The organism is Curtobacterium sp. MCBA15_013 (genome assembly GCF_001865095.1).
GTDB lineage: Bacteria > Actinomycetota > Actinomycetes > Actinomycetales > Microbacteriaceae > Curtobacterium.
Genome location: NZ_MJGQ01000078.1, coordinates 1 through 115,343 on the forward strand (window position 1 = coordinate 1; position 115,343 = coordinate 115,343).

102 protein-coding genes and 1 tRNA gene (1 of these 103 running past the window's edge) are annotated in these 115,343 nt (G+C 71.5%); 13 read left to right on the top strand and 90 right to left on the bottom strand.

What is annotated here, in order from left to right:
• Positions 1-341: 341 nt before the first annotated feature.
• The 11 genes from BIV01_RS17545 to uvrB all read right to left on the bottom strand — a co-directional run bounded on the left by BIV01_RS17545 (position 342) and on the right by uvrB (position 14,905).
• Positions 342-701, bottom strand: a complete 360-nt coding sequence (locus BIV01_RS17545) for an RNA polymerase-binding protein RbpA (protein ID WP_070416207.1) — start codon at positions 699-701, stop codon at positions 342-344.
• Positions 702-704: 3 nt separating this feature from the next.
• The gene (gene secG, locus BIV01_RS17550; protein WP_056124375.1) at positions 705-956 is read right to left on the bottom strand and encodes a preprotein translocase subunit SecG; all 252 of its coding nucleotides are present in this window, start codon (positions 954-956) and stop codon (positions 705-707) included.
• A 119-nt stretch (positions 957-1,075) separates the two neighbouring features.
• Positions 1,076-1,855, bottom strand: coding sequence for a triose-phosphate isomerase (gene tpiA / locus BIV01_RS17555; protein ID WP_071296368.1), 780 nt, complete (start codon positions 1,853-1,855; stop codon positions 1,076-1,078).
• Positions 1,852-3,069, bottom strand: coding sequence for a phosphoglycerate kinase (locus BIV01_RS17560; protein ID WP_071296303.1), 1,218 nt, complete (start codon positions 3,067-3,069; stop codon positions 1,852-1,854). Before BIV01_RS17560 ends, tpiA begins: the two co-directional genes overlap by 4 nt.
• Before the next feature lie 3 nt (positions 3,070-3,072).
• A complete protein-coding gene (gap, locus tag BIV01_RS17565; RefSeq protein ID WP_071303707.1) occupies positions 3,073-4,077 on the bottom strand; it encodes a type I glyceraldehyde-3-phosphate dehydrogenase in 1,005 nt (334 codons plus the stop codon).
• A gap of 258 nt (positions 4,078-4,335) precedes the next feature.
• Complete coding sequence (whiA, locus tag BIV01_RS17570) at positions 4,336-5,316, bottom strand: DNA-binding protein WhiA (protein WP_070416210.1); 981 nt, start codon at positions 5,314-5,316, stop codon at positions 4,336-4,338.
• A 75-nt stretch (positions 5,317-5,391) separates the two neighbouring features.
• Positions 5,392-6,294, bottom strand: coding sequence for an RNase adapter RapZ (gene rapZ / locus BIV01_RS17575; protein ID WP_070416211.1), 903 nt, complete (start codon positions 6,292-6,294; stop codon positions 5,392-5,394).
• Positions 6,295-6,588: 294 nt separating this feature from the next.
• The gene (gene uvrC, locus BIV01_RS17585) at positions 6,589-8,823 is read right to left on the bottom strand and encodes an excinuclease ABC subunit UvrC (protein ID WP_441294381.1); all 2,235 of its coding nucleotides are present in this window, start codon (positions 8,821-8,823) and stop codon (positions 6,589-6,591) included.
• Positions 8,824-11,850 (bottom strand): excinuclease ABC subunit UvrA, encoded by a 3,027-nt coding sequence (uvrA, locus tag BIV01_RS17590; protein WP_139199561.1) that lies wholly within the window; start codon positions 11,848-11,850, stop codon positions 8,824-8,826.
• A gap of 48 nt (positions 11,851-11,898) precedes the next feature.
• Positions 11,899-12,843, bottom strand: a complete 945-nt coding sequence (locus BIV01_RS17595) for an SDR family NAD(P)-dependent oxidoreductase (RefSeq protein WP_071303709.1) — start codon at positions 12,841-12,843, stop codon at positions 11,899-11,901.
• On the bottom strand, positions 12,833-14,905 hold the full coding sequence (gene uvrB / locus BIV01_RS17600; RefSeq protein ID WP_070419051.1) for an excinuclease ABC subunit UvrB: 2,073 nt from the start codon (positions 14,903-14,905) through the stop codon (positions 12,833-12,835). The genes BIV01_RS17595 and uvrB overlap by 11 nt, the downstream gene beginning before the upstream one ends.
• Before the next feature lie 170 nt (positions 14,906-15,075).
• On the opposite strand from uvrB, the gene BIV01_RS17605 reads away from it, so the two are divergent.
• Complete coding sequence (locus BIV01_RS17605) at positions 15,076-16,404, top strand: MFS transporter (protein WP_070416214.1); 1,329 nt, start codon at positions 15,076-15,078, stop codon at positions 16,402-16,404.
• Positions 16,405-16,565: 161 nt separating this feature from the next.
• Here the strand turns inward: BIV01_RS17605 and BIV01_RS17610 are convergent, their stop codons facing one another.
• The 7 genes from BIV01_RS17610 to polA all read right to left on the bottom strand — a co-directional run bounded on the left by BIV01_RS17610 (position 16,566) and on the right by polA (position 27,272).
• Positions 16,566-17,918: an acyltransferase gene (locus BIV01_RS17610; protein WP_071303710.1), complete on the bottom strand. Its 1,353-nt coding sequence runs from the start codon at positions 17,916-17,918 to the stop codon at positions 16,566-16,568.
• Entirely contained in the window at positions 17,915-19,411 is a 1,497-nt protein-coding gene (locus BIV01_RS17615) for a class I adenylate-forming enzyme family protein (protein ID WP_071303711.1), read from the bottom strand. The genes BIV01_RS17610 and BIV01_RS17615 overlap by 4 nt, the downstream gene beginning before the upstream one ends.
• 22 nt (positions 19,412-19,433) lie before the next feature.
• Positions 19,434-20,465: a BPSS1187 family protein gene (locus BIV01_RS17620; RefSeq protein WP_071303712.1), complete on the bottom strand. Its 1,032-nt coding sequence runs from the start codon at positions 20,463-20,465 to the stop codon at positions 19,434-19,436.
• Entirely contained in the window at positions 20,462-21,064 is a 603-nt protein-coding gene (coaE, locus tag BIV01_RS17625; RefSeq protein ID WP_071296297.1) for a dephospho-CoA kinase, read from the bottom strand. The genes BIV01_RS17620 and coaE overlap by 4 nt, the downstream gene beginning before the upstream one ends.
• 95 nt (positions 21,065-21,159) lie before the next feature.
• Positions 21,160-22,629 carry a 30S ribosomal protein S1 gene (gene rpsA, locus BIV01_RS17630; RefSeq protein WP_070416219.1) on the bottom strand — a complete coding sequence of 490 codons (1,470 nt, stop codon included), beginning with the start codon at positions 22,627-22,629 and terminating at the stop codon, positions 21,160-21,162.
• Positions 22,630-22,818: 189 nt separating this feature from the next.
• The gene (locus tag BIV01_RS17635; protein WP_071296367.1) at positions 22,819-24,498 is read right to left on the bottom strand and encodes a DUF885 domain-containing protein; all 1,680 of its coding nucleotides are present in this window, start codon (positions 24,496-24,498) and stop codon (positions 22,819-22,821) included.
• A 101-nt stretch (positions 24,499-24,599) separates the two neighbouring features.
• Positions 24,600-27,272, bottom strand: a complete 2,673-nt coding sequence (polA, locus tag BIV01_RS17640; RefSeq protein WP_071296296.1) for a DNA polymerase I — start codon at positions 27,270-27,272, stop codon at positions 24,600-24,602.
• A gap of 100 nt (positions 27,273-27,372) precedes the next feature.
• Here polA and BIV01_RS17645 point away from each other — a divergent pair, with 100 nt between their 5' ends.
• Complete coding sequence (locus BIV01_RS17645) at positions 27,373-27,741, top strand: PaaI family thioesterase (RefSeq protein ID WP_071296366.1); 369 nt, start codon at positions 27,373-27,375, stop codon at positions 27,739-27,741.
• 29 nt (positions 27,742-27,770) lie between these two features.
• On the top strand, positions 27,771-28,154 hold the full coding sequence (locus BIV01_RS17650) for a VOC family protein (RefSeq protein ID WP_071296295.1): 384 nt from the start codon (positions 27,771-27,773) through the stop codon (positions 28,152-28,154).
• Between the two features lie 4 nt (positions 28,155-28,158).
• Here the strand turns inward: BIV01_RS17650 and BIV01_RS17655 are convergent, their stop codons facing one another.
• From BIV01_RS17655 to BIV01_RS17675, 5 genes are all read right to left on the bottom strand, one after another.
• Complete coding sequence (locus tag BIV01_RS17655; RefSeq protein WP_071296294.1) at positions 28,159-28,629, bottom strand: GNAT family N-acetyltransferase; 471 nt, start codon at positions 28,627-28,629, stop codon at positions 28,159-28,161.
• Between the two features lie 44 nt (positions 28,630-28,673).
• Positions 28,674-29,279 (bottom strand): ANTAR domain-containing response regulator, encoded by a 606-nt coding sequence (locus BIV01_RS17660; RefSeq protein ID WP_022905562.1) that lies wholly within the window; start codon positions 29,277-29,279, stop codon positions 28,674-28,676.
• 99 nt (positions 29,280-29,378) lie between these two features.
• Positions 29,379-29,459 (bottom strand) — tRNA-Leu (locus BIV01_RS17665).
• A gap of 8 nt (positions 29,460-29,467) precedes the next feature.
• Entirely contained in the window at positions 29,468-30,958 is a 1,491-nt protein-coding gene (locus BIV01_RS17670) for a HAMP domain-containing sensor histidine kinase (protein ID WP_071296293.1), read from the bottom strand.
• The gene (locus tag BIV01_RS17675) at positions 30,958-31,641 is read right to left on the bottom strand and encodes a response regulator transcription factor (protein ID WP_071296365.1); all 684 of its coding nucleotides are present in this window, start codon (positions 31,639-31,641) and stop codon (positions 30,958-30,960) included. The genes BIV01_RS17670 and BIV01_RS17675 overlap by 1 nt, the downstream gene beginning before the upstream one ends.
• A gap of 159 nt (positions 31,642-31,800) precedes the next feature.
• Here BIV01_RS17675 and BIV01_RS17680 point away from each other — a divergent pair, with 159 nt between their 5' ends.
• Complete coding sequence (locus BIV01_RS17680; protein WP_071296292.1) at positions 31,801-32,307, top strand: hypothetical protein; 507 nt, start codon at positions 31,801-31,803, stop codon at positions 32,305-32,307.
• A gap of 86 nt (positions 32,308-32,393) precedes the next feature.
• Here the strand turns inward: BIV01_RS17680 and BIV01_RS17685 are convergent, their stop codons facing one another.
• Genes BIV01_RS17685 through exaC form a run of 3 tightly spaced genes read right to left on the bottom strand, consistent with a single transcriptional unit; the run spans position 32,394 to position 35,593 of the window.
• Positions 32,394-33,569: a GAF domain-containing protein gene (locus tag BIV01_RS17685; RefSeq protein WP_071303713.1), complete on the bottom strand. Its 1,176-nt coding sequence runs from the start codon at positions 33,567-33,569 to the stop codon at positions 32,394-32,396.
• Positions 33,570-33,614: 45 nt separating this feature from the next.
• Positions 33,615-34,052, bottom strand: a complete 438-nt coding sequence (locus BIV01_RS17690) for a DUF779 domain-containing protein (RefSeq protein WP_070416227.1) — start codon at positions 34,050-34,052, stop codon at positions 33,615-33,617.
• Positions 34,052-35,593, bottom strand: a complete 1,542-nt coding sequence (gene exaC / locus BIV01_RS17695) for an acetaldehyde dehydrogenase ExaC (protein ID WP_071296289.1) — start codon at positions 35,591-35,593, stop codon at positions 34,052-34,054. The genes BIV01_RS17690 and exaC overlap by 1 nt, the downstream gene beginning before the upstream one ends.
• A 178-nt stretch (positions 35,594-35,771) precedes the next feature.
• Here exaC and BIV01_RS17700 point away from each other — a divergent pair, with 178 nt between their 5' ends.
• Positions 35,772-36,311, top strand: coding sequence for an HdeD family acid-resistance protein (locus BIV01_RS17700; protein WP_070416229.1), 540 nt, complete (start codon positions 35,772-35,774; stop codon positions 36,309-36,311).
• A 22-nt stretch (positions 36,312-36,333) separates the two neighbouring features.
• On the opposite strand, the gene BIV01_RS17705 is transcribed toward BIV01_RS17700, so the two are convergent.
• From BIV01_RS17705 to BIV01_RS17785, 17 genes are all read right to left on the bottom strand, one after another.
• Positions 36,334-37,413 carry a VIT1/CCC1 transporter family protein gene (locus tag BIV01_RS17705; protein WP_071296287.1) on the bottom strand — a complete coding sequence of 360 codons (1,080 nt, stop codon included), beginning with the start codon at positions 37,411-37,413 and terminating at the stop codon, positions 36,334-36,336.
• Between the two features lie 127 nt (positions 37,414-37,540).
• Complete coding sequence (pyk, locus tag BIV01_RS17710) at positions 37,541-38,986, bottom strand: pyruvate kinase (protein ID WP_070416231.1); 1,446 nt, start codon at positions 38,984-38,986, stop codon at positions 37,541-37,543.
• A gap of 140 nt (positions 38,987-39,126) precedes the next feature.
• Positions 39,127-40,584 (bottom strand): glutamate synthase subunit beta, encoded by a 1,458-nt coding sequence (locus BIV01_RS17715; RefSeq protein WP_071303715.1) that lies wholly within the window; start codon positions 40,582-40,584, stop codon positions 39,127-39,129.
• A complete protein-coding gene (gltB, locus tag BIV01_RS17720; protein ID WP_071296364.1) occupies positions 40,577-45,094 on the bottom strand; it encodes a glutamate synthase large subunit in 4,518 nt (1,505 codons plus the stop codon). The genes BIV01_RS17715 and gltB overlap by 8 nt, the downstream gene beginning before the upstream one ends.
• 287 nt (positions 45,095-45,381) lie before the next feature.
• On the bottom strand, positions 45,382-46,380 hold the full coding sequence (lgt, locus tag BIV01_RS17725) for a prolipoprotein diacylglyceryl transferase (RefSeq protein ID WP_083294946.1): 999 nt from the start codon (positions 46,378-46,380) through the stop codon (positions 45,382-45,384).
• A gap of 216 nt (positions 46,381-46,596) precedes the next feature.
• The gene (trpA, locus tag BIV01_RS17730) at positions 46,597-47,391 is read right to left on the bottom strand and encodes a tryptophan synthase subunit alpha (RefSeq protein ID WP_070416233.1); all 795 of its coding nucleotides are present in this window, start codon (positions 47,389-47,391) and stop codon (positions 46,597-46,599) included.
• Positions 47,388-48,602: a tryptophan synthase subunit beta gene (gene trpB, locus BIV01_RS17735; protein ID WP_070416234.1), complete on the bottom strand. Its 1,215-nt coding sequence runs from the start codon at positions 48,600-48,602 to the stop codon at positions 47,388-47,390. The genes trpA and trpB overlap by 4 nt, the downstream gene beginning before the upstream one ends.
• A 56-nt stretch (positions 48,603-48,658) precedes the next feature.
• Positions 48,659-49,444 carry an indole-3-glycerol phosphate synthase TrpC gene (gene trpC / locus BIV01_RS17740; protein ID WP_071303756.1) on the bottom strand — a complete coding sequence of 262 codons (786 nt, stop codon included), beginning with the start codon at positions 49,442-49,444 and terminating at the stop codon, positions 48,659-48,661.
• A 16-nt stretch (positions 49,445-49,460) separates the two neighbouring features.
• Positions 49,461-49,700: an HGxxPAAW family protein gene (locus tag BIV01_RS17745; protein ID WP_070416235.1), complete on the bottom strand. Its 240-nt coding sequence runs from the start codon at positions 49,698-49,700 to the stop codon at positions 49,461-49,463.
• Complete coding sequence (locus BIV01_RS17750; RefSeq protein WP_070416236.1) at positions 49,697-50,446, bottom strand: Trp biosynthesis-associated membrane protein; 750 nt, start codon at positions 50,444-50,446, stop codon at positions 49,697-49,699. The genes BIV01_RS17745 and BIV01_RS17750 overlap by 4 nt, the downstream gene beginning before the upstream one ends.
• Positions 50,443-51,987 carry an anthranilate synthase component I gene (locus tag BIV01_RS17755; protein WP_070416237.1) on the bottom strand — a complete coding sequence of 515 codons (1,545 nt, stop codon included), beginning with the start codon at positions 51,985-51,987 and terminating at the stop codon, positions 50,443-50,445. Before BIV01_RS17755 ends, BIV01_RS17750 begins: the two co-directional genes overlap by 4 nt.
• A complete protein-coding gene (gene hisI, locus BIV01_RS17760; RefSeq protein WP_083414133.1) occupies positions 51,984-52,424 on the bottom strand; it encodes a phosphoribosyl-AMP cyclohydrolase in 441 nt (146 codons plus the stop codon). Before hisI ends, BIV01_RS17755 begins: the two co-directional genes overlap by 4 nt.
• 25 nt (positions 52,425-52,449) lie before the next feature.
• The gene (gene hisF / locus BIV01_RS17765; protein WP_254791882.1) at positions 52,450-53,247 is read right to left on the bottom strand and encodes an imidazole glycerol phosphate synthase subunit HisF; all 798 of its coding nucleotides are present in this window, start codon (positions 53,245-53,247) and stop codon (positions 52,450-52,452) included.
• Between the two features lie 5 nt (positions 53,248-53,252).
• Positions 53,253-54,092: an ATP phosphoribosyltransferase gene (gene hisG / locus BIV01_RS17770; RefSeq protein WP_071303716.1), complete on the bottom strand. Its 840-nt coding sequence runs from the start codon at positions 54,090-54,092 to the stop codon at positions 53,253-53,255.
• 45 nt (positions 54,093-54,137) lie between these two features.
• Positions 54,138-54,401 (bottom strand): phosphoribosyl-ATP diphosphatase, encoded by a 264-nt coding sequence (locus BIV01_RS17775; protein ID WP_031259753.1) that lies wholly within the window; start codon positions 54,399-54,401, stop codon positions 54,138-54,140.
• A gap of 101 nt (positions 54,402-54,502) precedes the next feature.
• Positions 54,503-55,162 carry a ribulose-phosphate 3-epimerase gene (rpe, locus tag BIV01_RS17780; protein ID WP_071303717.1) on the bottom strand — a complete coding sequence of 220 codons (660 nt, stop codon included), beginning with the start codon at positions 55,160-55,162 and terminating at the stop codon, positions 54,503-54,505.
• A gap of 47 nt (positions 55,163-55,209) precedes the next feature.
• Entirely contained in the window at positions 55,210-55,812 is a 603-nt protein-coding gene (locus BIV01_RS17785) for a TetR/AcrR family transcriptional regulator (RefSeq protein WP_071303718.1), read from the bottom strand.
• A gap of 62 nt (positions 55,813-55,874) precedes the next feature.
• Between BIV01_RS17785 and BIV01_RS17790 the strand changes: the two genes are divergently transcribed.
• Positions 55,875-56,528: an NAD(P)-dependent oxidoreductase gene (locus tag BIV01_RS17790; protein WP_071296281.1), complete on the top strand. Its 654-nt coding sequence runs from the start codon at positions 55,875-55,877 to the stop codon at positions 56,526-56,528.
• A 28-nt stretch (positions 56,529-56,556) separates the two neighbouring features.
• Here BIV01_RS17790 and BIV01_RS17795 read toward each other — a convergent pair whose 3' ends face one another.
• The 3 genes from BIV01_RS17795 to BIV01_RS17805 are packed head-to-tail and all read right to left on the bottom strand — an operon-like array spanning position 56,557 to position 62,025.
• Complete coding sequence (locus BIV01_RS17795; protein ID WP_071303719.1) at positions 56,557-58,050, bottom strand: RsmB/NOP family class I SAM-dependent RNA methyltransferase; 1,494 nt, start codon at positions 58,048-58,050, stop codon at positions 56,557-56,559.
• A complete protein-coding gene (gene fmt / locus BIV01_RS17800) occupies positions 58,047-58,982 on the bottom strand; it encodes a methionyl-tRNA formyltransferase (protein ID WP_071303720.1) in 936 nt (311 codons plus the stop codon). The genes BIV01_RS17795 and fmt overlap by 4 nt, the downstream gene beginning before the upstream one ends.
• 58 nt (positions 58,983-59,040) lie before the next feature.
• A complete protein-coding gene (locus tag BIV01_RS17805) occupies positions 59,041-62,025 on the bottom strand; it encodes a DEAD/DEAH box helicase family protein (RefSeq protein WP_071303721.1) in 2,985 nt (994 codons plus the stop codon).
• 54 nt (positions 62,026-62,079) lie between these two features.
• Here BIV01_RS17805 and BIV01_RS17810 point away from each other — a divergent pair, with 54 nt between their 5' ends.
• Positions 62,080-62,538 carry a DUF4383 domain-containing protein gene (locus BIV01_RS17810; protein WP_175473778.1) on the top strand — a complete coding sequence of 153 codons (459 nt, stop codon included), beginning with the start codon at positions 62,080-62,082 and terminating at the stop codon, positions 62,536-62,538.
• Here the strand turns inward: BIV01_RS17810 and BIV01_RS17815 are convergent.
• The 16 genes from BIV01_RS17815 to BIV01_RS17890 form a co-directional block, all read right to left on the bottom strand.
• Positions 62,525-63,760 (bottom strand): glycine C-acetyltransferase, encoded by a 1,236-nt coding sequence (locus tag BIV01_RS17815; protein WP_071303722.1) that lies wholly within the window; start codon positions 63,758-63,760, stop codon positions 62,525-62,527. The two genes, BIV01_RS17810 and BIV01_RS17815, sit on opposite strands and share 14 nt — an antisense overlap.
• On the bottom strand, positions 63,760-64,809 hold the full coding sequence (tdh, locus tag BIV01_RS17820) for an L-threonine 3-dehydrogenase (RefSeq protein WP_071303759.1): 1,050 nt from the start codon (positions 64,807-64,809) through the stop codon (positions 63,760-63,762). Before tdh ends, BIV01_RS17815 begins: the two co-directional genes overlap by 1 nt.
• 366 nt (positions 64,810-65,175) lie before the next feature.
• Positions 65,176-67,158, bottom strand: coding sequence for a hypothetical protein (locus tag BIV01_RS17825; RefSeq protein WP_071303723.1), 1,983 nt, complete (start codon positions 67,156-67,158; stop codon positions 65,176-65,178).
• Positions 67,159-67,167: 9 nt separating this feature from the next.
• On the bottom strand, positions 67,168-68,382 hold the full coding sequence (metK, locus tag BIV01_RS17830) for a methionine adenosyltransferase (RefSeq protein WP_070416247.1): 1,215 nt from the start codon (positions 68,380-68,382) through the stop codon (positions 67,168-67,170).
• Between the two features lie 5 nt (positions 68,383-68,387).
• Positions 68,388-68,651: a DNA-directed RNA polymerase subunit omega gene (rpoZ, locus tag BIV01_RS17835; RefSeq protein ID WP_022906709.1), complete on the bottom strand. Its 264-nt coding sequence runs from the start codon at positions 68,649-68,651 to the stop codon at positions 68,388-68,390.
• 35 nt (positions 68,652-68,686) lie between these two features.
• Positions 68,687-69,601, bottom strand: coding sequence for a guanylate kinase (gene gmk / locus BIV01_RS17840; RefSeq protein WP_070416248.1), 915 nt, complete (start codon positions 69,599-69,601; stop codon positions 68,687-68,689).
• Positions 69,598-70,482: an orotidine-5'-phosphate decarboxylase gene (pyrF, locus tag BIV01_RS17845; RefSeq protein WP_083414134.1), complete on the bottom strand. Its 885-nt coding sequence runs from the start codon at positions 70,480-70,482 to the stop codon at positions 69,598-69,600. Before pyrF ends, gmk begins: the two co-directional genes overlap by 4 nt.
• Positions 70,479-73,757 carry a carbamoyl-phosphate synthase large subunit gene (gene carB / locus BIV01_RS17850; protein WP_071303724.1) on the bottom strand — a complete coding sequence of 1,093 codons (3,279 nt, stop codon included), beginning with the start codon at positions 73,755-73,757 and terminating at the stop codon, positions 70,479-70,481. The genes pyrF and carB overlap by 4 nt, the downstream gene beginning before the upstream one ends.
• Positions 73,757-74,956, bottom strand: coding sequence for a glutamine-hydrolyzing carbamoyl-phosphate synthase small subunit (carA, locus tag BIV01_RS17855; RefSeq protein WP_071303725.1), 1,200 nt, complete (start codon positions 74,954-74,956; stop codon positions 73,757-73,759). Before carA ends, carB begins: the two co-directional genes overlap by 1 nt.
• Positions 74,956-75,498, bottom strand: coding sequence for a PH-like domain-containing protein (locus BIV01_RS17860; protein WP_071303726.1), 543 nt, complete (start codon positions 75,496-75,498; stop codon positions 74,956-74,958). The genes carA and BIV01_RS17860 overlap by 1 nt, the downstream gene beginning before the upstream one ends.
• Positions 75,495-76,853, bottom strand: a complete 1,359-nt coding sequence (locus BIV01_RS17865; protein WP_071303727.1) for a dihydroorotase — start codon at positions 76,851-76,853, stop codon at positions 75,495-75,497. Before BIV01_RS17865 ends, BIV01_RS17860 begins: the two co-directional genes overlap by 4 nt.
• Positions 76,850-77,821 carry an aspartate carbamoyltransferase catalytic subunit gene (locus BIV01_RS17870; RefSeq protein ID WP_070416253.1) on the bottom strand — a complete coding sequence of 324 codons (972 nt, stop codon included), beginning with the start codon at positions 77,819-77,821 and terminating at the stop codon, positions 76,850-76,852. The genes BIV01_RS17865 and BIV01_RS17870 overlap by 4 nt, the downstream gene beginning before the upstream one ends.
• Positions 77,818-78,462, bottom strand: coding sequence for a bifunctional pyr operon transcriptional regulator/uracil phosphoribosyltransferase PyrR (gene pyrR, locus BIV01_RS17875; RefSeq protein WP_071303728.1), 645 nt, complete (start codon positions 78,460-78,462; stop codon positions 77,818-77,820). The genes BIV01_RS17870 and pyrR overlap by 4 nt, the downstream gene beginning before the upstream one ends.
• Before the next feature lie 24 nt (positions 78,463-78,486).
• The gene (gene nusB / locus BIV01_RS17880) at positions 78,487-78,963 is read right to left on the bottom strand and encodes a transcription antitermination factor NusB (protein WP_071303729.1); all 477 of its coding nucleotides are present in this window, start codon (positions 78,961-78,963) and stop codon (positions 78,487-78,489) included.
• A gap of 11 nt (positions 78,964-78,974) precedes the next feature.
• Entirely contained in the window at positions 78,975-79,538 is a 564-nt protein-coding gene (gene efp, locus BIV01_RS17885) for an elongation factor P (RefSeq protein WP_022906721.1), read from the bottom strand.
• Between the two features lie 108 nt (positions 79,539-79,646).
• On the bottom strand, positions 79,647-81,338 hold the full coding sequence (locus BIV01_RS17890; RefSeq protein ID WP_071303730.1) for an ABC1 kinase family protein: 1,692 nt from the start codon (positions 81,336-81,338) through the stop codon (positions 79,647-79,649).
• Positions 81,339-81,459: 121 nt separating this feature from the next.
• Between BIV01_RS17890 and BIV01_RS17895 the strand changes: the two genes are divergently transcribed.
• Together BIV01_RS17895 and BIV01_RS17900 are read left to right on the top strand one after the other, a co-directional pair.
• Complete coding sequence (locus tag BIV01_RS17895; RefSeq protein ID WP_071303731.1) at positions 81,460-81,669, top strand: hypothetical protein; 210 nt, start codon at positions 81,460-81,462, stop codon at positions 81,667-81,669.
• Positions 81,669-81,863, top strand: coding sequence for a hypothetical protein (locus tag BIV01_RS17900; RefSeq protein ID WP_071303732.1), 195 nt, complete (start codon positions 81,669-81,671; stop codon positions 81,861-81,863). Before BIV01_RS17895 ends, BIV01_RS17900 begins: the two co-directional genes overlap by 1 nt.
• Before the next feature lies 1 nt (position 81,864).
• Here the strand turns inward: BIV01_RS17900 and aroB are convergent, their stop codons facing one another.
• The 9 genes from aroB to BIV01_RS17945 all read right to left on the bottom strand — a co-directional run bounded on the left by aroB (position 81,865) and on the right by BIV01_RS17945 (position 92,273).
• Entirely contained in the window at positions 81,865-82,971 is a 1,107-nt protein-coding gene (gene aroB, locus BIV01_RS17905) for a 3-dehydroquinate synthase (RefSeq protein WP_071303733.1), read from the bottom strand.
• Positions 82,968-83,555: a shikimate kinase gene (locus BIV01_RS17910; protein WP_302847438.1), complete on the bottom strand. Its 588-nt coding sequence runs from the start codon at positions 83,553-83,555 to the stop codon at positions 82,968-82,970. Before BIV01_RS17910 ends, aroB begins: the two co-directional genes overlap by 4 nt.
• Entirely contained in the window at positions 83,552-84,772 is a 1,221-nt protein-coding gene (aroC, locus tag BIV01_RS17915) for a chorismate synthase (protein ID WP_071296356.1), read from the bottom strand. The genes BIV01_RS17910 and aroC overlap by 4 nt, the downstream gene beginning before the upstream one ends.
• A 45-nt stretch (positions 84,773-84,817) precedes the next feature.
• Positions 84,818-86,458 carry an endolytic transglycosylase MltG gene (mltG, locus tag BIV01_RS17920; protein WP_254791884.1) on the bottom strand — a complete coding sequence of 547 codons (1,641 nt, stop codon included), beginning with the start codon at positions 86,456-86,458 and terminating at the stop codon, positions 84,818-84,820.
• A gap of 100 nt (positions 86,459-86,558) precedes the next feature.
• Positions 86,559-87,011, bottom strand: coding sequence for a Holliday junction resolvase RuvX (gene ruvX / locus BIV01_RS17925; protein ID WP_092386988.1), 453 nt, complete (start codon positions 87,009-87,011; stop codon positions 86,559-86,561).
• The gene (gene alaS / locus BIV01_RS17930; RefSeq protein ID WP_071303734.1) at positions 87,011-89,668 is read right to left on the bottom strand and encodes an alanine--tRNA ligase; all 2,658 of its coding nucleotides are present in this window, start codon (positions 89,666-89,668) and stop codon (positions 87,011-87,013) included. The genes ruvX and alaS overlap by 1 nt, the downstream gene beginning before the upstream one ends.
• Before the next feature lie 44 nt (positions 89,669-89,712).
• Positions 89,713-89,895, bottom strand: coding sequence for a hypothetical protein (locus BIV01_RS17935; RefSeq protein WP_070416260.1), 183 nt, complete (start codon positions 89,893-89,895; stop codon positions 89,713-89,715).
• Between the two features lie 130 nt (positions 89,896-90,025).
• The gene (gene rpsD, locus BIV01_RS17940; RefSeq protein ID WP_058726527.1) at positions 90,026-90,655 is read right to left on the bottom strand and encodes a 30S ribosomal protein S4; all 630 of its coding nucleotides are present in this window, start codon (positions 90,653-90,655) and stop codon (positions 90,026-90,028) included.
• A 241-nt stretch (positions 90,656-90,896) separates the two neighbouring features.
• Positions 90,897-92,273 carry a replication-associated recombination protein A gene (locus tag BIV01_RS17945; protein WP_083414138.1) on the bottom strand — a complete coding sequence of 459 codons (1,377 nt, stop codon included), beginning with the start codon at positions 92,271-92,273 and terminating at the stop codon, positions 90,897-90,899.
• Positions 92,274-92,401: 128 nt separating this feature from the next.
• Here BIV01_RS17945 and BIV01_RS17950 point away from each other — a divergent pair, with 128 nt between their 5' ends.
• Together BIV01_RS17950 and BIV01_RS17955 are read left to right on the top strand one after the other, a co-directional pair.
• Positions 92,402-93,217 (top strand): peptidylprolyl isomerase, encoded by an 816-nt coding sequence (locus BIV01_RS17950; protein ID WP_071303735.1) that lies wholly within the window; start codon positions 92,402-92,404, stop codon positions 93,215-93,217.
• A gap of 113 nt (positions 93,218-93,330) precedes the next feature.
• Entirely contained in the window at positions 93,331-94,563 is a 1,233-nt protein-coding gene (locus BIV01_RS17955; RefSeq protein ID WP_175473779.1) for a DUF349 domain-containing protein, read from the top strand.
• 159 nt (positions 94,564-94,722) lie between these two features.
• Here the strand turns inward: BIV01_RS17955 and BIV01_RS17960 are convergent, their stop codons facing one another.
• The 5 genes from BIV01_RS17960 to BIV01_RS17980 form a co-directional block, all read right to left on the bottom strand.
• The gene (locus BIV01_RS17960; protein WP_070416262.1) at positions 94,723-95,685 is read right to left on the bottom strand and encodes a bifunctional riboflavin kinase/FAD synthetase; all 963 of its coding nucleotides are present in this window, start codon (positions 95,683-95,685) and stop codon (positions 94,723-94,725) included.
• Positions 95,686-95,693: 8 nt separating this feature from the next.
• Positions 95,694-96,137, bottom strand: a complete 444-nt coding sequence (locus BIV01_RS17965; RefSeq protein WP_070416263.1) for a hypothetical protein — start codon at positions 96,135-96,137, stop codon at positions 95,694-95,696.
• A gap of 79 nt (positions 96,138-96,216) precedes the next feature.
• Complete coding sequence (locus tag BIV01_RS17970) at positions 96,217-96,582, bottom strand: hypothetical protein (RefSeq protein WP_070416264.1); 366 nt, start codon at positions 96,580-96,582, stop codon at positions 96,217-96,219.
• A complete protein-coding gene (gene truB / locus BIV01_RS17975) occupies positions 96,579-97,520 on the bottom strand; it encodes a tRNA pseudouridine(55) synthase TruB (protein WP_071303736.1) in 942 nt (313 codons plus the stop codon). Before truB ends, BIV01_RS17970 begins: the two co-directional genes overlap by 4 nt.
• 28 nt (positions 97,521-97,548) lie before the next feature.
• Positions 97,549-97,995 (bottom strand): hypothetical protein, encoded by a 447-nt coding sequence (locus BIV01_RS17980; protein ID WP_092386977.1) that lies wholly within the window; start codon positions 97,993-97,995, stop codon positions 97,549-97,551.
• A gap of 52 nt (positions 97,996-98,047) precedes the next feature.
• On the opposite strand from BIV01_RS17980, the gene BIV01_RS17985 reads away from it, so the two are divergent.
• Positions 98,048-98,959, top strand: a complete 912-nt coding sequence (locus tag BIV01_RS17985) for an A/G-specific adenine glycosylase (protein WP_071296260.1) — start codon at positions 98,048-98,050, stop codon at positions 98,957-98,959.
• Between the two features lie 9 nt (positions 98,960-98,968).
• On the opposite strand, the gene rbfA is transcribed toward BIV01_RS17985, so the two are convergent.
• The 12 genes from rbfA to BIV01_RS18040 all read right to left on the bottom strand — a co-directional run bounded on the left by rbfA (position 98,969) and on the right by BIV01_RS18040 (position 113,252).
• Positions 98,969-99,424 carry a 30S ribosome-binding factor RbfA gene (gene rbfA / locus BIV01_RS17990; RefSeq protein ID WP_071303737.1) on the bottom strand — a complete coding sequence of 152 codons (456 nt, stop codon included), beginning with the start codon at positions 99,422-99,424 and terminating at the stop codon, positions 98,969-98,971.
• An 89-nt stretch (positions 99,425-99,513) separates the two neighbouring features.
• Positions 99,514-102,372: a translation initiation factor IF-2 gene (infB, locus tag BIV01_RS17995; protein ID WP_071303738.1), complete on the bottom strand. Its 2,859-nt coding sequence runs from the start codon at positions 102,370-102,372 to the stop codon at positions 99,514-99,516.
• Positions 102,373-102,446: 74 nt separating this feature from the next.
• Positions 102,447-102,764: a YlxR family protein gene (locus tag BIV01_RS19135; RefSeq protein WP_083414135.1), complete on the bottom strand. Its 318-nt coding sequence runs from the start codon at positions 102,762-102,764 to the stop codon at positions 102,447-102,449.
• 66 nt (positions 102,765-102,830) lie between these two features.
• Positions 102,831-103,826: a transcription termination factor NusA gene (gene nusA / locus BIV01_RS18000; RefSeq protein ID WP_070416270.1), complete on the bottom strand. Its 996-nt coding sequence runs from the start codon at positions 103,824-103,826 to the stop codon at positions 102,831-102,833.
• A gap of 233 nt (positions 103,827-104,059) precedes the next feature.
• Positions 104,060-105,811, bottom strand: a complete 1,752-nt coding sequence (locus BIV01_RS18005) for a proline--tRNA ligase (RefSeq protein ID WP_071303739.1) — start codon at positions 105,809-105,811, stop codon at positions 104,060-104,062.
• A 193-nt stretch (positions 105,812-106,004) separates the two neighbouring features.
• Entirely contained in the window at positions 106,005-107,135 is a 1,131-nt protein-coding gene (gene ispG, locus BIV01_RS18010; protein WP_070419067.1) for a flavodoxin-dependent (E)-4-hydroxy-3-methylbut-2-enyl-diphosphate synthase, read from the bottom strand.
• 74 nt (positions 107,136-107,209) lie between these two features.
• Positions 107,210-107,770 (bottom strand): cysteine hydrolase family protein, encoded by a 561-nt coding sequence (locus BIV01_RS18015; protein ID WP_071303740.1) that lies wholly within the window; start codon positions 107,768-107,770, stop codon positions 107,210-107,212.
• On the bottom strand, positions 107,767-109,212 hold the full coding sequence (locus tag BIV01_RS18020) for a purine-cytosine permease family protein (protein ID WP_071303741.1): 1,446 nt from the start codon (positions 109,210-109,212) through the stop codon (positions 107,767-107,769). The genes BIV01_RS18015 and BIV01_RS18020 overlap by 4 nt, the downstream gene beginning before the upstream one ends.
• 35 nt (positions 109,213-109,247) lie before the next feature.
• Positions 109,248-110,582 carry a M50 family metallopeptidase gene (locus BIV01_RS18025; protein ID WP_175473780.1) on the bottom strand — a complete coding sequence of 445 codons (1,335 nt, stop codon included), beginning with the start codon at positions 110,580-110,582 and terminating at the stop codon, positions 109,248-109,250.
• Between the two features lie 127 nt (positions 110,583-110,709).
• Complete coding sequence (dxr, locus tag BIV01_RS18030; protein ID WP_071303743.1) at positions 110,710-111,795, bottom strand: 1-deoxy-D-xylulose-5-phosphate reductoisomerase; 1,086 nt, start codon at positions 111,793-111,795, stop codon at positions 110,710-110,712.
• Between the two features lie 2 nt (positions 111,796-111,797).
• Positions 111,798-112,769 carry an FKBP-type peptidyl-prolyl cis-trans isomerase gene (locus BIV01_RS18035; protein WP_071303744.1) on the bottom strand — a complete coding sequence of 324 codons (972 nt, stop codon included), beginning with the start codon at positions 112,767-112,769 and terminating at the stop codon, positions 111,798-111,800.
• A 6-nt stretch (positions 112,770-112,775) separates the two neighbouring features.
• Entirely contained in the window at positions 112,776-113,252 is a 477-nt protein-coding gene (locus BIV01_RS18040; protein WP_071303762.1) for an OsmC family protein, read from the bottom strand.
• A 33-nt stretch (positions 113,253-113,285) separates the two neighbouring features.
• Between BIV01_RS18040 and BIV01_RS18045 the strand changes: the two genes are divergently transcribed.
• Positions 113,286-114,278 (top strand): asparaginase, encoded by a 993-nt coding sequence (locus BIV01_RS18045; protein ID WP_071303745.1) that lies wholly within the window; start codon positions 113,286-113,288, stop codon positions 114,276-114,278.
• Between the two features lie 32 nt (positions 114,279-114,310).
• Here the strand turns inward: BIV01_RS18045 and BIV01_RS18050 are convergent, their stop codons facing one another.
• Both BIV01_RS18050 and BIV01_RS20395 read right to left on the bottom strand, forming a co-directional pair.
• Positions 114,311-115,081 (bottom strand): hypothetical protein, encoded by a 771-nt coding sequence (locus BIV01_RS18050; RefSeq protein WP_071303746.1) that lies wholly within the window; start codon positions 115,079-115,081, stop codon positions 114,311-114,313.
• Positions 115,082-115,179: 98 nt separating this feature from the next.
• Positions 115,180-115,343, bottom strand: the end of a protein-coding gene (locus BIV01_RS20395) for an FHA domain-containing protein (protein ID WP_071303747.1). Its footprint extends 1,621 nt past the window's final position; the window shows 164 of its 1,785 coding nt (coding positions 1,622-1,785); the start codon falls outside the window, past its right edge; its stop codon occupies positions 115,180-115,182.

Here is a 115,343-nt window from a genome sequence, read left to right on the forward strand (position 1 = left end):
CCGCCCGCCCGCCCGCCCGCCTGCCCGCCTGGCGCCCGCCCGCCTGCTCGGCTGCCCGGCCGGCGCCTGCCGCCCGCCCGCCCACCCGGCCACCCGGCCACCCGCCCGCCTCGGTCGCACAAAGTGTCGCCCGCAGCGTGCGGAAGCAGCGCTTCATGCGACCTCGACGGCGCCCGCACGGCATGTCGTGCGACCTCGACGGCGCCCGCACGGCATGTCGTGCGACCTCGGCGGCGCCCGCGCGGCGCGTCGTGCGACCTCGCCGGTCCACCGCGCACCCACCACACGCACGAAGGCCCCCGTACCGGATCGGTACGGGGGCCTTCGGACGTCTCGTGCGACTACTTCGCGGTGCCGCGACGCTGACGGAGCTGCTGCAACGCGTCTTCGAGGAGCTGCGCCGCCTCTTCTTCGGTGCGGCGCTCCTTCACGTACGCGAGGTGCGTCTTGTACGGCTCGGTCTTGGAGACCACGGGAGGGTTCTCCTTGTCGCGACCAGCCGGGAGCCCGGTCGACGGCGAGTCCACCGTCTCGGGGATCTCGTCATCGGGGAGACCGGCGGCGAAGTACCGCACGACCTCGTTGCCGAGGGCGTCCCAGTACGAGATCGCCACACGCTCGGCCTGGACCCCGCGGTCCTGCTCCCCCATCGGGCCCGCGCCGACGCGCGAACCCCGGATTGCACTGCCTCCGGATGCCATGGATCAGCTCCCCGCCGTGAACTTGTTGATGAGACCGAGCACGATGATCGACACGATCCAGAGGAGACCGAGGATCACCGTGATGCGGTTGAGGTTGCGCTCGGCGACGCCGGACGCCCCGAGGTTGCTCGTCACGCCGCCGCCGAACATGTCGGAGAGGCCGCCACCGCGGCCCTTGTGCAGCAGGATGAGGAGCGTGAGCAGGAGGCTCGTTATCGCGAGCAGGACCTGCAGCACGACGGAGAGAATCGCCACGACGTACCTTTCGTGTCAGTCAGCCATCCGAGTATACCGGCCAGGTGGTCGGCCGAGGTCCCCGGGCTGGGCGTGGCACAGGCCGGCCGCACGATGGCGACCGGCCTGTGTCCGGTGGATCAGAGTCCGACGTGCTGCCGGAAGCGCGCGATGGCCGCGAACTCCTGCACGTCGAGGGAGGCACCACCGACGAGCGCGCCGTCGATGTCGGGCTCGCGCAGGAAGCCGGCGATGTTGCCAGACTTCACCGAGCCGCCGTAGAGCACCCGCGTCGCCGCGGCTGCCTCGTCGCCCCAGGCTGCAGCGATCCCGCGACGGATCGCAGCGCATTCGTCCTGCGCCTGCTCGGCGGTCGCGGCCTGGCCGGAGCCGATCGCCCAGACCGGCTCGTACGCCACGACGATCTCGGAGGGCTGCACTGCGTCGAGGACGACCTGCAGCTGCTCGACCGGCACGACACCGGCGCCGCGCTCCTCGCGCTGCTCGCCGGTCTCGCCGACGCAGACCACCGGCACGAGACCGTGCTTGACGGCCGCGGCGGTCTTCGCGGCGACGACCTCGTCGGTCTCCGCGTGCAGCGTGCGCCGCTCGGAGTGTCCGACGATGACGTACTGCGCGTCGAGTGCGGCGAGGAAGGCCCCGGACACGTCGCCCGTGTAGGCGCCCGAGTCGTACTGGGACAGGTCCTGCGCGCCGAAGCGGATCGGGAGCTTGTCGGCCGAGATGAGCGTCTGCACGCTCCGGAGGTCGGTGAAGGGCGGGAAGACCGCGACCTCGACGTCGTCGAAGTCGTGGCGTGCGTCCTTCAGCGTCCACGCGAGCTTCTGCACGGTGGCGATGGCCTGGAGGTGGTCCAGGTTCATCTTCCAATTGCCCGCGATCAACGGCGTCCGGGTCATCGCGACCACCCCAGTGCTTCGAGACCGGGGAGCGACTTGCCCTCGAGGAACTCGAGGCTCGCACCGCCACCGGTCGAGATGTGCCCGAACTGGTCGTCCGAGAAGCCGAGCGACCGGACGGCCGCGGCGGAGTCGCCACCACCGACCACACCGAGGCCGTCGACCTCGGTCAGGGCCTGCGCGACGGTCTTCGTGCCGGCGGCGAAGGCCGGGAACTCGAACACGCCCATCGGGCCGTTCCAGAACACGGTCTTCGACGAGGAGACCGCGGACGCGAACCGCGCCGCCGTCTCCGGGCCGATGTCGAGGCCGATGCCGTCCGCCCCGAAGGACGACGACTCGATCGCGTCCGCGGCGACGGTCTCGTGCGAGGCGTCGGCCGCGAACCCGGACGCCACGACGACGTCCGTCGGCAGGTCGATCGTCACGCCGAGCTCCTTCGCCCGCGAGAGGTACTCGCGGACGACGTCGAGCTGGTCGGCCTCGAGCAGCGACTTCGCGACCCCGTGGCCCTGGGCCGCGAGGAACGTGAAGAGCATGCCGCCGCCGATGCAGAGCGTGTCCACCTGCGGCAGGAGGTGGTCGATGACGCCGAGCTTGTCGCTGACCTTCGACCCGCCGAGCACGACCGTGTACGGCCGCTCCGGCGTCGTCGTGAGGCGTTCGAGCACGCCGAGCTCGGTCTCGATGAGCGACCCCGCCGCACTGGGCAGCGCGGACGCGAGCTCGTACACCGAGGCCTGCTTGCGGTGCACGACACCGAAGCCGTCGGACACGAAGGCGTCCCCGAGGGCGGCGATGCGGTCCGCGAAGCCACTGCGCACGGCAGCGTCCTTCGAGGTCTCCTCCGGGTTGAACCGGAGGTTCTCGAGCAGCAGGACGTCGCCGTCCCCGAGTTCCCCGGCGGCCGCGGTCGCTTCGTCGCCGACGGTCTCGCCGACGAACGTGACCTCTTTGCCGAGCAGCTCGGAGAGCCGCTGGGCCACCGGCGCGAGCGAGAACTCCGGCTTGGGCTCGCCGTCGGGGCGGCCCAAGTGTGAGATCACGATGACGCGGGCGCCGGCGTTGATGAGGGTGTTCAGGGTGGTCAGCGACGCGCGCACGCGGCCGTCGTCCGTGATCACGCCGTCCTTGAGCGGGACGTTGAGGTCACAACGGACGACGACACGCTTGCCGGCGAGGTCGCCGAGGTCCTCGAGGGTGCGGAGTGCCATGGGTTAGAGGCGCTCGCCCACGTACTCGGTGAGGTCGACGAGGCGGTTCGAGTAGCCCCACTCGTTGTCGTACCACGAGGTGATCTTCACGAGGCCGCCGATGACCTTGGTCAGGCCGGAGTCGTAGATCGACGAGTGCGGGTCCGTGGTGATGTCGGTCGACACCAGCGGGTCCTCGCTGTAGAGCAGGATGCCCTTGAGCGGACCCTCGGCTGCCTCCTTGTAGGCGGCGTTGATCTCGTCGACGGTGACCTCGGACTTGGTCTCGAGGGTGAGGTCGGTGATCGAGCCGGTCGGCACCGGGACGCGGAGGGCGAAGCCGTCGAGCTTGCCGGCGAGCTCCGGCAGGACGAGGCCGATGGCCTTCGCCGCACCCGTGGAGGTCGGGACGATGTTCAGGGCGGCGGCACGCGCACGACGCGGGTCCTTGTGCGGGCCGTCCTGGAGGTTCTGGTCGGCGGTGTAGGCGTGGACCGTGGTCATGAGACCGCGCTCGATGCCGAACTTGTCGTGGAACACCTTGGCGAGCGGCGCGAGGCTGTTCGTGGTGCAGGACGCGTTCGAGATGATGTTGTGGTTCGCGGGGTCGTACTGGTCCTCGTTCACGCCGAGCACGATGGTGACGTCGTCACCCGTGGCCGGGGCGGAGATGATGACCTTCTTGGCACCGGCGTCGATGTGCTTCTGCGCATCGGCGGCCTTGGTGAAGAAACCGGTCGACTCGATGACGATGTCGACACCCAGCTCGCCCCAGGGGAGGTTGGCGGGGTCGCGCTCCGCGAGGACCTTGATCGCCGTGCCGTCGACCACGATGTTGTCGCCGTCGAGCTCGACCGTCGCCGGGAGCTTGCCGGTGATGGAGTCGAACTTCAGCAGGTTCGCGAGGGACGCGTTGTCGGTGAGGTCGTTCACCGCCACGATCTCGAGGTCGCTGCCCTTGGCCAGTGCGGCCCGGAAGAAGTTACGGCCGATGCGGCCGAAGCCGTTGATACCGATCTTGACGGTCAATGGATCTCCTGGTGGGTGTGGAGCGCCCGGGGGGCGCTGCTTTCGGAGTCGTGTGGCCCTTCGGGCCCACGTGTGGTGGACGATACGCCCCGTAACGTCGCCGTAACGACCCTAGCAGTCGGACTCTGCCAGACCGCGCGGGATGACGGTCCGTCCGGACGGTCGCGAGCGCCGCCCTGGACCACCCTGACGACGGACGGGAGGCGCGGTACCAGCTGGCACCGCGCCTCCCGTCCGGAACGTCGTCACGCCCGTCGATCAGGCCCCTTCGAGCTCCTCGGGAACGCTCGCTTCGGTCCCCGGGATCCCGAGGTCGGACGCGCGCTTGTCGGCCATCGCGAGGAGGCGGCGGATGCGCCCGGCGATGGCGTCCTTCGTCATCGGCGGGTCCGCGTGCTGGCCGAGCTCGTCGAGCGACGCGTCGCGGTGCTGCAGCCGCAGCGAGCCGGCGTACTGCAGGTGGTCGGGGACCTCGTCGCCGAGGATCTCGAGCGCACGCTCGACCCGCGCGCACGCGGCGACGGCGGCCTGCGCGGAGCGACGGAGGTTCGCGTCGTCGAAGTTGACGAGACGGTTGGCGGTGGCACGGACCTCGCGGCGCTGGCGCATCTCCTCCCAGTCGGCGGTGGTGCGGGCGGCGCCCATCACGGTCAGCATCTGGCCGATGGCCTCGCCGTCGCGGATGACCACGCGGTGCACGCCGCGGACCTCACGGCCCTTCGCCGCGATGCCGAGCCGCGAGGCGGCACCGACCAGGGCCATCGCGGCCTCGTTGCCGGGGCAGGTGACCTCGAGCGCGGCGGCACGACCGGGGTCGGTCAGGGTGCCGGCGGCGAGGAACGCTCCACGCCAGATCGCGGCGAGGTCCTCGCGGTTGCCGGTGGTGAGCCGGTTCGGCAGACCGCGCACCGGGCGGCGGCGGGCGTCCATGAGGCCCGTCTGCCGGGCGAGGGTCTCCCCCGCCTCGAGCACGCGCACGAGGTACCGGGTGCCACGACGGGCGGACGCGGACGACCCCACCGACGCCTCGCTCCGCACGCCGTACAGCTCAGCGAGGTCCTTGCGCACGCGGTGCACGATGATCCGGGTGTCGAGTTCGACCTCGACGGCGATCCGGCCCGAGATGACGTGCAGGCCACCCGCGAACCGCAGGATGGTCGCGAGCTCGGCAGCGCGGACCGTGTTGCGGTTCACGACGACCCGGGCCAGTTCGTCCTTGACCTCGGCAGTCAACGGCACAGCATCATTCCTAACGTTTCTTCTGGTGGGGTCCGCGTGCCCGGCGCACGTCGTGTGGAGCGGCCGGAGGGACGGTCACTCTCGGCCGAGGTCTCGGTTCTTCACACGCACGGCGACGTCGGGCATCCCGCGGAGGAGGTTCGCCAGCTCGGCGACGATGGCGACCGAACGGTGCTTGCCGCCGGTACAGCCGATGGCGATCGTAGCGTGTCTTTTGTTCTCGCGCTGGTACCCCTCGAACACCGGCTCGAGGACGTCGGCGTAGCGCTCGACGAACGTGCGGGCTCCGGGCTGGGCCAGGACGTAGTCCGAGACGGGTCGATCGAGGCCCGTGTGCGGGCGGAGTTCCGGGACCCAGTAGGGGTTCGGCAGGAACCGGACGTCGGCCACCATGTCGGCGTCGGCGGGCAGTCCGTACTTGAACCCGAAGCTCATCAGGGTCACCTGGACACCCGTGAAATGGTCGTCGGCGAACTGCTCGGTGACGGCGTTCGCGAGTTGGTGGATGTTCAGGTCGGAGGTGTCGATGACGAGGTCCGACGCCTCTCGCAGGGCAGCGAGGCGACTGCGTTCGCGGCCGATGCCGTCGAGGAGCGTGTCCTCACCCTGGAGCGGGTGTGGCCGCCGCACCTGCTCGAAGCGCCGCACGAGGACCGCGTCCGTCGCCTCGAGGAACAGCACCCGGACCCGGGCCGAGGCACTCTTGCGCACCTGCTCGACCGCCTGCTCGGGGTCGGTGAAGAACCGGCCGCCGCGGACGTCGACCACCGTGGCGATCTTGGGGATCTTCTCACCGGCGCGGTCCGCGAGCTCGGTGAGCGGCGCGAGCATCTGCGTCGGGAGGTTGTCGACGACGTACCAGCCGAGGTCCTCGAGCGCCTTCCCCACCGTCGAACGACCGGCTCCGGACATACCGGTGACGATGAGGATGTCGTGCTGCTGCGGCGATCGTGTCGGCGCTGGGACGCTGTCGGTCATCTGGGAGTGGGCTCCGTCGTGGCGGCCCGGGCGCGTCGCCCGGGGAGGTCTCGGCTGCGGGACAAGGGTATCGCCCGGACGCCGGGCTCGGGGTGCGTCATCCGGTCGGGTGCGGTCCGTCCGTCGGCCGTGGCCCGCCGGTCGGGTGTGGCCCGTCGGTCGGGTGCGGTCCGTCGGTCGGGCGCGGTCCGTCGGTCGGGTGACGTCCGTCGGTCGGGTGCGGTCCGTCGGTCGGGTGACGTCCGTCGGTCGGGTCCTGTCCGTCCGTCGGCCGCACGGGAGGCGCGGTGTGCGTCATGCGGGCAGGTGTGGGCCGTCGTCGGTCACCTCGGGGAGCCGGGCCGGTCCTCCGGAGCGGGTGGCGGCCGCCTGCGGGGCGGCGGCCAGGTCGGACGCGCTGGCTGGGTCGGGCGCGCTGGCTGGGCCGGGCGCGCTGGCGCTGCCCGGTTCGCCGGCGGCGTCGGCCGCGCCGGCGGTGCCGGGTTCGATCGCCGTGTCCGGCGCACCGGCCCCGTCGGGAGCGCTCGTCGGCGTCGGGGCGCCCGCGGCCTCCGGCGCGCTCGTCGGCGTCGGGGCGCCGGGGGCCTCCGGCGCGCTCGTCGGGGTCGGGGCGCCGGCGGCCTCCGGCGCGCTCGTCGGCGTCTGCGCGAGCTTCGTGACCACGGCGGCAGCCGTCGCCGGCCCGACGCCGTTCACCTCGGCGATCTCCTCCGCCGTCGCCTCGCGCAGCCGCGCCACCGACCCGAAGTGCTTCAGCAGCGCGTTCACCCGGGTGGGCCCGAGACCCGGGATCTCGGACAGCCGCGACCGGACGTCCCGCTTGCGCCGGGTCCGCTGGTGCGTGATCGCGAACCGGTGCGCCTCGTCGCGGATGCGCTGGATGAGGAACAGTGCCTCGGAGTTGCGCGGCAGGATCACCGGGAAGTCGTCGTCCGGCAACCAGAGTTCCTCGAGCCGCTTCGCGATCCCCACGAGCGCGATGTCGTGCACCCCGGCCTCGTCCATCGCGCGCTTCGCCGCCTGCACCTGTGGCTGCCCGCCGTCGACGATGAGCAGCTGCGGCCGGTACGCGAACCGCTTGGTGGGCTTCGAGCCCTCGACGACCTCGTCGCTGGTGACGTCGGGGATGTCCGGCAGCTCGGCGTCCTCGTCGAGGCGCGCGAGCCGGCGGGACAGCACCTGGTACATGCTGTCGGTGTCGTCGGTGGTCTCGGCGATCGAGTACCGCCGGTACTGGTCCTTGCGGGGCAACCCGTCCTCGAACACGACCATCGACGCGACGACGTTCGTCCCCTGCAGGTGCGAGATGTCGTAGCACTCCATGCGGAGCGGTGCCTCGGTCATGCCGAGGGCGTCCTGGATGTCCGCCAGCGCCGCGGACCGCGTCGTGTAGTCGGCGGAGCGCTTCGTCTTGTAGAGCATGAGCGCCTGCGCCGCGTTCTGCGCCGCGGTCCGGGCGAGCCCCGCCCGGTCACCCCGCTGCGCGGTGCTGAGCTTGGTGCCCCGACCGCCACGGCGTTCGCTGAGCCACTGCTGCAGTGCGTCGGCGTCCTCCGGCAGTTCCGGCACGACGACCTCGCGCGGGGGCTCCTCGCCCGTCGCGTACTGTCCCTGCACGATCTGCTCGATGAGGTCGCCCGTCGAGATGTCGAGTTCCTTGTCGACGACCCACCCGCGCACACCGCGGATGCGACCGCCGCGCACCGAGAACAGCTGCACGGCCGCGGCGAGCTCGTCCTCGGAGATGCCGAACAGGTCGAGGTCGACCGAGTCGCGGAGCACGACCGCAGACTTCTCGAGCACGGCCTCGAGCGCGCCGACCTGGTCGCGGAACTTCGCGGCCTGCTCGTACTGCATCGCGTCGGCCGAAGCGGCCATGCGCTGCCGCAGCTGGGTGATCACCCGGCGGTCGTAGCTCGCCATGAAGCGCACGAACTCCTCGACCAGCGCGCGGTGCTCGGCGATCGTGACCTTCTGGGAGCACGGGCCGCCGCACTTGCCGATCTGCCCCGGGAAGCACGGCTTGCCGGTCTGCATCGCCTTCTTGTACGACGAGTCCGAGCAGGTGCGGATCGGGAACACCTTGATCATCAGGTCGATCGTGTCGTGCACGGCCCAGATCTTCGGGTACGGCCCGAAGTACTTCGCGCCCTTGATCTTCCGGTTCCGGGTGACCATCACCCGGGGCGACTCCTCGCCCAGGGTGATCGCCATGTACGGGTAGGACTTGTCGTCCCGGAACTTGACGTTGAAGGGTGGATCGAACTCCTTGATCCACGTGTACTCGAGCTGCAGCGCCTCGATCTCGGAGCCGACCGTCGTCCACTCGACGCTCCGTGCCGTGAGCACCATGCGCCGGGTGCGCTCGTGCAGCGTCGGCAGCGGTGCGAAGTAGTTGCTCAGACGGGCACGGAGGTTCTTCGCCTTGCCGACGTAGAGCACCCGGCCGGCTTCGTCACGCCAGCGGTAGACGCCCGGATCAGTGGGGATCTCCCCCGCCTTCGGACGCCACGGGACGGTGTCCGCCACCTACCGAGCACCCGCCTTCTGCTTCGCCTTCGGCCGCTTCTGGCTGGCCGTGCGTGCGCCGACCGCCTGTTCCTTGCCGACCCGCGCGTCCTGCGCGTCGAAGATCTCCTTGAGGAAGACCCCGGTGTGGCTCTCGGGCACGTTCGCCACGTGCTCGGGCGTCCCCGTCGCGAGGACCGTCCCGCCGCCGGATCCACCCTCGGGTCCCATGTCGATCAGCCAGTCCGCCGACTTGATGACGTCGAGGTTGTGCTCGATCGTGATGACCGTGTTGCCCTTGTCGACCAGGCTCTGCAGCACGAGGAGCAGCTTGCGGACGTCTTCGAAGTGCAGACCGGTGGTCGGTTCGTCGAGGACGTAGACAGTCCGGCCGTTCGACCGGCGCTGGAGCTCGGTGGCGAGCTTGACGCGCTGCGCCTCGCCCCCGGAGAGGGTCGTCGCGCTCTGCCCGAGCCGGACGTAGCCCAGCCCGACGTCGACGAGGGTCGCCATGTACCGGTGGATCGCGGAGATCGGCTCGAAGAACTCGGCTGCCTCGCTGATCGGCATGTCGAGGACCTCGGAGATGTCCTTGCCCTTGTAGTGCACCTGGAGCGTTTCGCGGTTGTACCGCGCACCGCCGCAGACCTCGCACGCGACGTAGACGTCGGGGAGGAAGTTCATCTCGATCTTGATCGTGCCGTCACCGGAGCAGTTCTCGCAGCGACCGCCCTTGACGTTGAAGCTGAAGCGACCGGGCTGGTAGCCGCGCGCCTTCGCCTCGGGCGTCTCGGCGAAGAGCTGCCGGATCCGGTCGAACACGCCCGTGTAGGTCGCCGGGTTGGACCGCGGGGTCCGACCGATCGGCGCCTGGTCGACGTGCACGACCTTGTCGAGCTGGTCGAGCCCCTTCACGCGGGTGTGCTTGCCCGCGATGTGCCGTGCGCCGTTGAGCTGGTTGGCGAGCACCTTGTAGAGGATGTCGTTGACGAGCGTCGACTTGCCCGAGCCGCTCACCCCGGTGACCGCGGTGAACACCCCGAGCGGGAAGTCCGCGTCGATCGACTTGAGGTTGTTCGCCCGCGCACCCTGCACGCTGATCGTGCGCTTGAGGTTGACCTTGCGACGCTCGGCCGGGACCTCGATCGCACGTCGACCCGCGAGGTAGTCGCCCGTGATCGATTCGCGGTTCTCGATGATCCCCTCGTACGAGCCGGAGTGGACGACGTTGCCGCCGTTCACACCCGCGCCGGGGCCGATGTCGACGACCCAGTCCGCCGTGCGGATCGTGTCCTCGTCGTGCTCGACGACGATGAGCGTGTTGCCGAGGTCCTTGAGCTTCACCAGGGTGTCGATCAACCGCCGGTTGTCGCGCTGGTGCAGCCCGATGCTCGGCTCGTCGAGGACGTAGAGCACGCCGGTCAGACCGGACCCGATCTGGGTGGCCAGACGGATGCGCTGCGCCTCGCCGCCGGACAGCCCGCCCGCGCCACGGGAGAGCGTCAGGTAGTTCAGACCGACCTCGAGCAGGAACTCGAGCCGCGCCCGGATCTCGCGCAGGACGGCGGCCGCGATGTGCGCCTCGCGCTCGGTGAGGGTGAGGCTCTCCATGAAGCCGTACGCGTTGTCGAGCGACATGTCCGTCACGTCGGCGATGCTGCGGCCGTCCACCGTCACCGCGAGCACCTCGGGCTTGAGGCGCGTGCCGTCGCAGACCGGGCAGGGGACCTCGCGCAGGTAGCCCTGGAAGCGCTGCCGCTGCGAGTCCGACTCGGCTTCGGCGAACTTGCGCTCGATGTAGGGCATGACGCCCTCGAACCCGCTCGTGTACCGCATCTCGCGGCCGAACCGGTTGCGCCAGGACACCGACACCTGGAAGTCCTTACCGGTGAGGATCGCTGCCTGCACCGAGGCGTCGAGACGGTTCCACGGGGTGTCCAGATCGAACCCGAGGTCCTTGCCGAGGCCGGCGAGGAGCTTCTCGAAGTAGGAGTAGAGCCCGCTCGTGCCCGTCCACGGCAGCAGGACGCCGTCGCGCAGGGACGCCTCGGGGTCGCCGAGGACGAGGTCCGGGTCGACCGACATGCGGGTACCGAGGCCGGAGCACTCGGGGCACGCACCGAACGGCGCGTTGAACGAGAACGTGCGGGGCTCGATCTCGGTGAGCGCCAGCGGGTGGTTGTTCGGGCAGGAGAGGTTCTCGGAGTAGGTCCGGACCGCACCGGGTCCCTCGGCGTCGACGAGGTCGATCGCGACCGTGCCGTCGGTCAGGCGCAGTGCCGTCTCGAGCGAGTCGGTCAGACGCCCGAGGATGTCCTCGTTCGCGACGAGACGGTCGACGATGACGGAGATGTCGTGCTTGACCTGCTTCTTGAGCTTGGGCGGGTCGCTGAGCTGGATGCGCTCCCCGTCGACGATCGCGCGGGCGTAGCCGGACGCCGCCAGTTCTTGGAAGAGGTCGACGAACTCGCCCTTCTTCTTGGAGATGACGGGCGCGAGCACCTGGAAGCGCGTGCCCGACTCGAACTCCATGAGCTGGTCGGCGATCTGCTGCACGCTCTGCTTGCTGATCACCTCACCGCAGACGGGGCAGTGCGGGATGCCGATGCGCGCCCAGAGCAGACGCATGTAGTCGTAGACCTCGGTGATGGTGCCGACCGTCGAGCGCGGGTTGCGGTTCGTCGACTTCTGGTCGATCGAGACCGCGGGCGAGAGTCCTTCGATGAAGTCGACGTCCGGGCGGTCGACCTGCCCGAGGAACTGGCGCGCGTACGCGGACAGCGACTCGACGTAGCGGCGCTGTCCCTCGGCGAAGATCGTGTCGAACGCCAGCGAGGACTTGCCGGATCCGGACAGACCCGTGAACACGACGAGCGAGTCGCGTGGGATCTCGAGGTCGACGTCGCGCAGGTTGTGCACGCGGGCACCGCGCACGCTGAGCGTGGAGGTGCTGTGCGGTGCCGTGCCGCCGGGGATGTGGAGGTCTACGGGCTCGCCGAAGGCATTCCGGCCCGACGTCGAGGTTCCGCGGTCAGAGGTGATGGTCATCGTCGTCGATTCTACGAAGCGGCACCGACATTCGGCCGCGATGGACGGTCAGACGAGTGCGTCGAGAGCGAACGCGACCCCGGCGGCACGCTCGCTCGCCACCCAGAGCCGGGCGGCCTCGGCCCGGTCGTGGGCCCGCGGTTCGGCCCGGACGACCGCTGCCGGCCCCCGGAGCTGCATCCAGCCCGACGGCCCCCAGTACTCGCCGGACCGGATGCCGTCGGCGATCGCCGCGTGCACGAGCGGGTCGGCGCCGGCGTCCTTGCCCTGGGCGTACAGCCGCTGCGCCGGACGGGTCCACGCCGGCTCCGATCGGGACGATGCGACGTCGGGACGCTCGGGTGACAGCAGGTCGAGCGAGAACCCGGGATGCGCGACGATGCTGGAGACCGGTGACCCGGCATCGGCGAGGCGTTCGGCGAGCTCGAAGCCGAAGAGCATGACCGCGAGCTTGCTCCGCCCGTACTGGCGGTAGCTGGAGTAGTGGCTCGCGCCGAGCGGGTCCGCCGGGTCGAGCCGTGCCCACCGGTGTGCGATCGACCCGAGGTGCACCACGCGCCCCGCGCGGCGGTCGAGCAGTGGGAGCGTCAGCGCCGTCCAGGCGAAGTGCCCGAGGTGGTTCGTGCCCACCTGCAGCTCGGTGCCCTGGGCCGTCCGCTGCATCGTGCTCGCGCCCACCACGCCGGCGTTGTTCACGATCGCGTCGACACCCTCCGGCTGCAGCGCCGCGAGCTCGTCGGCGGCTGCCCGCACGCTGTCGAGGTCGGCGAGGTCGAGGTGGACGTGCGCGAGGTCGGCGGCGTCCACGTGGCGACGGATGCTCCGCTCGGCCGCCGCAGCGCGCTCGCGGCTGCGGGTCGCGAGGACGACGCGGTGACCGACGGCGGCGAGCTGCTCCGCGGCGAAGTACCCGAGTCCGGCACTCGCACCGGTGACGACGACGGTGCGACGAGACCCGTCGCGCGCGGCGCGCGCGCCGGCGTCAGCTGACATGGCCCGCCGACTCCATCTGGCGGAGCGCCTTCTTGAGGTCCTGCACCTCGTCGCGGAGCCGTGCGGCGAGTTCGAACTTCAGCTCGGCCGCCGCCTGCAGCATCTGCTCGTTGAGGTCGCCGATGGTCGCTTCGAGCTGCATCGCCCCCTCGCCCGCGATCCCGCCGCGCTTGAGGTTCGGCGTCGGCGAGCGTCGGCCGTCCGCTCCGGGACGACCTTCGAGCAGCGCCTTCGTGTCGTCGTTCTCACGCGCCAGGATCTCGGTGATGTCGGCGATCTTCTTGCGCAGCGGCTGCGGGTCGATGCCGCGCTCGGTGTTGTACGCCACCTGCTTCTCGCGGCGACGGTCGGTCTCCTCGATCGCGGTCTTCATCGAGTCGGTCATCTTGTCGGCGTACATCAGCACCTGGCCCGACACGTTGCGGGCGGCACGACCGATCGTCTGGATGAGCGACGTCGACGAGCGGAGGAAGCCTTCCTTGTCGGCGTCGAGGATCGCCACGAGCGAGACCTCGGGCAGGTCGAGCCCCTCGCGCAGGAGGTTGATGCCGACGAGCACGTCGTAGACGCCCTGGCGCAGTTCGGTCAGCAGCTCGACGCGCTTGAGGGTGTCGACGTCGGAGTGCAGGTACCGGACCCGGACGCCGGCGTTGCCGAGGAAGTCGGTGAGTTCCTCGGCCATGCGCTTGGTCAGCGTCGTGACGAGGACGCGCTCGTCCTTCTCGACGCGCTGGTTGATCTCCTCGAGCAGGTCGTCGATCTGGCCGTCACTCGGCTTCACGACGATCTCGGGGTCGACCAGGCCCGTCGGGCGGATGATCTGCTCGACGACGCTGTCGGTCACGCCGAGTTCGTACCGGCCCGGGGTCGCCGACAGGTAGACCTTCTGGCCGGAGCGCTCGAGGAACTCTTCCCAGGTGAGCGGTCGGTTGTCGAGGGCGCTCGGCAGCCGGAACCCGTGCTCGACCAGCGTGCGCTTGCGGGAGGCGTCCCCTTCGTACATCGCGCCGATCTGGGGCACGGTGACGTGCGACTCGTCGATCACGATGAGGAGGTCGTCCGGGAAGAAGTCGAGCAGGCAGTGCGGCGGTTCCCCCGCGGCACGGCCGTCCATGTGGCGCGAGTAGTTCTCGATGCCGGAACAGAAGCCGATCTGCTCCATCATCTCGATGTCGAACGTGGTGCGCATCCGGAGCCGCTGGGCCTCGAGCAGTTTGCCCTGCCCCTCGAGCTCGGCCAGGCGCTCGGCGAGTTCGTCCTTGATCGTGGCGATCGCCCGGTGCATGACCTCGGTGTCGGCGACGTAGTGCGACGCCGGGAAGATCGACACGGCGGGCATGTCCTCGATCACGTTGCCGGTGAGCGGGTGCAGGTACGACAGGGCCTCGACCTCGTCGCCGAACATCTCGATGCGGATCGCGTGCTCTTCGTACATCGGGATGATCTCGAGCGTGTCGCCGCGGACCCGGAAGGTCCCTCGTGCGAAGTCGACGTCGTTCCGCTGGTACTGCATCGCGACGAACTTGCGGACGAGCTGGTCGCGGGAGATGGTCTGGCCGACGTGCAGCGCGACCGAGGCGTTCATGTACTGCTCCGGCGTCCCCAGGCCGTAGATGCAGGACACCGTCGAGACCACCACGACGTCGCGCCGGCTGAGCAGCGAGTTCGTCGTCGAGTGCCGGAGCCGCTCGACCTCGGCGTTGACCGAGGAGTCCTTCTCGATGAAGGTGTCCGTCTGCGGGACGTAGGCCTCGGGCTGGTAGTAGTCGTAGTACGAGACGAAGTACTCGACGGCGTTGTTCGGCAGCAGGCTCCGGAACTCGTTCGCGAGCTGGGCCGCCAGGGTCTTGTTGTGCGCGAGCACGAGCGTCGGCCGCTGCACCTGCTCGATGAGCCACGCGGTCGTCGCCGACTTGCCCGTACCGGTCGCGCCGAGCAGCACGACATCGGTCTCACCGGCGTTGATGCGACCGGCCAGTTCGGCGATCGCCGCGGGCTGGTCGCCGCTCGGCGAGTACTCGCTGATGACCTCGAACGGGCGGACCGCGCGCGTGGGCTCGATTGACACTGCCATGCCCACCACGGTAGTCGGCACCCCTGACACCGGAGCCGTCTGCTCGCCCTCGGCGTATCGTCCACGCCAAGCACGCTCCGAGACCGCTGATAGGGACCCGGCATAGCCTCCGATCCGTTCAGCAACCCGACTCGCTCTCACTCCCCGAAGAGGCCCCCATGACGACGGCGACCCCCGCCGCACCGACGAAGGGCACCCCGTTCCGCGGACGCATCCGCGGACGAGTGCTCATCCTGCTGTGCTGCATGTACGCGATCTCGTACATCGACCGCACCAACATCTCCACGGCGCTCCCCCACATCACCGAGGACTTCGGCTTCAACGAGACGACCGCCGGGCTCATCGTCTCCGCCTTCGCACTCCCCTACGCCCTGCTGCAGGTCTTCGGCGGCACGATCGCCGAGAAGTTCGGTCCCCGGAAGGCCCTGTTCGTCATCACCGTGATCTGGGGGGTCGCCACCCTCTGGACCGGGTTCTCGGTCGGCTTCTGGACGCTCTTCGCCGCCCGCGCGCTCCTCGGCCTGAGCGAGGCCGCCGCGTTCCCCGCCGCCACCCAGGCCATGAGCCGCTGGATCCCCCGCGACCGCAACGGCTTCGCACAGGGCGTCGTGCACTCCGCGGCGCGCCTCGGCAACGCCCTCGCACCGCTCCTCGTCGCCTGGGTCATCGGTGCGACCGGCAGCTGGCGGTGGGCCTTCTTCGCGACGGCCGTCCTGTCCATCGCCTGGGCGATCGTCTGGTTCGTCTGGTTCCGCGACAAGCCCGAGGACACCGCCGGCATCCAGCAGGTCGAGCTCGACGAGCTCCCGCCCGTCGAGACCCGCGCCACCCGGCCGCCCGTCCCGTGGCGCACGCTGGCCCGGCAGATCTCCCCGGTGACCTTCGTCGACTTCGGGTACGGCTGGGTGCTCTGGGTGTTCCTCACCTGGATCCCGACGTTCCTCAGCGACACCTACGGCCTGCCGATCAGCCAGTTCGCCCTCTTCACCACGCTCGTGCTCCTCGCGGGCGTCGTCGGCGACACCGTCGGCGGGATGCTCAGCGACCGGATCATCCACCGCGGCGGCGACAGCCGGAACGCCCGGAGGATCGTCCTCGTCATCGGCCTCGGTGGCTCCCTCGTCTGCCTCGTCCCCCTCGTGATCGGGCAGGGCCTGGTCGTCGCGACGATCTCGCTCGCCCTCTCGTTCTTCTTCCTGGAGCTCTGCAACGCCAACCTCTGGGCCATCCCGATGGACGTCGCTCCGCAGTGGTCCGGCACCGCGTCGGGGTTCATGAACACCGGCTTCGGCATCGCCGGCGTGATCTCGCCGATCGTGTTCGGCGCGCTGATCGACGCCTCCGGCTGGCAGCTGCCCTTCGCGCTCTCCTGCGCGCTGCTCGCCGCCGCGGCCGTGGTCGCCTGGTTCATGAAGCCGAAGCGGCTCACGATGACGGACGGCGTCCTCGAGATCGGCGTCCCGAAGGCCGAGCAGCACGCCGGCTGATCCGCGTCGCGACGACCGCTGCACGCTGCGGACGGGAGGCGCGGTGCCAGGCCGACCCGCGCCTCCCGTCCGACACTGCGCACGACGGGAGGCGCGCTGCCAGCCCGACCCGTGCCTCCAGTCCCCACGCGGTGCGGGCGACGCCCCATCGACGGACGCGCTCAGCGCGTCGACCGCGGCCCGACGTCGTCCGTCTCCCCCACGAGCGCATCGTCCGGCTCGACCGGCTCGACCGGCTCGACCCGCGGTTCCGGGGCGACCACCGGCACGGCACCAGCACCCGCACCCCGAGCAGCCGCCTCCCGCTTCCGCGCCCGCGCCGCCCGCTGCCCACGCGACGACAACGACGGCCGCCCCGTGAGCGGCACGCTCAACGGCGTCCACCGGAACAGCTCCGTCACGGCCACCGACAGCACGAGCACGAGCACGTAGGTGACCAGCGTGAGCCAGGGCTGGGGCACGACCCGTTCGAGCCAGCTGTCGCCGTACAGCAGGATCCAGATCGCGAACGGGTGGCTGAGGAAGATGCCGAACGACCGGTCCGAGCCGTAGTCGACGACGCGGGCGAGCGCGCTCCCGGGCCGGCGCCGATCCGCCCAGCGCGCGCCGATCGCCAGGAACCCGACGAACACGGCGCTGCTCCAGAGCACCTGGACGGGCTGCAGGGGCGTGCCGGCGGCGTAGAGCGACTGCCCGAGACCGACCTGCAGCCACCACACGCCGAGGGTGAGCGCGCCGACGCCCGCGAAGCCCCAGAGGACGGCGCGGCGGTGCACCCGGATGAACCGGAGGAAGGCGTCCGCGTGGTCGGCGGCGATCGCGCCGGAGACGATGAAGAACACGTACGAGAAGAAGAACTGCTTCTGGTAGCCGTGCATCCACGCGTCGCTGGCGGGGAAGTACTTGTACCCGGCGAAGACCACGAGCTGGAACACGAGCGTCACGGCGAGGACCGCGACGTGGTGGCCGCGCGTCCGCCGCACCAGCCACGCGATGACCGGCAGGAGCAGGTACACCTGCATCGTCACGAGCAGGAAGTAGAGGTGGTACCAGGAGACGCCGGTGACGATGCCCTCGGCGTACGTGCGCACGAGGTCGGGCACGTCGCCCCGGCGGGTGGCGCTGAGGAGCCAGGACGACGCCACGTAGACGAAGGACCACGCCAGGTAGGGCACGCCGACGAGCAGGAAGCGCTTCGGCCAGAACTGCGCCATCGGCCGCGGTCGGAGCGTGTAGCTGTAGACGAGCACGAAGGCCGTCAGCGAGAAGAAGACCAGGCGGGTGAAGTGGAGCAGGCCGAGCAGGCCGTTCAGCGGGACGTCGTCGGCGGCGACCGTGTGACTGGTGGTGTGCACGCCGATGACGCAGGCGAAGGTCAGGATGCGGAGGACGTCGACCTCGTAGAGGTGCCGCGGCTTCCCCTCGGCGGTGCGGGTCGGCGTCTGCACCCGACGATCGGCAGCGTCGGCGGTGGGCGTGGCGGCGTCGGCGGTGGGCGTGGCAGCGTCGGTCACGGGTGTTCGGCCATCGTCCGCACCTTCGCCCGCTGGACCTTGCCGGTCGGCGCGCGCGGCAGGTCGGGCACGACGACGATCTCGACCGGACGGCGGAACCGTGTGAGGTGCGCCTCGGCCCGCGCGGTGAGGCCGGCGACCAGGGCTTCGGCGTCCACGGCCTCGTCCGGCTGCGGGATCACGTAGGCGATCGGCACCGCGCCGAGGACCTCGTGCGGCCGCCCGACGACCACGGCCTCGAGCACGCGGTCGTCGCCGAGCAGCACGTCCTCCACCTCGGAGGGGTACACCTTCTCGCCACCCCGGTTGATGACGTCGTCCGAGCGACCGGCGAGCGACACCCAGCCGTCCGCCGAGACCGATCCGACGTCGCCCGTGCTCAACCAGCCGTCCGCGTCGAACCGCTCCGCTGCGCGACCGAAGAGGTAGCGGTGGACGATGCCCTCGCCGCGGATCCAGAGGGCACCGACCTCGTCGGCGGGCAGCACCGTGCCGTCCTCGCCCCGGACCTGCACCTCGGATCCGACCGGCACGCCGACGGTCCCGACGCGTGCGGGTGCACCGAGTGGCGTGGCGGTGATCTGCGACGCCCCCTCGGTCATCCCCCAGCTGACGACGAGCGGGACGTCGCCGAGCGCCTGCCGCACCGGATCGGGCAGCGGAGCGGACGCGCTGCGGACGAACCGGAGGCCCTCGGGGAAGTCGAGCGGACCGGTCTTCGCGAGGACCGCGAGGATCGCCGGGACCGCGTTCAGCCAGGTGATCCGGCGCTCGGCGAGCAGCTCCCAGAAGCCGGTGCGACGGAACCGCCGGTCGAGCACGAGGGTCCCGCCGGCCACGAGGGTCGCCAGCAACCCGACGACCTCGGCGTTCACGTGGAAGAGCGGGAGGGAGTTGAACCCGCGGTCCTCCGGCGTGAGGCGGTTGTGCTGCGCCACGGCCCGGGCCACGAACAGCAGCTGCGACTCGGGCAGCTCGACGCCCTTCGGGGTGCCGGTGGAGCCGGAGGTGAAGAGCACGACGGACCCCTCGCCGGGTGCGTCCGGGTTCTCCGACGGCAGGTCCCCGTCGCGGACGGCTGCCGGGAGGAACGTGGCCGCGTCGATCCCGCTCGCCGGCGCCCCGGGGACGGTCGCGTCCACGGCGCGGTTCGACACCACGAGCGAGGCACCGCCGATCAGGTCGGCGAGACGGCCGGGTTCCGAGGTCGGCTGTCCGGTGTCGACGGGGATCGCCCGCCGACCGGTCGCGAGGGCGGCGAGGTGCACGACCGCGAACGAGAGCGGGTCGGCGAGGTCGACCAGGACCGCCCCGGACGGCGCGACCCCGATCGCGTCGAAGGTCGACGACCACGCCGACACCGCGTCCTCGAGCGCACGGTAGGTCAGGACGCGGTCACTGCGTGCGTCCTCGAGGTAGCTGCGCTCCCCGTCCTGCGCCGCGCGGGCACGGATGGTCGAGCGCAGGTCGGGTCGTTCGCCTGCTTGCTGCACGGACTCAGAGTATTGCGGGATCCTATGACGGGTCCGAGGGGAAGCGGTGGAGCAGCCACTGCCACAGCGCCTCCATCCGCGGGAGCCCGTCGCGGCCGATCGGGGTCGTGTCCTTGATCGTGCGCGAGTGCGACTCGGCCGGCGACCCCACCGCGATGTCGGTGAGGATCGCGTGCGGGTCCTCGTCGGGTCCGGGCGGCGCGGTGTCGGTCCGGAACGGCCCGTCGGGACCGTCGAGCCCGAGCACCTTCCAGGAGCCGCGGATCCGCGGACCGAAGACGTCGCGCACGTCGTCGATCGCGTACATCCGGGCGACCGGTGTCCGCCCCGGGCGGTCCATCCAGGCCGCGTGCTCGCTGCCCAACGACTCGACGGGCGAGGAGAACATCAGCGCGCCCTGCACCGGCCGGATGTGCGCGATGTACGCCGCCTCGCCGCCGCCCTGCGAGTGCCCGGCCACCACGATGTCCTGCCAGGCGATGTCCGAGTCGCCCTGGACGAACCGTCCCCACCCGCCGTCCGGGTCGTGGTCGTCGAGGTAGGCGATCGCGTCACGGAACCGCGAGACGATCGAGCCGGCCGGCTGCACCGAGCTGAACCGTGACGGCCGGGTGCCGTCGAACCGGTTCCGCTGCACCTGCCCGTAGCAGTGCGGATCCGCCTCACACGTCCCTGACAGCGTCTTGCCGAGGTTCCAGTAGTCGAGCCCGAGCACGTGGTACCCGTCGCGCAGCGCCGCGGACAGGAACAACTGGTAGTCGGCGGGCCGGGCGCGGGTCGCCGGCAGGAACAGCAGCAGCGGGCCGCCGGAGTCGGTGCGTGCCGCGAAGTCGTCACGGTTCGGCTCGAGGCGCTGCCCGTTGATCGTGCCGAGGCGGAAGCGGTGGAACTCCCCCACCGGACCGTGCTCGTCGCCGCGAGGTCGGTCGGCTGCGGACACCCGGCCGTGCTCCGCCACCCGATCGCCACCGAGGACGTTCGCCGCGACGAGCGACGCGGCGCCGATCGCCACGAGGAGGACGGCCGCGAGGACCAGGAGCGCCCGGTGCTTCATCGGCCGATGCGCTCCCAGACCTTATCGGCGGATCGGATCGTGTCGGCGAGGGTGCCGGTGGCGTCCACCACGTGGTCGGCCAGTGCCAGGCGGTCGGCATCGCTCGCCTGGGCGGCGACGCGGCGCTCGGCTTCGTCGCGGGGCATGCCGCGGTGCTCCACGAGCCGCTCGATCCGCTGGGCAGCGGGAGCATCGACCACCACGACCGCGTCGAACCGCAGCGGCCGGCTCCCCCGGGCTTCGGCGAGCAGTGGCACGTCGTAGACCACGACGGCGTCCGGGTCCGCTGCCTCGGCTGCGTCGAACGCCGCCTGGGCGAGACGCCAGACCTCGGGGTGGGTGATCCGCTCGAGGTCCTTCCGCGCCGCGGCGTCGGCGAACACGATCGCGCCGAGTGCCGGCCGGTCGAGCGAACCGTCGGGGGCGATGACGCCGGGGCCGAACCGCTCGGCGACCTGCGCGAGGCCCGGGCTGCCGGGAGCGACGGCGTCGCGCGCCAGCCGGTCGGCGTCCACCACGACCGCGCCGTGCTCGGCCCAGCGGCCGGAGACGGTGGACTTGCCCGCGGCGATGCCGCCCGTGAGACCGATGATGCGCACACCGACAGGCTACCGACCCGCCACCTCCGGAACGGCCGGAAGCCCGGCACCCCTTCTCAGGGATGCCGGGCTTCCGGTACGGCTGCGCCGCTCGATCAGTTGGTCGAGCTGAGCTTCTCGCGGAGCGCTGCGAGCGAGGCGTCGTCGGCCAGGGTGCCCTGACCGTTCGACTCGGTCGCGAACGTCGAGGACGACGACGACGAAGCGGTCGCCGGGAGGTCGAAGCCACCCTGCGCCTCGTCGGCGATGGTCTTCGCGACCTGCGCCTTGTGGGCTTCCCAACGCGACTGGGCGGCAGCGTACTGACGCTCCCACTCCTCGCGCTGGGTGTCGAAGCCCTCGAGCCACTCGTTCGTCTCCGGGTCGAAGCCGTCCGGGTACTTGTAGTCGCCCTTGTCGTCGTACTCGGTCGGCATGCCGTAGAGCGCCGGGTCGAACTCGGAGCCTTCCGGGTCCACGCCCTCGTTCGCCTGCTTGAGGCTGAGCGAGATGCGACGACGGTCGAGGTCGATGTCGATGATCTTGACGAAGACCTCGTCGTTGACCGAGACGACCTGCTCGGCGAGCTCGACGTGCTTGTTCGAGAGCTCCGAGATGTGCACGAGGCCCTCGATGCCGTCGGCAACGCGGACGAAGGCACCGAACGGCACGAGCTTCGTGACCTTGCCCGGTGCGATCTGGCCGATCGCGTGGGTGCGGGCGAAGACCTGCCACGGGTCTTCCTGCGTGGCCTTGAGCGAGAGCGACACGCGCTCGCGGTCCAGGTCCACCTCGAGGATCTCGACGGTGACTTCCTGACCGACCTCGACGACCTCGCTGGCGTGCTCGATGTGCTTCCAGCTGAGCTCGGAGACGTGGACGAGACCGTCGACGCCGCCGAGGTCGACGAACGCACCGAAGTTGACGATCGACGACACGATGCCCTTGCGGACCTGGCCCTTGTGGAGGTTGTTGAGGAACGTGGTCCGGGACTCGGACTGCGTCTGCTCGAGCAGCGCGCGGCGCGAGAGGACGACGTTGTTCCGGTTCTTGTCGAGCTCGAGGATCTTCGCCTCGAGCTCCTGACCGAGGTACGGCGTGAGGTCGCGGACGCGACGCAGCTCGATGAGCGACGCCGGGAGGAAGCCGCGGAGGCCGATGTCGACGATCAGACCGCCCTTGACGACCTCGATGACCGTACCGGTCACGACGCCGTCGGACTCCTTGATCTTCTCGACGTCGCCCCAGGCGCGCTCGTACTGCGCACGCTTCTTCGACAGGATGAGGCGACCTTCCTTGTCCTCCTTCTGGAGAACCAGGGCCTCGACCTCGTCACCGACCTCGACGACCTCGTTGGGGTCGACGTCGTGCTTGATGGAGAGTTCGCGCGAGGGGATGACACCCTCGGTCTTGTAACCGACGTCGAGGAGGACCTCGTCGCGGTCGATCTTCACGACGGTGCCGGAGATGAGGTCTCCGTCGTTGAAGAACTTCAGGGTCTTCTCGACCTCGGCCAGGAAGTCATCAGCCGAGCCGATGTCGTTGATGGCGACCTGCTTGGGAGCCTTGGTCGTGGTGGTTGTCATGTAGAGATTGCTCCGAACGGACATGAGTCGGGCCGAGACGGCGAGGGAGCGACCCCCTGGTCCGAACCGGATGCCGGTTCGAGCCGTCCTGGCGATGTGTTTGGTGAGCGCGGATTGCGCCGCACAAGTCTAACCGCAGCGAGCGAGCGCCCACAACCGGGCGTGTCGGATCGTGTCGGCCCCGATCGATCAGTCGAGCAGGGCGCTGCGGAGCGTGTCCAGACCGATGCTGCCGAGCGCGAGGGCCCGGTGGTGGAACGCCTTGAGGTCGAACGACGCACCCTCGCGGGCGGCCACCTCGTCGCGGATGGACTCCCAGACGCGCTGACCGACCTTGTACGACGGCGCCTGCCCGGGCCAGCCGAAGTACCGGGCCACCTCGAACTGCACGAACTCGTCGGACATGTTCACGTTCTGGCGCATGAAGTCGAGGGCGTACTCCCACGTCCAGGCGCCACCGTCGGGGTTCGTCTTCTGCAGGTGGACGCCGATGTCGAGCACCACCCGGGCTGCACGCATGCGCTGCCCGTCGAGCATGCCGAGCCGGTCCCCGTCGTCGTCGAGGAAGCCGAGCTGCTCCATGAGGCGCTCGGCGTAGAGCGCCCAGCCCTCGACGTGCCCCGAGGACCCGGACAGCTGCCGACGCCAGGTGTTCAGCTCGCCGCGGTTGTAGACGCCCTGGCTGATCTGGAGGTGGTGGCCGGGGACACCCTCGTGGTAGACCGTCGTCTTCTCGCGCCAGGTGCCGAACTCGGTGACGCCCTGCGGCACGGACCACCACATGCGGCCGGCGCGCGAGAAGTCGTCGGACGGGCCGGTGTAGTAGATCCCGCCCTCTTGTGTGGGGGCGATCCGGCACTCGAGGCGCTTGATCGGGTCGGCGATGTCGAAGTACTTGCCGTCCATCGCCCGGATCGACTCGTCGCTCGTCTCCTGCATCCACCGCTGCAGGGCGTCGGTGCCGTGCAGCACCCGCGCCGGGTCGGCGTCGAGGACCTCGATCGCCCGGGCGACGCTCGCACCGGACTCGATGCGGTCGGCGATGCGCTCCTGCTCGTCACGCATCCGCGCGAGTTCCTCGATCCCCCACTGGTACGTCTCGTCGAGGTCGACGACCGCACCGAGGAACCGCCGGGAGTGCAGCTCGTACGCCTCGCGCCCGACGGCGTCGACCGGCGTCGCGAGCGGCATCAGCTCGTGCTCGAGGAACTGCCCGAACGACCGGTACGCAGCAGCGGCGACCTCGGCCCCGCGGGCGAGCTCGGCCCGGAGCGGCTCAGGCACCGGACCACCGTCGTCGAACGCGGCGCCGTCGACCAGCTGCCGGAAGACGCCGTCCGCCGCGCCGGTGCGGGTGGCCTGCTCGGCGATGAGCGCGACCTGGCGACGAGCGGGCGTGACGTCCTCGCGCGTTCCCTCGAGCAGGGTCTCGCGGATGCCCTCGATCGCGTCGGGGAGCGCGTGCAGCCGACTCGCGATGTCCCGCCAGTCGGACTCGGTCGCGGTCGGCATGAGGTCGAGGACGTCGCGCACGGACTGCGCCGGGCTGGCGATGACGTTGAGGTCGCGGAGGTGGAGCTTGCGGTCGAAGGACTCCTGGACGAGGTCGAGCTCGGCACCGAGGTCGGTCTTCGTCACCTCGTCGACGGCGTCCACCGCGTCGGCTGCGTCCAGCGCACGCTTCGTGGCGCGCGCCGCGTCCGCCATGGCCGCCGCACCGGCGGGCGACGTGTCGCCGTACTCCCCCGTGCGCCCCGGGACGCCGATGTACGTGGCGACGGTCGGGTCGAGGTCGACGAGGGTGGACACCCAGTCCTCGGCGACGCGGTCGACGGCGGAGGGCTGGCGGACAGGACGGTCATCGGTCATGCTCACGACCCTATCCACGACCGCTCACGACGTGGGACCCGCGGGACTGGAGGCACGGTGCGGGCCGGCACCGTGCCTCCTGTCCAGCAGGCGGTCGCGCCTCAGTGCGCAGCGGCTTCCCAGTTCGGGCCGACGCCCACGGACACGTCCAGCGGGACGGTCAGCTCGGCCGCGCCGCCCATGCGGGTGCGGAGGATCTCCTCGACCCGCTCCTGCTCGCCGGGCGCGACCTCGAGGATGAGCTCGTCGTGCACCTGCAGCAGCAGGTGCGACGCGAGCTCGCCGTCGCGGAGGTCGGCGGCGACGCCGAGCATCGCGATCTTCATGATGTCGGCCGCCGAGCCCTGGATCGGCGCGTTCAGCGCCGCGCGCTCGGCGTTCTCGCGGAGGACGCGGTTCGGGCTCTTCAGGTCGGGGAACGGGCGACGGCGACCGAAGATGGTCTCGGTGTAGCCGTCCTCGCGCGCCTGCTCGACGACACCGCGCAGGTAGTCGCGCACCGCGCCGAACCGGGCGAAGTACTCGTTCATGAGGGTGCGTGCCTCGGACTGCTCGATGCGGAGCTGCTTCGACAGGCCGAACGGGCTGAGGCCGTAGGCGAGGCCGTACGACATCGCCTTGACCTTCGTGCGCATCTCGGGCGTGACGTCGGCCGGCTCGACCGAGAACACCCGGGCGCCGACGAACCGGTGCAGGTCCTCGCCCTCGTTGAAGGCCTGGATGAGACCCGGGTCACCGGACAGGTGCGCCATGATGCGCATCTCGATCTGCGAGTAGTCGGCCGTGATGAGCGTCGTGTAGGGCTCGGCGACGGCGAACGCCGACCGGACCCGGCGCCCGACCGCGGTCTTCACCGGGATGTTCTGCAGGTTCGGGTCGGTCGAGGAGATGCGGCCGGTGCTGCTGCCGGTCTGCTCGTACCGGGTGTGGATGCGTCCGTCGACGATCGCGGCGTCGAGCGTGTCCACGATCTGCCGGAGCTTCGTGGCGTCGCGGTGCTGGAGCAGCAGCCCGAGGAACGGGTGCGGGTGCTGTTCCTGCAGGTCGGCGAGGCTCGCGGCGTCGGTCGAGAACCCGGTCTTCGTCTTGCGGGTCTTCGGCATCGCGAGCTCGGTGAAGAGGACCTCCTGCAGCTGCTTCGGCGACCCGAGGTTCACCTCGTGCCCGATCTCGGCGAAGGCCTGCTGCGCGAGTTCGGCCGCGCGCTCCCCCAGGTCGTGCGACAGCCCGGTGAGCACCGGACGGTCGATCGCGACACCCGTGGTCTCCATGCCGGCGAGGACCGGGACGAGCGGGAGCTCGATGTCGTCGAGGACGGTGAGCGAGGACTCGTCGAGACGCGCACGCAGCGCGGTGGTGACCCGGAGCACGAACCACGCGTGCACGCCGACGTTCACCGGGTCGGTCTCGGGGACGAGCTGGTTCGGGTCGGCCGTGGGGAGCTCTTCGCCGAGTTCCTGGTAGACGAGGTCGGCGAGGGGCTGCCCCTGCTTGCCCGGCTGCGCGAGCCACCCGGTCAGGCGGGCGTCGCCGGCGATGCCGTTCACCTCGAAGCCGACCGTGGCGAGTGCCTTGATCGCGGTCTTGGCGTCGTGGAAGTGCTTCGGGGCGTCGGAGGCGAACCACGCCGACAGCTGCTCGTAGTCCTTCGCGCCGCTGCCACCCGGGACGAGGACGGCGTCGTCGTGCGTGGCGATGCCGATCGCGCTGAGGCGCCCGTCGATGACCTCGACCGCGACGCCGTAGCCGTTCGCCGCCTCGGCCGCGTTGCGCCGCTCGAGCCAGTAGCCGAGCTCCTCGTCGATGAGGGTCTTGACCGCGGGCGGCGTCGGCGCACCGCTGTCGACCGAGCCCTCGACCGCGCTGGACTCCGACGGCTCGCCGGAGCCCGCGATCTTGAACACGCGGTCGAGCAGCGTGCGGAACTGCAGCTTCGCGAAGAGCTCGCGCACCGCGGCCTCGTCGAGGGGACGGAGTGCGACGTCAGCAGGCCCGACGGGCAGTTCCACGTCGTTCACGAGCCGGTTGAGCTTCCGGTTGCGGATCGCCCGGTCCTTCTGCTCGCGCAGGTTGTTGCCGACGACGCCCTTGATCTCGTCGGCGTGCTCGAGGACGCCGTCGAGGGAGCCGTACGCCGTGATCCACTTCACCGCGGTCTTCTCGCCGACCTTGTCGATGCCGATGAGGTTGTCGCTGGTCTCGCCGACGAGGGCAGCGATGTCGGGGTACTGGTGCGGCTCGATGCCGTACCGCTCGTACACCTTGTCGCGGTCGTACCGGGTGAGCTCGGAGACGCCACGGACCGACGGGTACAGCAGCGTGACGTCGTCGTTCACGAGCTGGATCGAGTCACGGTCGCCGGACACCACGTAGACCTGGTAGCCCTGTTCGGAGCCCTGGCGGGCGAAGGTGGCGAGGATGTCGTCGGCCTCGTAGTCCTCCTTCGTGACGGTGGTGATGCCCATCGCCTCGAGCGCCTGCTGGAGGAGCGGGATCTGGCCCTTGAACTCGGCCGGGGTCTCGGAGCGGGTGCCCTTGTAGTCCTCGTACTCACGCGTGCGGAACGAGAAGCGCGAGATGTCGAACGCGACCGCGAGGTGGGTCGGCTTCTCGCGCTGGAGGAGCATCAGCAGCATCGAGATGAAGCCGTGGATGGCGTTCGTGTGCTGCCCGTCGCGGTTCACGAAACTGTCGACCGGCAGCGCGTAGAAGGCCCGGAAGGCGAGCGAGTGGCCGTCGATGACCATGAGGGTAGGCTTTGCGGAGTCCGACACCCGGACAGCCTACCGACGCCATCCGACACGGGAGTCCGCCAGCGTGACCGACCAAGCTGCCACCACCGGGACCGTCGACGAGCGCCTCGCCGACCGTGGGATGGGCGAGCTCGCCGAGAAGATGGGCATGGTCATCACGGAGCTCACGGCCGAGCGCGCGGTGGGCACGATCCCGGTCGAGGGCAACCGTCAGCCCGTCGGACTCCTGCACGGCGGCGCCTACGTCGTCCTGGCCGAGAGCCTCGGGTCGATGGCCGCGAACGTGCACGCCGGTCCCGGCCGGTACGCGGTCGGCATCGAGCTGAACGCCTCGCACTCCCGGAGCGCCACGAGCGGCCTGGTCACCGGTACCTGCACGGCACTGCACCTGGGCAACACGCTCACCACGCACGAGATCGTCCTCACCGACGACCAGGGGCGGCGCTGCTCCACCGTGCGCATCACCAACATGATCCGCGAAGCCCGCTGACCCCGGCGGGCGTCACGAAGGAGTGACCCGTGCCCGCCACCGACTGGAGGATCGAACTGATCCTCGTCCCCGTCAGCGACGTCGACCGATCCCGCGAGTTCTACGAACGGATCGGCTTCTCGATCGACCACGACCAGCGCGTCTCCGACGAGCTCCGCTTCGTGCAGGCCACCCCGCCCGGGTCCGCCTGCTCCATCGCGTTCGGCGAGGGCATCATGTCCCCGGACGTCGTCCCCGGTTCGCTCAAGTCGATCCAGGTCGTCGTTCCGGACGCCGATGAGGCCCTCGCGCACCTGCAGGGGCTCGGCGTCGACGCGATCGGGGTGGACGAGATGGCGTGGGGACGCTTCGTCTTCTTCACCGATCCCGACCAGAACGCGTGGACGCTGCAGCAGCTCCCGGCGCGCGGATGACCGGTCAGTCCTCGGGCGGGCGCTGCAGCAGCAGTCGGGCGTCGCCGAACCCGAGGCGGCGGTAGAGCGTCTCGCCCTCGACGCTCGAGTGCACCGACGTCCGCTCCGCACCGAGCTCGTCGGCGGCGTCGAGCAACGCGGTCACGAGGCGCTTCGCGACGCCGGCGCCCCGCAGGTCGGGGTGGACGTAGACGGTCTGCACGTCCGCGGTCAGCCGTCGCCCGGGTCGGTCCGGCGTCGGGGGCCGTGCGACGAGCCCGAGCCACGCCATGCCGAGCACCCGGCCGTCGCGTTCGGCCACGACGCAGCGGTGCGTGTCGGGGTGGGCGGCGGCGAACGCCGACATCGCCTCGCGGTACTCGTCCGTGGTCACACCCGGCGTCGCTCCGCCTTCGTCGACGCTCCACCGCCATCGCAGGTCGGCCACCGCCGGCATGTCGTCGGGCCTGGAGGCACGGATCACCACGTCGTCCATGGCTCCACCCTGCCAGGTGGTCGGCCTGGTGCGCGCCCGGGTCGCTACTTCTTGGCGCTGAGCTGCTCGATGATCGCCTTGGCGACGTCGTGCATGGTCAGGCGGCGGTCCATCGAGGCCTTCTGGATCCAGCGGAAGGCCTCGGGCTCGGTGAGGCCCATCTTCTCGTTGAGCAGGCCCTTGGCGCGGTCGACGAGCTTGCGGGTCTCGAAGCGCTCGACGAGGTCGGCGACCTCGGCCTCGAGCGTGATGATCTGCTGGTGCCGCGAGAGGGCGATCTCGATCGCGGGCAGGAGGTCGTTCGGGGTGAACGGCTTGACGACGTAGGCGAGGGCGCCGGCCTCGGTCGCACGCTCGACGAGGTCCTTCTGGCTGAACGCGGTGAGGAGGACCACGGGGGCGATGTGGTTCTTCGAGAGCTTCTCGGCGGCGGAGATGCCGTCGAGCTGCGGCATCTTGACGTCCATCACGACGAGGTCGGGACGGAGGTCGGTCGCGAGCTGCACGGCGGTCTCGCCGTCACCCGCTTCGCCGACGACGTCGAACCCGTTGTCGCGGAGGATCTCGACGATGTCGAGGCGGATGAGCGACTCGTCCTCGGCGACGACGACGCGACGGGGTGCTGTTGCAGTTGCTTCTGTGTCACTCACACCCAGAAGCCTACTAGACGTCGGAAGTCGCAGTTGCGCAGTTGTACGAGTGGCGGGACTGCGGTACCGGGACTGTCCCGCACGCCGTGAGCCGCGTTGTACGAGTGGCGGGACTCGAACCCGCACGCCGTGAAGCAGAGCATTTTGAGTGCCCCGTGTCTACCATTCCACCACACTCGCGTAGGGCATCAGGCTAGCAGGACGCCCGCTCGCGGACGTGCACCGGCCGGCACCGTGACGCTCGCGGGCAGGCGCACGTCGAACACCGCGCCGCCGAGCTCGCCGTCGGCGCCGTGCGCGAGCGAACCGCCGTGCGCGACGGCGATGCCGCGCGCGATCGGCAGCCCGAGGCCGGCGCCGCCGGAGCGGGTGTCCCGAGCGTCCTCGAGCCGGACGAGTCGGTCGAACACGCGCTCGCGGTCGGCTGCCGGGATCCCGGGGCCGTCGTCCTCGACACGGAGCAGCATGCCGCCCGGTCCGTTGCTGAGCGCGAGCCGGACCGTGCCGGTGCCCCCGGTGGCCCTCGCGGCGTTGTCGACCAGGTTGCCGAGCACCTGGGCGAGCCGGTCCGGGTCCACATCGGCGTCGACCGGGTGCTCGGGGACCTCGATGCGGACGTCCACACCGGGCAGCCGGATGCGGAGCCGCTCGGCCTCGGCAGGGAGCCAGTCGACGAGGTCCGTCCGGCGCCGGTCGAGGGCGATCCCCCGGTCCAGCCGCGCCATCGTCAGCATGTCGTCGACGAGCCGAGCCGCCCGGTCGGCCTGCCGCACGACGTGCACCGCGAGCAGCTCGTTCGTCTCCGGGTCGTCCGGACCGTTGCGCACGAGGGTGTCCGCCGCGGCCCGGACACCGGCGACCGGGGTCCGCAGCTCGTGGGCGGCGTCCGACAGGAACGCGCGGACACGTTCCTCGGCGGCGACGGCCTGCGCTTCCGCGCCCTCGACCGCGTCGAGCATCTCGTCGAGGGCGAGCGCCACCCGGCCGATCTCCGTGTCGGTGCGGGACGGCCGGAGTCGGCGTCCGCGGTCCCCCGCGGTGATGGACCGGGCGGCGGCGGTCATCTCGTCGAGCGGGCGCAGCGAGCGTCGGACGACGAGCACGACACCCACGACGGCGACGCCGAGGAAGGCGGCGGACGCACCGCCCATCACCCAGCCGAGCTGCGCCAGGGTCTCCTGCACGTCGCGCGTGCCGGCGGTCAGCGTGATGCGGGTGCCGTCCTCGAGGTCCGAGCGGAGGGTCAGCACGCCGTCGTCCTCGTGCACCGACGACGACGTGATGGTGGCGCCGGTACTTTCGGACGAGCCGGTGGTCGACGGAGCCGCCGAGGACCGGGCCGCCGGTCCGGGCAGGCCCGTCGGGTCGGGTGGCCCCTTCCGCAACTGCTCGGGGCTGGGGCCGGCCTCGACCGCGGCGCCGTCGGGTTCGACGATCCGCACGGAGAGCCCCTGCGCCGACAACCGGTCGGCGAGGTCGCTCGCGTCGAGCACCCCGACGAGCGCGGCCGCAGCGGACGCCCGGTCACGCAGGCGGTCCTCGACCTGCGCGGTCAGTCGGGCGCCGAGGACGGCCTCGACCGCGACGACGAGGGCCGTCAGCAGGACCGCGAGGAGCACGAGGATCGCGACCACGGTCCGCAGCCGGAGCGAGGTGGTCCGCAGGCGTCCGTCGCGCATCACGCCGCACCCCGGTCCACCGCGAGCCGGTACCCGAGGCCCCGGACGGTGTGCACGAGCCGCGGCCCGTGCGCCTCCATCTTCCGCCGCAGTGCGCTGAGGTGCACCTCGACCAGGTTGGGTGCAATGTCCTCGTAGCCCCAGACCTGGGTCGTGATCTGCCCCTTCGACACCGTCCGTCCGCGGCTCTCGGCGAGGAACCGGAGGAGTCGGAACTCGGTCGCGGTCAGGTCGAGCAGCACGCCGGCGCGGCGGACCGTGGAGCCGTCGGGGTCGAGCACGAGGTCGCCCACCTCGATCACGGACGGCACCCGTCCTCGGCGCCGGAGCACCGCCGTCACCCGGGCGACGAGTTCGGCCATCGCGAACGGCTTCACGACGTAGTCGTCCGCCCCCTCGGCGAACCCGCGCAGACGGTCGTCGAGCTCGTCCCGCGCGGTGGTCATCACGACAGCGGCGTCCGACCGGGCCCGGATGCGGGCGGCGAGCAGGATCCCGCTCGGCCCGGGGAGCATCCAGTCGAGCAGGACGAGGTCCGGGGCGGTGCGGTCGAGGTCGGCGGCGATGGAACGGCCGTCCGCGACCTCGGCGACGGAGAACCCCTCGGCGCGGAGGGTCGTCACGACGGCGGTGCGGAGGGAGTCGTCGTCCTCGACGACCAGGATGCGGGCGGGTGCGGTCACGGCGGACACCGTAGGTCTGCTCCGCCAGCACGGAGCATGGAACGGCCTGGAGAAACCCTGTGCGCCACGAATGCTTCAGTCCTGCTTCAGATTCGAACCCGAGCGTCGTCCTCGTCGGCGGACCGACCCGGTCGACCGACGGACGAACAGGAGAACACCATGGAGAACGAACAGGGCACGAAGCGTCGCCGGACCCTCCGCGCGGTCGGGATCGGATCCGCAGCGGCGGCCGTGCTGGTCCTCGGCGGGATCGGGGTGAGCGCAGCAGTGGCGGCCCCCGCCACGCCGAGCGCAGCGGCGACCGGAACCCCGTCCGGAGCACCGAGCGGCGCACCGACCGGCGCGCCCACGGACGGACCCGCCGCCGGGCCCGCCGGGAAGGGCGACACCGGCACCACCCCCGGCTGCGTCGCCGGCCCGCTCGCCGACGGGAAGGCGCCGACCCCGCCGAAGGACGGCACGGCTCCGACCCCGCCGAAGGACGGGAAGGCACCCAAGCCCCCGAAGGACGGCACGGCACCCACCCCGCCGAAGGACGGAACGGCACCGAAGCCGCCGAAGGACGGGAAGGTTCCGACCCCGCCGAAGGACGGCGAGGCACCGACCCCGCCGGCCGCACCCGACGCGGGCGCCACCTCGACACCGGAGCCGACGACCGGGTCCTGACCACCCCGCACCCGCCGCGGGAGGCGCGCGCCGTCGGCCGACGGACCGACGTGTGCCGTGCCTCCCGAGCCGGCGGAGCCGTCCGCTCAGGGACGCTCGATCGCCTCGATCGCCGCCACCACGCCCGCCCGCCGCGGCGACCGACGCGGCAACGCCGCGAGCAGCGCCCGCAGCACCTGCTCGTCCGCCGCACCGTCCGCGGTGCGTGCCCACGCCTGCAGCGCGTCCACCCCGCCGTCCTGGAGGAGCGACTCACGGAATCGGGACCGGACGCGGTCACGCAGGTCGTCGACCCCGGGCGACGCGGACCCCGGCAGGACCGGTCCGGTGTACCGGTCGACGGCCTGGAGGCGCGCCCCGCGGTCGAGCGCGGAGAGGACCGTCTCGACGTCGGTCCGGATCCCCTCCAGGCGGTACGGCCTGGACGTCAGGCGCGCGTCGAGCGCGTGGTGGGCGAGGACACGGCGGAGCCGAACCACCTCGGCCCGCAGCGTCTGGACGGCGCGCGGGTCGCCGTACACGGCGACCGCGAGGTCCGCGGCGGCCAGTCCCTGCGGGTTCGCGGCGAGCACCGCGAGGATCTCCGAGTGCCGCTCCGACAACGCGACCGACCGCGACCCGACGTGCAGCGTCGCGGTGTCGGACCCGAGCAGGGTGAGCTCGGCGGACGGGACCGCAGCCGGACGGTGTGCGGTCCGGGCCGAGAGCGCCGCCAGTGCGAGTTCGGCCTCGGCCGCCGCGGCCGTCGCCGTCAGGAGGGGCAGCGTGTGTCGTTCGACGGCGCGGTCGTCGCCCGTGATGTCGAGCGCGCCGACCACCGTGCCCGCGGCGTCGCGGAGCGGGACCGCCGTGCAGGAGAAGCCCTTCACCGCCGTCGCGTAGTGCTCCTCGGCGTGGATCTGCACGGCGCGTCCGAGCCGGAGCGCGGTCCCCGGAGCACTCGTCCCGGCGCGTTCTTCCGCCCAGTCGGCACCGGGGACGAACCCCATGCCCTCCGCGGCGCGCCGGGCGGACCGTGCGCCGTCCACCCAGACGAGCCGACCCGATGCGTCCGCGAGGGCGACGACGCACCCCGCCGACCGGACGTCGTCGAGCAGCAGTCGTCGGACGACCGGCAGCGCGGTGCCGAGCGGACCGGCACGGCGGAGGGCGTCGAGTTCGTCCTCGCCGATCGAGGGCGTCGGCACGGTCTCGGGGTCGACGCGGGCGGAGCGACGCCAGGACGCGGCGACGAGCGGGCGGAGACCGGACGGTTCGCGCATGCGCCCTCCTGTCCGGTCCCCGTCGCGTCGTCGCGAGCGGTGCGGTCAGCCTACGTCCGGCACCCCGCTCGGGCCAGGGCCGGCGCTGACCAGGCCGAGATCCGCGAGCTCGGCGTCGTCCAGCATCCGGGAGCGGGTGAGGAACCGCTTGCCCTCCGGCACCTCGAGGGAGAAGCCCGCGCCACGACCGTCCACGACGTCGATCGTGAGGTGGGTGTACTTCCAGTACTCGAACTGCGACCGCGACATGTACACCTCGACGGGCGCGATGCCGTCGACCTCGAGCGCGCCGAGGAGCACGTCGCCCGAGCCGGTCATGAACATGCCGACGGGGTAGCACATCGGGCTGGAGCCGTCGCAGCACCCGCCCGACTGGTGGAACATCAGCGGGCCGTGCCGGGCGGCGAGGGAGCGCAGGAGCTCCCCCGCCGCCGGCGTCACCGCCACGCGGGCGGTGGCGGGCCGGTCGTCGGTGTCGGGCATCAGAAGAAGCCCATCGGGCCCTCGGCGTAGGACACCAGCAGGTTCTTCGTCTGCTGGTAGTGCTCCAGCATCATCTTGTGGTTCTCCCGTCCGATGCCGGACTGCTTGTAGCCGCCGAACGCCGCTCCGGCGGGGTACTGGTGGTAGGTGTTCTCCCACACGCGCCCGGCCTGGATGTCACGGCCGGCGCGGTAGAGCGTGGTGGCCTCGCGGCTCCACACCCCGGCGCCGAGGCCGTACAGCGTGTCGTTGGCGATCGAGATCGCGTCGTCGTAGCCGCTGAAGCTCGTCAGCGCGAGGACCGGGCCGAAGATCTCCTCCTGGAAGATCCGCATCGAGTTGTCCCCCTCGAACACCGTCGGCGTGACGTAGTACCCGCCGGACAGCTCCCCGCCGAGGTCCGCCCGCTCGCCACCGGTGAGGAGCTTCGCGCCCTCCTGCTTCCCGATGTCGATGTAGCTCAGGATCTTCTCGAGCTGGTCGTTCGACGCCTGCGCGCCGATCATCGTCGACAGGTCGAGCGGGTGCCCCTGCTTGACGGCACGCACCCGGTCGAGGCCGTCCGCGACGAAGCCGTCGTAGATCTCCCTCGCCACGAGTGCCCGCGACGGGCAGGTGCAGACCTCGCCCTGGTTGAGGTTGAAGAAGGCGAAGCCCTCGAGTGCCTTGTCGTAGAAGGCGTCCTGCTGCTGGGCGACGTCGGCGAAGAAGACGTTCGGGCTCTTGCCGCCGAGTTCGAGCGTCACGGGGATGAGGTTCTGCGACGCGTACTGCATGATGAGCCGGCCCGTGGTCGTCTCCCCCGTGAAGGCGACCTTGCGGATGTCCGGGTGCTGCGCGAGCGGTGCACCGACCTCGATGCCGAAGCCGTTCACCACGTTGAGGACACCGGCCGGGAGCAGGTCCCCGATCAGGTCGATGAGCACGTGGATGGACGCCGGCGTCTGCTCGGCCGGCTTCAGGACGACGCAGTTGCCCGCCGCCAGCGCCGGAGCGAGCTTCCACACCGCCATCAGGATGGGGAAGTTCCACGGGATGATCTGCCCGACGACGCCGAGCGGTTCGTGGAAGTGGTAGGCCACGGTGTCGTGGTCGATCTCCCCCGTCGAGCCCTCCTGCGCGCGGATCGCCCCGGCGAAGTAGCGGAAGTGGTCGATCGCCAGCGGGATGTCCGCGCCGATGGTCTCGCGGATGGGCTTGCCGTTCTCCCATGTCTCCGCGACCGCCAGGGCCTCGAGGTTCTGCTCCATCCGGTCCGCGATCCTGTTGAGGATGCCGGCGCGTTCGGCGACGCTCGTCCGACCCCAGGCCGGGAACGCCTTCCACGCGGCCTCGACCGCACGGTCGACGTCGGTGGAGTCGCCGCGGGCGATCTCGGTGAACACCTTGCCGGTGACGGGTGTGGGGTTCTCGAAGTACTGTCCCCCGGCCGGCGGGACGTACGCGCCGCCGATGTAGTGGTCGTACCGGGAGCGGTACGAGACGAGGGACCCCTCCTCGCCGGGTGCGGCGTAGGTGGATGGTGACGGTGCGATGGTCATGGTGGACACCTTTCGACGACTCTGTCGGGGCGCTGGGTCCGCGCCTGCCCGAACGCTACGGCGGCGCAGGTTGCATCCGGTTGCACCGCTCCGCGGCGCTTCGCCCTCCGCGCGACGAACCGACCGCTGCCGGCCGAGGTAGCGTCGGAGCGAGCAGACCTGACAGGGAGGAGTGCTCGTGGACTCTCGTGCCGTCCGCACGTTCCGCGTGTTCGTCATCGTCACCGCGGTCGTCGCCATCGCGCTCGGCATCGTCGCGATCGTCTGGCCACGGCCGTCGCTCGTCGTCGTCGCACTGCTGTTCGGCGTGTACCTCGTCGTGGCCGGCGCACTGCGGGTGTTCGCCGCGGTGCGGGGCCACGGCACGCCGCCGGTGTGGCGCTGGACCTCCGGCGTCGTCGGCGGCCTGGTCGGGGTCGCCGGACTCGTGACGCTGCTGGACCCCGCCGTCCCGCTCGTCGTCTACGCGGTGCTCGCCGGCGTCGGCTTCATCGTCGAGGGGATCGCGTCGTTGATCGGCGGCTTCGTGGGACACCCGGGGTCGTCGCGGGTCCCGTCGATCGTGAGCGGGGTGCTCTCGATCCTGGGCGGCGTGGTCGTGCTGGTCGCGCCGGGGCTCGCGCTGACCGTGTTCATGGTCTTCTCGGGCATCGCGCTCATCGTCGTCGGCGCCGCGGCCCTGCTGCTGCTCCCGCCCCGGGCGGCCGTCCGTCGCTAGCGGGGCCTCTACGGTCCTCGGGCTAGGCGCTGCCCGTCCCGAACAGCAGCCCGAGCCCGTAGGTGACCGCTGCCGCACCGAACCCGATCGCGAGCTGCCGGAGCGCCCGACGCAGCGGCGACGCACCGCTCAGCACGCCCACCACCGCGCCCGTGCCGAGCAGGGCGATCCCCACGAGGAGCGCCGCGACCGCGATCGCCGCCCACCCCTCGAGGCCGAACAGGTACGGGAGCACCGGGATGATCGCCCCCGACGCGAAGAAGCAGAAGCTCGAGACCGCCGCGCTCATGCCGTTGCCGATGGCCTCGTGGTCGTCCACCGGCGCCGTGCCCGTCACCGCGGCTCCGCCGAGGACGTCGTCGGCGTGCTGCTGGGCCTCGGCCTCGGACATGCCCCGAGCCCGGTACACGAGGGCGAGCTCGTTCGCGTCGACGTCGAGGTCCGCGACGGCCCGGCCGGCTTCGGGGTGCGGGGCCGATGCCGTGAGGAGCTCGCGCTGCGACCGCACCGAGACGTACTCCCCCGCCCCCATCGACAGCGCCCCGGCGAGGAGTCCCGCGATGCCGCTCAGGAGGACGAAGTGCCGGTCCGCCCCGGACGCGCTGACGCCGATGATGAGCGCCAGGTTCGACACGAGGCCGTCGTTCGCGCCGAACACCGCGGCACGGAAGGTGCCGGACAGACGCATCCGCCCGCGGTTGGCGAGCCCGCGGACGACCTCGCCGTGGATCCGTTCGTCGGCCGCCATGCTCGCGGTCGCGTCGGCGTCGTCGGCGTAGGGCGAACGGTCCTCGGCGCGCTGCATGAGCGCGAGGACGAACACCGACCCGAACCGCTTCGCCAGCGACGCGAGCACCCGGGTGCGGAGGCTCCCGCGCTGCGGCCGCCCGACGTCGTCGCCGAGCAGGTCGAGCCAGTGCTGTTCGTGCCGCCCCTCGGCCTCGGCCAGGGCGGACAGGATCTCGCGTTCCTCACCGTGTCGCCGGGCGGCGAGGTTCCGGTAGACGGCGGCTTCCGCCCGTTCGTCCGCCAGGTAGCGGCGCCAGCGCCGGACGTCGGTGCGCTGGGCGGTGGGTCGGGACTGGAGGCTCACACCGGCCATCCTGCCCGCTCGCGCGACAGCGTGGTCACGCGGCCGCGGGGCGGAACGCGACAGGGCGCGGACCGGAGGCTGCGTGCGTCGCCGCACCGCGCCTCCCGTCCGCGCCCTGTCGGGACGCGACGCGACGTCAGTCGCGCACGTACGCCGGAGCGGCCTCGGCGTGGGCGTCGCCCACGCGGTGCACGCGCAGGTCGTTCGTCGACCCCTCGATGCCGGGAGGGGAACCGGCCGTCACGATGACGCGGTCCCCGGGGGCGGCGAGGCCGTTCTCGAGGAGGACGTCGTCCACCTGCGAGAAGAGCTCGTCGGTGTGGGTCTTGCGCTCGACGAGGAACGAGCGCACACCCCAGGTGAGGGCCATGCGGCGACGCGTCGCCTCGTTCGGGGTGAACGCGATGATCGGCAGGCCGTGGCGCAGACGCGACATGCGGCGGGCCGAGTCGCCGGACTCGGTGAACACGCAGAGGTACGAGGCCTCGGTGAACTCCGCGATCTCGACCGCGGCGAGCGTGATCGCCCCGCCGAGGGTGCGCGGCTTGGTGCCGAGCGGCGCGATGCGCTCGAGGCCGTGGTCCTCGGTGGACTCGACGATGCGGGCCATCGTGCGGACCGTCTGCACCGGGTACTCGCCGACGCTGGTCTCGCCCGAGAGCATGACCGCGTCCGCGCCGTCGAGCACGGCGTTCGCGACGTCGGACGTCTCGGCGCGGGTCGGGATCGGCGACGAGATCATCGACTCGAGCATCTGGGTCGCGACGATGACCGGCTTCGCCATCCGGCGGGCGAGCTCGACGGCGCGCTTCTGCACGATCGGGACGGCCTCGAGCGGGAGCTCCACACCGAGGTCACCGCGGGCGACCATGATGCTGTCGAACGCGTCGATGATCTCCTCGAGCGCGTCGACGGCCTGCGGCTTCTCGATCTTCGCGATCACGGGGAGGCGCTTGCCCTCTTCGTCCATGATCTCGTGGGCACGCTCGACGTCGGCGGCGTTGCGCACGAACGACAGCGCGATGAGGTCGGCACCCTGGCGGATGCCCCAGCGGAGGTCCGCCTCGTCCTTCTCGCTGAGCGCGGGGACGTTCACGGCGACGCCGGGCAGGTTGATGCCCTTGTTGTTGGACACGGTGCCGCCGACGACGACCTCGGTGCGGACGCGCACGCCGTCGGTGTCGAGCACGCGGAGGCGGACCCGGCCGTCGTCGATGAGCAGCGGGTCACCGGGCTTGACGTCCTGCGGGAGGCCCTTGAAGGTCGTGCCGCAGATCTCCTTCGAGCCGGGGACGTCCTCGGTGGTGATGGTGAACACGTCGCCGACCGCGAGGTCGTGCGGGCCGTCGGCGAACTTCGCGAGGCGGATCTTCGGACCCTGCAGGTCGACGAGGATCGCGACGGGCTTGCCGAGCTCCTCGGCGGCGCGACGGACGTTCTCGTAGTTGGCCTCGTGGACGCTGTAGTCACCGTGGCTGAGGTTGAGGCGGGCGACGTCGACGCCTGCCTCGATGATCTCCTTTACGGTCTCGTACTCCGACGTTGCCGGTCCGAGCGTCGAAACGATCTTTGCGCGTCTCAATGGATTCCTTCGTGGTGGTGGATGGTGCTTGGGTTTCCGCGCTGTGGGGCCGCGCGGAACGAAGCGAGGCCACCAGCACCCTATCGAGTGCCGGTGGCCTGTCGCTCACTGCTGGGTGGGCATCGGGTGGACGTCCATCGTCAGACCGAGATCGCCCGGTCGGTCGCCTTGACCGGAGCCGGGAGGATCGTCGAGCCCTCGAGGTACTCGTCGACCTTCGCGGCGGCGGCCCGGCCCTCGGCGATCGCCCACACGATGAGCGACTGCCCACGACCGGCGTCGCCCGCGACGAAGACGCCCGGCTCGTTGGTCGTGTAGTCGGCCTGGCGGGCGACGGCACCGGAGACCGTCACGGGGAGCCCGAGCTGCGGCGCCAGCGTGTCGGTCTCGGGACCGGTGAAGCCCATGGCGACGAGGACGAGGTCCGCGGGGATCTCGCGCTCGCTGCCGGCCTTCGGGACACGGCGGCCGTCGAGGTACTCGGTCTCGGCGACGCGGAGCGCCCGGACCTCGCCGGCCTCGTTCGCGAGGAACTCGACGGTGGACGCGAGGTAGTGGCGTTCGCCGCCCTCTTCATGGGCGCTCGTGACCTCGAACACGGTCGGGAACATCGGCCACGGCTGCTCGGACGGACGCTCCAGCGGCGGCTGCTTGCCGATCGCGAGGTTCGTCACGCTGAGCGCTCCCTGCCGGTGGGCGGTCCCGATGCAGTCCGCACCGGTGTCGCCGCCGCCGATGACGACGACGTGCTTGCCCTCGGCCGTGACCTGGTTGTCGACGGTCGTGCCGGCGTTCGCCTTGTTCTGCTGCACGAGGTAGTCCATCGCGAAGTGCACGCCGGAGAGGTCGCGCCCCGGGATCGGCAGGTCGCGCGGGACCGTGGCGCCGGTGGCGACGACGACCGCGTCGTACCGGGACTTCAGGTCGTCCCAGGTGATGTCGCGCCCGATCTCGACGCCCGCACGGAAGCGGGTGCCCTCGGCCTGCATCTGGGCGAGCCGCGCGTCGATCTGACGCTTCTCCATCTTGAAGTCCGGGATGCCGTAGCGGAGCAGACCACCGATGCGGTCGTCGCGCTCGTACACCGCGACGGTGTGGCCGGCGCGGGTCAGCTGCTGTGCGGCGGCGAGCCCGGCGGGACCGGACCCGACGACCGCGACGGTCTTGCCCGTCAGGCGCTCCGGCGGGTGGGGCGTGACCCAGCCGTTCTGGAACGCCTCGTCGATGATCGAGACCTCGACCTGCTTGATCGTCACCGGCGGCTGGTTGATGCCGAGCACGCAGGACGCCTCGCACGGTGCCGGGCAGAGCCGACCCGTGAACTCCGGGAAGTTGTTCGTCGCGTGGAGTCGCTCGATCGCCTGCCGGCCCTCGCCGCGCCAGGTGAGGTCGTTCCACTCGGGGATGAGGTTGCCGAGCGGGCACCCCTGGTGGCAGAACGGGACGCCGCAGTCCATGCAGCGTCCGGCCTGTCGCTTGAGCGCGCCGGACTCCTGCTGCTCGTAGACCTCTTTCCAGTCCATGAGCCGCACGGGCACGGGTCGTCGGGCCGGGAGCTCGCGCTCCTGGACCTTCAGGAATCCCTTGGGGTCAGCCACCGGTCACCTCCAGAATGCGGTTCCAGACGACGTCGCCGTCCGGGTCGAGGCCCTCGTCGACGGCCTGCTGTCGGGTCTCGAGCACGGCCGCGTAGTCCCGCGGCAGCACCTTGACGAAGTCGCTCAGGTCACCGGACTCGAGCAGTTCGCTCGCGAGGGTCGACCCGGTCTCGGCAGCGTGCCGCGCGAGCAGGTCGTTCACGATCTCGACGTCGGCGCTGTCGAGCGGCTCGAGCCGGAGTTCACCGGACGCGAGCGAGTCGGTGTTCACGTGCTCTTCCCGCAGGCCGCGGACGTACGCGGTCCCGCCGGACATGCCGGCACCGAGGTTCCGACCCGTCTCGCCGAGGATCAGGGCGAGCCCACCGGTCATGTACTCGAGCGCGTGGTCCCCCACGCCCTCGACGACGGCGGTCGCACCGGAGTTGCGCACCAGGAAGCGTTCGCCCACGATGCCGCGGATGAACATGCTGCCCTGGGTCGCGCCGTAGCCGATGACGTTGCCGGCGATGACGTTCTGCGCGGGGTCGAAGCCACTGCCCGCGTCGGGACGCACGACGATCTCGCCGCCGGACAGCCCCTTGCCGACGTAGTCGTTGCTGTCCCCGACCAGGCGGAGCGTGATGCCCGCCGGCAGGAACGCACCGAGCGACTGCCCGGCGGAACCGCGCAACGTCACGTCGATCGACCCCGACGGCAGGCCGTTCTCGCCGTGGCGGAGCGTGACCTCGTGGCCGAGCATCGTGCCGACCGCGCGCTCCGTGTTCCGGATCGGCAGGTCGAGCGCGATCGTCCCGCCGTGCTCGAGGACGTCGGCCGTCTGCTGGATGAGCTGCACGTCGAAGTGCTGCTCCAGCTCGTGGTCCTGGTCGCGCTGGTGCCGGCGGGGCTCGTCGGCGTCGAACCGCGGTCCCTTGAGCACGGGCTCGAGGTCGAGGCCGGACGCCTTCCAGTGCTCGACCGCGCGGTCGACGTCGAGGGCGTCGGCGTGGCCGATCGCCTCTTCGAGGGACCGGAAGCCGAGCTCGGCGAGGAGCTCGCGGACCTCTTGGGCGATGAACTCGAAGAAGTTCACGACGAACTCCGGCTTGCCGCTGAAGCGCTTGCGGAGCTCGGGGTTCTGGGTCGCGACGCCGACCGGGCACGTGTCGAGGTGGCACACCCGCATGAGGATGCAGCCCTCGACCACGAGCGGCGCGGTCGCGAAGCCGTACTCCTCGGCGCCGAGCAGCGCGGCCACGACGACGTCACGGCCGGTCTTCATCTGCCCGTCGACCTGCACGACGACGCGGTCGCGCATGCCGTTGAGCATGAGCGTCTGCTGCGTCTCGGCGAGGCCGATCTCCCACGGGGTGCCCGCGTGCTTGAGCGAGTTCAGCGGCGACGCACCGGTGCCACCGTCGTGCCCGGAGACCAGGACGACGTCGGCGAGGGCCTTCGTCACACCGGCGGCCACGGCCCCGATGCCCGACTGGCTCACGAGCTTCACGTGGACGCGTGCGGACGGGTTCGCCCGCTTGACGTCGAAGATCAGCTGCTTGAGGTCCTCGATCGAGTAGATGTCGTGGTGCGGCGGCGGCGAGATCAGGCCGACACCCGCGGTCGCGTGCCGGGTGCGGGCCACCCACGGGTACACCTTGGTCGGGGGCAGCTGCCCGCCCTCGCCCGGCTTCGCACCCTGCGCCATCTTCAGCTGGATGTCGGTCGCGTGCGTCAGGTACATGCTCGTGACGCCGAACCGCCCGGACGCGACCTGCTTGATCGCGCTCCGACGCTCGGGGTCGAGCAGGCGGTCGACGTCCTCGCCGCCCTCGCCCGTGTTCGACCGGCCGCCGAGACGGTTCATCGCGATCGCGAGCGTCTCGTGGGCTTCCTTCGAGATGGACCCGTAGGACATCGCACCGGTGTTGAACCGCTTGACGATCGACTCGATCGGCTCGACCTCGTCCAGCGGGACCGGCTTGCGGGCACCCTGCGCGAAGCGGAAGAGACCGCGGAGCGTCATCAGCTGCTCGGACTGGTCGTCGACCGCCTGCGAGTACTCGCGGAAGATGTCGTAGCGACGGGAGCGCGTCGCGTGCTGCAGCCGGAACACGGTGTCCGGGTTGAACAGGTGCGGCGGCCCTTCGCGACGCCACTGGTACTCGCCGCCGGTCTGCAGGCGCTCGTGCGAGAGGACTGCGCCGTCCTGCGGGTACGCCTGGGCGTGCCGCTCGGCGTTCTCCTTCGCGATGACCTCGATGCCGACGCCGCCGAGGATCGACGAGGTCCCGGTGAAGTACCGGTCGACGAACTCCTGGCTGAGCCCGACGGCCTCGAACGCCTGCGCGCCGGCGTAGCTCGACACCGTCGAGATGCCCATCTTCGACATGATCTTCAGCACGCCCTTGCCGAGCGCCTTGATCACGTTCTTGACGGCCTGCTCCGGCGTGATGCCGCTGATCATGCCCTGGCGGACGAGGATCTCGCAGGTCTCCATCGCCAGGTACGGGTTGATCGCCGAGGCGCCGTAGCCGATGAGGGTCGCGACGTGGTGGACCTCGCGCACGTCACCGGCCTCGACGATGAGCCCGACCTTCATGCGCTGCTCGGTGCGGATCAGGTGGTGGTGCACGGCGGCGAGCAGCAGCAGGCTGGGCACCGGTGCCTGTTCGGCGTTGCCGTCGCGGTCGGACAGCACGATGAACTGCTTGCCGGCCTCGATCGCCGCGTCGACCTCGTCGCAGACCGCGGCGATGCGCTTCTGCATGGCCTTCTTGCCGGCGTCGACGCGGTACAGGCCCTTGATCGTCACGGTCAGGTGGCGACCGGACTCGGTCTCGAAGTGCTGGATCTTGGCGAGCTCGTCGTTGTCGATCACGGGGAAGTCGAGCGTGATCTGCTTCGCGTGCTCGGGACCGGCGCTCAGGAGGTTGCGCTCCGGCCCGAGACCCATGCCCATCGAGGTGATGACCTGCTCGCGGATCGAGTCGAGCGGCGGGTTCGTCACCTGGGCGAACTGCTGGGTGAAGTAGTCGAAGAGCAGCCGGGGACGCTGGGACAGCACCGCGATCGGCGTGTCCGAGCCCATCGCCCCGAGCGGCTCCGCTCCGGTCTGCGCCATCGGACGCAGCAGGATGCGGACCTCTTCCTCGGTGTAGCCGAAGGCGCGCTGCCGACGGGTCACCGAAGCGGGCGTGTGCACGATGTGCTCGCGGTCCGGCAGGTCACCGAGGTTGATCCGGCCGCCGTCGAGCCACTCGCCCCACGGGCCGGACGTGGCCAGCTCGCGCTTGACCTCGTCGTCCTCGATGATGCGACCGGCCTCGGTGTCGACGAGGAACATCCGGCCGGGACGGAGCCGGCCCTTGCGCACGACCTTGTCGGCCGGCACGTCGATGACGCCCGTCTCGGAGCCCATGACGATCAGGCCGTCGTCGGTCACCAGGAAGCGACCGGGGCGCAGGCCGTTGCGGTCGAGGGTGGCGCCGACGAGCGTGCCGTCGGTGAACGTGATGGCCGCCGGGCCGTCCCACGGCTCCATGAGCATCGAGTGGTACTCGTAGAACGCCCGGAGCTCGGGGTCCATCCCGACCTGGTTCTCCCACGCTTCAGGGACCATCATCGACACCGCGTGCGGCAGCGACCGGCCGGTGAGCGTCAGGAGCTCGAGCACCTCGTCGAAGGACGCCGAGTCGCTGGCGCCCGGGCTGACGATCGGCAGCAGGGGCGCCATGTCGCCGAGCAGTTCGCTCTGCAGCTGCGACTGCCGTGCCCGCATCCAGTTGCGGTTGCCACGGACGGTGTTGATCTCACCGTTGTGCGCGAGCGTGCGGAACGGCTGCGCGAGCGGCCACGAGGGGAACGTGTTCGTGGAGTAGCGGGAGTGCACGATCGCGAGCTTCGACGCGAAGCGCTCGTCGCTGAGGTCCGGGTAGAACGGCTCGAGCTGGAGCGTCGTGACCATGCCCTTGTAGACCATGGTCCGGCTCGACAGCGACATGAAGTAGACCTCGGTGTCGTGCTCGGCACGCTTCCGGAGGCGGAAGGCCTGGCGGTCGAGCGCGACGCCGCTCCACGACGCGCCGTGCACGTCGTGCCGGATCGAGGCGACGAAGAGCTGCTCGAACGCGGGCATCGCCGCTCGGGCCAGGGTGCCGAGGACCTCGGGTCGCACGGGGACCTCGCGCCAGCCGAGGACGCGCAGGCCCTCTTCACGCGCCAGTCGCTCGACGGCGCCCTTCACCGCGTGCCGATCGTCCTCGTCGACGGGCAGGTACGCGGTACCGACCGCGTACTCCCCCGCTGCTGGAAGGTCGAAGGACACCTCGGCGCGGAAGAACTCGTCGGGCACCTGGCAGAGGATGCCCGCACCGTCACCGGTCCCGGCGTCCGAACCGACCGCGCCCCGGTGTTCGAGGTTGCGCAGCGCACCGAGGGCGGCGTCGACGATGTCGTGCCCGGCCGTGCCGCGGAGCGTCGCGACCATCGCCAGGCCGCACGCGTCCTTCTCGTTCGCCGGGTCGTACATGCCCGTGGCGTCCGGGATCGCGGAGAACCGACGGTGCGGCGGCACGAGTGCCGCCGGGGACTGGGGTGGCTGGAGCGCCATGGGGAACCGTCCTCACGAGGAAGTGGAACAGGGACAGCGGTGGCCCGGTGGTGCGTTCCGCCCAGATGGGCGGGACTGGTGCCCGTGCCCGCCGTCAGTGAGTTGCCCTGGCGGCGTGCGAGGTGTCGGACCCGCTTGTGGTGGGTCCGGGAGGTGCTGCTGACACTCGTGACCGATCGGGATCGGTCACGCAGGAGGGGTGCTTCCTACGCGCGGCCAGCGGTGCTGCTGGTGACCGGATCGGAGTCGGTGACGGCCGCCGGAGCGTCGTCGTCGGACTCTGACCAGGTGTCGTCCGAGTCTACCCCGGACTTCGAGCGGGGCTCGCGACCGGGCAGGTACGGGCTCGGCTCCTTGCCGAGGTGCCGCTTGGACTGGACGAGGAAGATGATGATGCCGAGCAGGATCGCCGCGAAGGACATCCACACGTTCGTCCGGATGCCGAAGAACGTCTCGCTCGTGTCGACGCGGATGGACTCGAGGACCGAGCGACCGATGCCGTACCAGATCAGGTAGAGCGACAGGACCTTGCCCCACTGCAGGCGGAACTTCTTGTCGAGCAGCAGGATCACGACGACGCCGACGACGTTCCAGATGATCTCGTAGAGGAACGTCGGGTGGAACAGCGTGCCCTCGGGCAGGCCCTTCGGGAACGCCGCGTTCGACGACTCGATCTGCAGGCCCCACGGCAGGCTGGTCGGCATGCCGAAGAGCTCGTGGTTGAAGTAGTTGCCGAGGCGACCGAACGCCTGGGCGAGCAGCACGCCCGGCACGACGGCGTCGATGAACGCGGTGAACCGCAGGCCGACCTGGCGGCAGCCGATGTAGGCGCCGACCGAACCGAGGATGAGCGCGCCGAAGATGGCGAGGCCGCCCTCCCAGATGTAGAGGAAGGACAGCGGGTCGCGCCCGGGGCCGAAGTAGTCGCTGACGTGCGTGAACACGTGGAACAGGCGACCGCCGATGATCCCGGCGGGGACGGCCCAGATCGCGATGTCGATGATGATCCAGCGCTCGACGCCGCGCGCGTTGAGCCGCCGGTTCGCGAGGATGACGGCGGCGACGATGCCGAGCAGGATGCAGATCGCGTAGGCGTGGATGCGGAAGTCGAGCGGCAGCGACCAACCGAACGCGTCGCGCAGCCAGGCGGTCAGGTCGAAGTACTGCCACGCGGTGCTCGGGCTCGGGATGCTCAGGAGGGGCATGGAGGTGCTGTCGCCTTTCGGTGCTGGCTGGGCGCGGTGCCGACGTGCCGCCGGCCCCGCTCACTGTAGCGCGGGAGGTGCGTGCGGCAGGAACCGAGGGCCCGGTCCTGTGGAAACTGTGACCGACGGGAGGCGCGGTGCGGGCGGGACGCGTCGCTCACCCGCACCGCGGTGCAGGTGGGCCGACGGGGTCGCCTGCACCGCGCCTCCTGGACGTCAGCGGCGCTGCGCGCCCGAGGTGAGGTCGGCTGCCCGGTCGGCCACGCCCTGCACGCCGAGGTCCGCGAGGGCCCGGACGAAGGCGGACCCGATGATCGCGCCGTCGGCGTACTCGAGGACCTCGCCGACCTGCTCCGCCGTCGAGATGCCGAGACCGACGCACGTGCGCTCGACCCCGGCGTCGCGGAGCCGCGACACGACGGTGCGGGCTGCGACGTCGACGCCCTCGCGCGCGCCGGTGACGCCCATCGTGGAGACGGCGTAGACGAACCCGCGGCTGGACCGGACCGCCTGCTGCATGCGCGTGTCCGACGAGGACGGGGCCGCGAGGAACACCCGGTCCAGGCCGGTGCGCTCCGACTCGCGGATCCACTCGGCGCCCTCGTCGGGGATGAGGTCCGGCGTGATGAGCCCGGCGGCACCCGCGGCGACGAGGTCGTCGGCGAACCGCTCGACGCCGTACCGGAGCACCGGGTTCCAGTAGGTCATCACGAGCACGGGCACGTTCGCCCGCTCGGTGATCTGGTGCACGGCGTCGAAGACCTGCGCGACGCGGAAGCCGTTCGCCAGGCTCTCCTCTGCCGCCCGCTGGATGACCGGGCCGTCCATCACCGGGTCGGAGTACGGCAGGCCGAGCTCGATGACGTCGACGCCGTTCTCGGCCAGGGCCACGGCGGCGTCGACGCTCGTCTGCACGTCGGGGTAGCCGGCGGGCAGGTAGCCGACGACGGCGCCCGCGCGCTCGGCGTTGGCGGTGTCGATCGTCGTCGCGACCGTCTGGTTCGTGGTCACAGCTGCACCGCGTTCTCGTCGAGGATGCCGAAGTAGCGACTGGCGGACGCGACGTCCTTGTCACCCCGGCCGGACAGGTTGACGAGGATGACGCCCTCTGGACCGAGCTCCTTGCCGAGCTTGATCGCCCCGGCGAGGGCGTGCGACGACTCGATCGCCGGCAGGATGCCCTCGGTGCGGCTCAGCAGGCGGAAGGCCTCCATCGCCTCGTCGTCGGTGATCGGCTCGTACTTCGCACGCCCGATCGAGGCGAGGTAGGCGTGCTCCGGCCCGACGCTCGGGTAGTCGAGCCCGGCGGAGATGCTGTGGCTCTCGATCGTCTGGCCGTCCTCGTCCTGCATGAGGTAGGACTTCGTGCCCTGGAGGACGCCCTCGCGACCGAGCGTGATGCTCGCGGCGTGCCGACCGGTCTCGACGCCGTCGCCACCGGCCTCGAAGCCGTGCAGCGCGACGGACTCGTCGTCGAGGAAGGCCTCGAAGATGCCCATGGCGTTCGAGCCGCCGCCGACGCACGCGGCGACCGCGTCCGGCAGGCGCCCGACCCGGTCGAGGACCTGCTGGCGGGCCTCTTCGCCGATGACCTTGTGGAACTCGCGCACCATCTCGGGGAACGGGTGCGGGCCGGCGACGGTGCCGAGCAGGTAGTGCGTGGAGTCGACGTTGGCGACCCAGTCGCGCAGGGCGTCGTTGATGGCGTCCTTCAGCGTGCGGGAGCCCGTCTCGACCGGGATCACCTCGGCACCGAGCAGCCGCATCCGGGCGACGTTCAGCGCCTGGCGCTCGGTGTCGACGGCGCCCATGTAGACGACGCAGTCCATGCCGAACAGCGCCGCCGCAGTGGCCGTCGCGACGCCGTGCTGGCCGGCGCCGGTCTCGGCGATGAGGCGCGTCTTGCCGAGGCGCTTGGCCACGAGGGCCTGACCGAGCACGTTGTTGATCTTGTGCGAGCCGGTGTGGTTGAGGTCCTCGCGCTTGAGGATGATCCGGGCACCGCCGGCGTGCTTGGCGAACCGGGGCACCTCGGTGATGATCGAGGGCCGCCCGGTGTAGTCGCGCTGGAGCGTGTCGAGCTCGTCGCGGAAGGCCGGGTCCGCCCACGCCTCGCGGAAGGCCGCTTCGAGTTCGTCGAGCGCGAGGACGAGCGACTCGGGGACGAACCGCCCGCCGAAGTCGCCGAAGTACGGTCCGTGCAGGTCGCGGAGTGAGGTCACGATGGGTCTCCCGGGACACGCCCGGCGAACCGGGCTGGGATGGATGCTGTCGTCGGTCAGTCGCGGTCGGCGGCTGCGATGAACGACGCGAGTGTGGCAGCGGGGTCGTCGCCCGTCACGAGCGCCTCTCCCACCAGGACGACGTCGGCGCCGGCGGCACGGTAGTGCGCGACGTCGGCCGGACCGGCGACCGCGGACTCGGCGACGCGCACGACCCCGCCGGGGATCCGGTCGGCGAGCGATCCGAACAGGTCGCGGTCGAGCGAGAAGTCGGTCAGGTCGCGGGCGTTCACCCCGAGGATCCGGGCGCCGGCGTCGAGGCCGCGCGAGACCTCGTCCGCCGAGTGCGCCTCGACCAGGACGCCCATGCCGAGTTCTTCGGCCAGGGTGTGGAGCTCGACCAGCTGCTGCTGCTCGAGCGCCGCCACGATGAGCAGGACGACGTCGGCGCCGGACGCCCGAGCCTCGATCACCTGGTACGGGTCGGCGATGAAGTCCTTGCGGAGGACGGGGACGCCCACCCGGGCCTTGACCGCTTCGAGGTCGGCGAGGCTGCCGAGGAACTTGCGCCCCTCGGTCAGGACGCTGATCGTCGAGGCACCGCCGCGCTCGTAGTCGGCGGCGAGGGACGCGGGGTCCTCGATCGGGGCCATGGACCCGCGGGACGGGCTGGCACGCTTGACCTCGGCGAGGATCTTCACCCGGTCGCCGGGGGCCAGGAACGTGAGGGCGTCGAGCGGGGACGCGACGCGGTCCAGGTCGCGTTCGACGTCCGAGTAGGGACGGTCGACGCGACGGGCCGCGGCGTCCTCGAGCGCGCCCGCGACGAGGGTCTCGAGCACGTTCGGCATGCCGGACCTACTCGGAGTGGTGCTTGGGGACGAACTTCGGGCCGTCGACGCCGTAGCCAGCCTTCTTCATGACGCCACCGACGATGAGGCCGATGAGCACCACGCCGGCGGAGGCCCAGACGCCCCACGGCTGGTCGAACCAGAAGAACAGCGTGCCGGCCGCGAATCCGATCAGCATGATCACGACGGCGGTCCAGGCTGCCGGCGAGTGGCCTTCGCCGAGTTCTGCGGGCTCAGTGTTGCTCACGGTGCTCCTCGTTCTGCTTCGACGCCGTCGTTCGACCGGCGTCCGTTCGATCCTACCGTGTCGTCCGGGGCCGCTCCGGCAGCGTCCGCGCTCGCGTCGTCGGGGCCCGCGGCTGCGCTGTCGGGGCCTGCGACCGCGTCCGAGGTCGGGTCGACGCCGGCGCTCAGGTCGTCCCAGTCCACGACGGCGTCACGTTCGACCGGCGCCACCGCACGGGCATCCGCCGCCGCACCCGCGGTGGCCGCACCGTACTTCCGGCTCGGCCCCGGCCAGGACCGCTGCACGACGAGCACGACGACCCCGAGCGCCATCGCGAGCACGCCGCCGACGATGCCGACGACCGGCCACGCCGACACGTCCACGCTCGACACGGCCCGGCGGACGGCGGACAGGTCCGCGACGCCCGCGACCTCGCCCACGGCGCCCTTCGCTGCGGCGACCGGGTCGGCCAGGGCGGTGATGCCGGACACCACCACGCCGACGCCGAGCAGGATCTCGACGGCGGCGAGCACGATCCGGACGACCCGACCGGCGATGGTCATCGCCAGGAAGAGCGCGAGGCTCGCGATCGCCAGGGCGGTGTACTGCGGGACCGCGGCCGCACCGTCGGCGTCCACCTTCGCGGCGACGGCAGCGCCCGCGTGGAGGTGGACCGTGAACCAGGTCTGCGTCCACGAGAGCATGATGATGCCCGCGACGGCGAGGCCGGCGACGACGACGAGCGGCCGGGAGCGGCGGGCCGTCACGAGTGCACCCCACGCATCCGGTTCGCGGTCGCGATGGCTCGCAGCGGTGCCGCGGCCTTGTTCACGGCCTCGATGTGCTCGGTCTCGGGGTCGGAGTCGGCCACGAGCCCGGCCCCGGCCTGCACGCGTGCCACACCGTCCTTGATGAGGGCGCTGCGGATCGCGATCGCGAGGTCGGCGTCGCCGGCGAAGTCGAAGTAGCCGACCACGCCCGCGTAGGCACCGCGCTTCGCGGGTTCGAGCTCGTCGATGATCTCGAGCGCCCGCGGCTTCGGCGCCCCGGAGAGGGTGCCGGCCGGGAAGGTCGCCCGGAACACGTCGATCGCCGAGGCCCCGGGCCGCACGGCGCCCTCGACGCTCGACACCAGGTGCATGATGTGGCTGAACCGCTCGACCGTCATGAACTCGGTCACGGCGACCGTGCCCGGCTCGCAGACCTTCTGCAGGTCGTTGCGCGCCAGGTCGACGAGCATGAGGTGCTCGGCGCGCTCCTTCGGGTCCTCGAGCAGGTCCTCGCCGAGACGGACGTCCGCCTCGGGTGTGGCGCCGCGCGGACGCGACCCGGCGATCGGGTGGGTGATCGCCCGGCCGTCCTGCACCTTGACCAGGGCCTCGGGCGAGGCGCCGACGATCCAGAAGCGCTCGTCCGCGGTGTCCGCCAGGGACAGGAAGTACATGTACGGGCTCGGGTTGAGCGTCCGCAGCACGCGGTAGACGTCGAGGGGATCCGCGGTGACCTCGTGGTCGAACCGCTGCGAGATGACGACCTGGAAGACGTCCCCGTCGCGGATGAAGCCCTTCGACCGCTCGACGGCCGCCATGTAGTCCGCGGGGGTGGACCGGTGGGTCGGGGTCGGCTCGGCGATGTCGAACGCCTCGGCGACGGTCGCGGCGGAGGGCTGCACGAGGTCGGCCTGCATCCGGTCGAGTCGCGCCTGGGCGTCCGCCCACAGCGCCTCGGCGTCGTCGACACCGTCGTTCAGCACGCTGGCGACGAGCAGGACGAGCCCGGTGCGGTGGTCGAGCGCGGCGAGCTCGGACACGAACGCGAGGGCCTGCCCCGGGACGTCGAAGTCGGCCGGCGGCACGTTCGGCAGGTGCTCGAGCTGACGGACGGCCTCCCAGCCGATGAACCCGACGGTGCCACCGACGAGCGGCGGGGTGCCGGGGATCCGCGGGGTCGCCCAGCGCTCGTGCAGCCGCGCCAGGACCTCGAGCGGCTCGCCGTCGAGCGAGTCGACGGCGCGGGACGCCGGGATGCCGGTGTCGATCCACGCGGCACGGTCGCCGTCCTGGGTGAGCACGCCGAAGCTGCGCACCCCGACGAAGGACCAGCGCGACCAGAGGCCGCCCTGCCCGGCGGACTCGAGCAGGAAGGTACCGGGCCGGCCGTCGGCGAGCTTCCGGTAGACACCGACCGGCGTCTCGCTGTCGGCGTAGAGCGCGCGCACGACGGGGACGACGCGGTGGGCGTCGAGCAGGGCGTCGAACTCCGGACGGGAGGTCGTGTGCGGCGTGTCGGAGAGCGTCGCGGTGCTCATCGGGTCTCCTCCACGGCCCCACCAGCGAGAGCGGACGGCGCATCGGCGAGAGCGGACGGCGCACCAGCGAGGGCGGACGCCGTCACGGGCTCGAGGGGGTCGACGTCGAAGCAGCGGTGCGCACCGGTGTGGCACGCGGCACCGACCTGCTCGACGGTCACGAGGAGCGTGTCCGCGTCGCAGTCGAACGCCGCCCCGCGCACGTACTGCGCGTGCCCCGAGGTGTCGCCCTTGCGCCAGTACTCGTTCCGGGACCGCGACCAGAAGGTCACCCGTCCCTCGGTCAGGGTGCGGCGGAGGGCTTCTCGGTCCATGTAGCCGAGCATGAGGACGTCCTTCGACGACTCCTCTTGCACGATGGCGGGGAGCAGCCCGTCCGCACCGAACCGCGCGCGGTCGAGGACCGCGTCCGTGCTGGTGCTGGTGCTGTCGGTCATGAGACTCCTAGCCTACGGCGGCGGATCAGCGGACGGCGTGCCCGGTCGCGCGCAGCGCGGCCTTCACGTCACCGATGGTCATCTCGCCGCGGTGGAAGACGCTGGCGGCGAGGACGGCATCCGCGCCCGCCTCGATCGCGGGGGCGAAGTGCTCGAGCCGACCCGCGCCTCCCGAAGCGATGACCGGGACCGACGCGACCGCGCGCACCGCTGCCACGAGCTCGACGTCGAACCCGTTCTTCGTGCCGTCCGCGTCGATCGAGTTGACGAGGAGCTCCCCCGCGCCGCGCTCGACGGCCTCGCGCGCCCAGGCGAGCGCGTCGAGGTCGGACTCGGTCCGACCGCCGTGGGTCGTCACGACGAAGCCCGACGGCATCCGGTCCGTCCGCTTGATGTCCAGGGAGAGCACGACGGCCTGCGCGCCGAACCGGTCCGCGATCTCGCCGACGAGGTCCGGACGCGCGATCGCGGCGCTGTTCACGCCGATCTTGTCCGCACCGCACTGCTGCAGTCGCGACACGTCGTCGACGCTCCGGACGCCGCCACCGACGGTGAGCGGGATGAACACCTGCTCGGCCGTGCGCGTCACCGTGTCGTACATCGTCGCGCGGTTCTCGACCGTGGCACCCACGTCGAGGAAGGTCAGCTCGTCCGCGCCCTGCTCGTAGTAGCGCGCGGCGAGCTCGACCGGGTCACCGGCGTCCTGCAGGTCCAGGAAGTTGACGCCCTTGACGACCCGGCCGCCCTTGACGTCCAGGCAGGGGATGACCCGGACGGCGACCCCGCCCGCGCGTGCCGGCGGCACGGCACCGGAGCCGGTCACCCCGGTCACAGTCGTGCGGCGTGGATCGGGCTGACGAGGATGGCGCGCGCGCCGAGGTCGTACAGCGCGTCCATGATGAGGTTCGCGTCGTCGCGCGGGATCATCACGCGGACGGCCGACCAGTCGCGACCGTGCAGCGGCGAGACCGTCGGCGACTCGATGCCCGAGGCGACGGCGGTCGCCTGCTCGAGGAGCCCGGTGGGGATGTCGTAGTCGAGCATCACGTAGCCGCGCGCGACGAGCACGCCCTGCAGTCGGCGCCGCAGGACGTCGATGCCGGGGATCGTCTCGTCGGTGGAGATGAGGAGCGCGGTCGACTCGAGGATGACCGGTCCGAAGATCTCGAGCCCGGACGCCCGGAGCGTGCTGCCCGTCGAGACCACGTCGGCCACGGCGTCGGCGACACCGAGGCGCACGGCGCTCTCGACCGCGCCGTCGAGCTTCACGAGCGTCGCGGTGACGCCGTGCTTCGCGAGGAACTCCCCCACGAGTCCGGGGTAGCTCGTCGCCACCCGCACACCGTCGAGGTCCTGCAGCGTGCTGAACCGGCCGGGCGTGCCGGCGAACCGGAACGTCGAGTCGGCGAACCCGAGCGCGTCGACCTCGTGCGCGGCGGAGCCGGAGTCGAGCAGCAGGTCGCGGCCGGTGATGCCGACGTCGAGCGCGCCGGAACCGACGTACGTGGCGATGTCGCGCGGGCGGAGGAAGAAGAACTCGACGCCGTTGCGTTCGTCGAGCAGGTGGAGCGCCTTCGGGTCGCGGCGGCCGGCGTACCCGGCCTCGCGCAGCATGTCGGACGCGGTCTCGGACAGGGAGCCCTTGTTGGGCACGGCGATGCGGAGCATCAGGGGGTCTGCTTTCTGGTGGAGGGTCGGCGGCTGATCAGCGGATCAGAGATGTCGCCAGACGTCCGCCGGGGTGAGCCCCTTCGCCACCATGAGCACCTGCAGGTGGTACACGAGCTGCGAGATCTCCTCCGAGGTGCGCTCGTCGCCCTCGTACTCGGCCGCCATCCAGACCTCGGCCGCTTCTTCCACGATCTTCTTGCCGATCTGGTGCACGCCGGCGTCGAGTTCGGCGACGGTGCCGGAGCCCTCGGGGCGCGTGCGCGCCTTCTCGGTGAGCTCCTGGAACAGGTCGTCGAACGTCTTCACGCGCACCAGGCTACCGTCCCCCGCCGACACGGCCGACGTACCGTCCGGACGGGAGGCGCGGATCGTGTCCGTCACGCCCGTCACCTCGGGCGCCGGTCCGGTCACGAGCGTGCTGCCGCGGCCGCCTCGCGCAGGTCCGCGATGCGCGCGGCCGGCTCGCCGCCGTAGACCGCGGAGCCCGCCACGAGGGTGTCGGCACCGCTGCGGACCGCCTCGGGCACCGTGTCGACCGCGATCCCGCCGTCGACCTCGAGCCAGACGTCGAGCCCCGAGGCGTCGACCGCCGCACGGGCGTCGGCGAGCTTCGGCATCACCGAGCGCATGAACGCCTGGCCGCCGAACCCGGGCTCGACCGTCATGAGCAGGATCATGTCGTAGGCGTCGATGTGGTGGAGCACCTGGGTGATCGGGGTGCCGGGCTTCACCGCGACGGCTGCCCGGGCGCCGTTCGAGCGGATCGCCGCGGCGGTCGCGACCGGGTCGTCGGCGGCCTCGAAGTGGAAGGTCACGCTCGACGCACCCGTCTCGGCGTACTTCGGCGCCTCGGTGTCGGCGTTCGTGATCATGAGGTGGACGTCGAGCGGCACCGGGGAGACCTCCTGCAGGCGCTGCACGATCGGCAGGCCCAGCGTGAGGTTCGGCACGAAGTGGTTGTCCATCACGTCGACGTGCACCAGGTCGGCGGTCTCGATGCGGTGGAGCTCGCGTTCGAGGTTCGCGAAGTCGGCGGACAGGATGCTCGGCGAGATGCGGATCGTCACCCGTCGAGCCTACCGGGGTGCGTCCGTCAGCCCGCTCCGCACCCGCTTCAGTTCGCGCCGACCGCGCGGGAGCCGAGGTCCGAGCGGAGCATCGTCTCCAGCGCGGCGTCCACCAGCCGCTCCCCCTCGGCGCGGTCGATCCGACGCGAGACCACGAGCGCGGCGATCCCCTGCATGGTGGCGGCGAACAGGAGCTTGAACAGGTGCCGGGCGTCGCCGTCGCCGCCGTCCGCCACCGCGCTCCCCATCGCGCCGTCGAGCACGGCGAACAGCGACGAGGCGGCGGCCTGCACCGACTCGGCCCGGGTGGTCGTCTTCGCCTGGAACATCAGGTCCATCAGCGCGGCGTCGTCGATCGCGAAGTCGACGTACGCGAGGGCGACCCGGCGGAAGCGGTCGTCCAGGTCACCGGCCCCGGCCAGCGCTCGGCGCACCGCGGCGGCCAGCCGGTCGAAGCCGAGCTCGGCCACGGCGTCGAGGAGCGCCTGGCGATCGACGAAGTGGCTCCGTGGCGCTCCGTGGCTCACACCGGCACGGCGCGCGAGGTCACGCAGGGACAGCCCGTCGACACCGTCCTCACGCAGGACCGTCACGGCCTCGTCGAGCAGGACGGCGCGGAGGTTCCCGTGGTGGAAGGGACGATCCGGCATGCCTCCACCCTACCCCGCGACTAGGCATTGCCTATTTTCTAGTCACTGCCTAGATTGGGACCATGACACCCCAACAGCACCTGCTCGTCTTCGGCGCGACGGGCCAGACCGGCCAGCACTTCACGCAGTTCGCCCTCGACGCCGGACACCGGGTGCGCGCCGTCGCCCGCACGCCGGCCAAGCTCACGATCCAGCACGACGACCTCGAGGTCGTACCGGGCTCCGTCCCCGACGACCTCGACCTCGACGCACTGCTGGACGGTGTGACCGCCGTCGTCGTGATGCTCGGGGACGTCGACGCGCAGCGTGACCGTCTGGTCAACACGCCCTTCGTCCGGGCGCTCGTGCCGGCGATGCGTCGGAGCGGTGCCACCCGCCTGCTCTACCAGGCGGGCGGGTTGAGCGCGCCTCCCGGCCGGCGGCTCGCACCGGTGCTGCGGCTCGTGCGGGCGACGCTCGCCCGCGCGTACCGCGGGCAGCACGCCGACAACGAGGCGGTGATGCGCTACCTCGACGCCGAGGCGCGGGACATCGCCTGGACGGTGCACCGGGCCGGCATCGGCTCGGACGGCCCCGCGAAGGGCGAGCTCCGCCGCTCGGCGCGGTGGATCAGCATCGCGACCTTCCGCGACTGCGCCGCGTACAACCTGCGGGCACTGTTCGACGAGGACGCCGTGCACACATGCGATGGGAGCGCCTATCGCCGGTCACGCTGAGCCGGCGGCCCGCTGCTGGGCTCTCGTGCTACGCGACGCGCCGGAACAGCGCGATGAACATCGCGTCCGTCCCGATCCGGTGCGGCCAGAGCTGCACCGTGTTCCCGTCGGCCACCCGAGGGTCCCGCGCAGCCACGGACCGCACGACGGACGCGGTGTCGAGCTGCTCGAGCTCGCCACCGTGCCGAGCCATCAGCGCGTCGACCTGTCCGCGGGTCTCCGCCAGGTGCGGCGAGCACGTCACGTACGCCAGGGTCCCGCCCGGTGCGAGCACCCGCACGGCGGCGTCGAGCAGTTCGGCCTGCAGCGCGGCGAGCTCGGGGACGTCCTCGGGCTGCTTGCGCCACCGGGCCTCCGGACGACGCCGGAGCGCTCCGAGTCCGGTGCAGGGCGCGTCGAGCAGGATCCGGTCGAACCTCACCCCGGCGCCGTCGCGACCGAAGCGCCGACCGTCGCCCTCGACCACGGTCACGCCGTCACCGGCGCCCGCGAGCGCCTTCCGCACGAGTCCGGCACGCGCCGGCACGAGTTCGTTCGCCACGAGGGTCGCCCCGCCCTGTGCGGCCTCGGCCGCGAGGAGCGCCGCCTTTCCGCCGGGCCCGGCGCAGAGGTCGAGCCACCGCTCCCCCGGCCGGATCGCCGACGACCGGCTGAGCGCCAGTGCCGCGAGCTGGGAGCCCTCGTCCTGCACGCGGAGCCGTCCGGCGGTGACGCCCGGCACGCGGGCGGGGTCGCCGGAGATCCCGCGGATGCCGACGGGCGAGACCGGCAGGTCCGCATCGGGGTCCGTGAGCGGTTCGGGAGGCGCGACCTGCGTCTCGTCGTCGGCGTCCGTCTCGTGTTCGGTCGCGGTCGCGGCGTGGGCCCGGGCAGCGGCGACGTCCTCGTCGGTGGCCAGCCCGGGCAGCGCGGCGAGCTGCACCCGGGGCGCGGCGTTGTCGGCCGCCAGGAGCGCGGCGAGCTCGTCCCGCGAGCGTTCGGCAGCGAGGGCGTCCCGCAGCGCGGACACCACCCACGTGGGGTGCGACCACCGGGTGGCGAGCAGTGCGTCCCCACCGCGGCCCTCGGTGATGAGCGCGTCCCACTCGTCGTCGGTCCGTGCGGCGACCTTGCGCAGCACGGCGTTGACGAAGCCGGTGGCGCGGCGGGCACCGACCTCGCGGGCGAGCTCGACCGTGGCGTCGACGGCGGCGTGCGTCGGGGTGCGCATCCCGAGCAGCTGGTGGGCGCCGAGCCGGAGGACGTCGAGCACGTCGGACTCGACGTTGTCGATGCGACGACCGGAGGCGAGGGCGATGATCGCGTCGTACCGGCCGAGCATCCGGATCGACCCGTAGGTCAGCTCGGTGGCGAACCCGGCGTCGCGCGCGGAGAGCCCGGCGCGGCGGATCCGGGTCGGGAGCAGGAGGTTGGCGTAGGCGTCGTCGACCTGCACCGCCCGCAGCACGTCGAAGGCGACACGGCGGGCGCTCGTCTGCCGCGGTCCGTGGTGCCGGCGCTGCCCGGTGCTCGCGGCGCTCACGCCAGGACCTTCCCGTCGAGGGAGCCGAGGCCCCGGGCCCAGGCGGCGGCGTCCATCGCCTTCTTGCCGGCGGGTTGCACCTCGGTGAGCACGAGCGGGTCGTCTGCGGTCCCGACGAGCAGCCGACCGCCCTGGACGCTGAGCGCACCGGGGGCGAGCGACGGGGCGGGGTCTGCCGCGCCTCCTGGCAGTCGGTTGCTGCGGAGCAGCTTGACGCGGGTCTCGCCGAGGTGGGCGTACGCGCCGGGCTCGGGCGTGACGCCGCGCAGGCGTGCGTGCACGACGGTGGCCGGTGCGGCGAAGTCGATGCGACCGTCGTCGATGGTCAGCTTCGGGGCGACGGTGGGCTCGCCGGTCTGCTCCACGGCGACCGCGGTGCCCGCGGCGATGTCGTCGACGACGCGGACGACGGTCTCGGCGCCGGTCTCGGCCATCGCGGCGAGGACCTCGCCGGAGGTCGCCTCGGGGTCGATGTCGAACGGGTCGCTCGCGTACACCGGACCGGCGTCGAGCGCCTCGACGAGCTGGAACACCGTCGCGGCGGTGCGGGTGTCGCCGGCCATCACCGCGCGCTGGACGGGGGCGGCGCCGCGGTACTGCGGCAGGTCCGAGAAGTGCAGGTTCACCCAGCCGAGCCGCGGGGCGTCGAGCGCCGGGCGTCGGAGCAGGGCGCCGTACGCGACGATGACGCCGAGGTCGACCCCGAGGTCGGCGATGCGGGCGGTGACCTCGTCGTCGACCCGGGACGCCTCGATCACCGGGAGGCCGAGCTCCTGTGCGACCTGGGCGACGGGGGTCGGGGTGAGGACGCGCTTCCGGCCCTGCGGGGTCGCCGGACGGGTGAGCACCGCGGCGATCTCGTGCTCGGACGCCGCGAGGCGGCGGAGGGTGGGGACGGCCGCAGCGGGGCTGCCGGCGACGACGAGACGCATGGGTTCGATCCTCCCATGTTCCCCACGTGCTCCGCGTCCGACGGCAGCTCGGATCGTGTCAGGACCACTGGTCGCGGAGCACCGGCGCGGCCGTGGCGGCACCCGACGTCCGGCGGGCACGGACCAGCAGCACGAGCGACTCCGGCGAGTCGATCTCGTGCAGGCGGCACGGACCGACCCGGCGGCTCCAGTCGGCGGCGAACGCCTCGGCATCGGCACGGCGACGTCCCACGGCCGCCGGCACGGCGAAGTACCGGTCGCCCGGGGTGGCCGCACGGGCCACGGCCAGGGCCACGACGAGCAACGGTGCCCGCCGCACGGTCGCGCGCTCGGTGCGGCTGACCTGCAGCAGGAAGCGCGGGGTCCGCACCGGGCCGAAGAACTCGGCGAGCGCGCCGGTGACGACGCGGCGGTCCTCGGGGCGTGCGCCGAGCACCTCCATCGTGAAGCTCTGCGGCACCTTCCCCGCCATCTGCGCGGTGACGCGGACGTCCCCCTCGCCGAACGCCGGGACCCGACCGGCCCGGTGCAGTGCGTCGACGACGACCCGGACGGCTCTGCGGTAGGCGCCGACGGTGCTGAACCGCTGGCGGAGGGCGAGGCCGAGCTGTCGGGCGACGGGCCAGACGAGCAGGACGGCGAGACCGATGACGACGAGGAGCCCGAGCACGCCGGGTAACGAGCCGAGCCGCCAGAGGGCGACGATGCCCCGGGCGGACTCGGCGAGCAGCCAGAGGACCGCGCCGAGGACGACGGCGAGCACGAACTCCGCGGTCGGTCCGGTGCGGAACGGCTGCGTCCGTGGTTCCTCGACGACGGTCGCCGTGCTCTCGCGGTCGGCGTAGGGCTCGCCCACGCGCCAGGCGGCCCAGCTGTCGGCCCGGGTGGGGAGTTCGGCGGCGATGGTCTCGTCGAGGGCCCGGACGGTCTGCCGCTCGTCCTTGGCGACGAGTCCGGCGAGCCGGCGGGCCTGCCCGTCGGTGAGCGCGATCGACGTGCCGCGGACCACCTGCGCAGAGTCCGAGCGGAGCAGTCCCCAGATCTGTTCGTGCTTCCGGCGCATCCGGGAGACGTCCGGGGCGGCGTCGAGCGGGACGTCGGCCGGGATGACGGCGGTGACGGTCCAGTTGTGGGCGACCTTGCGGGGCCACGCCGGGTCGAGGCGGAGCGTGCGACCGCGGAGCTGCTGGGTCGCCGACGAGGTCGCGACGGCGGTGAGGTCGATGAGGGTGTTCGCGGCGGGGCAGTCCCAGCCCTCGCCGAGGAGGCCACGGGTACCGACGACGAGTCGGGTGGTGCCGTCCGTGAGCAGGGCGGAGACGGCGGCCAGCACGGCGGCCGATCCGGCACCGGGGGTCTCGACGCTGAGCACGTGCGGGTCCTCGGGCACCGGCTCCGTGCTGCAGGTCGTGCCGAGGCGCTGGTCGAGTGCGGGGAGCAGGACGTCGGCGTCCCGGGTGGCGATCCGGAGGTGGCGTGCGGTGACGAGCACGGGGCGCAGCGGCACGGGGTGGTCCTCCGTCGCGACCGTGGCGAAGGTCCGGAGTGCGCCCGCGGCCGGGACGGCGCTCCCCCGGGTGTTGCCGTGGGTGGCGTGGTCGGTCACCACGACGGCCCGGACCCGGTCGGCGGCGTCCTGGGAGAGTTCGAGGTGGAGCAGGTCGACGACGGCGCGGTCCTTCGCGGCGGACGATGCGAGCACGGTGTCGATCGGGTCCCGGCTCCGTCGGACGCCGCGGTCGGTCAGGGTGAAGCCGAAGTCCACGATCGAGCGCTTGATGCGCTGCCACTGCTCCGCGCGGTCGGGGTCGGGCAGCAGTCGGTCGAGGGCGTAGCGGGCGAGGACCCGGATCCGCCCCTCGGCGTCGGGGGCGCGTCGGACGTCGTCGGGCAGGAGCGCGAGCAGCGGGTGGTCGGGGCGGAACTCGGCGAGGGTGCGTGCGGCGGCCTCGGCGACGGGGAAGTCGGCGGCGAAGGCTGCGGCGAGTCGTTCCTCGGCGGTGGCGGGCCCTGTGCCGGGGTCCGGTCCGGGGACCGCGCCGGTGCTGGTCTCCGGTTGCAGCGTCGTCTCGAGCCAGTCGATCCCGTCGGGTTCGGCGAGCGCGCCGCGGATCAGCGCGGCGAGTCGGCGTTCGTGGTCGCGCAGGAAGGCGAGCTCGTCCGGGGTCGGCTCGACGAACCAGACGTGGTCGCGGTAGGGCGCGAGGTTGCCCTCCTTCACGACGGCGGGTGTCGGCACTTCGTGGTCGACGTCGCCGAGCAGTGCGGTGTAGGTGTCGTGGGCGTCGCGGTCGTCGGTGGACGGCAGGGTCGCGGTCAGGCCGATGACGACCGGTTCGCGGCCGGACGCGCGGATGCGGCCGAGCAGGTAGGCGACCACCAGCGCCCAGTGGTCGAGGAGGTGGTGGCACTCGTCGAGGACGACGGTCTCGACGCCGTGTGCCACGAGCCGGTCGACGAGTGCGCGGGCGTTCGGGTGCAGGGCCTCGGCGAGGCGCTCGGGGTCCTCGCGCGCGAGCCGCTTCCGGATCGCGCGGGAACGGCGACGGACGCCCTTCCGGAACGCTGCCGGGTTGCTGGTGCGGAGGTCGTCGATCCACCGTGCTGCGGCCGCGTCGTCCCGTCCCCCGTCGACGAGTTCGCGACGCCAGTCCGCGGTGGCGAGGTCGGTGAGCGGACTGCCGGTGTCGAGGACGGAGAGCATCTGGTAGGTCAGCGCGGTGAGGTCGCCGGGCCGGTCCGGGTCCTCGGACACCGTCGCGTCGCCGTGCAGGGCCGACGCCGATCGGGCCCACTGCGCGCGGATCGTCGCGGTCGGCGCGAGCACGAGGGCGCGCGCACCGTGGCGTCCGGCGAGGAGCAGCCCGAGCAGGGTCTTGCCGGCCCCGGGGGGCGCGACGACGTGGACGGGGTCGCCGGGTTCGACCGGCACCCGGTCGAGGACGTCGCGTTGGTACGTGCGCAGCGTGCCCTGGTAGCGCCAGCCGGCGAGCGGGAGCGTGCGGGCCCCCGTGCGGTCGTTCGTGCGTTCCCCCGTCGTCACCGTCCGAGTCTCCCACGGGTACCGTCGCCAGCAGCCGAACGAGGAGGTTCCACCATGTCCGACGTCACCACGTCCACCAACCGCTACGCGGGCTCGAGCATCCAGGCGATCGCACTCGTCGTCGGGGTCGTCTTCCTGCTCGTCGGGATCGCCGGGTTCGTCCCCGGGCTGACGACGGGCGACCTCGGCGGGGCGGGGCACGGCTCGATGGCGATGCTGCTCGGACTCTTCCAGGTGTCGGTGCTCCACAACGTCGTGCACCTGCTGTTCGGTGTCGTCGGACTGCTCGCGGCGCGCTACGCCACCGGGTCCCGCATGTACCTCGTGATCGGTGGCGTCGTCTACTTCGTGCTGTGGGTGTACGGGCTGTTCACCGCCGGGCACGACTTCGGGGCGAACTTCGTGCCGCTGAACTGGGCGGACAACTGGCTGCACCTGGTGCTCGCGGTCGGGATGGTGGCGCTCGGCGTGGTCTTCCCGCGCGAGCGCCACCACGCCGTCACCGCGGGCTGACCGCGTCGCCGCTCGGACCCGCGGCCGCTCGCGCCGCGGCCGCTCGCGCCGCGGCCGCTCGGGCCTCGGTGAAGGCCGTCACGCACCGCCGGACCTGCTCCTCGGTGTGCGCCGCCGAGAGCTGCACCCGGATCCGTGCCCGGCCCTTCGGGACCACCGGGTAGCTGAACGCCGTCACGTAGATCCCGCGCGCCTGCATCTCGTCGGCGATCCGGGCGGTCAGGGCCGCGTCGTGGAACATCACCGGGACGATCGGGTGCTCCCCCGGCAGCAGCTCGAACCCGGCGTCGGTCATGAGCGACCGGAAGCGCGCCGCGTTCGCCCGCAGCCGCTCGCGAGCGTCGTCCGACCGTTCGATGAGGTCGAGCGCTGCGACCGTCCCCGCGGCGATCACCGGCGCGAGCGAGTTCGAGAACAGGTACGGACGGGACCGCTGCCGCAGCAGGTCGACGATCTCCTGGCGGCTGGCGACGTACCCGCCGCTCGCACCCCCGAGTGCCTTGCCGAACGTGCCCGTGTACACGTCGACCCGGTCCGCGACGCCGCACAGCTCGGGCGTCCCGCGGCCGTGCTCGCCGACGAAGCCGACGGCGTGCGAATCGTCGACGATGACGAGGGCGTCGTAGCGGTCCGCGAGGTCGCAGATCTCGGCGAGCGGCGCGATCGAGCCGTCCATCGAGAAGACGCCGTCGGTGACGATCGCGCGGAACCGGGCGTCCCCGGCGGCGACGAGCTGCGCCTCGAGGTCCTGCACGTCGCGGTTGCGGTACCGGTACCGCTGCGCCTTCGAGAGCCGCACGCCGTCGATGATCGAGGCGTGGTTCAGCTCGTCCGAGATGATCGCGTCCTCCGGCCCGAGGAGCACCTCGAACAGGCCGCCGTTCGCGTCGAAGCACGACGAGTACAGGATCGTGGCCTCGGTACCGAGGAACGCCGACACGCGACGCTCGAGGTCGAGGTGGAGGTCCTGCGTGCCGCAGATGAACCGGACGCTCGCCATGCCGTAGCCCCAGCGGTCGAGGGCGTCCTTCGCCGCGTCGACGAGATCGGTGGAGTCGGCCAGCCCGAGGTAGTTGTTCGCGCAGAAGTTCAGCAGCGGAGCACCGTCCGCCTCGATCGCCGCACGCTGCGGACCGGCGATGCCGCGCTCCCGCTTCGTGAGCCCGGCGGCCTCGATGCCCGCCAGCTCGGCCGTCAGGTGTTCCTTGATCGCGCCGTACATCAGATCTCCGTCCAGTCGATGACGACCTTGCCGCCGTCCGCGCTCGCCGCCGCGGCGAACGCTGCCTCCCAGTCACGCGCCGCGAAGCGCCCCGAGACGATCGAGGCGATGCGGTCGCGCAGCACCTCGCTCGTCTGCAGCATCGAGCTCATGGTCTGCCACGTCTCGAACATCTCGCGGCCGTAGATGCCCGTGACCGTGAGCATGTGCGTCACGACCTTGCCCCAGTCGACCGCGATCTCGCCGGTCGGCAGTCCGAGCATGGCGATCCGCCCGCCGTGGTTCATGTTGTCGACCATCGCCGGGAGGGCGGTCGGGGCGCCGGACATCTCGAAGCCGACGTCGAACCCCTCGCGCATGCCGAGCTGCTCCTGCGCCGCCCGGATCAGGTCACCGGCGGCACCGACGTCGACGCCGAGGTCGGCGCCCATCGCCTCGGCCATCCGCAGTCGGTTCGCACTGACGTCCGTACCGACCACGAACCGGGCACCGGCGTGCCGAGCGACCGCGATCGCCATGAGGCCGATCGGCCCGCACCCGGTGACGAGCACGTCCTCGCCGACGACGGGGGACGCGAGCGCCGTGTGCACCGCGTTGCCGAGCGGGTCGAACAGGGCGCCGACCTCGGGGTCGACGTCGGCGTGGTGCACCCAGACGTTCGCGCCGGGCAGCGTCAGGTACTCCGCGAAGGCGCCGTCCCGCTGCACGCCGAGGCCCTTCGTGCGGATGCACATCTGGCGTCGGCCGGCCCGGCAGTTCCGGCACGTGCCGCACACGATGTGACCCTCGCCGGAGACCCGGTCCCCCACCGCGACGTCGCGCACGGCGGAGCCGACCTCGACCACCTCGCCGAAGAACTCGTGTCCGGGGACCAGCGGGGCCGTGACCGCCGACGCCGCCCAGTCGTCCCACCGCCGGATGTGCAGGTCGGTCCCGCAGATCCCGGTGCGGAGGACCCGGATGAGGACCTCGTCCTCCGTCGGGACCGGTACCGGCCGCTCGGTCATGATCAGTCCCGGAGCAGCGTCCGGCTTGTACAGCGCCCTCATCGGCGTCATCCGCGTCACCTCGTCGTGCGTGATGTGTGTCGTCGGCGGCTCGTGACCGCCGTCGTCCACCCTGGCACAGGTCACGCAAGTGGGCCGTGCATGTCGCATGCACGGCGTGGACACGGGCGCGCGGGCGGCCGGTGCGTGCGCATGCGTCGACAGAACACCCGTCGATCGACGGGCGGAACGTCGGAACATGCGCGCGCAGACGGTGCGTGCGCATGTGGCGACAGAACACGCGTCGATCGACGGGCGGAACGTCGGAACATGCGCGCGCGGGCAACGCGCGGCACGCGGCAGGCGCCCTGGAGGCACGGCGCAGGTCCGGCGCGACGGCCCGCGCCCAGCAGCGCGCGGCCGGCCGGGTCAGACCTCGCTGAAGGGCTCCGCGTCGTCGAGCCGCACCCGGAGCGCCGGCGCCGCCCGACGCCGGTTCCCCCCGGGCAGCACCCGCCGCGTGGACGCACGCCGGATCACCTCGGCCTTGAGGGTCGCCGCCACCTCGGCGCCGTGCGCGTACGGGAAGCGCACGATCGCACGGACGGTTCCCGGGAGTGCGTCGTCCTCGACCGGTACCGGACCGAGCACGGGGCCGACCGTGAGGCCGTCGAGCGCCTCGACCGCGGCCGTCACCGCCTCGTCCGTGCCCGTCAGCGTCGCGACCCGCACGGCCGGTGGGAAGTGCAGCTCACGGCGGTCGGCGAGCTCATCGTGCGCCGGACCGTCGAGCCGCCACAGCGCCATGGCCGTCGCGAGCTTCCCGCCGATGCCCACGAGGTACGCCTCGGCGCCCGGGGCTCCCTTGGCGGCGGCGTTCGTCCAGAAGCGCAGGACGTCCTCCTGCACGCGGAGCCCCTCGCGCGCGAGCATGCGCTCCCCGTCGAGCAGGAGCACGCACGCGTACCCGCCCGGGACGCTCGGCTCGGCTCCGCGGGTGGCGACCACGACCGAGGGGCGCGCCGGGACCTCGTCGAGCGGACGGGAGCCGTCGGCCACCACGATGCGCGTGCCCGGGAACGCCCGGCCGAGCTCGTCCGCGGTGCGCTGCGCCCCCTGCCCGACCGGCTTCACCGTGCCGTTGCCGCACGTCGGGCAGCGGAACCCGACCGCCAGCGCGCCGCAGAACCGGCACTGCGGCGTCGCGCCCCGGTGCGGGCTGCCGAGCGGACCGCCGCAGATCCGGCAGTGCGCGCGCTCACCGCACTCGGCGCAGACGAGCCCGGTGCCGAACCCCGGACTGGCGACCTGCACGAGGACGGCTCCGTGCTGGCTGGCCTCGCGCGCGGCGCGCCACGCCGAGCTCGGGATGCGGGCCTGTGCCGCGTACCCCTCGGCACCGGTCTGCTGGACGGTCGGGATGACCTTGGGTGTCTTCGCCCGGTACGGCGTGACCTCCTGCAGCCAGTGCAGCTCGACGAGCCGTTGCACGTCGGTGCTCCGGGCGTGCGACAGGAACAGCAGCGCGGCCCCGGACTGTGCGGCCCGGACGAGGGCGACGTCCCGGGTGTGCACGTACGGGGCACGCGGCTCGATGAACGAGGCGTCCCCGTCGTCCCACATGGCGATGAGTCCGAGCTCGGTCGCCGGCGCGTACACCGCCGTGCGGTTGCCGATCGCGACGACCGAGTGGGTCCTCGCCTGCAGCAGGGCCTTCGCCCGCTGCCCGTTCGTCTGCTTGGCGTCGAACCGGACGACCCGTTCCGGCGGCAGCACCGCGAGGAGCGCACGCTCGAGGTCGGTGACGTCGCGGAAGTCCGGCACGGCGATCACGGCCGACTGCTCCGCGGCGACCGTGTGCGCGGCCGCCTGGGCGAGCGTGGCGGCCCATCCGGGGACCCAGACCGGCGCGTCGGCGGCACCGAGCGCTGTCGGGTGGGGGACGGCGGCGACCGCAGCGCGACCGTGGTCGGCGACCAGCGCCTCCAGGACGCCGTCGGCGTAGCCGGTGACGGGCGGCGGCTCGACCGCCGGCGGCGACCACGCGGTGTCGCGCGCCAGCCAGGCCTTCTCGGCACGGACCTGGCGCGTCGGCACGGCGAGCCGGAGCACGTCGGACGCCACCCCCGCGGCACGGTCGGCCACGGCGCGCGCGAGCGACCAGATCTCCGGCGCGAGGACCGGCACCGGGGAGACGACCGTCTCGATCGCACTGAGCTCGCCCGGGTACTCACCCTCGGTGACGATCTCGACCACGTAGGCGTCGGACATGCGCGCACCGGTGCGGAGCGGCACCTTGACCCGCACCCCCGGCACGCAGTCGTCCTCGAGCCCGTCCGGCACCCGGTAGTCGAACAGACGGTCCAACTGCGGGAGCGGCGAGTCGAGGACGACGCGCGCGACGGTGGTCACGCCGAGGCCTCAGACGGCAGCGGCGACGAGTCCTGCGGCGGCGCGGAGTTCCTCGACGCGGTCGAGCTGCTCCCAGGTGAACCCGGGGAGCTCGCGGCCGAAGTGCCCGTACGTCGCGGTCTTCGCGTAGATCGGACGGAGCAGGTCGAGGTCGCGGATGATCGCGGCCGGCCGGAGGTCGAAGACCTGCAGGATCGCGGCCTCGATCGTGGCGTCGTCGACGTGTCCGGTGCCGAACGACTCGACGTAGAGCCCGACGGGCTTCGCGCGGCCGATCGCGTAGGCGACCTGCACCTCGAGCCGGTCGGCGAGGCCCGCGGCGACCGCGTTCTTCGCGACCCAGCGCAGCGCGTAGGCGGCCGAGCGGTCGACCTTCGAGGGGTCCTTGCCGCTGAAGGCGCCGCCACCGTGGCGGGAGGCACCGCCGTAGGTGTCGACGATGACCTTGCGTCCGGTGAGGCCGGCGTCGCCCTGGGGGCCGCCGATCTCGAACCGGCCGGTCGGGTTCACGATGACGTCGACGTGCGACGAGTCGAGGTCGACCTGGGCGAGCACCGGCCGGATCACGTGCTCGGTCACCGCGGCGGTGAGCTCGTCGAGCGTGACGGACGGCGAGTGCTGCGTGGAGAGCACGACGGTCTCGACGGTCTTCGGCACCACGCCGTCGTACCCGACCGTGACCTGGGTCTTGCCGTCGGGACGCAGGAACGACAGCTCGCCGGACTTGCGGACCGCGGCCAGTCGCTCGGCCAGGCGGTGCGCCAGCCAGATCGCGACCGGCATGTACTCGGGGGTCTCGTTCGTCGCGAAGCCGAACATGATGCCCTGGTCGCCGGCGCCCTGGCGGTCGAGCGGGTCCACGCCGGCACCGGAGCGCGCGTCGAGGGACTCGTCGACACCCTGGGCGATGTCGGGCGACTGCGCACCGATCGAGACCTCGACGCCGCAGGTGTGGCCGTCGAAGGAGACCTCGGACGAGTTGTAGCCGATGCCCGTGATGACGTCACGGACGAGCTTCGGGATCTCGACGTAGCCCGAGGTCGTGACCTCGCCGGCGACGTGCACGAGTCCGGTGGTGACCATCGTCTCCACCGCGACGCGTGCGTGCGGGTCGACGGTCAACAGCGCGTCGAGGATCGTGTCCGAGATCTGGTCGCAGATCTTGTCGGGGTGCCCCTCCGTCACCGACTCGGACGTGAAGAGGCGCAGGCTGCTGCTCGTCACCGCGGTCAGTCGGTGGGCTGCTGCTGCTTGGTGACGGTGAGCTTGTCCTCGTTGATCTCGTGCAGTGCGACGGACAGCGGCTTGTCGTCGATCGTCGAGTCGACCAGCGGGCCGACGTTGTCGAACAGCGAACCCTCGTGCAGGTCGGCGTAGTAGTCGTTGATCTGTCGCGCGCGCTTCGAGGCGAAGATGACGAGCGCGTACTTCGACTCCACCTTGGCGAGCAGGTCGTCGATGGGCGGGTCGATGATGCCCTGGGGGTTGGCCATGGTGTCTCCAGTCGACGGAACGGGGGGACGCCCGGTCAGGGCGCAGTGAACAAGTCTACGACCTCACGCGCCGCGGTGCCGACATCGGAGTTCACGATGCGCACGTCGAACTCGTCCTGGGCGGCGAGTTCGACCTTGGCGGTGTCGAGCCGGCGTGCCTGTTCCTCGGCCGATTCCGTGCCGCGGCCGATCAGCCGGCGCACGAGTTCCTCCCACGACGGGGGCAGCAGGAAGACGAGCACCGCGTCGGGCATGGCGTCCCGGACCTGGCGTGCGCCCTGCAGGTCGATCTCGAGCATCACCTTGTCGCCGGCGTCGAGCGCGCGGTCGATCGGCGGCCGGGGCGTGCCGTACCGGTACGAGTTGTGGACGGTGGCCCACTCGAGGAGTTCGCGGTCGCGGATCATCCGGTCGAACTCGGCGTCGTCCACGAAGTAGTAGTGCACGCCGTCGACCTCGCCCGGACGCGGCTTGCGGGTCGTCGCCGAGACGCTGAGGTTGACGTCCGGGTACTGCTCGCGGATGTACGCGCTGACGGTGCCCTTGCCGACCGCGGTGGGGCCGGCGAGGACGACGAGCTTCGACGACCCGCGCTTGCGACCGCGGGCCGCGAGCCAGTCAGCGAGCTCCGACCGCTGCCGGGTGCCGAGGCCGCCGAGGCGCTTCGACGGCGCGATCCGCAGCTCGCCCATGATCGACTCCGCCCGTGCCGGTCCGATGCCGGGGAGGCTCGTGAGCAGGTCGCGCACCCGGAGGGACTTCTCGGCCGGTGCGTCGGCGTCCGACCAGGCGGTGCGGGCGACCTCGAGTGCGGAGCGCTCCCCCGACGCGACGGCGGCCTTGACCGCGGCCCGGGCACGACGGGCGGCCACCGCAGCGGCCGCCGCGGCGACCCGGTCGACCTCGGGTGGGTTCCGGTGTGCGGGCAGGCCGTCGCGGTCCGTCGTCATGCGGCGGCCCCCAGCGCGGCACGGATCCGGTCCGCACGGTCGGTCACGAGGGCTGCGACGCCGTCGGGACCGTCGGTGAGCAGACCGCGCGACTCGCTGACGAGCACCTGCTCGGCGCGGGCGCCGTACAGCGCGCGGAGGTCCTCGATGCGGGCGCCCTGGGCGCCGAAGCCCGGGGCGAGGATCGGCGAGGTGCCGATGGTGTCCGCGTCGATGCCGAAGTCGTCGAGGTCGAGGGTCGCGCCGAGCACGAGCCCGACGTCGCCGAGGGGCTGGTCGCCGCCTCTCCGGTTGTCGTCTGCCACGTCCAAGACGATACCGGCAGCGACGCTCCGCCCCGAACGAGGTCCCTCGGCGAGCACCGCGGTCTGCAGCACGCGCGCCTCGGGGTTGCTCGTGGCGGCGAGCACGAAGACCCCGGCACCGTTCCGGCGCGCCACGTCGACCGTTCCCGCGAGGGAGCCGTAGCCGAGGTACGGCGACACCGTCATGGCGTCGGCGGCGAACGGACCGTCACGGTCCAGCCACGCGAGCGCGTAGTCGTCCCCCGTCGACCCGATGTCGCCGCGCTTGACGTCGGCGACGACCAGGAGGCCCGCATCGCGTGCCCGACGGATCGTCGCGTCGAGCGCACGGTAGCCCGCCACCCCCGCGGCCTCGAAGAACGCGATCTGCGGCTTCACGACCGCGGCGCGGCCGGCGGCCGCGTCGACCAGGGTCGCGCCGAACGCGGTCAGGCCCTGCTCGTCGCGGCCGAGCCCCCACGCCGCCAGGGTGGCGGCGTGGGGGTCGATGCCGACGCAGAGGGCGGAACGCGACCCGATGGCGGCCGCGAGCCGGACGCCGAAGGAGGCCGCGCCTCCCGTGCCCGGGTCGCTCACCAGGTGGCGCGCTCGAGCGCGTAGTCCTGCAGGCTCCGCACGCTGTGCGGCGACCCGATCGTCTCGATCGCCGCGACCGCGGCCCCGAGCTGCGCGATGGTCGTGAACAACGGCTTGTCCGCCGCGACCGTCGCCGCACGGATCTCGTACCCGTCCGCACGACCGGCGGCACCCGACGGCGTGTTGATGACGATGTCGACCTCGTTCCGGGCCAGCAGGTCGACGACGCTCTCGCCGCCCTCGCTGTACTTGCCGACGAGCGTGACCTCGATGCCGTTGCGGCGGAGGATCTCCGCCGTGCCCTCGGTCGCCGTGATCGTGAAGCCGAGCTGCTGCAGCCGGTGCACCGGGAGCACGATGGCGCGCTTGTCGGTGTCGGCGACGCTCACGAACACGGTGCCGCTCGTCGGCAGACCGCCGTACGCGGCTTCCTGCGACTTGAGGAAGGCCCGCGGGAAGTCGCGGTCGATGCCCATGACCTCGCCGGTGGAGCGCATCTCCGGGCTGAGCACCGAGTCGACGACCTGGCCGTCGTGGGTGCGGAACCGGCGGAAGGGCAGCACGGCCTCCTTCACGGCGATCGGGGACTGGATCGGCACGAACGCGCCGTCACGGGCGGGCAGGAGCCCCTCGGCGACGAGCGTGTCGATCGTCGTGCCGGTCATGATCCGCGATGCGGCCTTGGCCAGCGGGATGCCGAGCGCCTTCGAGACGAACGGGACCGTGCGGCTGGCGCGCGGGTTCGCCTCGAGGACGTAGAGCACGCCCGCGCCGATGGCGAACTGCACGTTGAGCAGGCCCTGGACGCCGATGCCGCGCGCGATCTTCTCGGTCGCGTCGACGACGCCCTGGATCTCGGCACGGCCGAGGCCGACCGGCGGCAGGGTGCAGGCCGAGTCGCCGGAGTGGATGCCGGCCTCTTCGAGGTGCTCCATGATCCCGCCGATGTAGAGCCGCTCGCCGTCGAAGAGCGCGTCGACGTCGATCTCCACCGCGTCGTCGAGGAAGCGGTCGACCAGCAGCGGGAGCTCCGGGCCGATGATCGCCTGGTCGGCCATCCGGTCGAAGTAGTCCGCGAGCGACGGGGAGTCGTACAGGATCTCCATGCCGCGGCCGCCGAGCACGAAGGACGGGCGGACGAGGACGGGGTAGCCGATCTCCTCGGCCACCGCGGTCGCGCTGGCGAGGTCGTGGGCGGTGCCGTTCCGGGGTGCGAGCAGGCCGGCAGCGTCGAGGATGGCGGAGAACTGGCCGCGTTCCTCGGCGGAGTCGATCGCGCTCGGGCTGGTGCCGAGGATCGGGATGCCCGCCGCCTCGAGCGGCTTCGCGAGTCCGAGGGCCGTCTGTCCGCCGAGCTGCACGACGACGCCGACGAGCTCGCCGGAGGCCGCCTCGGCCTCGATGACCTCGAGGACGTCCTCGGTGGTCAGCGGCTCGAAGTACAGGCGGTCCGACGTGTCGTAGTCGGTCGAGACCGTCTCCGGGTTGCAGTTGATCATGATCGTCTCGAACCCGGCGGCGCTCAGCGCGAAGGACGCGTGCACGCAGGAGTAGTCGAACTCGACGCCCTGCCCGATGCGGTTCGGACCGGAGCCGAGGATGACGACCTTCTTGCGGTCGCTCGGGGCGACCTCGGTCTCGGCGTCGTACGACGAGTAGTGGTACGGCGTGAGGGCCGGGAACTCGCCGGCGCAGGTGTCGACGGTCTTGAACACCGGGCGGATGCCCTCGGCGTGACGGGCGTCACGGGCCTGCTGCTCGGTGATCCCCCGCAGGCTGCCGATCTGGGCGTCGCTGAAGCCGTGCTCCTTCGCCCAGCGCAGGGTGTCCGCGTCGAGGGTCTCGGCGTTCTCGACCTCCAGAGCGACTTCGTTGATCAACACGATCTGGTCGATGAACCACGGGTCGATCTTGGTGGCCTCGAAGACCTCGTCGGCGGTGGCGCCCGCGACGAGCGCCTGCTGCACGGTGACGATGCGACCGTCGGTCGGGATCGCCGACTTCTGCAGCAGCGCGTCCTTGTCGAGCTCGGCCGCCGGGGTGTCCCAGTGGAACGACGAGCCGCGCTTCTCGAGCGAGCGGAGCGACTTCTGCAGCGCCGTCGCGTAGTTGCGGCCGATCGCCATCGCCTCGCCGACGCTCTTCATCGTCGTGGTGAGTGTGGCGTCCGCCGCGGGGAACTTCTCGAACGCGAACCGCGGGGTCTTCACGACCACGTAGTCGAGCGTCGGCTCGAAGCTGGCCGGGGTGACGCGGGTGATGTCGTTCTCGATCTCGTCGAGGCGGTACCCGATCGCGAGCTTCGCGGCGATCTTCGCGATCGGGAAGCCCGTCGCCTTCGACGCGAGCGCCGAGGAGCGGGAGACGCGCGGGTTCATCTCGATGACGATGACGCGGCCGTTCGACGGGTCGACGGCGAACTGGATGTTGCAGCCGCCGGTGTCGACGCCGACGCGACGGATGATGTCGATGCCGATGTCGCGCATGTTCTGGTACTCGCGGTCGGTCAGCGTCAGCGCGGGGGCGACGGTGATCGAGTCGCCGGTGTGGACGCCCACGGGGTCGACGTTCTCGATCGAGCAGATCACGACGGTGTTGTCGTAGTTGTCGCGCATCAGCTCGAGCTCGTACTCCTTCCAGCCGAGGATCGACTCCTCGAGCAGGACCTCGGTCGTCGGGCTGGACTGCAGCCCGTCGCCGACGAAGCGGACGAGTTCTTCCTCGTTGTAGGCGAAGCCGGAGCCGAGGCCGCCCATGGTGAAGGACGGACGGACGACGAGCGGGTAGCCGAGGTCCTGCGCGTACTCCTTCGCCTCTTCCAAGGTGTGCGCGATGTGGCTGCGCGCGACGTCGGCGCCGGACTCGAGGACGAGCTCCTTGAAGAGCTGGCGGTCCTCACCGCGCTGGATGGCGTCGACCTTCGCGCCGATCAGCTCGACGCCGTACTTGTCGAGGATGCCCTCGGCGTCGAGCTTGATCGCGGCGTTCAGGGCGGTCTGGCCGCCGAGGGTCGGCAGCACGGCGTCCGGCTGCTCGATCTTGATGATCTCCTCGAGCGACGCGCTCGTGATCGGCTCGATGTACGTCGCGTCGGCGAAGTCCGGGTCGGTCATGATCGTCGCCGGGTTCGGGTTGACGAGGATCACCCGGACGCCCTCGGCACGGAGGACGCGGCACGCCTGGGTGCCGGAGTAGTCGAACTCGGCGGCCTGCCCGATGACGATCGGGCCGGAGCCGATGACGAGGACGGAGTTGATGTCTGCGCGCTTCGGCATCAGTTGGCTTCCTTGGTGATGTCTGCTGCGGGGGTCGTGGCGTCGGCGGTCGCCGCGTCGAGCGGCTCCCCGTCGCGACGCTCGCGCACGAGGTCCGCGAACCGGTCGAAGAGGTACATGGAGTCGTGCGGGCCGGCCGCCGCCTCGGGGTGGTACTGCACGCTGAACGCGGGCACGTCGAGCGCGCGGAGGCCCTCGACCACCTGGTCGTTCAGGGAGTAGTGCGAGACCTCGACGCGACCGAAGCCGGCCGGTGACTCGACGACCTCGCCGAGGGGTGCGTCGACCGCGAAGCCGTGGTTCTGGCTCGTGATCTCGACCTTGCCGGTCACGGTGTCGAGCACCGGCTGGTTGATGCCGCGGTGCCCGAACGGGAGCTTGTAGGTGCCGAACCCGAGGGCCCGTCCGAGCAGCTGGTTGCCGAAGCAGATGCCGAAGAACGGGCGCCCGGTCTTCAGGCTGCCCTGGAGCAGCTCGACCTGGGCGTCCGACGCGGCAGGGTCACCGGGGCCGTTCGAGTAGAAGAGCGCGTCCGGCGCGAGGGCCTCGAGCTCGTCGGCGGTGATGTCCTGCGGCACGACGTGCACCTCGAAGCCGCGCTCGGCGAGGTACCGCGTGGTCGAGGCCTTCACGCCGAGGTCGAGCACGGCAAGCGTGCCGATCTGCTCGCCGACCGCGGGGACCACGTAGGTCTCGGGCGTCGACACGATCGACGAGAAGCTCGCGCCCGCCATCGTGGCCTGCGCGCGGACCGCGTCGAGCTGCTCCGACCCGGACAGCGCGGCGTCGGCGCCGCTGAACACGCCGCCCTTCATGGCACCCGCGTCGCGGATCCGGCGGGTGAGCGCCCGGGTGTCGATCCCGGAGATGCCGACGATGCCGTCGCGCACGAGGTGGTCGTCGAGCGAGGCGTTCGCGCGGTGGTTCGACACGACGCGGCTGGGGTCGCGCACGACGTAGCCGGCGACCCAGATGCGACGGGACTCGGGGTCCTCGTCGTTCACACCCGTGTTGCCGATGTGCGGCGCGGTCTGCACCACGATCTGTCCGGCGTAGGAGGGGTCGGTGAGCGTCTCCTGGTACCCGGTCATGCCGGTCGCGAAGACCACCTCGCCGAGCGTGCGCCCGCAGGCGCCGTAGGCCCAGCCGTCGTACCGGGTGCCGTCCTCGAGGACCAGTACGGCCCGTTCGCGTGTCATCAGTTCGTCCCTTCGCCCGCGGTGTGCGGGTGTTCGTGCTTCGTCGACAGTCCCTGCAGGGCGGCCAGTGCTGCGCCGTCGCCCTCCGGGAACCGGAAGTAGGTGTCGAGGTCCGACGCACCTGCGGCGCCGGTCGCCGTCCATCGCAGACGGACCAGTCCCCCGGGCTCGACCACGCGGTCGATGGCCCACGTGGCGCGGTCGGCGCCGCGGACGGCGGAGGCCTCGATCCAGCGGTCCGGGGTGCCGGCGTGGTGGAGCACCACGCCGGTGTCGTGGACGGTCACGCCGCCGCGGCCCCGGAAGCCGAGTCCGCCAGCGGTGATCCGCTCGAGCGGTTGGTCGGCGCGGGTCGTCGCGACGGTGAAGCCGTCCCAGGACCCGGCCGCCGGTCCGACGTCGGTCGGCACCGGGACGGGAGGCACGGATTCCGCCTGCTTCCTCGCCCGCGTCCGCCAGGTGCGTGCCATGGCGACGAACAGCGCGACGACGAGGGCGAGGATGATCGCGCCTTCGAGCCAGCGCAGCGCGTCACCGCTCATGCCGTCGCCTCCGTCCGCGCGGCGCGCGCGTGTCCGGCGACCGTCTCGGCGTCGACGAGCTCCCCCGACAGGAGCGTCGGGTACCCGTGGTGGAAGGTCGCGACGACCCGGCCCGGGAGCCGCATGCCGAGGTACGGCGAGTTCTGCGACTGCCCGGCGAGGTCGGCGACGGAGAACTCGCGGACGGCCGTCGGGTCGTACAGGGTGATCTCGGCCGGTGCGCCCTCGGCGATCCGCTGCCCGTGCCCCTCGACCTGGCCGATGCGCGCGGGCGCCTCGGACAGGACGCGCGCGACGTCGGCCCAGTCGAGCCGGCCGTCGTCGACCACGGCGGCCTGCACGACGCTCAGCGCGGACTCGAGGCCGACCATGCCGTTCGCCGCCGCGGGCCACTCGCAGCACTTCGCCTCGGCGGTGTGCGGCGCGTGGTCGGTCGCGACGATGTCGATCGTGCCGTCGGCCAGGGCGGCCCGGAGCGCGTCGACGTCCTCGCGGGAGCGCAGCGGCGGGTTGACCTTGTACCGGGCGTCGTAACCGGGAGCGCCGTCGTGCCCGGCGATGAGGTCCTCGGTCAGCACCAGGTGGTGCGGCGTGACCTCGGCGGTGACGTCGATGCCGCGGGACTTCGCCCAGCGGATCACCTCGACGCTGCCGGCGGTCGAGACGTGGCACACGTGCAGCCGGGCCCCGACGTGGTCGGCGAGCAGGACGTCGCGGGCGATGATCGCCTCTTCCGCGACCGCGGGCCAACCGGCGAGCCCGAGCTCCGACGACAGCCGGCCCTCGTTCATCTGGGCGCCGATGGTCAGCCTCGGCTCCTGCGCGTGCTGCGCGAGCACCCCGCCGAAGCCCTTGATGTACTCGAGCGCCCGGCGCATGAGGAGCGGGTCGGACACGCACGAGCCGTCGTCCGAGAAGACCCGGACCTTCGCCCGGCTCGTCGCCATCGCCCCGATCTCGGACAGGTGGGTGCCCTGGAGTCCCTGGGAGACCGCGCCGATCGGGCGCACCGTGACGTACCCGGCGTCGTCGCCGAGCGCCTGCACCTGCTCGACCACCCCGGCGGTGTCCGCCACCGGCGACGAGTTCGCCATCGCGTTGACGGCGGTGAAGCCGCCCGCGGCCGCGGCACGCGAGCCGGTGAGGACCGTCTCCGACTCCTCGAAGCCGGGCTCGCGCAGGTGGGTGTGGAGGTCCACGAGACCGGGCAGGGCGATCAGACCGTCCGCGTCGACGACCGTGGCGCCGGCCGCGTCGAGACCGGAGCCGACCGCGGTGATGCGCCGCGCCTCCAGGCGGATGTCGGCACGCGTGCCGTCGACCAGCTGCGCGCCGCGGATGAGGTGGGCGGTCATGCGACGGTCTCCTTCGTTGCTGCGGTCGCTTCGGACCCGGTCAGGGCCAGGTAGAGCACGGCCATCCGGACCGACACGCCGTTCTCGACCTGCTCGACGACCGTCGAGCGGGGATCGTCGGCGGCAACGCCGGCGATCTCGAGCCCGCGGTTCATCGGGCCGGGGTGCATGATCAGCGTGCGCTCGTCGAGCCGGGCGAACCGGCTCGCCGTGAGGCCCCAGTGCCGGGTGTACTCGCGCGGGTTCGGGAAGAACGCGTCGTTCATCCGTTCCTGCTGGATGCGCAGGGTCATCACGACGTCCGGGTCCTCGGCGAGGGCGACGTCGAGGTCGTGGTGCACCGCGGCGCCGAACGGCGTGCTCGCGACCGGGAGCAGGGTCGGCGGCGCGGCGAACGTGACGCTCGCGCCGAGGGTCTGCAGGAGCCAGGCGTTGCTCCGGGCGACCCGGCTGTGCAGCACGTCGCCGACGATGAGGACCCGGACACCGTCGAGGCCCTGGCCGCGGCTGCCGGCACCGTGCAGGCGCCGGCGCATCGTGAACGCGTCGAGCAGGGCCTGCGTGGGGTGCTCGTGCGTGCCGTCACCGGCGTTGACGACCGGGACGTCGATCCAGTCGGCGTCGGCGAGGACCCGCGGCGCACCGGACGCGCCGTGGCGCATCACGATGCCGTCGATGCCCATCGCGCCGAGGGTCTGCACGGTGTCCTTGAGGGACTCGCCCTTGGAGACGCTCGAGCCCTTCGCCGCGAAGTTGAGGACGTCGGCGGAGAGGCGCTTGGCGGCCGCCTCGAACGAGATCCGGGTGCGCGTGGAGTCCTCGAAGAAGAGGTTCACGACGGTCTTGCCGCGCAGCGCGGGGAGCTTGCGGACCTCGCGCGTGTTGACCTCGGCCATCTCCTCGGCGACGTCGAGGATGTGGATCGCCTCGGCGCGGGAGAGGTCGGCGGTGGAGAGGAGGTGCTTCACGCTGCACCCCCGTCGCCCTGCTCGATGACGACCTCGTCGGTGCCGTCGGTCTCGGTCAGGCGGAGCGTCACCCGCTCGTCGGAGGCCGTCGGCAGGTTCTTGCCGACGTGGTCCGCGCGGATCGGGAGCTCGCGGTGTCCCCGGTCGACGAGCACGGCGAGCCGGACCGCGCGCGGGCGACCGATGCCCTGGAGCGCGTCGAGTGCCGCCCGGACCGTGCGACCGGAGTACAGGACGTCGTCGACGAGGACCACGACCTTGCCGTCGATGCCGCTCGCCGGGATGGTCGTCCGGTGCGGCGCGCGGCCGATGCCGTGGCCGAGGTCGTCGCGGTGCATCGTAACGTCGAGCGTGCCGACGCGGTGCGACCTGCCGGCGTCCGCGTCGGTCGCTGCCGGTTCGCTCGTCCACTCGGGCTCGATGTCCGCCCACTCGGGCTCGATGTCCGCCAGGATGCGGTCGAGCCGCTCGGCCAGGACGGCACCCCGCGTCGGGATGCCCAGGAGCACGAGGTCCGAGGCACCGTGGTTGGCCTCGAGGATCTCGTGCGCGATGCGTGTCAGAGCACGCGTGATGTCGGAGTGCTGCAGGACCGTTCTGGTGCCCACGCCGACCTCCTTCCCCGCCTCACCGGACGGCATTAAAGGATGCTGACGTGGTCAACCCTACCGGGACTCCTGGTCCTCTGCGACCGTCCGACCGGACGGTGCACCGCTCGACTTCTCGCCCGGCGCGCGGCCGCCGGCGACGGCCCCGAGCACACCGTTGACGAACCCGGCGGACTCCTCCGTCGAGAGCGACTGGGCCAGCTCGACCGCCTCGGCGATCGCGACCGCGTCGGGGACCTCGGGGTTGAACCGGAGCTCCCAGACGCCCATGCGCAGGATGCAGCGGTCGAGCACCGGCATGCGGGCGATCGACCAGCCCTGGGCGTGCTCGACGATCACGGCGTCGATCTCGTGGCGGGCGTCGTCGACACCCGTGACGATCTGGCGGGCGTAGTCCCAGCTGGAGGCACGCTCCGGCTGGTCGAGGTGCCGGACGGTCTCGGTCGCGAGGACGTCCGCGATCGGGAGCTCACGCACCTCGGCCACGTACAGCATGTCGAGGGCGCGCTTGCGGGCCTTCGAACGAGCACTCATACGGGCGTCGCCTAGGAGTTGACGCGGCCGAGGAAGCTGCCGTCGCGCGTGTCGATCTTCACCGTGGTGCCGCTCTCGAGGTAGAGCGGGACCTGGATGCGGTGGCCGGTCGCGATGATCGTCGCGTCCTTCGTGCCACCGGACGAGCGGTCGCCCTGCAGGCCGGGCTCGGTCTCGACCTCGGTCACGATCGACGTCGGGAGCTCGACGTAGAGCGGGTTGCCCTCGTTCATCGCGATGGTGACCATCGCGGACTCGAGCAGGTAGTTCTTCGCGTCGCCGACGACCGTCGCCGAGACCGGGATCTGGTCGTAGGTGTCGGTGTCCATGAACACGTAGGAGTCGCCGTCCTCGTAGAGGAACTGGTAGTCACGGCGGTCGACCGTCGCGGTGTCGATCTTCGCGCCCGCGTTGAAGGTGCGGTCGACGACCTTGCCCGACACGACGTTCTTCAGCTTGGTGCGGACGAACGCGCCGCCCTTGCCCGGCTTGACGTGCTGGAACTCGACGACCGACCAGAGCTGCCCGTCGATGATGAGAACGGCGCCGTTCTTGATGTCAGTGGTACTGGCCATGAGTCTTCGATGTCCCGTTCGATCGTGTTGTGAAGGTCTGCGGACCGCGCTGGGCCCCGGACGAGTGTAGCGGACGGGTCGTGGCGTCCCCGCGCAGTGCTTGTGCGGTCACTCTCGTCGTCGCGCGCGGATCGCGTCGACCGCTGCCCAGGCGAGCAGCACCACCGCCGCTCCCCCGAGCAGCGCTCCGGCCACCCCGGTCGAGATGACCGCCGTCGGCCGGGCCGGCAGCGCGAGGTACACGATCGACAGGATGCCGGCCCCGGCGCCGAGCAGCACGAGCAGCACCCGCCGGACCACCCCGTTCAGCGTCCGTCGGTCCCGCCGGTCCGCGAACAGCCGGATGTTGACCGACAGCTTGCCGGTCTCGATCGCCTCGCCGATGCGGTCCACCCGGCGCGGCAGCCGGCGTGCGGCCGTCACCGCGCCGAACAGCTCGCGCACCGCCACGTCCCGGAGCTTGCCCGGTCGCAGCTGGTCGCGGATCTGCTCCGAGGCGAGTCCTCGTGACTCCTCGAGCAGGTCGAACGAGGGGGCGAGCGTGCGCAGCGTCCCCTCGAAGATCGCCAGGGCGCGCGCGGCGGCGACGAAGTCCGGGGGCGCCTTCAGCCGGTACCGCCCGAACACCGCGACGGCGTCGTCCACCGTCTCGACGCCGATCCGGGCACCCGGACCGAGCTCGTCCGCGACGAAGCGCGCGATGTCCCGGCGGAAGTCGGGTTCGTCCTGGGCGTCCCGGACCGGTGCCATCCGGAGCACCGCGTCGGCGATCCGCGACATGTCGTCCTGGATGTACGCGGCGAGCAGCTCCTGCACGATGTCCCGCAGGCCGGGGTCGAGCCTGCCCACCGATCCGAAGTCGATGAGCGCCGGCCGGCCGTCGGGCAGCAGCAGGACGTTCCCGGGGTGGAGGTCACCGTGGTACACCCCGTCGAACACCACCTGCCGGAGGAACGCCCGGAGGATCGACCGCATCGGCTGGTCGAGGTCGCGGTCGCTGCGCTCGGCCCGGATCGCGCTGAGGGTGTCCCCCTCGAGGAACTCCATCACGAGCACGCGCCGACCGGACAGCTCCGGGTACGGGTCCGGGAAGCGCACCTCGTCGGGGCGGGCGCTCCGGCGCTGGGCAGCCCGCAGTGCCTCGAGGTTCCGGAGCTCCGAGCTGAAGTCGACCTGCCGCACGAGGTCGTCGGCGTACTGCTGGGCCACGTCCTGCACGCCGACCTGACGGGCCTCGACCGACCAGCGCGCCATGAACCGCACGACGCGGAGGGCGATGTCGACGTCGCGCCGCACGGCCTGGTCGATGCCGGGCCGCTGCACCTTGACGGCGACGCTCGTGCCGTCGGCGAGGCGGGCTCGGTGGACCTGTGCGATCGACGCCGCGGCCACCGGGACCGGGTCGAAGGCCGCGAAGACCTCGTCCACTGGGGCGCCGAGTTCGCGTTCGAGCAGCGCTGCGACCTCGTCCGCGGGTGCCGGGGACACGTTCCGCTGCAGGTGCGCGAGCCCCTCGGTCCACTCCTCGGGGAGCAGGTCGTCGCGGGTGGAGAGGAGCTGTCCCATCTTCACGAACCCGCCGCCGGCCTCCTCGAGCGCACGGCGGAGGTGCTCGGCCTGGCTGCGGCGGAGGTCCGAGGTCGCCGGGTCGTGCGAGAAGTCCAGGCGCCGGAACGGGACGAGGCCGTGCCGGCGTGCGATCGACAGCAGCTCGGTGAACCGGCGGGCACGGGACCGGACGGTCCCGGGGTCGGTCGCGTCCGGTGTGGACAGGTCGCTCAGGCGTGGCGGGGTGGGCACGGTTCCAGTCTGCTCTCCCGCCCTGCGTGGTCGGTTCCTCCACAGCCTGGAGGCGCGGCTCGCCGTCCCCAGGCGGCCGACGCCCGTCCTGCGGCCGCCTCCACCGCGTCAGGCTGCGGTCATGGAGACAGCACTCGTCACGGCGCTCATCGCCGCTGCCGCGGCGATGCGTCGCGCCGAGACGCAATCTGAGTACGACATTTCGAGAACTGTGCTCGAGCGGTTGATGAACGTACCGTGGGCGCCGAAGCCAGACAGGAACCTCGCTCGGCGGGCGCTTCGGCGGCACCGGTTCGAGCGAATCCGCGACCGAGAACAGGACGCCGACTGATGCCGCTCTTCCGCCCGCTGCCCGACGCACCGCGATTCAAGATGGACGGCACCGACGAGGACGACGCGATCCTCGATGCCTGGGTGGACGGTGCCTCCCTCGCCGAGTGGTACGAGGTGGAACGGACCGGCATCGTCACCGTCTCGATGCGGGTGAAGTGGTGGTGGCGACGGACCCGCCGCGTCCTCCGCTGAGCTAGACCCCGACCTCCTGGTAGGCGGTGAAGAGCAGGTGGTCCTCGGGTCCCTCGAGCGTGACCGGCTTGCCGACACCGTCGAGGATGATGAACCGGAGCATGCCGGCGCGGGCCTTCTTGTCACGACGCATCGTGGCGAGGAGACCCTCCCAGCGGCCGATGCCGTAGGTCGTGGGCAGCTCGAGCGACTCGAGGATCGCGCGGTGCCGGTCCACCGTGGCGTCGTCGAGGTGTCCGGTGAGGCGCGCGAGCTCGGCGGCGAAGACCATGCCGACCGCGACGGCCGCTCCGTGTCGCCACTGGTACCGCTCGGCGTGCTCGATGGCGTGCCCGAGGGTGTGCCCGTAGTTCAGGATCTCGCGGCGGCCCTGCTCGGTGAAGTCGTCCGAGACGACCTGCGCCTTGAGTTCGATCGCGAGCTCGACGACGCGGCGGAACTCCGGCGTGGTCGGGTCGGTGACGCGGTCGACGTCGGCCTCGATGATGTCGAGGATCTCCGGGACGGCGATGAAGCCGGCCTTCACGATCTCGGCGAAGCCCGTGAGGATCTCGTTGCGGGGCAGCGTGGCGACGAGGTCGATGTCGGCGACGACCGCGCGGGGCGGGTAGAAGGCGCCGACGAGGTTCTTGCCCTCGTTGGTGTTGATGCCGGTCTTGCCGCCGACGCTCGCGTCCACCATGCCGAGCACGCTCGTGGGGATCGCGACGTACGGCACCCCGCGCAGCCAGGTCGCCGCGACGAACCCGGCGAGGTCGGTCACGGCACCGCCGCCGAGCCCGATGACGGCGTCGGTGCGGGTGAAGTCGGACTGCCCCATGATCTGCCAGCAGAACGCGGCGACCTCGACGCGCTTGGCGCCCTCGGCGTCCGGGACCTCGGCGATGAGGGCCTCGAGGCCGGCGTCGACGAGCAGGTCGCGCAGCGCGTTCGCCCGGGCGCCGAGCGTCGGGGCGTGCACGATGAGGACCTTGGCGACACGGGGGCCGAGGAGCGCCGGCACCGAGCCGAGCAGGCCGTTGCCGACCGCCACGACGTAGCGGTCCGCGCCGCCGACGCGGATCTCGGTGGTGCCCTCGGGGAGGACGGACTGGGTCGGGTCGGTCACGCTGTTCCTTCGCTCGTGGGTGCACCGGTGCGGGCCGGGGGGGTCTCGTTGCGCAGCCACGCGACGACGTCGTCGACGACGCGCGACATCGGCCGGCGCGAGGTGTCGAACACCGCGTGCGCGAGCTCGGCGTAGGTCGCCGCTCGCGCGTCCATGATCGTCTGCCACGCGTCGATGCCGCCGTTCGCCAGGAGCGGGCGTTCGCTGCCGGCGATCCGGTCGGCGACGGCCTCGGGCGAGACGGTCAGCAGGACGATGCGCGCCCCGGCCATGGCCTCGCGCGTGGCGACGTGGGTGACGGCCCCACCGCCGACGGCGATGACGCCACCGGTCGACAGCGCTGCCCGGACGGCTGCCGCCTCGAGTTCACGGAAGGCGGCCTCGCCACGGTCCGCGAAGATCCCGGGGATCGGACCGTGCTCGCGGACGATCACCCGGTCGGTGTCGGTGAACGGGACGCCGAGCGCCTTCGCCACGCGCTTGCCGACGCTGGACTTGCCGGCGCCCATCGGCCCGATGATGACGACCGGGGCTGCGGGACCGGCCGACGGCGACGCCGCCGTCGGCTCGGGTGTGTGCGTCACCAGGCCGAGGAGTGCTCGGCGGCCTCGGTGCTGCGGGTGCGCAGCGTCTCCGGGATCGACGCGAGGTACGCGTCGAGGTTCCGCTTCGTCTCGACGACGTTGTCGCCACCGAACTTCTCGAGCACGGCGTCGGCGAGGACGAGCGCGACCATGGCCTCGGCCACGACACCGGCGGCCGGCACGGCACAGACGTCGGAGCGCTGGTGGTGCGCCGAGGCGTCCTCACCCGTGGCGACGTCGATGGTGTGCAGCGCGTGCGGGACGGTCGCGATCGGCTTCATGCCGGCGCGGACGCGCAGTACGGTGCCCGTGGACATGCCACCCTCGGTGCCGCCGGCGCGGTCGGACGTGCGGTATATCTCGCCGTCTTCGCGGAAGAGCTCGTCGTGCGCCTCGGACCCGCGGCGGGCAGCGGTCGCGAAGCCGTCGCCGACCTCGACGCCCTTGATCGCCTGGATGCCCATGATCGCCGCGGCGAGACGAGCGTCGAGCCGGCGGTCCCACTGCACGTGCGATCCGAGTCCGGGCGGGACGCCGTAGAACAGCACCTCGACGACGCCGCCGAGGGTGTCGCCGTCCTTCTTCGCGGCTTCGACCTCGGTCACCATGCGGGCGGAGGTCTCGGCGTCGAAGCACCGCAGCTGGTCGTCGTCGAGGCGGTCGACGTCGTCCGGCAGGGGCAGCGCGGTGCCGTCGGGGACGCGGACGGTGCCGACCTGCAGCGTGTGCGCGACCGATCGGATGCCGAGCTCGGCCAGGAAGGACTTCGCGACGGCGCCGAGCGCGACCCGGGCCGCGGTCTCGCGAGCGCTCGCGCGTTCGAGGATCGGGCGGGCCTCGTCGAAGCCGTACTTCTGCATGCCGACGAGGTCGGCGTGGCCCGGACGCGGACGGGTGAGCGGGGCGCTCCGACCACGGGAGAGGTCGGTCTGCTCGACGGGCTCGGGGTTCATGACCTCGACCCACTTCGGCCACTCGGTGTTGCCGATGCGGATCGCGATCGGGCTGCCGAGGGAGTAGCCGTGCCGGACGCCGCCGGAGACGTGCAGTTCGTCCTGCTCGAACTTCATGCGGGAGCCGCGGCCGTAGCCGAGCTTGCGTCGCGCGAGATCGGTACGGATGGACTCGAACGACACCGGGACACCCGCGGGCAGGCCCTCGAGCATCGCGATCAGTTCGGGTCCGTGGGACTCACCAGCAGTCAACCAACGAAGCATGGTGTCCATCTTCCCACAGCCCGGGCCCCGTGCGACGCCGCTCGACTACTGGTAGTCGGGGTGTGCCCGGAGCCACGCCTGGAACTGGTCGACCGCGACGAGGTGCTGCGCGTACGTGTCGGAGAACACCGTCTCACCGGTCTCGAGGTTCACCGTCACGAAGTACAGCCACTTCCCCTGCGCCATGTTCGTGACGGCCTTGATCGCGATGTCGCCGGGATTCGAGATCGGTGCCGGCGGCAGGCCGTCGTGCACGTAGGTGTTGTACTTGTTCGACGCGTCCTTGCGCTCGGCGTCGGTCGTCGTCACCCGGTGGGTGTTGCCCGTGCCGTAGGCGACCGTCGCGTCGGACTGCAGCGGCATGTCGATGTCGAGCCGGTTCTGGAACACCCGCGCGACCTTCGGGTAGTCGGCGGCGAGGCCGGCCTCCTTCTGCACGAGCGAGGCGAAGACGATCACGCGCTCCTGGTCGGCCTCGGCCACGCCTGCCGCCGAGAGGTGCTCCTTCATCGTGTCGACCATCGACTTGAAGTACTCCGTCGCGCTCCACCCCGGGTTGATCGGGTAGGTCGCGGGGAACAGCCAGCCCTCGAGCGTGGTCGTGTTCGCCGGCAGGTCGTACGCGGAGAGGTCCTTCGCCGCGGCGGAGACCTCGGCGGCGGAGAGTCCCGCCTTCGAGACCATGCCGGCCTCGATGTCCTTGAGCGCCGTGCCCTCGGGGATCACGATCGAGGCCTGGACGCGGTTGTCCTTGTCCTGCAGCGCCGCGAGGGCCGCCTTCGAGCTCATCTTCTTCTTGAGCGCGTACGACCCCGGCTGGAACTGGACGTCCGGCGAGGCGAGCAGGAGCTTGTAGAAGACCTTCGAGTCCTTCACGACACCGCTGCGCTGCAGGGTCGCGGCGACGTTCTCGCCGATGTCGCCCTGCTTGATGGTGATCGTCACCTTGCTGGTGCCGTCGCCGGAGTAGTCGTCAGGCTCCTGCGAACCGCTGATGGCGGCGACGAGCTGCTGGACCTTGGGAGCCGCGAAGGAGTACGCGGACACCCCGACCGCGAGGACCACCGCGACGATGACGATGCCCGCGATGAGCGGGCCGCGACGACGCTTCGGACGCGGCTCACGCGGGCCGCGTGGCGACCTGGAGGCGCCCCCACGTCCACCGCGACCGCCGCGTCCACCGTCTCCCGCGCCTCCGGGGCCGTTGCCGGGCTGGGCGGGACCACCTGCGCCGGCACCGGCACCGGCGGCCGTGCCGGCGTCACCGCCGCGTGCCGCGGCACGCGCGTCGTCGTCGACGTGGAGTTCGCCGGTGAGGAGCGCGTGCACGTCCGGGTGCAGCTCGTCGGGTGACGACGCCACCGGGGCGTCCGCCGCGGCGGCGCGACGGTCGTCGTCGGCCCGGCCGAGGTCGGGACGGTCGGTGCTCGACCCGGCCGCGTCGGTGGTGGCCGGGCTCGCGTCCGCGGGGCCCGCTTCGGCGCGTGCCCGCGCGGCTTCGGCGGCGCGTACTTCGCGTCGGGACATGGGTCGACCGGTCGCGTCCGGGGCGCCGTTCCGCACTCCGGTGGTCTCGCCCGCGTCACCGCGTGCGTCGGGGGTCTCCGCACGGTCGGAAGTCGTCTTCCGCCGCTCGGCGTCGTTGCCGGGCGCGATGATCGCGTTCCAGTCCAGGTCGTCTGCCAACGGTCCTCGGGTCTCTCGGTCGGGAACTCTGCCTGGGCTCGGGGTGCTGGGCGACGGTGTGGCAGCCGCGTTCAGGCGAGCACTGCGGTGGTCCGCAGTTTCAGGGGAGCGTGGCCCCGGGTGGGGCACTGGCCGCACGCTCGTGGTCGAGCGCGTGTTGCAGAATGATAACAGCGGCCGCTTGGTCGATCACGGCGCGGGACTTCTTCGTGTTCTTGCCGGCCTGGTGCAGGCCGCGCTGGGCCGTCACGGTCGAGAGTCGTTCGTCGACCAGGCGCACCGGACGGTGTTCCGCCAGGCGCCCGGCGAACTCCCGGGCGTCCGCCGTGGACGGGGTGTCCCCGCCCGACATCGAGAGCGGCAGCCCGACGACGATCTCGAGGACGTCGTACTCCTCCGCGATCTCGAGGATCCGCCGGACGTCCGTGGCGTCGTGCCGGGCGACGGTCTCGACGGGCGTCGCGAGCAGCCCGTCACGGTCGCACACGGCGACCCCGATCCGGGCGCGGCCGACGTCGACGCCGAGCCGGCGCCCGGAACGGATCGCCACGATCAGGCCGCGAGCCGGTCGGTGACCGCACGGAGGGCCGCCGGGAGCGCCGACGCGTCGGTGCCACCGCCCTGCGCGAGGTCCGGCTTGCCGCCGCCACCACCACCGAGGACGCCGGCGGCCTCCTTCGCGAGCGGTCCCGCCTGCACACCGGCGGCGCGGGCGGCGTCGTTCGTCGCGACGATGACCACCGGCTTGTCGTTGATGACCGCGCCGAGCACCACGACGGCGGCACCGTCGCCGAGCTGGCTGCGGACACCGGTCGCGAGCGCGCGGAGGTCGTCACCGGACTGGAGTCCCTGGACGGACTCGGCCACGACGGTCGTCGCACCCACCGTCGTCGCCTGGCGTGCGATCGCCGGGACGCGCTGCTGGAGGTTGGCGGACTCGAACTCGGCGACGCGCTTCTGCGCCGTCCGCAGGTCCTCCATCAGGGACTGCACGCGGGTCGGCAGGTCCTCTCGGGGGGCCTTGAGCGCGCTCGACAGCTGGGACACGATGGTCCGCTCGACGGCGAGGTCGCGGAAGCCCTCGAGCCCGACGAGCGCCTCGACGCGGCGGTTGGTCGAACCGACGCTCGACTCCCCCACGAGGTTGACGAGCCCGACCTGGGCGCTGGACGCCACGTGCGTGCCACCGCAGAGCTCACGGGACCACGGGCCGCCGATGTCGACCATGCGGACCTCGGAGCCGTACTTCTCGCCGAACAGCGCCTGCGCGCCGAGCGACTTGGCCTCGTCGAGCGGGAGCACGCGCGTCGAGACCTCGAGGTCGGAGCGGATCGCGTTGTTCACGACCTCCTCGATCTCGGAACGGGTCTCGAGCGAGACCGGCTGCGACCACGAGAAGTCGAGCCGCATGTAGCCCGACTTGTTGTACGAGCCGGCCTGGAGCGCCTCCGGGCCGAGGATGTCGCGCAGTGCGGCGTTCACGAGGTGCGTCGCGGAGTGCGCCTGGGTCGCACCGCGGCGGTACTCGGCGTCGACCACGGTCGTCGCCGGCGCACCGACACCGACCTCGCCCGAGCGCACCTGGACCGTGTGGCTCCACAGACCGGCGACGGGACGCTGGACGTCGAGCACCTCGAGGTCGAAGCCGTTGCCGACGATCGAGCCCTGGTCGGCGTCCTGACCACCGGACTCGGCGTAGAGGGAGGTCTCGCCGAGGATGACCTCGGCGATGTCGCCCGCGACCGCACGGTCGACGCTCACGCCGCCCACGATGATGCCGAGGATGTTCGTCTCGGCCTCGAGCGCGTCGTAGCCGAGGAAGACGGTCTCGCCCTTCGCCCGGAACGCGCTGTAGACGCTGAGGTCGGCGAGTGCGGTCTTCTTGCTCTTGGCGTCCGCCTTCGCCCGCGCCCGCTGCTCGGACATCAGGGTCTCGAACGCGGACCGGTCGACCTGGACGCCGGCTTCCTCAGCCATCTCCATCGTGAGGTCGATCGGGAAGCCGAAGGTGTCGTGCAGCAGGAACGCCGTGTCCCCGCCGATCGCGGGCGCGCCGTCCTGCTTCGCGCGCTCGACCGCGACGTCGAGGATCGTCGTGCCCTGCGCGAGCGTGCGGAGGAAGGTCTCCTCTTCCGCGTAGGCGATGCGCGCGATGCGGTCGTAGTCGCTGCCGACCTCGGGGTAGGCGTCGCGCATGGCGTCGCGCGACGCGGGGAAGAGCCGGGGGAAGGTCGCGCCCTCGACGCCGAGCAGGCGCATCGCGCGCACGGTGCGGCGGAGCAGGCGGCGGAGGATGTAGCCGCGGCCCTCGTTCGACGGGGAGACGCCGTCGGCGATGAGCATGAGCGCCGACCGGACGTGGTCCGCGATGACGCGCATGCGGACGTCGTCCTCGTGCACGGCGCCGTACCGACGACCGGAGATCGCCGCCGCCTCGTCGAGGACCGGGCGCACCTGGTCGATCTCGTACATGTTGTCGACGCCCTGCTTGATGAAGGCGACGCGCTCGAGCCCCATGCCCGTGTCGATGTTCTTGTTCGGCAGCTCGCCCGTGATCTCGAAGTCGTACTTCGAACGGACGTCGGCGATCTGGTACTGCATGAACACGAGGTTCCAGATCTCGACGTAGCGGTCGTCGTCGGTCGCCGGACCGCCGTCGATGCCGTACTCCGGACCGCGGTCGAAGAAGATCTCGGAGCAGGGGCCCGCCGGCCCGGGCTGCCCGGTCGACCAGTAGTTGGTGTCCTTGCCGAGCCGCTGGATCCGCTCGTCGGGGAGCGAGGAGTGCTGCTTCCAGAAGGCGATCGCCTCGTCGTCGTCCTCGTACACGGTGACCCAGAGGTCGTCGGGCGAGAAGCCGAGCCCACCGTCCGGCTCGGGCGTCGTCAGGAACTGCCAGGCGTACTCGATCGCCTGCTCCTTGAAGTAGTCGCCGAACGAGAAGTTGCCGTTCATCTGGAAGAACGTGCCGTGCCGCGGGGTCTTGCCGACCTCTTCGATGTCGTTCGTGCGGATGCACTTCTGGACACTCGTGGCGCGGGGGTACGGCGCGGGGACGAGCCCGGTCAGGTACGGGATGAACGGCACCATGCCGGCGACCGTGAACAGGAGCGAGGGGTCGTCCGAGACGAGCGAGGCGGACGGGACGACGGTGTGGCCGCGGTCACCGAAGAACTGGAGCCAACGGCGGCGGATCTCTGCGGTCTGCATGGTGCTTCCTGGTTTCAGGTCGTGTGCGTGGGAGGGGTCGTCGGTCAGACGTCGGTGCGGAGCTCGGCCTCGCGAGAGCGGTAGCCCTCGGCGACGGCACCGCGGAAGGCTTCCGCGCGAGCGTTCACGTCGGCGAAGAACCGCGCGCCACCGGGGGTGTTCGCGACCTTGTGCGCGACGGCGAACCCGATGACGACGCCGACGGCGACGAAGAACAGCTGCTTCACGGTGCCTCTCCCTCTTGTGCACGCGAGCGGTGCGTGCCCAGACGATCTTACCGACGACACCGGCCACCGACGCCGAACGGCGGGCCGCCCTCGTGAGAGGACGACCCGCCGTTCGGGTGTGATCAGTGGATCAGCGAGCTGCGTAGTACTCGACGACGAGCTGCACTTCACAGGTCACGGGGACCTCGGCGCGCTTCGGGCGACGGACCAGGCGGGCCTGGAGCTTGTCGATCTCGACCTCGAGGTAGCCCGGGACCTTCGGCAGGACTTCCTGGTGCCCACCGGCGGCGGCGACCTGGAAGGGCTCGAGGGACTCGGAGCGCTGCTTCACGTGGATGAGCTGCCCCTCCTTCACGCGGAAGGACGGACGGTCGACGAGCTTGCCGTCGACCAGGATGTGACGGTGCACGATCAGCTGACGGGCCTGCGCGGTGGTGCGGGCGAAGCCGGCACGGAGCACGAGGGCGTCGAGGCGCTGCTCGAGGAGCTCGACCAGGTTCTCACCGGTCAGGCCCTTCGTCTTGCGGGCCTCTTCGAAGACGATGCGGAGCTGCTTCTCGCGGATGCCGTACTGGGCGCGCAGACGCTGCTTCTCACGGAGGCGGACGGCGTAGTCGCTGTCCGCACGACGGCGGGTGCGGCCGTGCTCACCGGGGCCGTAGGGGCGCTTCTCGAGGTAACGGGCCGCCTTCGGCGTCAGCGGGATGCCGAGCGCGCGCGAGAGGCGGGTCTTGCTGCGGGTACGTGACTTGGTAGACACAGGGTCCTTTTCTCTGTCTGAACTGAATGACTCGAGGGGATCCGTCCGACCGTGGGCAACGAGACACACGGAAGGGATCGGTCCCGACGACGGGATCCAGAGGGATGAGCCTGTGGGATCGGACGGCTACAGTCCGAACCTCTGCCCCCGTACCACCGGAGTGGCACTCTGTCCTCGACGCAGCCGTGCTCGAGGACCAGGACGTAGGCCCGGCAATGCTAGCAGGAACTCGGGGCGGCCACTACTCGCCGCGGGTGATCTTCCGGAGGCGCTCGAGTCGCGGCCCGACCTCGCGCTCGAAGCCGTTCGCCGTCGGGGTGTAGTACTCGGTGCCCTCGAGCGCGTCGGGCAGGTACTGCTGCTCGGCGACACCGTGCTCGGCGTCGTGCGAGTAGACGTAGCCCTTGCCGTGGCCGAGCCGCTTCGCGCCGGGGTAGTGCGCGTCGCGGAGGTGCGTCGGCACGACCCCGAGCCGCCCGGCCTTGACGTCGGCGATCGCGGCGTTCACCCCGTTGTAGGCGGCGTTCGACTTCGGCGCGGTCGCCAGGTAGACGACCGCCTCGGCCAGGGGGATCCGGCCCTCGGGCATGCCGATGAGCTGGACGGCCTGTGCGGCCGCGACGGCGATGGGCAGGGCCTGCGGATCGGCCATGCCGATGTCCTCGGACGCCGAGATGATGATGCGACGGGCGATGAACCGCGGGTCCTCCCCCGCCTCGATCATGCGCGCCAGGTAGTGGAGTGCGGCGTCGACGTCGCTCCCCCGGACCGACTTGATGAACGCGCTGATGACGTCGTAGTGCTCGTCGCCCTGGCGGTCGTAGCGGAGCAGTGCCCGGTCGACCGCTGCGGCAACGGTGTCGGCGTCGACGACCGGGACCGTGTCGATGCCGTCGAGGGTCCCGTCCGCGTCGTCGTGGGCCTGCGCTGCGACGGCCGAGGACGCCGCGGCCTCGAGCGCGGTGAGTGCCCGACGGGCGTCGCCGGAGGACAGCCGCACGATGGCGCTGCGGGCCTCGTCGCCGAGGACGACCGATCCGCCGAGACCCCGCGGGTCCTCGACCGCACGGTCGACGAGCATGCCGAGGTCCTCGTCGGTGAGGGGCTTGAGCGTGAGCAGCAGGGAGCGGGACAGCAGCGGCGAGATGACCGAGAACGACGGGTTCTCGGTCGTCGCCGCGATGAGGATGACCCAGCCGTTCTCGACGCCGGGCAGCAGGGCGTCCTGCTGGGCCTTGCTGAAGCGGTGGATCTCGTCGAGGAAGAGGACCGTGGTCGAGCCGTAGAGGTCACGGTGCGTGAGCGCCTTCTCCATGACCTCGCGCACGTCCTTCACGCCGGCGGTCACGGCCGACAGCTCGACGAACTCGCGACCGGACTGCCGCGCGATCGCCTGCGCCAGGGTCGTCTTGCCGGTGCCGGGCGGTCCCCACAGGATCACCGAGACGCCGCCGGGGTTCTCGCGCGTGCCCGTCGCGAGCTGCACGAGGGGGCTGCCGCGGCCGAGCAGGTGCTGCTGGCCGGCGACCTCGTCGAGGCTGGTCGGCCGCATCCGCACCGCGAGCGGGACGGACCCCTGAGCCAACCCGGCGCGACCGCCGGTGGTGGGCGCACGCATGCCCGAACGGTCCGCTGCCATGTGACCAATCGTAGGCCGACCCACCGACAGGGGCGTGCCTCCAGGCCTCCGACAGGGCCGTTTACAGTACGCTCGTCGCACACTCGACGAGAGGTACGACCAGCACCGTGGCACCGAAGAACCAGGCGCGTGACAACCGGGAGGCGCGCGAGCGCCTCCGCCTCTACACGGCACGGCAGGGCCTGCACGAACGGCAGCGGCGCCGCCGGGTGCGGGACAACGTCGTCGGCGCCGGTGTCCTCGTCCTCGTCGCGGCGTTGGCGACCGGTTCGCAGCTCGCCTTCGCCGGGTCGCATGGTGGCGGGGCGGACGCGAGCGCGAGTGCCTCCGCGACCGCGACGCCGACCCCGTCCGCGAGTGCCACCGCCGCGAACACGGGCGACGTCCCGAGCAAGTCCATCGCGAAGGACTCCACCTGGACCGGATCGCTCACCCTGAACAAGGACGTGAAGCTCGGCATCGAGCTGGACGGCGAGAAGGCACCCCAGGCCGCGAGCGTCGAGATCAAGCTCATCCAGGAGCAGTTCTACAACGGCACCACCTGCCACCGACTCGCCGACAGCACCGGGTTCGAGTTCCTGCAGTGCGGCTCCGCGAACGGCGACGGCACGGGTGACGCCGGCTTCCAGTACGGCCCGCTCGAGAACGTCCCGAGCGACGGCGAGTACACCAAGGGCACCATCGCGATCGCCCGCAGCTCGTCGGCGTACTCGCAGACGACTCAGTTCTTCATCGTCTACGGCGACACCACGCTGGACGGCTCCACCGGCGGCTACACCGTCGTCGGGAAGGTCACCAGTGGCCTCGACGAACTCGAGTCGAAGATCACGTCGAAGGGCATCTCCTCCGCCGGCAGCGACGGCACCGGCGAGCCGAAGGTGGCGACCAAGATCACCGGCGCGACGATCGAGCAGGAGAAGTAGTCCACAGGCGCGCCGACCCGGCGGGTCGCAGATGCTCTCCGTGCAATAGGCTGACGACCTGACCGTGCCGACGGCGACGTCGGTGATGCACGACCACGATCGAGGCGAGACCTGTGGGACCTGACGAAGCAACGACCTGGGGGCGGGTCGACGAGAACGGGACGGTGTACGTCCGGTACGAGGACACCGAGAAAGCCGTCGGTGAGTACCCGGACGCGACACCCGACGAAGCCCTCGCCTACTTCGCGCGGAAGTACGCCGACCTCGAAGGGCAGGTGAAGATCGCCGAGCAGCGCGTCCAGCGTGGTGCCTCGGCGAACGACGTCGCCCGCACGGTGGAGCACCTGCAGGCCCTCGTGGCCGAGGCACGGGTCGTCGGCGACCTCAAGTCGCTCGAGACCCGCGTCGCTGCCCTGACCGAGCAGCTCGGCTCCCTGACGAAGGAGCAGGCCGAGCAGGCACAGCAGGCCCTCGCGGACGCCCTGGCGCACCGCACCGCCCTGGTGGAAGAAGCCGAGGCCCTCGCCGCGGTCGACCCGGCACGGGCGCAGTGGAAGCAGATCACCGCGCAGCTCGACGACGTCTTCGCGCGGTGGCAGCAGCACCAGCACGACGGCCCGCGCATCCCCAAGAACGAGGCGAACGAGCTCTGGAAGCGTTTCCGCGCGGCCCGCTCGACCGTCGACCAGCACCGTCGCGCGTTCTACTCCGAGCTCGACGCGCAGCACCGCGACGCCCGCAACCGCAAGCAGGAGCTCGTCCAGCAGGCCGAGGCGCTCGCTCCCCGCGGGTCCGACGCGATCCCGGCGTACCGCGAACTGCTCGACGACTGGAAGGGCGCGGGGCGAGCCGGCAAGCGGCACGACGACGCACTCTGGGCGCGCTTCAAGGCCGCGGGTGACGTGCTGTTCGAGCAGCGCCACGCCGAAGCCGCCGCCGAGAACGTCGAGTACTCGGCCAACCTCGAAGCGAAGCAGGCGCTCCTGACCGAGGCCGAGCCGCTCCTCAAGGTCACCGACCGGGCAGCCGCACGCAAGACCCTCACGGGCATCCAGCGCCGGTGGGACGAGATCGGCAAGGTCCCCCGCGGCGACGTGCGGCGCATCGAGGACCGTCTGCGCGCGGTCGAGGACCACGTGCGCAGCCTCGAGGACGAGCACTGGAAGGCGTCCGATCCGGAGCGCAAGGCCCGTCAGACCGGTCTCGCGAGCCAGCTCGAGGACGCGATCGGCAAGCTCGAAGCGGAGCTCGCCGATGCCCAGGCCTCGGGCGACGCCCGCAAGATCAAGGACGCGCAGGAAGCGCTCGACGCCCGCAAGATCTGGCTCGACGCCCTCGGCGGCTGATCGGCCTGTACGACGAAGCCCCCGCGACCGTTCGGTCGCGGGGGCTTCGTCGTGCGGTCGCAGGGCTTGGGGGACGTCCGCAGTGTGCGAGGTCCCGCGCACCGTGGGACACGGATGCCCTCGCACCGAGGCCGGAACCTCGCACACTGCGACAACGGGTCAGACGACGGCGGGGAGCCCCAGCAGCGTCCGGATGTCGCGGTCGTCCTGCCGCATCTGCTCGGCGAGCTCGTCCATCGAGTCGAACTTCACCATGCCCCGCACGTACGAGACGAACAGCACCGAGATCGTGTCGCCGTAGAGGTCGATGTCCACGTCGAGCAGGTGCGCCTCGATCTGCTTCGCCGGCACGCCCTCGAACGTCGGGTTGTTGCCGACCGAGACGGCAGCCGGGTACACCGTGCCGTCGTGCAGGACCCGTGCGGCGTAGACGCCGTCGGCGGGGACGAAGCCCTCGGACGCCGGGTCGAGGTTCGCCGTCGGGTAGCCCATCGCCCGACCGCGCTCGTTCCCGTGCACGACGACGCTCCGCACCGCGTGTTCACGGCCGAGCAGGCGCGCGGCTTCGGCGACGCGGCCGTCCCCGAGGAGCTCGCGGATCCACGTCGAGGACACCCGTCGCTCGCCGTCCGGCCGGACGTCGTCGACCAGGTCGACGTCGTCGATGAGCTCGACGGTGAAGCCGTGCTGCTCCCCCAGCTCGCGCAGGAGGGCGACGTCGCCGGCGCCCTTCGCCCCGAACCGGAAGTCGCTGCCGACGAACACGAGCTGGGCGTGCAGGGTGTCGACGAGGATCTCGGACACGAAGGCCTCTGGAGCCTTCGACTGGAGCTCGTGGTCGAACCGGAGCAGCAGGGTGGCGTCGACCCCGACGTCGTCGAGCAGCTCGCGCCGCTGGGCGATGCTCGTCAGGGCGGGCGGCACCTTGTCCGGGTCGATCACGTCGAGCGGGTGGCGGTCGAACGTCACGACCGTGGACACGAGGCCGTGCTCGCGCGCCGCACGCTCGAGGTGCGCGATGACCGCACGGTGTCCGACGTGGACCCCGTCGAACTTCCCGATGGTGACCGCACTCGGCCCGAAGCCCTGCGCCACGTCGGCGGTGTCGTCGTAGTACTGCACGTCGGTCCCTACTCGCCGGCCGGTACGGCGGACGGGGTCGTCTCGGTCGCGGTGGCGGTGCGGTGGTGCTTGCGGAGCCACCAGAGTCCGGCCACCGGCAGCACCAGCGGCGCGAAGGCGTAGCCCATGCCGTAGTACGACCAGATGGTGTCGTCGGGGAACAGCTGCCGGTCGAAGAGCGACAGCGTGCCGATCACGAGCACGCCGGTCATCTCGAAGACGATCGTGACGCAGGCCACGCGGTACCAGAACCGACCCGGCACGATGAGGGCGATCATCGCGACGATGTACACGACCGCGGCGACGGCGCTGAGGGTGTACGCGAACGGTGCGAACGAGAACTTCTCGATGATCTGCACGACGCTGCGTCCCGTCGCTGCCAGCGCGAGGATGCCGTAGACGGCGATGAGGACGCGGCCGATGCCGGTCGCGAGGGAGGATCTGGTCGCCATTGCACCGATTCTACCGACGGCGGGCGGCCACGATGACGCACCACGACGAACGCCCAGTCGCCGGGGGCATGCGAGCGGGTCAGTTCAGGGCGAACCAGATCTGGTACATCCGGTAGACCATCACCGCGACCGTGAACGCACCGGCCCCGAGGACCACCGTGCTCCACTTCGTCCGGTCGATGAGCGCCCAGACGATGGTCGCCGGCGGGACGAGGAGCACCGAGACCGCGTACACGCCGAACTCGAGCGCGTTGCCGACCGGCGGGCTGCCCGTGGCCGGCAGGACGAGGGAGATCACCCCCTGGGCGAGGAGCAGCAGCTCGATGAGCGCGAGCGACCCGACCGTGTAGTCGTTCGGCTTCCAGCCGATGAACCCCACGACGACCGCGAAGAGCCCGGCGAGCACGGCGATGACGAGCTGCACCCACATGAACCACTCGATCACGCGCCCACCCCCGATGCCGTCGGGAAGTTGGTGATGACGCGCAGCAGTCCGCGTCGCACCGAGACGAGCCCGACGAGCCGGTCCCCCTCGGTGGCGACAGCCGCGACCGGGCCGTCGGTGTCGGGGTGGTCCGCCGCGACGCGCTTGCCGTCGGCGAGGTCCTTCGCCGCGGCCGGGTCGAGCGGCACGGACGGGAACAGGGTGCGGGCGACGTCGACCGGTCGGGCGAGTGCGGCCCGGACGTCGACGGACTCGTCCTCGAGGTCGATCGCGTCGTCGACGCTGAAGGGGCCGACCTCGGTTCGGCGGAGCGCGGTGAGGTGGGCGCCGGTGCCGAGTGCGGCGCCGACGTCACGGGCCAGCGCGCGCACGTAGGTGCCGGACGAGCACGACACGACGACGTCGAGGTCGATCACGGCCACGTCCTCGCCGTCAACGGAGACGACGCGGTCGCCCCGGCCGGTGACGTCGAACCGCGACACCGTCACGGTCCGGGACTGCAGGACGACCGCTTCACCCTTGCGCGCGAGGTCGTAGGCGCGGCGGCCGTCGACCTTGATGGCGCTGACGGTCGACGGCACCTGCGAGATCTGTCCGCGCTGCGCGGCGACGGCCCGCTCGACCGCGGCCTCGGACACGTCCGCCGAGGACGTGCCCACGGCCGCGATGGGGGTCCCGTCGGCGTCGTCCGAGTCGGTCGAGACCCCGAGACGGATCGTGGCGGTGTAGGTCTTGCCGAGTCCGACGAGGTGGGTCAGGAGCCGGGTCGACGGGCCGATCCCGAGCAGGAGCAGGCCGGTCGCCATCGGGTCGAGCGTGCCGGCGTGGCCGACCTTCTTCAGGCCCAGCCGACGTCGGGCGATGGAGACGACCCGGTGGCTGGAGATCCCCTGCGGCTTGTCGACGAGGAGGATGCCGTCGGGCGCGGTTTCGAGCACCAGAGGAGATTACCAGCGCTCCGGCGACTCAGCAGGCGTCGTTCCACTCGCGACGCGGGTGCTCGGGGTCGGTGACGTCCAGCACCGCGGACGCGGCGATCTTGACGTCCGCGCGGCGTTCGAGGCGCCCGGACTCCTGCTCCACCCACAGCGACCAGCGCCAGAGCCGGTGGGCACCGTGTGCCAGCACCCCGTGTCCGTGCACCACGAGGATGCCGGGGCCCTCGCCGGTGGACCGGAACGGCGCGACGAGGTCGGCCCGCAGCGCGTCGACGTCGCTCGACGGTGCGGCAGCGGCCATCGCGGACACCCCGTGCTGCTGGAAGCCGTCGACGAGCCCGGAGGCCACACGTTCGAGGTCGACGCCGTCCTGTCCGTCGATGCCGACGACCGTCCGGTTCGTGCCGACCTGCGCGATCACCTCGGCCGCGATCGCGGCCATGGTGTCGGTCTCCTGGGGTGCCCAACGTGCCATGCACCCACCGTAGGCTGTCGTGGTGAACGCGAGTCGTGCCTCCAGTCCGAATGTGGACAACCCGACCCGTCCACAGGACGCGACCCGACGAACGGACATCGCGACGCCGCTCATCGCGTGGTTCCGCGCAGAGGCGCGCGACCTGCCGTGGCGGCGTCCCGGGTTCCCCGCGTGGGGCACGCTGGTCAGCGAGATCATGCTGCAGCAGACCCAGGTCGCGCGTGTCGTGCCCCGCCTGGAGGCATGGCTCACCCGCTGGCCGACGCCTGCGGACCTCGCGGCCTCACCCCCGGCGGACGCGGTGCGTGCCTGGGACCGGCTCGGCTACCCGAGACGGGCGCTCGCGCTGCACGCGGCCGCGACGGCGATCGCCGAGCAGCACGACAACGTGGTGCCCCGGGACGTGGACGCGCTGCTCGCGCTGCCCGGGATCGGGGACTACACGGCCCGGGCGGTCGCCGTGTTCGCGTACGGCGACCGGCACCCGGTCGTCGACGTGAACGTCCGGCGCGTCCTCGCCCGCGCCCTGCTCGGCCAGGGCGAACCGGGCCCGGCGAAGGCGAAGCAGGACCTCCCGCTGATGGAGTCGGTGCTGCCGGACGACCGTGACGACGCCGCAGCGACGAACGCCGCGGTGATGGAGCTCGGTGCGCTCGTCTGCGTCGCACGCTCCCCCGCGTGCGACGCGTGCCCGATCGCCGACCGCTGCGCGTGGCGGGCCGCCGGCTACCCGGAGCACGACGGCCCACGCGCGCCGAAGCAGGCGAAGTTCGCCGGCAGCGACCGGCAGGTGCGCGGACTCATCATGGCCGAGCTCCGCGCGAGCGACGTCCCCGTCACGCGCGACGAGATCGAACCGGTGTGGCCCGACGCCGAGCAGCGGGACCGGGCGCTCGCGTCGCTCCTGCGCGACGGACTGGCCGTCGGGGACGACGCGAGCGGCTACCGGCTGCCCGAGGGCTGATCGGACGGGTCAGGCGCGCGCCGCGTCGGCGTCGTCCTCGTCCTCGTCCTCGTCGTGCTTGTACGGGTCGGCGTCGCCGGCGTAGGTCGCGCCGGCCGCGGCTGCACGGACCTGCTCGTCGCGCACCTGGGCCTGCACGAGCAGGTCCTCCATGTGCGCCGAGGTCTCCGGCAGGGCGTCGGCGATGAACTCGAGCGACGGGGTCAGACGAGCGGTGATGTTCTTGCCGACCTCGGACCGGAGCATCCCGGTCGCGGCCTTGAGCGCCGCGGCGGAGTCGGCACGCTCCTCGTCGGTGCCGTACACGGTGTAGAAGATCGACGCGTGCTGCAGGTCACCGGTCACACGGACGTCGGTGATCGTCACGAACCCGAGTCGCGGGTCGCGAAGGCCCTTGTCGAGTCGGCGTGCGACGACTTCCTTGATGCGGTCCGCCATCTTGCGTGCGCGCTGCGGATCGGCCATGGGTGCCTCCTGTGGAGATGTCTTGCTCTGGAACGGGGCTGGGCCCCGACCTCCCGTGAAGGAAGCCGGGGCCCAGGGTAGTCACGCGATCAGTCGCGCGGCTTCTCGACGAGCTCGGTGGTCTCGATCTCGTCGCCGATCTGGATGTCGTTGAACTTGCCCAGACCGATACCGGCTTCGAAGTCCGTGCGGACCTCGGTCACGTCGTCCTTGAAGCGACGCAGCGACTCGATGGCCAGACCATCGGCGAGCACCACGCCTTCGCGGATGACGCGCGCCTTGGCGTTGCGCGTGATCGTGCCGGAGCGGACGATGACACCCGCGATGTTGCCGAACTTCGAGGAACGGAACACCTCGCGGATCTCGGCGACACCCGACTGGACCTCTTCGTACTCGGGCTTGAGCATGCCCTTGAGGGACTGCTCGATGTCCTCGAGTGCGTTGTAGATGACCGAGTAGAAGCGCACGTCGATGCCTTCGCGCGCTGCACGCTCGCGGGCCTTGACGTCCGGGCGGACGTTGAAGCCGACGACGATCGCGTTGTCGATCGTGGCCAGGTCGATGTCCGACTCCGTGATCGCACCGACGCCGCGGTGCAGGATCCGGAGCTGGACGCTGTCGTCGACCTCGATGTCCAGGAGCGACTGCTCGAGTGCCTCGACGGCACCGGAGACGTCACCCTTGATGATGAGGTTGAGCGAGTCGACCTTGCCCTCTTCGAGTGCACGGGTGAAGTCCTCGAGCGAGATGCGCTTGCGGGCCTTGGCCAGCTGGGCGTTGCGCTCGGCGGCTTCACGCTTCTCGGCGATCTGACGTGCCGTGCGGTCCTCTTCGGTGACGAGGAACGTGTCACCGGCGCGGGGCACCGAGGACAGACCCTGCACCTGGACCGGGCGGCTCGGCGTCGCGGCCTTGACCGCCACGCCGTTCTCGTCGGTCATCGCACGGACGCGGCCGTAGGCCGTCCCCGCCACGATGGCGTCGCCGACGTGCAGTGTGCCGGACTGGATGAGCACGGTCGCAACCGAACCACGGCCCTTGTCGAGGCGTGCTTCGATCGCCACACCGCGGGCGTCCTTGTCGGGGTTCGCACGCAGGTCGAGACCGGCGTCGGCCGTGAGCAGCACGGCGTCCAGGAGGTCCTGGATGCCGATGTTCTGACGGGCCGACACGTCGACGAACATGACGTCGCCGCCGTACTCCTCGGCCACCAGGTTGTACTCGGTGAGCTGCTGGCGGACCTTGGCCGGGTTCGCGCCTTCCTTGTCGATCTTGTTCACCGCGACCACGATCGGCACACCGGCCGACTGTGCGTGGTTCAGTGCCTCGATCGTCTGGGGCATGATGCCGTCGTCCGCCGCGACCACGAGGATCGCGATGTCCGTCACCTGGGCACCACGGGCACGCATGGCCGTGAAGGCCTCGTGACCCGGGGTGTCGATGAAGGTGATCGGGCGCTCGATGCCCTCGTGCTCGGTGACGATCTGGTACGCACCGATGTGCTGGGTGATGCCACCGGCTTCACCCTCGACGACCTTCGAGTTGCGGATCGCGTCGAGCAGGCGGGTCTTGCCGTGGTCGACGTGACCCATGACGGTGACCACCGGGGGCCGCTGCTGCAGCACCGAGTCGTCCTCGTCGTCCAGCTCGGCTTCGAGGTCGATGTCGAAGCCCTCGAGGAGCTCCTTGTCCTCGTCTTCCGGCGAGACGATCTGGATCTTGTAGCCCAGCTCCTCGCCGAGGACCTCGAACGTGGCCTCGTCCAGCGACTCGGTCGCGGTCGCCATCTCACCGAGGTGGAACAGCACCGTCACCAGGTTGCCGGGGCTCGCGTCGATCTTGTCCGCGAAGTCCGAGATGCTCGCACCGCGACGCAGACGGACGACCGTGTTGCCGTCGCCACGAGGGACCTGCACACCGCCGAGCGACGGCGCCTGCCGCATCTCGTACTCGGCGCGCTTCGTCCGCTTCGACTTGCGGGCACGGCTCTTGCCGCCACCGCGACCGAACGCACCAGCGGTACCGCCACCGGGGCCACGACCGCGGCCACCGCCACCGGCGGGACGCGGGCCGCTGAAGGCCGGACGCGGGAAGCCGCCACCGGCACCACCGGCACCGCCCGGACGACCACCGGGGCCGCCACGACCGCCGCCACCCTGGCCCGGGCGCTGCCCGAAGCCGTTCGGACGGCCTGCCTGGCCGGGACCACCGGGACGCGGAGCGCCCGGACGGGGAGCACCCGGACGCGGCGGGGCCGGACGCGGGATGCCGTTGCCGCCACCGGCGCCGGCGGCGGGGCGCTGGCCCATGCCCTGGTTGGACGAGTACGGGTTGTTGCCCGGACGCGGCGGGCGCGAGCCCATGCCCTGGCTCGACGCGTAGGGGTTGTTGCCGGGACGTGCGCCCGGCTTCGGGCCACCCGGCTTGGGGCCGGCTGCGGCACCGGGCTTCGGAGCGCCGCCGGGCTTGACGGCGTCGTCCTTCGGCTCGGCTGCTGCGTCGGGGCCGGCGTCGCCGGACTTCTCGGCAGCGGCCTTCTCGGCAGCGGCGGCCTTGCGAGCGGCCTCGGCCTCGGCCTGTCGCTGGGCGACGGACTTCGGGGCGGCCGGGGTCGGCACGTCGGCGGCGGGCGCCTGCACCTCGGGCTCGGGCTCGGGCTCGGGGGTGGGTGCCGGACGGGCCGGACCCGGGCGGGGGCCGCCGGGCTTCGGTGCGCCCGACTTCGGCGCCGCGGTCTCGGCCGGCGCGCTCGGGGTCTGTGCCGCAGCGGGCTTCGACGCCGAGGCGCCGTCAGCCTGCAGCGCAGCACGGAGCTTGCGCGCGACGGGGGGTTCGACACTGGAGCTCGGGCCCTTGACGAACTCGCCGAGTTCCTTGAGCTTCTCCATTGCGGTCTTGCTGTCGACACCGAGTTCGGATGCGATCTCGTGTACGCGTGGTTTTGCCACTGTTCTCCTTCACGGGTCCCACCCCGTGGAGGGGCAGGACTCAATGGATGACGGGTCTCATTTCGAGCCGCTCATCAGTTGTCCATAAGCCGTTCAGCCTGTTCTGTCATGTCCTGGTCGCGTGCCTGTGGTTCGGGGCACCGGAGCGCTTCGAGGTAGTCACGCACCGCGGACGTGTCCGGTTCATGATCGAGCCGGAGCGCCCGGCGGTACGCCTTGCGCTTGACGGCCTGATCATGTGCTTCGACGGTCGGGGTGAGCCATGCTCCCCGCCCCGGCATGACTGCCTTCGGGTCCGCCACGACACGACCGTCGCTCAGGGCGACGACACGGAGGAGGGAGGACCGGGGAGCACGACGGCGACTGCCGATGCATGTTCTGACGGGAACCACCTTACTCCTCCCTCTCGACGACCGCGATCCGGCACGCCCGGACCGGACGTGCCACGAGCGAAACCGTCAGTCCTCGCCGTCCAGGATCGAGTCCGGCTGGATGTCGATCCGGGCGCCCGTGAGCTTCGCGGCGAGGCGGGCGTTCTGCCCTTCCTTGCCGATCGCGAGCGACAGCTGGTAGTCCGGCACGAGGGCGCGGACGGCCTTCGTCGAGGCGTCGAGCACGAAGGCGCTCGTCACCTTGGCCGGCGACAGGGCGCTGGCAACGAACGAGGCGAGGTCGGACGAGTAGTCGACGATGTCGATCTTCTCGGCGCCGAGCTCCGTCGTCACGGCACGGACGCGGGCACCGAGCTCGCCGATGCACGCACCCTTCGCGTTCACACCGGGCTCGTTCGCCTTGACCGCGATCTTCGTGCGGTGGCCTGCCTCGCGCGCGAGGGAGGTGATCTCCACGACGCCGGACGCGATCTCCGGGACCTCGAGGGCGAACAGCTTGCGGACCAGGCCGGGGTGGGTGCGCGAAACCGTGATCTGCGGACCCTTCATGCCGCGGCCGACGCTCGTCACGTAGACGCGCAGCCGTGCACCGTGCTTGTAGTCCTCGCCGGGCACCTGCTCCTCCGGCGGCAGGATCGCCTCGACCGTGCCGAGGTCGACGTGCACCATCTTCGGGTTCGGGCCCTGCTGGACGATGCCCGCGACGATGTCGCCTTCCTTGCCGCGGAACTCACCGAGGATCTTGTCGTCGCCGATGTCGCGCAGGCGCTGGTTGATGACCTGCTTGGCGGCGAACGCGGCGATGCGACCGAAGTCGCTGGGCTGGTCGACGGCCTCGCCGATCACGGTGCCCTCGTCGTCGCGCTCGGGCACGTAGACCGAGACCTCGCCCGACTTGCGGTCGAGCTCGACGCGGACGTCCGCGTCGACGGGCTCCTCGTTCTCGGTGCGGTGCTTCTGGTACGCCGTCAGGATGGCCTGTTCGATGATCTGGACGAGTTCGTCGAACGGGATCTCCCGCTCACGCTCCATGAGTCGCAGGACTGCGAGATCGATCTTCACCGAGGGCCTCCGTATTCAGATGAGTCGCTCCCGCGGATGGAACCGCGCGGAAGTCGGCGACCAGACTACCGCACTGCGGGTCACGGACCCGGCCGGACGACGGACGGGAGGTGGGCCCCACCCGCCGGTACCGGCGCACCGCGCCAGCGGGGTGACGGCCGAGACGGGAGGGACGGTGCCAGCTGGCACCGCGCCTCCCGTCCGTCGTGTCGTCACGTCGGCGACGTGACCCGCTAGATCGCGCGGACCGCCTCGAGCAGCTCGGCGACCGGCACGTCGCGGCGTTCGCCGCTCGCCCGGTTCCACAGCTCGACGACGCCGTCGGCGGCGCCGCGACCGGCGACGACGACGATCGGCATGCCGAGGAGCTCGGCGTCGCGCAGCTTCACGCCGGGCGAGACCTTCGGACGGTCGTCGTAGAGGACCTCGAACCGCTCACCCTCGAGCTCGGCGACGATCGACGTGGCCAGGTCGTAGGCGACCTCGTCCTTGCCGGTCGCGACGACGTGCACGTCGAACGGTGCGACGTTCTTCGGCCAGGCGAGGCCCTTCTCGTCGTTGTGCGCCTCGGCGAGGATCGCGAGGATGCGCGTCACGCCGATGCCGTACGAGCCCATCGTGACCGTGGCGAGCTTGCCGTTCTCGTCCTGCACCTTGAGGCCGAGCGCCTCGGCGTACTTGCGGCCGAGCTGGAAGACGTGGCCGATCTCCATGCCGCGGGCGGTCTCGAGCGGGCCGGAGCCGTCGGGGGCCGGGTCGCCGGCACGGACGTCGGAGACCTCGGCGACGCCGTCGGCCACGAAGTCACGACCGGCGACGAGGCCGGAGACGTGCACGCCGCGCTCGTTCGCGCCCGTGATCCACGCGGTGCCGTCGACCACGCGGGGGTCGACGAAGTAGCGGATACCTGTCGTGCTCTCGGTGCCGAGGACCTGCGGGCCGATGTAGCCCTTGACCAGGCCCGTGTGCTTGCGGAAGTCGTCGTCACCGGCGGGCTCGACCTCGGCCGGGGCGAAGGCCACCTCGGCGCGCTTCAGGTCGACGTCGCGGTCACCGGGGAGCCCGACGACGACGATCTCGCGCGTGCCGTCGAGGTGCGTCAGGGCGAGCACGACGTTCTTCAGCGTGTCGGCGGCCGTCCAGGGGGCGCCGTCTCGCGGGGCGATCTCGTTCGCGTGCGCCACGAGCGTCTCGATCGTCGGGGTGTCCGACGCGGGCAGGAGCACGGGTTCGGGCTGTCCCTCGATCGGCAGGGCGTCCGGCACCGGGGTGACGTAGGCCTCGACGTTGGCCGCGTAGCCGCCGGCACTGCGGACGAAGGTGTCCTCGCCGACGCCGATCGGGTGCAGGAACTCCTCGGACTTCGAGCCGCCCATCGCGCCGGCGTCCGCCTTGACGATGACGTACTCGAGACCGAGTCGGGCGAAGATCTTCTCGTAGGCGTCGCGCATGACCTGGTAGCTGCGCTCGAGGCCCTCGTCGGTGAGGTCGAACGAGTAGGCGTCCTTCATGGTGAACTCGCGGCCGCGCAGGAGTCCGGCGCGGGGGCGTGCCTCGTCGCGGTACTTGTCCTGGATCTGGAACAGCGTGACGGGGAGGTCCTTGTACGAGCCGTACAGGTCCTTCACCAGGAGCGCGAACATCTCCTCGTGCGTGGGCGCGAGCAGGTAGTCGGCACCCTTGCGGTCCTGCAGGCGGAACATGCCGTCGCCGTACTCGGTCCAGCGGTTCGTCGCCTCGTACGGCTCGCGCGGCAGGAGCGCCGGGAGCAGGACCTCCTGCGCGCCGGCGGCGACCATCTCGTCGCGGATGATCGCCTCGATGCGGGCGCGGACCTTCAGACCGAGCGGCAACCACGCGAAGATCCCCGGGGACTGGCGACGGACGTAGCCGGCGCGGACGAGGAGCTTCGCGCTCGTCACCTCGGCGTCGGAGGGGTCGTCGCGGAGCGTACGGAGGAACAGATGCGAAAGCCGTGTGACCACGGGGCAAGCCTAGCGGCGCGTGGGAGTGGGTGCGGCGGGCGTCTGCGGTCGGGAGGCGCGGTGCGGGCTGGCACCGTGCCTCCCGTCCTGCGTTCGGTCCGGTGTGCGGCACTTCGTGAGCAGAAGAGGTCGGGTGCGTTCGCGCGACCCGACCTCTTCTGCTCATGAAAGCGCTGCGCGCGCCCGCGCGCGCCTACGACGTGACGACGAGCGGCTTGCCGGTGCCGGCCGCCGGCCCCATCTCGTCGGCGAGACGGTTCGCCTCGGTGATCAGGGTCTCGACGATCTCGGCTTCCGGGACCGTCTTGATGACCTCGCCCTTGACGAAGATCTGCCCCTTGCCGTTGCCGGACGCGACGCCGAGGTCGGCCTCACGCGCCTCGCCCGGGCCGTTCACGACACAGCCCATGACGGCGACGCGGAGCGGCACGGTCATGCCCTCGAGCCCCTTCGTCACGTCGTTCGCCAGCTGGTAGACGTCGACCTGGGCCCGGCCGCAGCTGGGGCACGAGACGATCTCGAGCTTGCGCTCGCGGAGGTTGAGTGACTGCAGGATCTGCAGGCCGACCTTGACCTCTTGCGCAGGCGGGGCGGAGAGGGACACGCGGATGGTGTCGCCGATGCCCTCGGCCAGCAGGATGCCGAACGCCGTGGCGCTCTTGATGGTGCCCTGGAACTCCGGGCCGGCCTCGGTCACGCCGAGGTGCAGCGGCCAGTCCCCCGCCGCGGCGAGCTGCCGGTAGGCCTTCACCATGACGATCGGGTCGTTGTGCTTGACCGAGATCTTGAAGTCGTGGAAGTCGTGCTCCTCGAACAGGGAGGCTTCCCACACGGCGGACTCGACGAGCGCCTCGGGCGTGGCCTTGCCGTACTTCTGCAGCAGGCTCGGCTCGAGGGAACCGGCGTTGACGCCGATGCGGAGCGAGACGCCGGCGTCCTTCGCGGCCTTGGCGATGGCGCCGACCTGGTCGTCGAACTTCCGGATGTTGCCCGGGTTCACGCGGACCGCGGCGCACCCGGCGTCGATGGCCTGGAAGACGTACTTCGGCTGGAAGTGGATGTCGGCGATCACCGGGATCTGCGACTTCTTCGCGATGATCGGCAGCGCGTCGGCGTCGTCCTGGCTCGGCACCGCCACGCGGACGATGTCGCAGCCGGACGCCGTGAGCTCGGCGATCTGCTGGAGGGTCGCGTTGATGTTCGTCGTCGGCGTCGTGGTCATCGACTGGACGGACACCGGCGCGTCGCCGCCCACGAGCACCTTGCCGACCCGGATCTGCCGGGACTTGCGGCGCGGGCTCAGGGTTTCGGGGACTTTCGGCAGACCGAGGTTCACTGCAGGCACGAGGTGCACTCTACGCGCTCCCGGTGACGCCCAGCCCCGCGCACGCGTGATGCTCAGACGACGGTGATGAGCGGCGCGTAGAGCCGCATCGCCGCGAGGGCGCGCTCGTGGTCCTCGTCGCTCGCCCCGGCGCACGCGTCCGCCACGACGGTCACCGTGGCACCGGCGTCCGCGGCCGCCAGCGCGGTCGACAGGACGCAGCAGTCGGTGGACACCCCGACCAGGACGAGGTGCGGGTGGTCGCCGGTGACGGCCTGGAGGCGCGTCCCCCACTTGCCGAAGGTCGTCTCGGTGACGACGGGGTCGCGTCGGTCCGCCGCGGCCGTCGCGAACGGTTCGGTCAGGTCCCAGAGCGGGTCGGTGCCCGGCACGAGCGCGAACGACCAGTCCCGGTAGTAGGGCACCCAGGCACCCCGCGGGTGCTCCGGGGCGACGAAGCGGGTGAACACCGTGCGGCCGGTGAACCGCGGGAGCAGGCGCTCGATCCCGGCGGCGGCGTGGTCGAAGCGCCCGGTGGCCCAGGGGCTCTCGCCCGTGAAGACCGCCTGCATGTCGACGACGACGAGCCACGCGTCCTCGGGTACCCCGGCGACGGCGGCGTCGACCGCGCTCATGCCCGCTCCTGTCGGCGGACCGAGCCGCGGGCGAAGACCAGGGTGCCGAGGAACCCGACGACGAGCGCCACGAGCACCCCGAGGTTCGCGTACGCCCAGGCACCGGTGCGCCCGCCGAGGCCGAACGGCTCGAGCAGGTACCCCTGCCAGTTGAGCCAGGACGGCACGCCGTACGTGTTCGTCACCAGGCCCCAGCCGAGCGCGGTCCCCACGACGACGAGGCCGACGGCGAGCCAGCGCACGTCGCCGTACCGGCCGCGGCGGTCCTCGAGCTCCCGCTCGGCGTACGGCGCCCGGCGGATCACGACGTCGGCGACGAAGATCCCGCACCACGCGGCGATCGGCACGCCGAGGGTCACGAGGAACGCCTGGAACGGCTTGATGAACGAGTCGGCGAAGAACACCACGTAGACGGCGCCCGCCACCATGAACACGCCGTCGACCCCGGCCGCGACGGGCCTCGGGATGCGGATGCCGGCGCTCAGCAGGGCCAGTCCGGAGCTGTAGATGTCGAGCACCGCACCGCCGACGAGCCCGAGCACGGCGACGAGGGCGAACGGGATGAGGAACCACACCGGCAGCACGGTCGTCAGCGCACCGATCGGGTCGGCGGCGATCGCCGTGTTGAGGTCCGTCGACGAGCCGGCGAGCAGGACGCCGAGGACGACGAGCACGATCGGCGCGAGCGCCCCGCCGAACGTGGTCCACCAAACGACCCCGCGGGTCGAGGCCGACCGTGGCAGGTAGCGCGAGTAGTCCGCGGCGGCGTTGACCCAACCGAGGCCGAACCCGGTCATCACGAGCACGAGGGCGCCGACGACGTTCTGGGCGCTCCCGGCGGGCAGTGCGGCGATCGCACCGAGGTCGATCGAGGGCAGCGCGAGCACCACGTAGACGATCGTCAGCACCGCGGTGATGACCGTGATCCACGTCTGCAGTCGCATGATCACGTCGAACCCGGCGATGCCCGCACCGACGACGAGTGCGGCGACGACCACGAGTGCGACGAGCTTCGTCAGGACACCGCCGTCCCACCCGAGCTCCCGGAACACCGTCGACGTGGCCAGGACCGCCGCCGACGCGAGCGCGGTCTCCCACCCGACGGTGAGGATCCAGCTGAGGAACGCCGGCAGCCGGTTCCCCCGGACGCCGAACGCCGCGCGGCCGAGCACCATCGTCGGTGCCGAGCCCCGTTTGCCGGCGATGGCGACGATCCCGCACAGCAGGAACGAGAACGCGACCCCGATGACGGAGACGATCGTGGCCTGCCAGAAGGAGATGCCGAACCCGAGGACGAACGAGCCGTACGACAGGCCGAGCACCGAGATGTTCGCCGCGAACCACGGCCAGAAGAGGTCCCTCGGACGTCCCTTCCGGTCGGACTCGGCGATGACGTCGGTGCCCTGCCGCTCGACCGTGCGGACTTCCGGAGCTGTGCTCATGTGCGAAAGCGTAGTGCGCGGCCGAGACCTCGTCGCTACCCGAACAGGTTCACGGGGCGCACGATGTCGGCGTAGATGAGCAGGGCGCTCATGCCGGCGAGCAGGACCACGACGACCATCGTCAGCGGCATCGTCTTCGCGAGGTCGATCGGCCCCGGGTCCGCCTTGCCGACCAACTTGAAGGAGCGGCGCTTCACGGCCTCCCACAGGGCGCCGGCGATGTGGCCGCCGTCCAGCGGGAGCAGCGGCACCATGTTGAGGACGAACAGGCCGATGTTCAGCGAGGCGAGCAGTCCGAGGATCGTGTACGCCTTGTCGACCACCGGCACGCCGCTCATCGACGAGACCTCGCCGATCGCGCGGCCGACGCCGACGACCGACACGGGGCTGTCCTGCGACCGCTCCTGCGAGCCGAACGCCGCGTTCCACACCGCGACCAGGCGCTGCGGCAGGTCGATGATGAGGTGCGCCGACGCCGAGATCTGCGCCCCGGTGGCCGGCAGCACCGCGGCCGGCGACTGCCGCACGAGCGACTGGCCGATGCTCACGCCGACGACGCCGACCTGCTGCGTCTTCGTGCTGCCGTCGTCGTTCTTCGCGACCGTGCCGTCGGCGGTGTAGACGTCCCGCGTGGCGGTCGTCGGCGTGATGTGCAGCGTCTTCTCGGCGCCGTCGCGGGACACCACGACGGTGACGTCCTCGCCGGCGGACCGCTGGAAGACCTCGGAGACCTGGGCGATCGTCGGGTCCTGCTTCCCGTCGACCGAGAGCACGACGTCGCCCGACTGGATGCCGGCCTGCTTCGCCGGCGAGACGGCGTCCCCGGAGGTGCACGTCGTCGCCTGGCTCGTCGGCAGCACGCAGTCGACGCTCGACGTGAACGTGGTCGTCGGCGCACCGAACCCGACGAGCAGCACCCCGAACAGCACGATGCCGATCACGAGGTTCATCGCCGGACCGGCGACCATCACGATGATCCGCTTCCACGGGGTCAACCGGTAGAACGCACGCGAGTCGTCGCCGCCGGAGTCCGCGATCTGCTCGGCGCTCGCCTGTCGGGCGTCCTGCACGAAGGCGCCGTACATGCCCGTGTTCGTGATCGCACTCGGTCGCCCGGACGCCCGCGGCTTGAGCATGCCGACCATCGAGATGTAGCCGCCGAGCAGGATCGGGCGGATGCCGTACTCGGTCTCGCCCCGCCTGAACGACCAGATCGCCTTGCCGAAGCCCAGCGAGTACTGGGTCACCTTGACGTTGAACAGCTTCGCGAAGGACAGGTGCCCCAGCTCGTGGAGTCCGATCGAGACCAGCAGGCCGATGATGAAGACGACCACGCCGAGGACGAAGAGCAAGACGGTTTCGACGGTCACCGGGAAAGGGTACGGGACGGTTCCCATGACCGAGCCGAGCGCACCCTGGGAGGTGCGCCGCGCCTCCTGGACCGCCCGGTCCGTCTGCTCCCGCAGCCGTGCTGACGGACGGGAGGCGCGACTCGCCTCAGCGGGAGAGCATGCGGTCGGCCGCGGTGCGCGCCCAGCGCTCCGCTGCCAGCACGCCCTCGAGGGAGGGCTCCCCCGCCGTGTGCTCGTCGACCACGCGCTCGACCGTGTCGACGATGTCGAGGAACCCGATCGCTCCCGCGTGGAACGCGGCCACGGCCTGCTCGTTCGCCGCGTTGAACACGGCCGGGAACGTCCCCCCGAGCTGCCCGACGCGCTTCGCGAGGGCGACCGCACCGAAGGCCTCGTCGTCGAGGGGCTCGAACGTCCAGGTGCTCGCGGTCGTCCAGTCGAGCGGCACCCCGACGCCCGGGACCCGGTCGGGCCACGCGAGACCGAGGGCGATGGGCAGCCGCATGTCCGGCGGCGACGCCTGTGCGATCGTCGAGCCGTCGACGAACTCGACCATCGAGTGCACGATCGACTGCGCGTGCACCGTCACGTCGATGCGGTCGTAGGGGACGTCGAAGAGCAGGTGGGCCTCGATGACCTCGAGGCCCTTGTTGACGAGCGTCGCGGAGTTCGTCGTGACCACGAGGCCCATGTCCCACGTCGGGTGCGCGAGCGCCTCGGCCGGGGTGACGTCCGTGAGGTCCGCGCGCGATCGCCCGCGGAACGGGCCGCCGCTCGCGGTGAGCACGAGCCGGCGGACCTCGTCCGTCGTGCCGGAGCGGAGCGCCTGGGCGATGGCGGAGTGCTCGCTGTCGACCGGGACGATCTGCCCGGGTGCCGCGGCGGCCTGCACGAGCGGGCCGCCCACGATGAGGCTCTCCTTGTTCGCCAGCGCCAGCGTGGCGCCGGACTCGAGCGCGGCCAGGGTGGGGCCGAGGCCGACCGACCCGGTGATGCCGTTGAGGACGACGTCGGCCTCGACGCTGCGGACCAGGCGTTCGGTGTCCGCGGCGCCGAAGGCAGTGTCACGGACGCCGAAGCGTTCGGCCTGCTCGGCGACCACGGCGCGGTTGCTGCCGGCGGTGAGGCCGACGACCTCGAAGCGGTCGGGGTTGCGGGCGACGACGTCGAGCGCCTGGGTGCCGATCGAGCCGGTGCTGCCGAGGATCGCGATGCGCCGCTTCTGGCGCACGGTCAGCCCTTGGCGAGGATGTCGACGACGAAGACGAGCGTGGCGTTCTTCGGGATGCCCGAGCCCTCCTGCGGGTTCGCGCCGTAGCCGTCCTCCGGCGTGACGACGATGAGGACCTGCGAGCCGACCTTCTGGCCGACCAGCCCGGTCACGAAGCCCTTGATGAGCGAGCCCTCGGAGATGGTGAAGGTCGTCGGGACGCCCTTCGACCACGAGGAGTCGAACTCCTTGCCGGTGTCGTAGATGACGCCCTTGTACTGCACGAGCGCGGTGTCCCCGTCGGCGATCGTGTCGCCGGTGCCCTGCTTGATGACCTCGGGCGTGGTCTTCGACGGTGCCGCGACGCCCTTGGGGATGGTGATCTCCGGCTCGCCGTCCGCCTTGTCCTGCACGGTCGGGAGCTTCGGGTCCTGCTCCTGGGCCTTCCCCGTGGCCTTCGTCGGGGTCTGCGCCACGACGTCGGCGACGACGACGATCTCGCCGCCGGTGTTGAAGCCGAGCGCCGACGACTGACCGACCGCAGCGATGCGGTCACCGACCTTCGAGCACGCCAGGAGGGCGCCGAAGCCCGAACCGCCCACCGAGAGGACCTGCGGGTTGCCCTGGTCGAAGCCGACCGTGCCGAGCTTCTTCGCGTCCGACGCCTGGTACACGCTGTACGAGACCTGCGCGTAGTCGCCCTCGTCCAGCGACGCACCCTTGCCGCGCACGACCGTGCTCGCCTGGGGCTTGCTCGCCGTGAGGCCGCCCGTGAACTTCACCGTCGGTGCCGTGCTGCCGCCGAACGCACCGGACACCGTGATCGCCTTCGACGCCGAACCCGGGTCGGGGCAGGACGTGATGGCCGCGGCGGTCGCGCTCGACGACGCACTCGGGGTGGCGGTCGAGTCGCTCGACCCGGATCCGGAGCACGCGGCGAGTCCCAGCACGACGGCGGGGACGAGGGCGATCGGGAGGAGACGCAGACGCTTCACGAGGACCTAGTCTGCCGCACGGACCTTGGTGTGCGGGACGTGGTGCACAGGAAAGGCCACCGAGCGTGCGATGAAGCAGAGGCTGTTCGCGGTGGCGTGGGCGGCCTCGGCGTCGGCGACGCGGTCCGCCTCGAGGATGGTGACCACCGGGTGCAGCGTCGCCTCGGTGAGCTCCCCGGAGCCGTCGCGGTTGAGGTTGAGGCTGGCCGTGGCGCGGTCCTCGTAGTCGACGACGGTGAAGCCCTCGGTCACGGCGACGTGGAGGTAGCTCAGCATGTGGCACTGGGCGAGGGACGCGACGACGAGCTCCTCGGGGTTCCAGCGCTCGCGGTCCCCGCGGAACGTCGGGTCGGCGGAGCCCTCGATGCCGTGCTTGCCCGCGGCGCGGACGTCGTGGTCGCGCCCGTAGTCGCGGTAGCCGCTCGTTCCGGTGCCGCGGTCGCCGGTCCAGTGGACGGAGACCTCGTAGGAGTGGTCGGACACGGTGGGCTCCTCGAAGATCAGTACGATTGCGGCATGACGGTGCTCTCCGACGTCCACACTGACCGCCATCCTCTCACCGCCGAGGGGTCCGTCGAACTGGCGGTCCTCGACCGCAACGGGTTCGACGAGAGCCGACACGTCGGTGCCGGGGTCGTCGTCGCCGCGGACGGCACCGTGATCGACGCCGTCGGTGACGTGCAGGCGAGCGTCTACCCCCGCTCCACGATGAAGCCCTTCCAGGCGCTCGCGGTCCGCCGTGCCGGAGCCGTGTTCTCCGACGAGGAGCTCGTCCTCACCACCGCGAGCCACGCCGGCACCCCCGCGCACCAGGCCATCGCACTGCACATGCTCGAGTCGTACGACCACGTCGAGTCGGACCTCGGCTGCCCGCCGGACATGCCGTTCGACCGCGCCACCGCCCGGACCATGACCGAGCCGAGGCGCCTCGCCATGAACTGCTCCGGCAAGCACGCGGGCATGCTCGCGGCGTGCCGGGTGAACGGCTGGGACGAGGAGACCTACCTCGAGATGGCGCACCCGCTGCAGCAGCGCGTCCGCGAGACCGTCGAGGAGTTCACCCACGAGACCGTCGACGTCGTCGGGACCGACGGGTGCGGGGCCCCGGTGTTCCCCCTGACGCTGGCCGGACTCGCCCGGGGCTTCGCCGGTGTCGTCGCGCGCGCCGAGTCCGACACGGCAGCGCTCACCGATGCCGTGCTCGACCACCCGTGGGCCATCGACGGCATCGGACGGGCGAACACTGTGACGATCGAACGACTCCGGGTGCTGGCGAAGCTCGGTGCCGAGGGCGTCATGGTGATGGGGCTGCCCGGTGGTGCAGCGGTCGCGGTCAAGACCCTCGACGGCGCGCAGCGGTCCGGGACGCTCGCGGCCCTCACGCTGCTCGAGCGCAACGGCATCGTGGACGCGGCGGGGGTCGCGGACGTCATGACGGCCACGGGCGAGCAGGTGCTCGGTGGCGGGGTGCCGGTGGGGACGCTGCGGGCGGGGTCCGGGCTGCGCTGAGGGCGGGTTCGTGGGATGGCCCCGTGCCGGGGTCATCCGGGTTCGTCCTGCAGTTGCGGCAGTGCCGGTGCCACGGGGGTACCGCGCCGTTCGTGCGGGTGTCGGACGGTGCATCCGTGGCGGGTGACCTCGACGGCGACGTCCCAGTGCCGGGGCAGGACGCTGAGGCCGGGTACGAGCACCACGGTCGTGCGGGTCGGCGGGCACGCCCGGTCCGGGTGGTCGCCGTTCGCCGCACGGGATGCGTGGTCGGGGTTCGCTGCGTGGGCCGGGCGGTCGACGACGACCGCGGCCGTGCCGGAGGGCATCGCCGGGCAGTGATCGGCCCCCGCAGCCACCACCGCGCGCGCTTCGGCACCGCACCCGGCTCGGACCTCGTCGTCCGGACCGGCCGCGGCGCGGACCTGCGACGCGACGGCCCGGAACACCGCCAGCGCGAGCACGCCGGACCCGATCACGACGATGTGGGGCCGCGACCGATCGTCGACGGCGAGCTCGCGCCCGTTCGACGCCGTGCCGAGGACGATGAGCCGCCGGTGCGTCCCCGTCCCGACGGTCTCGTTCTCGGCGCCCGGCGGTCCGGACGACGTCGGCACCAGGACCGCCACGTCCGCCACGCACTCGGTGCCGCGGGAGCGACGGACCCTGGTCGCACGGACCACGAGGACGTCGAGCACCGCGCAACACCCCGCCGCCCCGAGGAGCACCGCGCGCGACGGCCACTCGACCGGCACGACGAGCCCCACCACGAGCAGCACCACCGCTGCGCCCACCAGGGTGCAGCGGGCGGTGAAGGGGGTCATGCCTCCAGAGCACCACACGACCCCGGTGCCACCGACGCTCAGCCACCGAACTGTGGAGAGCGCTGACGATCACACCGCTGGGGAGGACTCCCCCACCGTCACTGCACGAGGAAGAACTGCTCCCCGATGTCCACCCGCGCGCCGCGCTCGACCCGGTAGCGGCGGCCCGGCTCGCAGCGACGGATCGACCCGTCGATGTGCCGGACGACGGTGCCGTTGCCCGAGAACCGGTCGGACACCCACAGGTCGTCGCCGTCGCGCC

Bases quoted from the DNA above. Each gene is read 5' to 3' on its own strand.
- BIV01_RS17545 (WP_070416207.1), bottom strand. From the start codon at position 701: ATGGCATCCGGAGGCAGTGCAATCCGGGGTTCGCGCGTCGGCGCGGGC.
- tpiA (WP_071296368.1), bottom strand. From the start codon at position 1,855: ATGACCCGGACGCCGTTGATCGCGGGCAATTGGAAGATGAACCTGGAC.
- BIV01_RS17560 (WP_071296303.1), bottom strand. From the start codon at position 3,069: ATGGCACTCCGCACCCTCGAGGACCTCGGCGACCTCGCCGGCAAGCGT.
- rapZ (WP_070416211.1), bottom strand. From the start codon at position 6,294: ATGACCGACAGCGTCCCAGCGCCGACACGATCGCCGCAGCAGCACGAC.
- uvrA (WP_139199561.1), bottom strand. From the start codon at position 11,850: ATGACCATCACCTCTGACCGCGGAACCTCGACGTCGGGCCGGAATGCC.
- BIV01_RS17595 (WP_071303709.1), bottom strand. From the start codon at position 12,843: ATGTCAGCTGACGCCGGCGCGCGCGCCGCGCGCGACGGGTCTCGTCGC.
- BIV01_RS17605 (WP_070416214.1), top strand. From the start codon at position 15,076: ATGACGACGGCGACCCCCGCCGCACCGACGAAGGGCACCCCGTTCCGC.
- BIV01_RS17620 (WP_071303712.1), bottom strand. From the start codon at position 20,465: ATGAAGCACCGGGCGCTCCTGGTCCTCGCGGCCGTCCTCCTCGTGGCG.
- rpsA (WP_070416219.1), bottom strand. From the start codon at position 22,629: ATGACAACCACCACGACCAAGGCTCCCAAGCAGGTCGCCATCAACGAC.
- BIV01_RS17635 (WP_071296367.1), bottom strand. From the start codon at position 24,498: ATGACCGATGACCGTCCTGTCCGCCAGCCCTCCGCCGTCGACCGCGTC.
- BIV01_RS17645 (WP_071296366.1), top strand. From the start codon at position 27,373: ATGGGCGAGCTCGCCGAGAAGATGGGCATGGTCATCACGGAGCTCACG.
- BIV01_RS17655 (WP_071296294.1), bottom strand. From the start codon at position 28,629: ATGGACGACGTGGTGATCCGTGCCTCCAGGCCCGACGACATGCCGGCG.
- BIV01_RS17670 (WP_071296293.1), bottom strand. From the start codon at position 30,958: ATGCGCGACGGACGCCTGCGGACCACCTCGCTCCGGCTGCGGACCGTG.
- BIV01_RS17680 (WP_071296292.1), top strand. From the start codon at position 31,801: ATGGAGAACGAACAGGGCACGAAGCGTCGCCGGACCCTCCGCGCGGTC.
- BIV01_RS17685 (WP_071303713.1), bottom strand. From the start codon at position 33,569: ATGCGCGAACCGTCCGGTCTCCGCCCGCTCGTCGCCGCGTCCTGGCGT.
- BIV01_RS17690 (WP_070416227.1), bottom strand. From the start codon at position 34,052: ATGCCCGACACCGACGACCGGCCCGCCACCGCCCGCGTGGCGGTGACG.
- exaC (WP_071296289.1), bottom strand. From the start codon at position 35,593: ATGACCATCGCACCGTCACCATCCACCTACGCCGCACCCGGCGAGGAG.
- BIV01_RS17705 (WP_071296287.1), bottom strand. From the start codon at position 37,413: ATGGCCGGTGTGAGCCTCCAGTCCCGACCCACCGCCCAGCGCACCGAC.
- gltB (WP_071296364.1), bottom strand. From the start codon at position 45,094: ATGTACGACCCGGCGAACGAGAAGGACGCGTGCGGCCTGGCGATGGTC.
- lgt (WP_083294946.1), bottom strand. From the start codon at position 46,380: ATGCCCCTCCTGAGCATCCCGAGCCCGAGCACCGCGTGGCAGTACTTC.
- BIV01_RS17755 (WP_070416237.1), bottom strand. From the start codon at position 51,987: ATGAGCACCGCGACGCTCTCCGACACGCCGCACACGACCTCCCGTCCG.
- hisI (WP_083414133.1), bottom strand. From the start codon at position 52,424: ATGACCGACAGCACCAGCACCAGCACGGACGCGGTCCTCGACCGCGCG.
- hisG (WP_071303716.1), bottom strand. From the start codon at position 54,092: ATGCTCCGCATCGCCGTGCCCAACAAGGGCTCCCTGTCCGAGACCGCG.
- BIV01_RS17785 (WP_071303718.1), bottom strand. From the start codon at position 55,812: ATGCCGGATCGTCCCTTCCACCACGGGAACCTCCGCGCCGTCCTGCTC.
- BIV01_RS17790 (WP_071296281.1), top strand. From the start codon at position 55,875: ATGACACCCCAACAGCACCTGCTCGTCTTCGGCGCGACGGGCCAGACC.
- fmt (WP_071303720.1), bottom strand. From the start codon at position 58,982: ATGCGTCTCGTCGTCGCCGGCAGCCCCGCTGCGGCCGTCCCCACCCTC.
- BIV01_RS17810 (WP_175473778.1), top strand. From the start codon at position 62,080: ATGTCCGACGTCACCACGTCCACCAACCGCTACGCGGGCTCGAGCATC.
- BIV01_RS17815 (WP_071303722.1), bottom strand. From the start codon at position 63,760: ATGTACGGCGCGATCAAGGAACACCTGACGGCCGAGCTGGCGGGCATC.
- tdh (WP_071303759.1), bottom strand. From the start codon at position 64,809: ATGAGGGCGCTGTACAAGCCGGACGCTGCTCCGGGACTGATCATGACC.
- rpoZ (WP_022906709.1), bottom strand. From the start codon at position 68,651: ATGGCCAACCCCCAGGGCATCATCGACCCGCCCATCGACGACCTGCTC.
- gmk (WP_070416248.1), bottom strand. From the start codon at position 69,601: ATGACGACGGACCGCGACGGCCTGCCCGCACACCGGAACCCACCCGAG.
- carB (WP_071303724.1), bottom strand. From the start codon at position 73,757: ATGCCGAAGCGCGCAGACATCAACTCCGTCCTCGTCATCGGCTCCGGC.
- carA (WP_071303725.1), bottom strand. From the start codon at position 74,956: ATGACACGCGAACGGGCCGTACTGGTCCTCGAGGACGGCACCCGGTAC.
- BIV01_RS17860 (WP_071303726.1), bottom strand. From the start codon at position 75,498: ATGAGCGGTGACGCGCTGCGCTGGCTCGAAGGCGCGATCATCCTCGCC.
- BIV01_RS17865 (WP_071303727.1), bottom strand. From the start codon at position 76,853: ATGACCGCCCACCTCATCCGCGGCGCGCAGCTGGTCGACGGCACGCGT.
- pyrR (WP_071303728.1), bottom strand. From the start codon at position 78,462: ATGCCGTCCGGTGAGGCGGGGAAGGAGGTCGGCGTGGGCACCAGAACG.
- nusB (WP_071303729.1), bottom strand. From the start codon at position 78,963: ATGAGTGCTCGTTCGAAGGCCCGCAAGCGCGCCCTCGACATGCTGTAC.
- efp (WP_022906721.1), bottom strand. From the start codon at position 79,538: ATGGCCAGTACCACTGACATCAAGAACGGCGCCGTTCTCATCATCGAC.
- BIV01_RS17895 (WP_071303731.1), top strand. From the start codon at position 81,460: ATGGAGACAGCACTCGTCACGGCGCTCATCGCCGCTGCCGCGGCGATG.
- BIV01_RS17900 (WP_071303732.1), top strand. From the start codon at position 81,669: ATGCCGCTCTTCCGCCCGCTGCCCGACGCACCGCGATTCAAGATGGAC.
- aroC (WP_071296356.1), bottom strand. From the start codon at position 84,772: ATGCTTCGTTGGTTGACTGCTGGTGAGTCCCACGGACCCGAACTGATC.
- alaS (WP_071303734.1), bottom strand. From the start codon at position 89,668: ATGCAGACCGCAGAGATCCGCCGCCGTTGGCTCCAGTTCTTCGGTGAC.
- BIV01_RS17945 (WP_083414138.1), bottom strand. From the start codon at position 92,273: ATGCGTGCGCCCACCACCGGCGGTCGCGCCGGGTTGGCTCAGGGGTCC.
- BIV01_RS17965 (WP_070416263.1), bottom strand. From the start codon at position 96,137: ATGGCGACCAGATCCTCCCTCGCGACCGGCATCGGCCGCGTCCTCATC.
- BIV01_RS17980 (WP_092386977.1), bottom strand. From the start codon at position 97,995: ATGGCACGTTGGGCACCCCAGGAGACCGACACCATGGCCGCGATCGCG.
- rbfA (WP_071303737.1), bottom strand. From the start codon at position 99,424: ATGGCCGATCCGCAGCGCGCACGCAAGATGGCGGACCGCATCAAGGAA.
- BIV01_RS18015 (WP_071303740.1), bottom strand. From the start codon at position 107,770: ATGAGCGCGGTCGACGCCGCCGTCGCCGGGGTACCCGAGGACGCGTGG.
- BIV01_RS18020 (WP_071303741.1), bottom strand. From the start codon at position 109,212: ATGAGCACAGCTCCGGAAGTCCGCACGGTCGAGCGGCAGGGCACCGAC.
- BIV01_RS18045 (WP_071303745.1), top strand. From the start codon at position 113,286: ATGACGGTGCTCTCCGACGTCCACACTGACCGCCATCCTCTCACCGCC.
- BIV01_RS18050 (WP_071303746.1), bottom strand. From the start codon at position 115,081: ATGACCCCCTTCACCGCCCGCTGCACCCTGGTGGGCGCAGCGGTGGTG.